Annotated in this window: 115 protein-coding genes, 1 tRNA gene and 2 pseudogenes (1 of these 118 running past the window's edge); 46 read left to right on the forward strand and 72 right to left on the reverse strand. The window is 63.3% G+C overall.

Annotated elements, in window-relative coordinates:
• Positions 1–9: 9 nt before the first annotated feature.
• A complete protein-coding gene (locus CDV44_RS19725; RefSeq protein WP_087689873.1) occupies positions 10–561 on the reverse strand; it encodes an adenine phosphoribosyltransferase in 552 nt (183 codons plus the stop codon).
• Between the two features lie 160 nt (positions 562–721).
• Positions 722–2704, reverse strand: a complete 1983-nt coding sequence (locus CDV44_RS19730; protein WP_058377152.1) for a monovalent cation:proton antiporter family protein — start codon at positions 2702–2704, stop codon at positions 722–724.
• Between the two features lie 181 nt (positions 2705–2885).
• Here CDV44_RS19730 and CDV44_RS19735 point away from each other — a divergent pair, with 181 nt between their 5' ends.
• The 11 genes from CDV44_RS19735 (at position 2886) to rapZ (ending at position 12025) form a co-directional block, all read left to right on the forward strand.
• On the forward strand, positions 2886–3866 hold the full coding sequence (locus tag CDV44_RS19735) for a KpsF/GutQ family sugar-phosphate isomerase (RefSeq protein ID WP_058377151.1): 981 nt from the start codon (positions 2886–2888) through the stop codon (positions 3864–3866).
• Between the two features lie 116 nt (positions 3867–3982).
• Positions 3983–4468 (forward strand): HAD family hydrolase, encoded by a 486-nt coding sequence (locus CDV44_RS19740; RefSeq protein ID WP_249277665.1) that lies wholly within the window; start codon positions 3983–3985, stop codon positions 4466–4468.
• A 22-nt stretch (positions 4469–4490) separates the two neighbouring features.
• Positions 4491–5177 carry an LPS export ABC transporter periplasmic protein LptC gene (gene lptC, locus CDV44_RS19745; protein WP_087689877.1) on the forward strand — a complete coding sequence of 229 codons (687 nt, stop codon included), beginning with the start codon at positions 4491–4493 and terminating at the stop codon, positions 5175–5177.
• Complete coding sequence (gene lptA, locus CDV44_RS19750; protein WP_087689879.1) at positions 5174–5890, forward strand: lipopolysaccharide transport periplasmic protein LptA; 717 nt, start codon at positions 5174–5176, stop codon at positions 5888–5890. Before lptC ends, lptA begins: the two co-directional genes overlap by 4 nt.
• A 43-nt stretch (positions 5891–5933) precedes the next feature.
• Entirely contained in the window at positions 5934–6686 is a 753-nt protein-coding gene (gene lptB / locus CDV44_RS19755) for an LPS export ABC transporter ATP-binding protein (protein WP_058380055.1), read from the forward strand.
• 94 nt (positions 6687–6780) lie between these two features.
• A complete protein-coding gene (locus tag CDV44_RS19760) occupies positions 6781–8271 on the forward strand; it encodes an RNA polymerase factor sigma-54 (RefSeq protein ID WP_058377149.1) in 1491 nt (496 codons plus the stop codon).
• 140 nt (positions 8272–8411) lie between these two features.
• Positions 8412–8765, forward strand: coding sequence for a ribosome hibernation-promoting factor, HPF/YfiA family (gene hpf / locus CDV44_RS19765; protein WP_087689881.1), 354 nt, complete (start codon positions 8412–8414; stop codon positions 8763–8765).
• 236 nt (positions 8766–9001) lie between these two features.
• A complete protein-coding gene (ptsN, locus tag CDV44_RS19770) occupies positions 9002–9457 on the forward strand; it encodes a PTS IIA-like nitrogen regulatory protein PtsN (protein WP_058377147.1) in 456 nt (151 codons plus the stop codon).
• Between the two features lie 63 nt (positions 9458–9520).
• Positions 9521–10486, forward strand: coding sequence for an HPr(Ser) kinase/phosphatase (hprK, locus tag CDV44_RS19775; protein ID WP_058377146.1), 966 nt, complete (start codon positions 9521–9523; stop codon positions 10484–10486).
• A 155-nt stretch (positions 10487–10641) separates the two neighbouring features.
• On the forward strand, positions 10642–10971 hold the full coding sequence (locus CDV44_RS19780; RefSeq protein WP_087689883.1) for a PsiF family protein: 330 nt from the start codon (positions 10642–10644) through the stop codon (positions 10969–10971).
• 181 nt (positions 10972–11152) lie between these two features.
• Positions 11153–12025: an RNase adapter RapZ gene (rapZ, locus tag CDV44_RS19785; RefSeq protein ID WP_087689885.1), complete on the forward strand. Its 873-nt coding sequence runs from the start codon at positions 11153–11155 to the stop codon at positions 12023–12025.
• A gap of 21 nt (positions 12026–12046) precedes the next feature.
• On the opposite strand, the gene mutY is transcribed toward rapZ, so the two are convergent.
• On the reverse strand, positions 12047–13174 hold the full coding sequence (gene mutY, locus CDV44_RS19790; RefSeq protein ID WP_371328787.1) for an A/G-specific adenine glycosylase: 1128 nt from the start codon (positions 13172–13174) through the stop codon (positions 12047–12049).
• A gap of 26 nt (positions 13175–13200) precedes the next feature.
• Positions 13201–14031 (reverse strand): bifunctional DNA-formamidopyrimidine glycosylase/DNA-(apurinic or apyrimidinic site) lyase, encoded by an 831-nt coding sequence (gene mutM / locus CDV44_RS19795; RefSeq protein WP_087689888.1) that lies wholly within the window; start codon positions 14029–14031, stop codon positions 13201–13203.
• A gap of 79 nt (positions 14032–14110) precedes the next feature.
• Here mutM and CDV44_RS19800 point away from each other — a divergent pair, with 79 nt between their 5' ends.
• From CDV44_RS19800 to pth, 7 genes are all read left to right on the forward strand, one after another.
• Positions 14111–16069 carry a tetratricopeptide repeat protein gene (locus CDV44_RS19800; protein WP_087689890.1) on the forward strand — a complete coding sequence of 653 codons (1959 nt, stop codon included), beginning with the start codon at positions 14111–14113 and terminating at the stop codon, positions 16067–16069.
• 65 nt (positions 16070–16134) lie between these two features.
• Complete coding sequence (locus CDV44_RS19805; RefSeq protein WP_249277630.1) at positions 16135–16776, forward strand: outer membrane lipoprotein LolB; 642 nt, start codon at positions 16135–16137, stop codon at positions 16774–16776.
• A gap of 194 nt (positions 16777–16970) precedes the next feature.
• Positions 16971–17840, forward strand: a complete 870-nt coding sequence (gene ispE / locus CDV44_RS19810) for a 4-(cytidine 5'-diphospho)-2-C-methyl-D-erythritol kinase (RefSeq protein ID WP_087689892.1) — start codon at positions 16971–16973, stop codon at positions 17838–17840.
• Between the two features lie 53 nt (positions 17841–17893).
• Positions 17894–17970, forward strand: a tRNA-Gln gene (locus CDV44_RS19815).
• Positions 17971–18019: 49 nt separating this feature from the next.
• Entirely contained in the window at positions 18020–18967 is a 948-nt protein-coding gene (locus CDV44_RS19820) for a ribose-phosphate pyrophosphokinase (RefSeq protein WP_058377138.1), read from the forward strand.
• Positions 18968–19126: 159 nt separating this feature from the next.
• Positions 19127–19747 (forward strand): 50S ribosomal protein L25/general stress protein Ctc, encoded by a 621-nt coding sequence (locus CDV44_RS19825; RefSeq protein ID WP_087689894.1) that lies wholly within the window; start codon positions 19127–19129, stop codon positions 19745–19747.
• 124 nt (positions 19748–19871) lie between these two features.
• Positions 19872–20468, forward strand: a complete 597-nt coding sequence (gene pth, locus CDV44_RS19830) for an aminoacyl-tRNA hydrolase (RefSeq protein ID WP_058377136.1) — start codon at positions 19872–19874, stop codon at positions 20466–20468.
• Positions 20469–20481: 13 nt separating this feature from the next.
• On the opposite strand, the gene CDV44_RS19835 is transcribed toward pth, so the two are convergent.
• The 3 genes from CDV44_RS19835 to rsmD form a co-directional block, all read right to left on the reverse strand.
• Positions 20482–20739, reverse strand: a complete 258-nt coding sequence (locus tag CDV44_RS19835; RefSeq protein WP_087689896.1) for a YfhL family 4Fe-4S dicluster ferredoxin — start codon at positions 20737–20739, stop codon at positions 20482–20484.
• A gap of 88 nt (positions 20740–20827) precedes the next feature.
• Positions 20828–21322: a pantetheine-phosphate adenylyltransferase gene (gene coaD, locus CDV44_RS19840; protein ID WP_058377134.1), complete on the reverse strand. Its 495-nt coding sequence runs from the start codon at positions 21320–21322 to the stop codon at positions 20828–20830.
• Positions 21323–21377: 55 nt separating this feature from the next.
• Positions 21378–21971 carry a 16S rRNA (guanine(966)-N(2))-methyltransferase RsmD gene (gene rsmD, locus CDV44_RS19845; protein WP_087689898.1) on the reverse strand — a complete coding sequence of 198 codons (594 nt, stop codon included), beginning with the start codon at positions 21969–21971 and terminating at the stop codon, positions 21378–21380.
• 276 nt (positions 21972–22247) lie between these two features.
• On the opposite strand from rsmD, the gene nodI reads away from it, so the two are divergent.
• Positions 22248–23165 (forward strand): nodulation factor ABC transporter ATP-binding protein NodI, encoded by a 918-nt coding sequence (nodI, locus tag CDV44_RS19850; protein WP_087689900.1) that lies wholly within the window; start codon positions 22248–22250, stop codon positions 23163–23165.
• Positions 23158–23994: an ABC transporter permease gene (locus CDV44_RS19855; protein WP_087689902.1), complete on the forward strand. Its 837-nt coding sequence runs from the start codon at positions 23158–23160 to the stop codon at positions 23992–23994. The genes nodI and CDV44_RS19855 overlap by 8 nt, the downstream gene beginning before the upstream one ends.
• A 120-nt stretch (positions 23995–24114) precedes the next feature.
• Here the strand turns inward: CDV44_RS19855 and CDV44_RS19860 are convergent, their stop codons facing one another.
• Together CDV44_RS19860 and CDV44_RS19865 are read right to left on the reverse strand one after the other, a co-directional pair.
• Positions 24115–25533, reverse strand: a complete 1419-nt coding sequence (locus CDV44_RS19860) for a pitrilysin family protein (RefSeq protein WP_087689904.1) — start codon at positions 25531–25533, stop codon at positions 24115–24117.
• 11 nt (positions 25534–25544) lie between these two features.
• Entirely contained in the window at positions 25545–26951 is a 1407-nt protein-coding gene (locus CDV44_RS19865; protein ID WP_237172050.1) for a pitrilysin family protein, read from the reverse strand.
• Between the two features lie 191 nt (positions 26952–27142).
• Here CDV44_RS19865 and ftsY point away from each other — a divergent pair, with 191 nt between their 5' ends.
• Positions 27143–28531, forward strand: a complete 1389-nt coding sequence (ftsY, locus tag CDV44_RS19870; protein ID WP_087689906.1) for a signal recognition particle-docking protein FtsY — start codon at positions 27143–27145, stop codon at positions 28529–28531.
• A 120-nt stretch (positions 28532–28651) separates the two neighbouring features.
• On the opposite strand, the gene CDV44_RS19875 is transcribed toward ftsY, so the two are convergent.
• Both CDV44_RS19875 and maiA read right to left on the reverse strand, forming a co-directional pair.
• Positions 28652–29278 (reverse strand): LysE/ArgO family amino acid transporter, encoded by a 627-nt coding sequence (locus CDV44_RS19875; protein WP_087689908.1) that lies wholly within the window; start codon positions 29276–29278, stop codon positions 28652–28654.
• Positions 29279–29286: 8 nt separating this feature from the next.
• On the reverse strand, positions 29287–29934 hold the full coding sequence (gene maiA / locus CDV44_RS19880; RefSeq protein WP_087689909.1) for a maleylacetoacetate isomerase: 648 nt from the start codon (positions 29932–29934) through the stop codon (positions 29287–29289).
• Positions 29935–30215: 281 nt separating this feature from the next.
• Between maiA and ybiB the strand changes: the two genes are divergently transcribed.
• Positions 30216–31172 carry a DNA-binding protein YbiB gene (gene ybiB, locus CDV44_RS19885; RefSeq protein WP_087689911.1) on the forward strand — a complete coding sequence of 319 codons (957 nt, stop codon included), beginning with the start codon at positions 30216–30218 and terminating at the stop codon, positions 31170–31172.
• Positions 31173–31373: 201 nt separating this feature from the next.
• Here ybiB and CDV44_RS19890 read toward each other — a convergent pair whose 3' ends face one another.
• Positions 31374–31757 carry a nuclear transport factor 2 family protein gene (locus CDV44_RS19890; protein WP_058377124.1) on the reverse strand — a complete coding sequence of 128 codons (384 nt, stop codon included), beginning with the start codon at positions 31755–31757 and terminating at the stop codon, positions 31374–31376.
• A gap of 222 nt (positions 31758–31979) precedes the next feature.
• Between CDV44_RS19890 and rpoH the strand changes: the two genes are divergently transcribed.
• The 6 genes from rpoH to CDV44_RS19920 all read left to right on the forward strand — a co-directional run bounded on the left by rpoH (position 31980) and on the right by CDV44_RS19920 (position 37555).
• Positions 31980–32918 (forward strand): RNA polymerase sigma factor RpoH, encoded by a 939-nt coding sequence (gene rpoH / locus CDV44_RS19895; protein ID WP_058377123.1) that lies wholly within the window; start codon positions 31980–31982, stop codon positions 32916–32918.
• A 448-nt stretch (positions 32919–33366) separates the two neighbouring features.
• Positions 33367–33678, forward strand: a complete 312-nt coding sequence (gene cydP / locus CDV44_RS27860; protein WP_140413410.1) for a cytochrome oxidase putative small subunit CydP — start codon at positions 33367–33369, stop codon at positions 33676–33678.
• Positions 33668–35269 (forward strand): cytochrome ubiquinol oxidase subunit I, encoded by a 1602-nt coding sequence (locus CDV44_RS19905; protein ID WP_087689913.1) that lies wholly within the window; start codon positions 33668–33670, stop codon positions 35267–35269. Before cydP ends, CDV44_RS19905 begins: the two co-directional genes overlap by 11 nt.
• Before the next feature lie 27 nt (positions 35270–35296).
• Complete coding sequence (cydB, locus tag CDV44_RS19910) at positions 35297–36433, forward strand: cytochrome d ubiquinol oxidase subunit II (protein ID WP_058380053.1); 1137 nt, start codon at positions 35297–35299, stop codon at positions 36431–36433.
• A 15-nt stretch (positions 36434–36448) separates the two neighbouring features.
• Complete coding sequence (cydX, locus tag CDV44_RS19915) at positions 36449–36565, forward strand: cytochrome bd-I oxidase subunit CydX (protein WP_064675025.1); 117 nt, start codon at positions 36449–36451, stop codon at positions 36563–36565.
• Between the two features lie 135 nt (positions 36566–36700).
• Positions 36701–37555, forward strand: a complete 855-nt coding sequence (locus tag CDV44_RS19920; RefSeq protein WP_141118772.1) for a hypothetical protein — start codon at positions 36701–36703, stop codon at positions 37553–37555.
• A gap of 126 nt (positions 37556–37681) precedes the next feature.
• Here the strand turns inward: CDV44_RS19920 and CDV44_RS19925 are convergent, their stop codons facing one another.
• From CDV44_RS19925 to CDV44_RS19945, 5 genes are all read right to left on the reverse strand, one after another.
• Positions 37682–38284, reverse strand: a complete 603-nt coding sequence (locus CDV44_RS19925) for an SCO family protein (protein ID WP_058380052.1) — start codon at positions 38282–38284, stop codon at positions 37682–37684.
• Between the two features lie 123 nt (positions 38285–38407).
• Entirely contained in the window at positions 38408–39313 is a 906-nt protein-coding gene (gene cyoE / locus CDV44_RS19930) for a heme o synthase (RefSeq protein WP_058377120.1), read from the reverse strand.
• Positions 39314–39331: 18 nt separating this feature from the next.
• Entirely contained in the window at positions 39332–40573 is a 1242-nt protein-coding gene (locus CDV44_RS19935) for a heme A synthase (RefSeq protein WP_087689917.1), read from the reverse strand.
• A 97-nt stretch (positions 40574–40670) separates the two neighbouring features.
• On the reverse strand, positions 40671–41315 hold the full coding sequence (locus tag CDV44_RS19940; protein ID WP_140413412.1) for a cytochrome C oxidase subunit I: 645 nt from the start codon (positions 41313–41315) through the stop codon (positions 40671–40673).
• On the reverse strand, positions 41312–42049 hold the full coding sequence (locus CDV44_RS19945; RefSeq protein ID WP_087689919.1) for an SURF1 family protein: 738 nt from the start codon (positions 42047–42049) through the stop codon (positions 41312–41314). The genes CDV44_RS19940 and CDV44_RS19945 overlap by 4 nt, the downstream gene beginning before the upstream one ends.
• 133 nt (positions 42050–42182) lie before the next feature.
• On the opposite strand from CDV44_RS19945, the gene CDV44_RS19950 reads away from it, so the two are divergent.
• Positions 42183–42386 carry a twin transmembrane helix small protein gene (locus CDV44_RS19950; protein ID WP_058377116.1) on the forward strand — a complete coding sequence of 68 codons (204 nt, stop codon included), beginning with the start codon at positions 42183–42185 and terminating at the stop codon, positions 42384–42386.
• Between the two features lie 288 nt (positions 42387–42674).
• On the opposite strand, the gene CDV44_RS19955 is transcribed toward CDV44_RS19950, so the two are convergent.
• The 7 genes and pseudogenes from CDV44_RS19955 to CDV44_RS19980 all read right to left on the reverse strand — a co-directional run bounded on the left by CDV44_RS19955 (position 42675) and on the right by CDV44_RS19980 (position 47949).
• The gene (locus CDV44_RS19955) at positions 42675–43535 is read right to left on the reverse strand and encodes a cytochrome c oxidase subunit 3 (RefSeq protein ID WP_058377115.1); all 861 of its coding nucleotides are present in this window, start codon (positions 43533–43535) and stop codon (positions 42675–42677) included.
• A gap of 35 nt (positions 43536–43570) precedes the next feature.
• Positions 43571–43792, reverse strand: coding sequence for a DUF2970 domain-containing protein (locus CDV44_RS19960; RefSeq protein WP_058377114.1), 222 nt, complete (start codon positions 43790–43792; stop codon positions 43571–43573).
• Complete coding sequence (locus tag CDV44_RS19965; RefSeq protein ID WP_087690761.1) at positions 43785–44402, reverse strand: cytochrome c oxidase assembly protein; 618 nt, start codon at positions 44400–44402, stop codon at positions 43785–43787. Before CDV44_RS19965 ends, CDV44_RS19960 begins: the two co-directional genes overlap by 8 nt.
• Positions 44403–44443: 41 nt before the next feature.
• Positions 44444–44563 (reverse strand): cytochrome oxidase small assembly protein, encoded by a 120-nt coding sequence (locus tag CDV44_RS28290; RefSeq protein WP_212677134.1) that lies wholly within the window; start codon positions 44561–44563, stop codon positions 44444–44446.
• 2 nt (positions 44564–44565) lie between these two features.
• Positions 44566–46158 (reverse strand): cytochrome c oxidase subunit I, encoded by a 1593-nt coding sequence (ctaD, locus tag CDV44_RS19970; protein ID WP_058377113.1) that lies wholly within the window; start codon positions 46156–46158, stop codon positions 44566–44568.
• Between the two features lie 44 nt (positions 46159–46202).
• Positions 46203–47432 (reverse strand): annotated as a pseudogene (gene coxB, locus CDV44_RS19975) (cytochrome c oxidase subunit II); the annotation flags it as partial.
• Positions 47433–47475: 43 nt separating this feature from the next.
• Positions 47476–47949 carry a DUF2244 domain-containing protein gene (locus CDV44_RS19980; protein ID WP_087689922.1) on the reverse strand — a complete coding sequence of 158 codons (474 nt, stop codon included), beginning with the start codon at positions 47947–47949 and terminating at the stop codon, positions 47476–47478.
• A gap of 598 nt (positions 47950–48547) precedes the next feature.
• Here CDV44_RS19980 and CDV44_RS19985 point away from each other — a divergent pair.
• On the forward strand, positions 48548–49288 hold the full coding sequence (locus tag CDV44_RS19985; RefSeq protein ID WP_170936045.1) for an autoinducer binding domain-containing protein: 741 nt from the start codon (positions 48548–48550) through the stop codon (positions 49286–49288).
• Between the two features lie 96 nt (positions 49289–49384).
• On the opposite strand, the gene CDV44_RS19990 is transcribed toward CDV44_RS19985, so the two are convergent.
• The 4 genes from CDV44_RS19990 to CDV44_RS20005 form a co-directional block, all read right to left on the reverse strand.
• The gene (locus tag CDV44_RS19990) at positions 49385–50239 is read right to left on the reverse strand and encodes a peptidylglycine monooxygenase (protein WP_087689926.1); all 855 of its coding nucleotides are present in this window, start codon (positions 50237–50239) and stop codon (positions 49385–49387) included.
• A 231-nt stretch (positions 50240–50470) separates the two neighbouring features.
• Complete coding sequence (locus CDV44_RS19995) at positions 50471–51214, reverse strand: ornithine carbamoyltransferase (protein WP_141118773.1); 744 nt, start codon at positions 51212–51214, stop codon at positions 50471–50473.
• Complete coding sequence (gene sbnA / locus CDV44_RS20000) at positions 51195–52673, reverse strand: 2,3-diaminopropionate biosynthesis protein SbnA (protein ID WP_087689930.1); 1479 nt, start codon at positions 52671–52673, stop codon at positions 51195–51197. The genes CDV44_RS19995 and sbnA overlap by 20 nt, the downstream gene beginning before the upstream one ends.
• A gap of 189 nt (positions 52674–52862) precedes the next feature.
• Positions 52863–53774: a methyltransferase domain-containing protein gene (locus tag CDV44_RS20005; protein WP_087689932.1), complete on the reverse strand. Its 912-nt coding sequence runs from the start codon at positions 53772–53774 to the stop codon at positions 52863–52865.
• 534 nt (positions 53775–54308) lie between these two features.
• Here CDV44_RS20005 and CDV44_RS20010 point away from each other — a divergent pair.
• Both CDV44_RS20010 and trmL read left to right on the forward strand, forming a co-directional pair.
• The gene (locus CDV44_RS20010) at positions 54309–54755 is read left to right on the forward strand and encodes a ComF family protein (protein WP_170936046.1); all 447 of its coding nucleotides are present in this window, start codon (positions 54309–54311) and stop codon (positions 54753–54755) included.
• Between the two features lie 26 nt (positions 54756–54781).
• Positions 54782–55252 (forward strand): tRNA (uridine(34)/cytosine(34)/5-carboxymethylaminomethyluridine(34)-2'-O)-methyltransferase TrmL, encoded by a 471-nt coding sequence (gene trmL, locus CDV44_RS20015; protein ID WP_087689935.1) that lies wholly within the window; start codon positions 54782–54784, stop codon positions 55250–55252.
• Here trmL and CDV44_RS20020 read toward each other — a convergent pair.
• The 5 genes from CDV44_RS20020 to CDV44_RS20040 form a co-directional block, all read right to left on the reverse strand.
• A complete protein-coding gene (locus CDV44_RS20020; protein ID WP_087689937.1) occupies positions 55234–55791 on the reverse strand; it encodes an O-acetyl-ADP-ribose deacetylase in 558 nt (185 codons plus the stop codon). The genes trmL and CDV44_RS20020 overlap by 19 nt on opposite strands.
• A gap of 84 nt (positions 55792–55875) precedes the next feature.
• Positions 55876–56886, reverse strand: coding sequence for an NAD(P)H-dependent glycerol-3-phosphate dehydrogenase (locus tag CDV44_RS20025; protein ID WP_087689939.1), 1011 nt, complete (start codon positions 56884–56886; stop codon positions 55876–55878).
• Between the two features lie 80 nt (positions 56887–56966).
• A complete protein-coding gene (gene secB / locus CDV44_RS20030; protein WP_058377098.1) occupies positions 56967–57473 on the reverse strand; it encodes a protein-export chaperone SecB in 507 nt (168 codons plus the stop codon).
• A gap of 68 nt (positions 57474–57541) precedes the next feature.
• Entirely contained in the window at positions 57542–57802 is a 261-nt protein-coding gene (grxC, locus tag CDV44_RS20035) for a glutaredoxin 3 (RefSeq protein ID WP_087689940.1), read from the reverse strand.
• 17 nt (positions 57803–57819) lie between these two features.
• Positions 57820–58227 carry a rhodanese-like domain-containing protein gene (locus tag CDV44_RS20040; protein ID WP_058377096.1) on the reverse strand — a complete coding sequence of 136 codons (408 nt, stop codon included), beginning with the start codon at positions 58225–58227 and terminating at the stop codon, positions 57820–57822.
• 233 nt (positions 58228–58460) lie between these two features.
• Between CDV44_RS20040 and gpmA the strand changes: the two genes are divergently transcribed.
• The 3 genes from gpmA (at position 58461) to CDV44_RS20055 (ending at position 62171) form a co-directional block, all read left to right on the forward strand.
• The gene (gpmA, locus tag CDV44_RS20045) at positions 58461–59207 is read left to right on the forward strand and encodes a 2,3-diphosphoglycerate-dependent phosphoglycerate mutase (RefSeq protein ID WP_087689942.1); all 747 of its coding nucleotides are present in this window, start codon (positions 58461–58463) and stop codon (positions 59205–59207) included.
• A gap of 518 nt (positions 59208–59725) precedes the next feature.
• Positions 59726–61279: a S41 family peptidase gene (locus tag CDV44_RS20050; RefSeq protein WP_087690763.1), complete on the forward strand. Its 1554-nt coding sequence runs from the start codon at positions 59726–59728 to the stop codon at positions 61277–61279.
• Between the two features lie 139 nt (positions 61280–61418).
• Positions 61419–62171: a molybdopterin-synthase adenylyltransferase MoeB gene (locus CDV44_RS20055; RefSeq protein ID WP_087689944.1), complete on the forward strand. Its 753-nt coding sequence runs from the start codon at positions 61419–61421 to the stop codon at positions 62169–62171.
• 112 nt (positions 62172–62283) lie between these two features.
• On the opposite strand, the gene ptsP is transcribed toward CDV44_RS20055, so the two are convergent.
• The 9 genes from ptsP to CDV44_RS20100 form a co-directional block, all read right to left on the reverse strand.
• Entirely contained in the window at positions 62284–64020 is a 1737-nt protein-coding gene (gene ptsP / locus CDV44_RS20060) for a phosphoenolpyruvate--protein phosphotransferase (RefSeq protein WP_087689946.1), read from the reverse strand.
• Between the two features lie 146 nt (positions 64021–64166).
• Positions 64167–64436 (reverse strand): HPr family phosphocarrier protein, encoded by a 270-nt coding sequence (locus tag CDV44_RS20065; protein WP_058377092.1) that lies wholly within the window; start codon positions 64434–64436, stop codon positions 64167–64169.
• Positions 64437–64439: 3 nt separating this feature from the next.
• On the reverse strand, positions 64440–64853 hold the full coding sequence (locus tag CDV44_RS20070; protein WP_058377091.1) for a PTS sugar transporter subunit IIA: 414 nt from the start codon (positions 64851–64853) through the stop codon (positions 64440–64442).
• Between the two features lie 180 nt (positions 64854–65033).
• Positions 65034–65972 carry a glutathione synthase gene (gene gshB, locus CDV44_RS20075; RefSeq protein ID WP_058377090.1) on the reverse strand — a complete coding sequence of 313 codons (939 nt, stop codon included), beginning with the start codon at positions 65970–65972 and terminating at the stop codon, positions 65034–65036.
• Positions 65973–66031: 59 nt separating this feature from the next.
• Positions 66032–67390, reverse strand: coding sequence for a hypothetical protein (locus CDV44_RS20080; RefSeq protein ID WP_141118774.1), 1359 nt, complete (start codon positions 67388–67390; stop codon positions 66032–66034).
• A gap of 496 nt (positions 67391–67886) precedes the next feature.
• On the reverse strand, positions 67887–69176 hold the full coding sequence (gshA, locus tag CDV44_RS20085) for a glutamate--cysteine ligase (RefSeq protein WP_087689950.1): 1290 nt from the start codon (positions 69174–69176) through the stop codon (positions 67887–67889).
• Between the two features lie 278 nt (positions 69177–69454).
• Positions 69455–71002: an ammonium transporter gene (gene amt, locus CDV44_RS20090; protein WP_087689952.1), complete on the reverse strand. Its 1548-nt coding sequence runs from the start codon at positions 71000–71002 to the stop codon at positions 69455–69457.
• Positions 71003–71026: 24 nt separating this feature from the next.
• A complete protein-coding gene (locus CDV44_RS20095; RefSeq protein WP_010804740.1) occupies positions 71027–71365 on the reverse strand; it encodes a P-II family nitrogen regulator in 339 nt (112 codons plus the stop codon).
• Between the two features lie 13 nt (positions 71366–71378).
• Positions 71379–72221, reverse strand: a complete 843-nt coding sequence (locus CDV44_RS20100) for a TorF family putative porin (protein WP_058377086.1) — start codon at positions 72219–72221, stop codon at positions 71379–71381.
• 384 nt (positions 72222–72605) lie between these two features.
• Here CDV44_RS20100 and CDV44_RS20105 point away from each other — a divergent pair, with 384 nt between their 5' ends.
• Both CDV44_RS20105 and CDV44_RS20110 read left to right on the forward strand, forming a co-directional pair.
• Entirely contained in the window at positions 72606–72854 is a 249-nt protein-coding gene (locus tag CDV44_RS20105; protein WP_140413415.1) for an accessory factor UbiK family protein, read from the forward strand.
• Between the two features lie 281 nt (positions 72855–73135).
• Entirely contained in the window at positions 73136–74659 is a 1524-nt protein-coding gene (locus tag CDV44_RS20110) for a YifB family Mg chelatase-like AAA ATPase (protein WP_087689954.1), read from the forward strand.
• 16 nt (positions 74660–74675) lie between these two features.
• Here the strand turns inward: CDV44_RS20110 and CDV44_RS20115 are convergent, their stop codons facing one another.
• Positions 74676–75170 (reverse strand): hypothetical protein, encoded by a 495-nt coding sequence (locus CDV44_RS20115; protein ID WP_249277632.1) that lies wholly within the window; start codon positions 75168–75170, stop codon positions 74676–74678.
• Positions 75171–75294: 124 nt separating this feature from the next.
• On the opposite strand from CDV44_RS20115, the gene CDV44_RS20120 reads away from it, so the two are divergent.
• Together CDV44_RS20120 and CDV44_RS20125 are read left to right on the forward strand one after the other, a co-directional pair.
• The gene (locus CDV44_RS20120) at positions 75295–75900 is read left to right on the forward strand and encodes a thioredoxin (RefSeq protein WP_249277633.1); all 606 of its coding nucleotides are present in this window, start codon (positions 75295–75297) and stop codon (positions 75898–75900) included.
• Positions 75901–75972: 72 nt separating this feature from the next.
• The gene (locus CDV44_RS20125; protein WP_087689958.1) at positions 75973–76497 is read left to right on the forward strand and encodes a TlpA disulfide reductase family protein; all 525 of its coding nucleotides are present in this window, start codon (positions 75973–75975) and stop codon (positions 76495–76497) included.
• A gap of 74 nt (positions 76498–76571) precedes the next feature.
• Here the strand turns inward: CDV44_RS20125 and CDV44_RS20130 are convergent, their stop codons facing one another.
• The 12 genes from CDV44_RS20130 to CDV44_RS20185 all read right to left on the reverse strand — a co-directional run bounded on the left by CDV44_RS20130 (position 76572) and on the right by CDV44_RS20185 (position 89888).
• Positions 76572–77915: a sigma-54 dependent transcriptional regulator gene (locus CDV44_RS20130; RefSeq protein WP_087689960.1), complete on the reverse strand. Its 1344-nt coding sequence runs from the start codon at positions 77913–77915 to the stop codon at positions 76572–76574.
• Positions 77915–79900: a sensor histidine kinase gene (locus CDV44_RS20135; protein WP_087689962.1), complete on the reverse strand. Its 1986-nt coding sequence runs from the start codon at positions 79898–79900 to the stop codon at positions 77915–77917. Before CDV44_RS20135 ends, CDV44_RS20130 begins: the two co-directional genes overlap by 1 nt.
• Before the next feature lie 206 nt (positions 79901–80106).
• Entirely contained in the window at positions 80107–81393 is a 1287-nt protein-coding gene (locus CDV44_RS20140) for a dicarboxylate/amino acid:cation symporter (protein WP_058377058.1), read from the reverse strand.
• 44 nt (positions 81394–81437) lie between these two features.
• Positions 81438–82232 (reverse strand): ABC transporter ATP-binding protein, encoded by a 795-nt coding sequence (locus CDV44_RS20145; RefSeq protein WP_087689964.1) that lies wholly within the window; start codon positions 82230–82232, stop codon positions 81438–81440.
• A gap of 10 nt (positions 82233–82242) precedes the next feature.
• Positions 82243–83064, reverse strand: coding sequence for an ABC transporter permease (locus tag CDV44_RS20150; protein WP_087689966.1), 822 nt, complete (start codon positions 83062–83064; stop codon positions 82243–82245).
• A 25-nt stretch (positions 83065–83089) separates the two neighbouring features.
• The gene (locus CDV44_RS20155; protein WP_058377055.1) at positions 83090–84061 is read right to left on the reverse strand and encodes an ABC transporter substrate-binding protein; all 972 of its coding nucleotides are present in this window, start codon (positions 84059–84061) and stop codon (positions 83090–83092) included.
• A 359-nt stretch (positions 84062–84420) separates the two neighbouring features.
• Positions 84421–85200 (reverse strand): IclR family transcriptional regulator, encoded by a 780-nt coding sequence (locus tag CDV44_RS20160; RefSeq protein WP_058377054.1) that lies wholly within the window; start codon positions 85198–85200, stop codon positions 84421–84423.
• A complete protein-coding gene (locus CDV44_RS20165) occupies positions 85200–86084 on the reverse strand; it encodes an N-formylglutamate amidohydrolase (protein WP_087689968.1) in 885 nt (294 codons plus the stop codon). The genes CDV44_RS20160 and CDV44_RS20165 overlap by 1 nt, the downstream gene beginning before the upstream one ends.
• Positions 86085–86553: 469 nt before the next feature.
• Positions 86554–87558, reverse strand: coding sequence for a lipoyl synthase (gene lipA / locus CDV44_RS20170; RefSeq protein WP_058377052.1), 1005 nt, complete (start codon positions 87556–87558; stop codon positions 86554–86556).
• Between the two features lie 23 nt (positions 87559–87581).
• Entirely contained in the window at positions 87582–88307 is a 726-nt protein-coding gene (gene lipB, locus CDV44_RS20175) for a lipoyl(octanoyl) transferase LipB (protein WP_087689970.1), read from the reverse strand.
• Positions 88308–88367: 60 nt separating this feature from the next.
• On the reverse strand, positions 88368–89372 hold the full coding sequence (locus CDV44_RS20180; RefSeq protein WP_087689972.1) for a DMT family transporter: 1005 nt from the start codon (positions 89370–89372) through the stop codon (positions 88368–88370).
• A 183-nt stretch (positions 89373–89555) separates the two neighbouring features.
• On the reverse strand, positions 89556–89888 hold the full coding sequence (locus CDV44_RS20185; protein ID WP_058377049.1) for a DUF2917 domain-containing protein: 333 nt from the start codon (positions 89886–89888) through the stop codon (positions 89556–89558).
• Between the two features lie 100 nt (positions 89889–89988).
• Between CDV44_RS20185 and CDV44_RS20190 the strand changes: the two genes are divergently transcribed.
• A complete protein-coding gene (locus tag CDV44_RS20190; protein ID WP_087689974.1) occupies positions 89989–91029 on the forward strand; it encodes a transcriptional regulator GcvA in 1041 nt (346 codons plus the stop codon).
• Between the two features lie 85 nt (positions 91030–91114).
• On the opposite strand, the gene CDV44_RS20195 is transcribed toward CDV44_RS20190, so the two are convergent.
• From CDV44_RS20195 to CDV44_RS20240, 10 genes are all read right to left on the reverse strand, one after another.
• Positions 91115–91387 carry a DUF493 family protein gene (locus tag CDV44_RS20195; RefSeq protein ID WP_087689976.1) on the reverse strand — a complete coding sequence of 91 codons (273 nt, stop codon included), beginning with the start codon at positions 91385–91387 and terminating at the stop codon, positions 91115–91117.
• Complete coding sequence (locus tag CDV44_RS20200; RefSeq protein WP_087689978.1) at positions 91384–92232, reverse strand: D-amino acid aminotransferase; 849 nt, start codon at positions 92230–92232, stop codon at positions 91384–91386. The genes CDV44_RS20195 and CDV44_RS20200 overlap by 4 nt, the downstream gene beginning before the upstream one ends.
• A 163-nt stretch (positions 92233–92395) precedes the next feature.
• Complete coding sequence (locus CDV44_RS20205) at positions 92396–93619, reverse strand: D-alanyl-D-alanine carboxypeptidase family protein (protein ID WP_058380044.1); 1224 nt, start codon at positions 93617–93619, stop codon at positions 92396–92398.
• Between the two features lie 213 nt (positions 93620–93832).
• A complete protein-coding gene (locus CDV44_RS20210; RefSeq protein ID WP_087689980.1) occupies positions 93833–94462 on the reverse strand; it encodes an alpha/beta hydrolase in 630 nt (209 codons plus the stop codon).
• 133 nt (positions 94463–94595) lie between these two features.
• Positions 94596–94925 carry a ferredoxin gene (locus tag CDV44_RS20215; RefSeq protein WP_058380043.1) on the reverse strand — a complete coding sequence of 110 codons (330 nt, stop codon included), beginning with the start codon at positions 94923–94925 and terminating at the stop codon, positions 94596–94598.
• A gap of 44 nt (positions 94926–94969) precedes the next feature.
• Positions 94970–96142 carry a VanZ family protein gene (locus CDV44_RS20220; protein WP_087689987.1) on the reverse strand — a complete coding sequence of 391 codons (1173 nt, stop codon included), beginning with the start codon at positions 96140–96142 and terminating at the stop codon, positions 94970–94972.
• A gap of 13 nt (positions 96143–96155) precedes the next feature.
• A complete protein-coding gene (locus tag CDV44_RS20225; protein ID WP_170936048.1) occupies positions 96156–96959 on the reverse strand; it encodes an ABC-type transport auxiliary lipoprotein family protein in 804 nt (267 codons plus the stop codon).
• 32 nt (positions 96960–96991) lie between these two features.
• Positions 96992–97951: an MlaD family protein gene (locus CDV44_RS20230; RefSeq protein WP_087689991.1), complete on the reverse strand. Its 960-nt coding sequence runs from the start codon at positions 97949–97951 to the stop codon at positions 96992–96994.
• Entirely contained in the window at positions 97941–98873 is a 933-nt protein-coding gene (locus CDV44_RS20235; protein ID WP_087689993.1) for an ABC transporter ATP-binding protein, read from the reverse strand. Before CDV44_RS20235 ends, CDV44_RS20230 begins: the two co-directional genes overlap by 11 nt.
• The gene (locus CDV44_RS20240; protein WP_058377041.1) at positions 98873–99994 is read right to left on the reverse strand and encodes an ABC transporter permease; all 1122 of its coding nucleotides are present in this window, start codon (positions 99992–99994) and stop codon (positions 98873–98875) included. The genes CDV44_RS20235 and CDV44_RS20240 overlap by 1 nt, the downstream gene beginning before the upstream one ends.
• A gap of 226 nt (positions 99995–100220) precedes the next feature.
• Here CDV44_RS20240 and CDV44_RS20245 point away from each other — a divergent pair, with 226 nt between their 5' ends.
• From CDV44_RS20245 to CDV44_RS20255, 3 genes and pseudogenes are all read left to right on the forward strand, one after another.
• Positions 100221–101210, forward strand: a complete 990-nt coding sequence (locus CDV44_RS20245) for a biotin--[acetyl-CoA-carboxylase] ligase (RefSeq protein WP_170936049.1) — start codon at positions 100221–100223, stop codon at positions 101208–101210.
• 71 nt (positions 101211–101281) lie between these two features.
• Positions 101282–102277, forward strand: a pseudogene (locus CDV44_RS20250) (type III pantothenate kinase); the annotation flags it as partial.
• Positions 102278–102359: 82 nt separating this feature from the next.
• Complete coding sequence (locus CDV44_RS20255) at positions 102360–103295, forward strand: hypothetical protein (RefSeq protein ID WP_087689999.1); 936 nt, start codon at positions 102360–102362, stop codon at positions 103293–103295.
• Between the two features lie 19 nt (positions 103296–103314).
• On the opposite strand, the gene CDV44_RS20260 is transcribed toward CDV44_RS20255, so the two are convergent.
• From CDV44_RS20260 to CDV44_RS20270, 3 genes are all read right to left on the reverse strand, one after another.
• The gene (locus CDV44_RS20260; protein ID WP_087690000.1) at positions 103315–104322 is read right to left on the reverse strand and encodes an asparaginase; all 1008 of its coding nucleotides are present in this window, start codon (positions 104320–104322) and stop codon (positions 103315–103317) included.
• A complete protein-coding gene (rfaE2, locus tag CDV44_RS20265; protein WP_058377036.1) occupies positions 104319–104810 on the reverse strand; it encodes a D-glycero-beta-D-manno-heptose 1-phosphate adenylyltransferase in 492 nt (163 codons plus the stop codon). The genes CDV44_RS20260 and rfaE2 overlap by 4 nt, the downstream gene beginning before the upstream one ends.
• A gap of 95 nt (positions 104811–104905) precedes the next feature.
• A complete protein-coding gene (locus tag CDV44_RS20270; protein WP_087690002.1) occupies positions 104906–105790 on the reverse strand; it encodes a ferritin in 885 nt (294 codons plus the stop codon).
• 702 nt (positions 105791–106492) lie between these two features.
• Here CDV44_RS20270 and CDV44_RS20275 point away from each other — a divergent pair.
• The 3 genes from CDV44_RS20275 (at position 106493) to CDV44_RS20285 (ending at position 108540) form a co-directional block, all read left to right on the forward strand.
• On the forward strand, positions 106493–107062 hold the full coding sequence (locus CDV44_RS20275; RefSeq protein ID WP_170936050.1) for a chalcone isomerase family protein: 570 nt from the start codon (positions 106493–106495) through the stop codon (positions 107060–107062).
• Between the two features lie 185 nt (positions 107063–107247).
• Positions 107248–107685, forward strand: coding sequence for a nuclear transport factor 2 family protein (locus CDV44_RS20280; RefSeq protein ID WP_087690005.1), 438 nt, complete (start codon positions 107248–107250; stop codon positions 107683–107685).
• 270 nt (positions 107686–107955) lie between these two features.
• Entirely contained in the window at positions 107956–108540 is a 585-nt protein-coding gene (locus CDV44_RS20285) for a LysE family translocator (RefSeq protein ID WP_087690007.1), read from the forward strand.
• A 119-nt stretch (positions 108541–108659) separates the two neighbouring features.
• On the opposite strand, the gene CDV44_RS20290 is transcribed toward CDV44_RS20285, so the two are convergent.
• The 4 genes from CDV44_RS20290 to CDV44_RS20305 form a co-directional block, all read right to left on the reverse strand.
• Positions 108660–109511 carry an AraC family transcriptional regulator gene (locus CDV44_RS20290; protein WP_087690770.1) on the reverse strand — a complete coding sequence of 284 codons (852 nt, stop codon included), beginning with the start codon at positions 109509–109511 and terminating at the stop codon, positions 108660–108662.
• 25 nt (positions 109512–109536) lie between these two features.
• Complete coding sequence (locus CDV44_RS20295) at positions 109537–110805, reverse strand: patatin-like phospholipase family protein (protein ID WP_087690009.1); 1269 nt, start codon at positions 110803–110805, stop codon at positions 109537–109539.
• Positions 110806–110933: 128 nt separating this feature from the next.
• Positions 110934–112028 carry a PhaM family polyhydroxyalkanoate granule multifunctional regulatory protein gene (locus CDV44_RS20300; protein ID WP_087690011.1) on the reverse strand — a complete coding sequence of 365 codons (1095 nt, stop codon included), beginning with the start codon at positions 112026–112028 and terminating at the stop codon, positions 110934–110936.
• Between the two features lie 163 nt (positions 112029–112191).
• A protein-coding gene (locus tag CDV44_RS20305) for an enoyl-CoA hydratase/isomerase family protein (protein WP_058377029.1) crosses the window boundary here: on the reverse strand, positions 112192–113007 show its 3' portion. It continues 6 nt past the right edge of the window; only the last 816 of its 822 coding nucleotides appear in the window; the start codon falls outside the window, past its right edge — the gene reads right to left on this strand; it ends in the stop codon at positions 112192–112194.

Raw genomic sequence — 113007 nt, forward strand, 5'->3', positions numbered from 1 at the left:
ACGGTTAGGTCAGTGGCCCTCGAACGAGCACAGCAGGAACAGGGGCAGTCCGGCATCCCGGATCATGCGTGAGCCGCCGAGCTCGGGCAGGTCGACAATGGCCGCGCCTTCGATGACGGTGGCGCCCAGACGCTCGAGCAGCTTCTTGCCCGCGAGCATGGTGCCGCCCGTGGCGACCAGATCGTCGATGAGCAACACGCGATCGCCGGGGCCGCACGCGTCGGCGTGGATTTCGACGGTCGCACTGCCGTATTCCAGTTCGTACTCTTCAGCCACGGTCTGGTATGGCAGCTTGCCCTTCTTGCGGATGGGGATGAAACCGATGTTCAGCTCGTACGCGAGGATCGAGCCGAGGATGAAGCCGCGCGCGTCGAGACCGGCGATGTAGTCGGGACGATGGTCCATGTAGCGATGCACGAACACGTCGATCAACACCCGCAGTGTGCGCGGGTTCTTGAGCAGCGGCGTGATGTCGCGGAACTGCACACCAGGCGCGGGCCAGTCCGGTACGGTGCGAATCTGGCTCTTGATGTAGGCGGCAGGGGACTCGTCGATCTGCACGGGGATCCTTCTCTTTCTGGATACTGATGGAAATTCACTCGGGCGGACGCCCGAAAGTCCACATTATGCCAAAACGACGGGTCTCGCTTGATGACGTGTCCGGGTGTTGCGCAGCCGTCGACGGCGCTCCGGTGCGTTTTACCCCTCTGGTAGCTTGTGCTTAGCCTCGTCCCACCAGCCGCGCCTCGGCGGCGGCCAGTTTCTCGGGCAGGCCACGCAGCACGACGATGTCTTCGGCCATCAGCCGTGTTTCGGCCACGGGCTCCACGCCCCGGATGCCGTGTCGGCGGATGGCCGTGACCGTCACGCCCAGTTTGTCGAGGCGCAACTCGCCCAGCGTGCGCCCCACCGCGTCGGCGTTGAGCGTGAGCGGCACCGATTGCAATCGCACCTGTTCGCGCTCGCCACCTTCGTCGTCATCGTCCAGCCCGTGGAAATAGCCGCGCAGCAAGCTGTAGCGCTCGTTACGGGCCTGTGCCACACGGCGCAGCACGCGGCGCATCGGCACGCCCATCAGTACGAGCGCGTGTGAGGCCAGCATCAGGCTGCCTTCGACGATCTCGGGCACCACTTCGGTCGCCCCGGCCGCAATCAGGTCATCGATATGGGTGTCGTCGACGGTACGCACGACCACCGGCAGGGTCGGTTCGAGCGCCTGCACCTGTGCCAGCACCTTGAGCGCCGCCGGCGTGCTGTCGTACGTCACCACAATCCCCGCCGCGCGATGAATACCCGCCGCGACGAGCGCCTCACGGCGCGCGGCATCGCCGAAGACGACGGTTTCGCCTGAACTGGCCGCCTCCATGACCCGGTCGGGATCAAGGTCGAGCGCGACGTAGCCGATGCCTTCCTGTTCGAGCATACGGGCCAGATTCTGGCCGCAACGGCCATAGCCGCAGATGATCACGTGGCCCGACGTCTTGATGCTCTGCGTCGCGATGCGCGTCATTTGCAGCGACTGCATCATCCATTCGTTGGCGACGAAGCGCAGGGCGATGCGGTCGGCATTGATGATCAGGAATGGCGCGCACAGCATCGACAGCAGCATGCCCGCGAGCACCGCCTGCGAGAGCGACGGGTCGAGCAGATTCCGGTCGATCACGAGATTGAGCAACACAAAACCGAATTCGCCCGCCTGCGCGAGGCCGAGGCCGGTACGAATGGCGGTGCCCGGCGTACTGCCGAAAATACGGGCGAGGCCGGCAATCAGCGTGAATTTGACGAGCAGCGGGCCGACGAAGAAGAGCAGCACCAGCAGCGGCTGCTTCACGACGATGACCGGATCGAGCAGCATGCCTGTGGTGATGAAGAACAACCCCAGCAGCACGTCGCGGAACGGCTTGATGTCGTCTTCCACCTGATGCCGGAACGGCGTCTCGGCGATCAGCATGCCGGCGATGAACGCGCCCAGCGCCATCGACAGGCCGAGATGCTCGGTGATGTACGCAAGGCCGAGCGTGAGCAGCAGCAGGTTGAGCATGAACAGCTCTTGCGAGCGGCGCGCGGCAACGATATGGAACCAGCGGCCCACCAGCTTCTGTCCGACCCACAGCAGCAGCGCGAGCGCGCCCGTGATCTTGAGCGCCGCCAGCGACAGGGCCAGCACCAGCGCTTTCGAATTGCCGCCCAATGCCGAAATCACGATGAGCAGCGGGACGACGGCCAGATCCTGAAACAGCAGCACGCCCATGATGTTGCGCCCGTGCTCGGTCTCGAGTTCGAGCCGTTCGGCGAGCATCTTGGTGACGATGGCCGTCGACGACATGGCCAGCGCGCCGCCCAGCGCCACCGACGCCTGCCACGAGAACGACCAGAACAGGTTGACGAGCGCGCCGATGCCCACCGAGACGAGCAACGTTCCCAATACTTGAGAAACCCCCAGCCCCAGCACCACCCGCCGCATGCTTTTTAGCTTGGGGAGTGAGAATTCGATGCCGATGGAGAACATCAGGAAAACCACGCCGAACTCGGCGAGGTACTGCACCCGCTGCGAATCGGACGCCAGCCCGAGCGCGTGCGGGCCAATGACGATGCCCACGCTCAGGTAGCCGAGCATCGGCGGGAGGTGCAGCATGCGGAACAGCACCACCCCGACGCAGGCGGCAAACAACAGAACGAGAGTGAGTTCGAGCGGCGAAGCCATCAGCGGAGGTGGGTTTCCTGATTGGGCGCAACACTTGTCACGCAAGTGTCATGCCAGATTGAGTCCCGATGACGGAATCGGATCACGTCGGCGGCAAGATGGGGCATGCCCCCGGGCGTCGTGCGCCTAAGCCTGGCGCGGCTGTCCTTCGGCGCCGCGACCATTTTGATATACTCCGCGCATGATAGCGAAAATCAATCCAGGCCGGGCACTCGAGGTCGCCCGGGAGGTGTTGCGCACCGAAGCGGACGCCATCGAACGCGTCGCCGCACACCTCGACGACAGCTTCTTTGAAGCGGTCTCGCTGCTGCTCGCCTGCCGCGGCCGGGTGGTCGTGACCGGCATGGGCAAGTCAGGGCATATCGGCCGCAAGTTGGCGGCCACTTTCGCCAGCACCGGCACGCCCGCGTTCTTTGTTCACCCGGCGGAAGCCAGCCACGGTGACTTGGGCATGATCACCGCAGACGACGTCGTCGTCGCCCTCTCCAATTCAGGCGAGACCGGTGAACTGGTCAGCGTGCTGCCGATGGTCAAGCGCCTCGGCGCGAAGCTCATCGCCATGACCGGCAACCCGAATTCAAGCCTTGGCCGCCTGTCGGACGTGCATCTCGATGCCCACGTCGAAAAGGAAGCCTGCCCGCTCAACCTCGCCCCCACGGCCAGCACGACTGCTGCACTCGCCCTCGGCGACGCGCTTGCCGTCGCACTGCTCGACGCGCGTGGCTTCGGCGCGGAAGACTTCGCCCGCTCGCATCCCGGCGGCGCACTTGGCCGTCGCCTGCTGACCTTCGTGCGCGATGTGATGCGCAGCGGCGAACGGATTCCCCGCGTGCGTACCGACGCCAGCTTGTCGGACGCGCTGCTCGAGATGACCGCCAAGGGCCTCGGCATGACCGCCATAGTCGACGCCAACGACCACGTGGTCGGCATCTTCACTGACGGTGACCTGCGCCGCTTGTTCAAACGTACGCTCGACTTCAGCGCGCTGACGCTGGCCGACGTGATGACCGCCGGCCCGCGCACTATCGGCCCGGATCAACTCGCCGCCGAAGCCGCCGAATTGATGGAGCGTTTCGGCATCATGCAATTGCTCGTGACCGAGAACGACCGCCTGGTAGGCGCGCTGAACGTCCACGACCTGTTCGCCGCCAAGGTCGTGTGAGTCTGCGCCCCATGAATCAACCTCGTACTACCGCCCCCACCACCTCGACTGCCGCCACGTCAGTACCTCATTTCGATCGGGAAGACGCCACGGCGCGCGCGGCCAAACTGCGCGTGATGGTCTTCGACGTCGACGGGGTGCTCACCGACGGTGGCCTGCGTTACGGGCCGGCGGGTGAAACCTTCAAGACGTTCGACTCGCTCGACGGTCACGGTCTGAAGCTGCTGGCCGAGGCAGGTATCGTCACCGCGATCATTACCGGCCGCAAGTCCGACATCGTGGCGAAACGTGCCGCCGATCTCGGCGTGGCCCATGTGTATCAGGGCGTACACGACAAGCGCGTGGCATTCGAAGACCTCTGCAACAAACTGTCGGTGAGTGCGCAAGCCTGCGGCCATATCGGTGACGATTGGCCCGATCTGCCGGTGCTTACCCGCGTGGGCTTTGCCGCGTGTCCGGCCAACGCGCACGCCGAAGTGCAATCGCGCTGCCACTGGATTGCCAGTGCGCGCGGCGGCAACGGCGCAGCACGCGAGCTGTGCGACTTCATTCTGCACGCGCAGGGACGTTACGACGCCCTGCTCGCCGCAGCCCTCGCCTGACGCGCCCGGAGCCGAAGAATTCATGGCCGCACAACGCGTCTCGCCCGCTTCACTGATCGCCATCACGGTGCTCGCCGGTCTCGCCGCGGGAACCTATTGGCTCGTGCAGCGCACGTTGCCGTCCGACGCCGATCGCTCGCCGTACGTCAAGAAACACATCCCCGATTACTACGCCGACAACATGGTGATCTCCATGCTGTCGCCGACCGGCCTCACGCAGTATCGCGTCAACGCCGTGCACATGACGCACTACGAGGACGACGCCACGACCGCCATGACGCTCCCGGCCGTGCGCGCCTTCACGCCCGATTCGCCGGAAGTGACGGCCACCAGCAAGCGCGGCACGCTCAACGCCGATATGTCGGTGGTGGATCTGTACGACGATGCCGTCGTGGTCCGCCAGGCGGGGCCGCGCGACCCTGAAATGCGCGCGCTGTCCGAGCACTTTCAGGTGCTCGTGAACGAAGACATCGTGCGCACGGAACTGCCGGTGGTGTTGTATCGCGGCCAGTCCGTGATGTACGGCGACGGCATGATTTTCAATAACATCTCCCGGGCCGTACAATTGCTCGGCAATGTGCATGGCACAATCCAGCCGGCCGAGCTCGGCAACAAGCCGCCGGCCCAGCCCGCCGCAACAACGGGCGCTCCGGCAGCCACTGCCCCGAGCGCGCCACCCAAGACAACACAGGGCCCCAAGACCCCATGACCGATCGCCCTTACCTGCGACCCGCTTCGTATCAACCGCTTGACGGCATCCGCCGCTCGTTGCGCGCTCTGGCCGCCGCCTTCGCGGTGCTCGGCGCGCTGGCGTCGCCGCTCGCCCATGCCGAGCATGCCGACCGCGACAAGCCGCTCAACATCGAAGCGGATCACATGAGCTATGACGACCTCAAGCAGGTCAACATCTTCACCGGCAACGTGACGATGACCAAGGGGACCATTCTCCTCAAGGCCGATCGCGTCGAAGTGACTCAGGATCCGGAGGGCTATCAGTACGCCACCGCCTATTACAAGCCGGGCGGTCCGCTCGCGTACATGCGTCAGAAACGCGACGGTCTGGACGAGTACATCGACGGCTGGGGCCAGACGATCTACTACAACGGCAAGACCGAAGTCGCCACGTTGACCACGCAGGCCACGCTCAAGCGTCTGGCCGGCGGTACGAAGGTGCTCGACGAGATTCACGGCAGCGTGATCACGTACGATACGTACAACGAGGTGTACACCGCCAATAGCGGCGCCGATCAGGTCAATTCGAACAATCCGAATGGCCGCGTGCGTGCGACGCTCGCGCCTCGCAATGCCACGGGCGCTAACCAAGCGCAGCCCGGCGGCGCGAGCAAGCCTGCCGCCGCAGCGCCCAAGGGCGATCTGCCGGCACTGGCTCCTTCCAAACGCCTAGAGAATCCGCGTGAGTAATCCCGACCAAAGCAACGCTTCCAGCATCAATCAGGGCGCCGGCATGGTCGGCAAGCCCAGCGCGCTCGTCGTGCGCTCGCTCAAGAAACAATACGGTGCCCGCACCGTCGTCAAGGACGTCTCGCTCGACGTGAAAAGCGGCGAAGTCGTGGGGCTGCTCGGGCCCAATGGCGCCGGCAAGACCACGTCGTTCTACATGATCGTGGGGCTGGTGCCGGCCGACGACGGCGAGATTCAGCTGGATGGCAACCTGATCAGCGAACTGCCGATTCACGAACGCGCGCGCATGGGTGTTTCGTATCTGCCGCAGGAAGCGTCGGTGTTCCGCAAGCTCACGGTCGAAGACAATATTCGCGCCGTGCTCGAATTGCAGGTCGATGCGCAGGGCAAACCGCTCAAGCGCGATGAAATCGAGCGCCGCATCGAGTCGTTGCTCGACGAGTTGCAAGTGGCGCATCTGCGCGAGAACCCGGCCATGTCGCTCTCGGGCGGCGAGCGCCGTCGCGTGGAAATTGCCCGCGCACTGGCCACCCAGCCGCGCTTCATCCTGCTTGATGAACCGTTCGCGGGTGTGGATCCGATCGCGGTGCTGGAAATTCAGCGCATCGTGCGCTTCCTGAAAGACCGAGGTATCGGTGTCCTGATTACCGACCACAACGTGCGCGAAACGCTCGGTATCTGCGATCACGCGTACATCATCAGCGAAGGCTCGGTGCTCGCCGCCGGCACGCCTGACCAGATCGTTGCCGACGAAAGCGTCCGGCGCGTTTATCTGGGCGAAAATTTCCGGATGTAAAGCTAATTTTTCGCATGTAAACCCTGCCTCCGATAGCGAGGCAGGCCGGTTTCGCTGACGTGACAAAGCCTCTACAATGAAGGCGAGAAACGTTATGAAACCGACCCTCCAACTCCGCACCTCGCAGCACCTGACCCTCACCCCCCAGTTGCAACAATCGATCCGGTTGCTGCAACTGTCGACGCTCGAACTTCAACAAGAAGTCGAGCATGCCCTCACCCAGAACCCGATGCTCGAGCGCGAAGACGATTGGCTCGCCGGGTCCGTGCGCGTCGGCACCGACGGCTCGCTTCGCAATGAACGCACGACATCGGTCAGCAGCACGAACGACGCGCCGTCCGAGGGTAACGGTCACGACGAGGCACGCGAGCTCGATGGCGAAGCGCGTTTCGACGATAACGGCCAGGACAGCGGCAGTGACTGGAGCCTGAACGACTTCGCCCGCACGGGCAATGCCACCGACGACGACGACAACAACTCGCGCCCGCAACTGCACGTCGATCATCCGAATCTGCGTGAACACCTGCTGGCCCAGTTGCGCGTGACCAAGGCCGCGCCGCGCGATCGCGCGCTGGTGGAGTTTTTAATCGAGTCGCTCGACGAAGACGGTTATCTGGGCACGACGCTCGATGAAATTCAGGCGGAAGTGGCCGAAGAACTGTCGCTCGAGGCCGAAGAGATCAATGCCGCGCTGGCGCTGCTGCAAAGCTTCGACCCGGCCGGCGTCGGTGCACGCACCCCGTCCGAGTGCCTGCGGCTGCAATTGCAGCGGCTGCCTGCGAGCCCGGTGCGCACGATTTCGCTGCGTATCGTCTCCGATCACCTGGAACTGCTCGCCGCACGTGACTACACGCGGCTGCGTCGCGTGCTTGGCGTGGGCGAAGACAGCCTGCGCGCCGCGCATCAACTCATTCGCTCGCTCGACCCGTTTCCGGGGGCCGCGTACGGCACGCCGCAGGCCGACTACGTCATTCCCGACGTCCTCGTGCGCCGGCAGGGCAGCGGCTGGACGGCGGAGCTCAATCCCGAAGTGATGCCGCGTCTGCGCATCAACGAAATGTATGCACGAATTCTGCGAAATAATCGCAACGATCCGGGCACCGGGAACCTCCAACAGCAATTGCAGGAAGCGCGCTGGCTGATCAAGAACATTCAGCAGCGTTTCGACACGATCCTGCGGGTCGCGCAGGCCATTGTCGAGCGTCAAAAGAACTTCTTTTCCCACGGCGAAATCGGTATGCGCCCCTTGGTTTTGCGCGAGATTGCTGATACGCTGGGTTTACACGAATCCACGATTTCGCGGGTGACAACCAGTAAGTACATGCTCACTCCATTCGGAACTTTCGAGCTCAAGTACTTCTTTGGTTCGCACGTCGCGACGGAAGCCGGAGGGGCCGCGTCATCCACGGCCATCCGTGCCCTCATCAAGCAACTGATAGGAGCCGAAGACCCGCAGAGCCCCCTTTCCGACAGCCGTATCGCGGAACTGCTGGCAGAGCAGGGTTTCGTGGTGGCGCGACGCACTGTCGCGAAATACCGCGAAGCCATGCGAATTCCCGCAGTCAACTTGCGCAAATCTTTGTAGGACAGTCCTGGTGAGCCGTGTTGGCCTGCTGGGGCATAACGCCGCAGTGCGACATTGCGTCACATGAATGGCTCGCACTCCCGCTAGCCCGTCATTTGTGACGTGGCCTGCACTTCGGCATTTCAGCAAGGAGAGCAGCTATGAATCTGAAGATCAGTGGACACCATCTCGAACTCACGCCTTCGCTGCGCGAATTTGTGACTAACAAGCTTGACCGCGTGTTGCGCCATTTCGATCAAGTGATGGGCGCCGAGGTGATCCTCTCTGTCGACAAGACCAAGGAGAAAACCGGACGCCAGGTAGCCAGCATTACGGTGTTTCTCAAGGGTAAGGAGATTTTCGTCGAGAAGTGTGACGAAGATATGTACGCCGCCATCGACAAGCTGATCGATATGCTCGACCGCAAGGTAATCCAGTTCAAGGACAAGGTTCAGGACCACGGTCGCGAGGCCATCAAGCATCAGCAGCCGCCCGAGCAGGAACCGCTGCAATGAGTGCTGACTGGCGTGGTAGTCGCGTCGACTGACACTGACGAAAGCCCGCGCGGAACCTCGCGCCTGCAATTGCGTCTGTCATAGTCTGGCATCACCCACCGCGGGGCCGTTGAACGGCCCCTTTTATATGGCTTGGCGCATTTCTGGGGAATGGCGCGGGGGTCAGCGGCAGGTGGTCTATAATGCGAGGTCAATCGGGGGTTGGAGGGCGACTACGCGTTCGCCCGCATTACAAGATGAACCGTTTAGTCAAACTCTTACCTGCGTCCAACATCCTGCTTGGACTCTCCGTCACCAGCAAGAAGCGCGTCTTCGAGCAAGCCGGGCTCCTATTCGAGAGCAATGCCGGGCTCACTCGCGCTGTCATCACCGACAATCTCTTCGCGCGCGAGCGACTCGGCTCGACCGGACTCGGTGAAGGCGTGGCGATTCCGCATGGTCGAATCAAGGGCCTGAAGCATCCAATGGCGGCGTTCGTGCGCCTGGAAGCGCCGATCCCCTTCGAAGCCCCTGACGGCCAGCCGGTGTCCCTGCTGTTTTTCCTTCTGGTGCCCGAACAAGCCACCCAGCAACATCTCGAAATCCTGTCCGAAATCGCACAATTGCTTTCGGACCGATCGATGCGCGAGACGTTGTCGAATGCACCAAGCGCCGAAGACATTCATACGGCACTCGCGAACTGGCAGCCCTGAGCCCACACGCCAGACAAGCCCCGTAGCGTAGACCCCACACCCCCAACCGAACGAGGCGACGCGGTGGAACTGACCGGCATCAACGCGCAAAGCATTTTCGACGACAACGCCGCCACGCTGCGGCTGTCGTGGCTGACCGGCCATGAGGGGTGGGAGCGCGGCTTCACGCCGGAGAGCGTGGCCACCGCCACATCGAGCGCCGACCTTGTCGGTCACTTGAACCTCATCCACCCGAACCGTATTCAGGTGCTCGGCGAAGCCGAACTGCGCTACTACCAGCGCCTGACGGAAGAAAACCGCAAGCGTCATATGGGCGAGGTGATTGCGCTGGAGCCGCCGTTCCTCGTGGTCGCCGACGGCCTCGAAGCCCCGCCCGACCTCGTATTGCGCTGCACACGCTCGTCCACCCCGCTGTTCACCACCCCGCTCTCGACCGCTTCGGTCATCGATAGCCTGCGCCTGTACATTTCGCGTGTGTTCGCACCGCGTTGCACGATGCACGGCGTTTTTATCGACATTCTGGGCATGGGCGTGCTGCTGACGGGCGATTCGGGTCTTGGCAAGAGCGAGCTCGGTCTGGAACTGATCAGCCGTGGACACGGACTGGTCGCCGACGATGCCGTCGATTTCGTGCGTCTTGGACCCGATTTCGTCGAAGGCCGCTGTCCGCCGCTGTTGCAGAACCTGCTGGAAGTGCGCGGCCTCGGCCTGCTCGACATCAAGACGATCTTCGGTGAGACGGCCGTGCGCCGGAAAATGAAGCTCAAGCTGATCGTGCAACTGGTGCGCCGCCCCGATGGCGAATTCCAGCGCCTGCCGCTCGAAGCACAAACGGTCGACGTGCTCGGACTGCCCATCAACAAGGTGATCCTGCAAGTGGCGGCCGGGCGAAACCTCGCCGTGCTGGTCGAAGCCGCCGTGCGCAACACGATACTGCAACTGCGCGGTATCGATACGCTCAAGGACTTCATGGAGCGCCAGCGCCAGGCCATGCAGGACCCGGACGGCATGCAGGGCAAGCTGCTCTGAGCCTCAGCACCCTCTCGGCCAGCCCAATCCCCCGGGTTTACCGCAATTTCTGCTTTTTTCTGTCAACGCCGCGCGATTGCGGCGCGTTTTCTTTCATGTTGTAATCGCCACGCAGTCCTTCCCCTTGCGTGTCCGACCCTTATGGAGAGACGACCATGAAGAAAGCACTCGCTGCACTGCTCCTGCTGTCCCCGCTGCTCGCATCGCCCGTTTTCGCCCAAACGGCCTCGGCACCGGCGGCACCCAAGGCGAACTCGCAAAACAACAAGATGACCGCCTGCAATCAACAGGCCACCGGCAAAACCGGCGACGATCGCAAGGCGTTCATGAAGCAATGTCTGTCGGCCGCCGGCACCCCGGCACCTGCCGCCAAGCAAACCCAGCAAGACAAGATGAAGTCCTGCAACACGGCCGCCACCGGCAAGAAGGGCGACGACCGCAAGGCGTTCATGAAACAGTGCCTGTCGAGTCAACCGGCGGCCTGATATCCGGGCTTGCCAACGGTGTTCGCGAACGGCGCCCCCACGGGCGCCGTTTTCATTGATGCCCCGATCGCGCCCCAAATGAGCGAAAGCCTGAAAGCCGCGTGGAACCATTCACGCAATTTCAAGCCCGACACCCGAACGACACAATCGCTTACCATCATGGTTGTATCCGGGAAATGCCATGAAGATCGTATTGATTACCGGCGTTTCGGGTTCGGGCAAATCGCTCGCCCTGAACGTCCTCGAGGATGCGGGCTACTACTGCGTCGACAATCTGCCGTCGCGCTTTCTGCCTGAGCTCGCCGAATACCTCGAAACGCAGAACTACACACGTCTGGCCGTCGCCATCGATGCGCGCAGCGGCGGCTCGCTCGCCGATCTGCCGCCGATCGTCGGCGGCTTGCGCCGTTTCGGCCACGATGTGCGCGTGCTGTTCCTGAATGCCACCACGCAAACGCTGGTGCAACGCTTTTCGGAAACGCGCCGCCGCCATCCGCTCTCCGCCGCCTCGACCGATCCCGTGAATGCCAGCGGGTCGCTCGTGGAGGCCATCGAGAAAGAGCGCGAGATGCTCAACAGCGTGACCGAGCTGGGTCATCAGATCGACACGAGCAATCTGCGCGCAAGTGCATTGCGGCGCTGGATTCGCGAATTCGTGCAGCACGATCACACGGGCCTGACGCTGATGTTCGAATCGTTCGGGTTCAAGCACGGCGTGCCGCTCGATGCCGATCTCGTCTTCGACGTGCGCTCGCTGCCCAATCCGTACTACGACACACAACTACGGCCACTCACTGGCCGCGACCAGCCCGTCATCGACTTCCTTTCTGCGATTCCGGAAGTCGACGAGATGATCAATGACATCGGCGCGTATCTGCAAAAGTGGTTGCCGAGCTTCATGCGCGATAACCGCAGCTACCTGACCGTGGCCATCGGCTGCACCGGCGGACAGCACCGCTCGGTGTTCATCGCCGAAACGCTCGGCGAGCGCTTTCGCGCCGAGTCGAGCGTTCTGGTACGCCACCGCGAACTTGCGGACGGCGAAGGCGCCTGATCCACACCCAATCGGGTTGAATCAGGCCGGCAGTGACAATTGCCCGTCGCCGGGCGCAAGGGCTTCGGCAATCTTGCGGATCGGCGAGGGCAGACCGGCTCCCGCCACCTCCCCTGCACTCATCCACGCCTGCTGCGAGCCCATTGCCGCGCTCGATTCGGCCGAATGGGCCATCGTCACCAGCCACGGGCGGAGATGCAGTTTGAAGTGCGTGAATACATGCGTGAGCCCGAGCAGCGGCACCATCGATCGCACCACGCCATGCGCGGCGCCCAACGTCGACGCGCGCGCGCCGATACGGTCACGCAGTGCAGCGTCGTCATCCTCGCGAGCATCGAGCGGCGGCGTGAGTTCCGGCAGGCTCCATAGCCCGCCCCAGATCCCGCTATCAGGGCGCCGTTCGAACAGCACCCGCTCACCGGCGCGAATCACCAGCACGTCCACGTAACGCTCCGGCTGGGCCTTTTTGGGTTTCGACGTCGGCAGCGTGCGCTCGCGCCCCGTCGCATGTGCGGCACAGTCGCTGTCGAACGGACATTCCTCGCAACGCGGCTTGCCGCGTCCGCACAACGTCGCGCCCAAATCCATCATGCCCTGCGTGTACGCCGGCAAATCGCGCTCGGGCAGCAGCGATTCCGCCAATGCCCACATCTCGCGCTCGATCTTCGGCGTTCCCGGAAAGCCTTCGATGCCGAAGACGCGCGCCAGCACCCGCTTGACGTTGCCATCGAGAATCGCCGCGTGGGCGTCGTAGGCGAAGGCGGCAATGGCCGCCGCCGTCGAGCGGCCAATACCCGGCAGCGTAGCGAGCGTCTCGGGGTCGGACGGGAAGCGTCCGCCGTGCTCGGCCATCACGACCTGCGCGCAGCGATGTAGATTGCGGGCGCGGGAGTAGTAGCCGAGGCCGGCCCAGAGCGCCATGACATCGTCCTGCGGCGCGGCAGCGAGCGCCGCCACATCGGGGAATCGTTCGAGAAAGCGGGCGTAATACGGGATGACCGTCGCCACCTGCGTCTGCTGCAACATGATTTCCGAGAGCCAGATGCGGTAGGCGTCTCGTGTGTTTTGCCACGGCAGATCGTGGCGGCCGTGTTCGGCTTGCCATGCGATCAGGCGTTCGGCGAAGGTATCGGTCAACGATTGGGGCATGGATATTCTTGTGGGGTCAGACGCGTTCATTTCTGGCAGTGCGGGCAGAAGAACGTGGAGCGCTGCTGCTGCACAATCTGCCGGATCGGCGTGCCGCACACTCTGCACGGCTGCCCTGTCCGGTCGTAGACGAAATATTCGAGTTGGAAATAGCCGCTTTTGCCATCGCTGCCGACAAAATCGCGCAACGTGCTGCCGCCTTTCTCGATCGCTGCGGCGAGCGTTTCTCGCACCGCAACGGCGAGCTTTTCGCAACGCGGACGCGAGAGCTTTCCGGCCGCGAGCCGCGGATTGATGCCCGCACGAAAGAGGCTTTCCGACGCATAGATATTGCCCACGCCAACGACGATCGAGCCTGCCAGCAACGCTTGCTTGATGGCCACGGAGCGCCCGCGTGTGCCCGCGTACAGCAGGTTGCCGTCGAACGCATCGGAAAACGGTTCGACACCGAGATTGGCGAGCAACGCATGACCGAGCACATCGCCGGCCGAACGCGGATGAAACAGCACGGCGCCGAAGCGGCGCGGATCGCGATAGCGCAACGCGCAGCGCTCGAACACGAGATCGATGTGATCGTGAATGCCGGCGACCGGCAACGCTTCCGGCTCGGGCAAGACGCGCAACGTCCCGGTCATGCCCAGATGCACCAGCAACCAGCCCGGCGCATATTCGAGCAGCAGGTATTTGCCGCGACGGGTCACGTCGATGAGCGTCTCGCCACGCAACAAGGCATCGAGCCCGGCGGGCACCGGCCAGCGCAACGATGCATTGCGAACGTCGATGCGAGCGACGCGCGTGCCCGCCACATGCGGCGCAATGCCGCGGCGGGTGACTTCGACTTCGGGGAGTTCAGGCATGCATGCGAACGTTTGCTGAGGATTTAGACTCTATTGTATCGGGCGCGCTACAATCGCTCGAAACCTGCCGTGGATCCCTATGCCGAACACTCGTCTCCCGTCCATTCTCACCGCTTCGAAGCCCCCGGTGGCCGTGCCTTCCCGTCTGCGCGGCGCCCTGGCGCGCGGTGCTTTGGCCGGTGCAACAGCGCTCGGCGTGACCTGCGCCAGCGCGATCATGGCATTTCTGCCATCTTCGAACGCTTTCGCCCAGACCGGTCAACCCGGCATCGCCCAGCCCGCACAACCGACCACACCGGCCGCACCCGCCGCTGCGCCGTCGAAGGCGGCGAAGCCGGGCGCAGCGAGCAAGGCAGGCGCGAACGCCGACGCCGATGCGGACAGCGAAGATGTTCCGCCCAACGCCGACGTTCCGAAAGAAAAGCTGCCGAACGTCGCGCTCACCAGCGAAATCGTGTTTGAAGTAACGGCCGCCGAACTAAGCCTGCAACAAGGCAACCTCGCGCCCGCCTTCAACACGTATGTCTCGCTCGCCAATCGCACGAAGGATCCGCGCATGGCGCGCCGCGCCGTCGAGATCGCACTCGGTGCACGCCAGCTCGGCGACGCCCTCGTCGCGGCCCGTTTGTGGCATCAGTTGGACCCGACGTGGCGTCCGGCGACGCAATTGCTCGCCAGCCTCGAAGTCGGCACCGGCCATCTCGCGGAAGCCGAGCCGTTGCTCACCGACGAGTTGAACAAGGTGCCGGAAGCGCGCCGCGGACAAGCCATTCTCGAGTTGCAGCAGATGATTGCGCGCAGCCCGGAACGTGCCACCGGCATCGAGTCGCTCAAGCGCCTGCTGGCGAACGATCTGCAACGGCCCGAAGCACAACTGGCACTGGCCCGCTCGCAACTCGACGCAGGCGACACCGCCGGCGCGCGCACCTCGCTCGAAACGGCACTCAAGTTGAAGCCGGATTACGAAGCGGCCGCGCTGCTTTATGGCCAGATGGGCCCTGAGGAGCGCGCGAGTGCCATTGCCGGCCTGAAGACGTTCCTCGACCGCAATCCGGATGCCAAGGAAGCGCGCTTCGCCTATGCCAAGCTGCTGCTCGCCGACAACCAGCTCGATACCGCGCAAAAGCAATTCGAGACGCTCGAGAAGCGCTATCCGCACGAGCTGTCGACGCTGATGGCGCTGGCGCTGCTCAACCTGCACGCCAAACACCCCGGCGCGGCCGAACGGTACTTGCAGAAGTACGCGACGGAAGCCGAACAGCAGAACACCGATGGCGCGCAAGCGTATGTGTATCTCGCGCAGATTGCGCAGGATCGCAAGGACTACCCGGCCGCCGACAAGTGGCTCTCGAAGATTCGCGAAGACAGCAACGCCTATCTGCCGGCGCAGATCGGGCGCGCGCAGTTGCTCGCCGATCAGGGCAAGGTCGAGGAAGGCCGCGCGTTGCTGCACGGGATCAAGTCGAGCGATCCGCGCGAGCAACTCGCGCTCAAGCGTGCCGAGTCCGATCTGCTCGTCAAGGCCAAGCGCTATGACGACGCCGAGAAGCTGCTCGCCGTCGAGGTCAAGGACCATCCGGACGATTCCGATTTGCTCTACCAGTACGGCATGGTCGCAGAGCTGAACAAGCATTACGAGGTCATGGAAAAAGCCATGCGCCGCGTGATGACGACGCAGCCCGACAATGCGCAGGCCTACAACGCGCTGGGCTACTCGCTCACCGAGCGCAATACGCGCCTGCCGGAAGCGCTCAAGCTGTTGCAGAAAGCGTCGTCGCTCGCACCGGACGATCCGTACATCATGGACAGCCTCGCCTGGGTGAAGTACCGCCTTGGCGACAAGACGCAAGCGCTCGAATTGCTGCGCCGGGCGTACGGCATTCAGGCGCAGGCCGAAATCGGCGCGCACCTGGGCGAAGTGCTGTGGGAAAGCGGCCAGCAGGACGAAGCCCGCAAGACCTGGCGCGAAGCACTCAAAGTCGATAGCGACGACGACACGCTGCGCTCGACGATGAAGCGTTACAACGTCACACCGTAATGCTGTGATACCGGCGTCGCGAGCCTTTCCTCGCGGCGCCTTTCTTTTTGCTGACGATGTCCCGTTTGCCCCAACTGCCCTTGTTCCGTTTCGATCTCTCGATGTTGCCGCGCCCGCGTCTGACGATGCGGGCCGCCGGCATGGCGCTCGCCATCTCCGCCGCCGTGCTCGGCAGCGGGTGTGCGAGCCTCGCACCGCCCGCCCCGATCGCGCAGGCCGAAGGCACCAGCGTGGAGCATTACCGGGGACGTTTCTCGATTCGATTCGAACAGAACGGCGAAGCGCGCAATACGTACGGTAATTTCGACTGGCAGCAAAGCGGCGACAACGCCACCGTGCAATTGCTCGATCCGCTTGGGCAGACACAGGCGATCGTGCGGCAGACCCCCCGTGGCGCCACGCTCGAATTGCCGGGCAAGGCACCGCTGACCGGCCCGCGTCTCGAAGACGTGATGCACGACGCCCTCGGCTTCGCCCTGCCGGTCGGCGGCATGCGCTACTGGCTGCACATGCAGGGCGCACCGGGTTCGCAGGCGACGATCGAACGCGATCCGCAGACGCAACGCCCGACGCGCCTCGTGCAGGACGGCTGGACCATCGACTATCAGGCGTATTTCGACACCACGCCCCTGCGCGTGAAACGCATCGACCTCACGCGCGACCTCGATGGCTCGCCGCTAGCGGTACGGCTCGTGATTGACGAGTAAGCCAAAACCCGCAAAAAAAGGGGGCGCCCGCGACTCGCGAAGGCACCTCGCGCCCTCTTCCGCGCGTCGCCGCCTGCGGTGCTATCCTTGGCGCCTCCTGCCCAGACGGTTAGGCGCTAACCTCGAGCACACGATTCCCCGGTTTCCGGCTACCAGCTACCGGCTACTGCCGTTAGCCCTCACAACGCATTGCCATGTACGAAATCCTGCGTGATTGCCCGGCTCCGGCCAAGCTGAACCTGTTCCTGCACATCGTGGGACGCCGGCCCAATGGCTATCACGAACTGCAAACCGTTTTCCAGCTGATCGACTGGGCCGACACGCTGCATTTCGAGCGTCGCGACGACGGCAAGATCGTGCATACGACCCCCCTGCCCGGCGTGCCGCCCGAGACCGATCTGACGGTACGGGCCGCGCGGCTGCTTCAGGAACACTGCGGGGTGCGGTTCGGCGTGGATATCGGCATCGAGAAGCGCCTGCCGGCCGGTGGCGGCATCGGCGGCGGCAGCTCGGACGCCGCAACCACCCTGCTCGCCCTCAATCGCATGTGGCAGCTCGATCTGCCGCGCGCCGAACTCCAGACGCTCGCGCTCAAACTCGGTGCCGACGTGCCGTTCTTCGTGTTCGGGCGCAATGCGTTCGCCGAGGGGCTCGGCGAGCAAATGCAGGCCGTGGATCTACCGCAACGGCACTTTCTGGTCGTCAACCCGCGGGTACACGTCGCAACCGATAAGATTTTTCGTGATCCCCTGTTGACAAGGGATTCGAACGTCGTCACAATGGCGTTCTTTCTTGAGCACGCCAACAAAAACGTGTTCGAAACGGATGAAATTTTCCGTAACGACATGCAGGCGGTAGTCACTCGAGAATACGCGGAAGTCGCTGCTGTGATTGACTGGTTCAGAACCTTCACCACAGCTCGCATGACGGGATCCGGTGCCAGCGTGTTTGCAGCATTCGACACGAAGGCAGAAGCGGAAGCGGCATGTAAGCGATTGCCAGAGCGCTGGCTGGGTCAAGTGACCGCCGGTCTGGCCGAACACCCGTTGTTCGCATTTGCGTGAAAAAGTTTTACTTTGCTGCGTTCCTACGACGCAACAAAGGCATCGGTTAGTGTAGGGGAGTCGCCAAGTTGGTTAAGGCACCGGATTTTGATTCCGGCATACGAGGGTTCGAGTCCTTCCTCCCCTGCCAATTTCTCTGTCGTTCAGTCTCAGCATCAATACGTCCCGCAGGTAGCCAGATGAGTAGTGATAACCTAATGGTATTCACCGGGAACGCCAATCCCGCCCTGGCCCAAGAGGTCGTCAACACTCTCGGCATCCCGCTCGGCAAGGCCATGGTCAGCCGATTCTCGGATGGCGAGATTCAAGTCGAAATCCAGGAAAACGTGCGCGGCAAGGACGTCTTCGTCCTCCAGTCGACGTGTGCTCCGACCAACGACAATCTGATGGAACTGCTGATCATGGTCGACGCGCTCAAGCGCGCTTCTGCCGGCCGGATCACTGCTGCCATCCCGTATTTCGGCTATGCCCGTCAAGATCGCCGCCCCCGTTCGGCGCGCGTGGCGATCTCGGCGAAGGTCGTAGCCAACATGCTGCAAATCGCGGGCGTCGAGCGCATCATCACGATGGACCTGCACGCCGACCAGATTCAGGGTTTCTTCGATATCCCGGTCGACAACATTTACGCCTCGCCGCTGCTGCTGGCTGACGTGCGCAAGCAAAATCACGAAAACCTGCTGGTGGTTTCGCCGGACGTCGGCGGCGTGGTGCGTGCCCGTGCACTCGCGAAGCAACTGCATTGCGATCTGGCCATCATCGACAAGCGTCGTCCGAAGGCCAATGTGGCCGAAGTGATGAACATCATCGGTGAAGTCGACGGCCGTACGTGCGTGATCATGGACGACATGGTCGACACCGCCGGCACGCTCTGCAAGGCAGCGCAAGTGCTCAAGGAACGCGGCGCACAGAAGGTCTATGCCTACTGTACGCACCCGGTGCTCTCGGGTGGCGCAGCAGAGCGCATCAACGCGTCGGCGCTCGACGAAGTGGTCGTGACGGATACGATTCCGCTGCGCGACGACTCGAAGGGCGGCAAGATTCGCCAGTTGAGCTGCGCTGGCCTGCTCGCCGAAACGTTCTCGCGTATCCGTCGTGGCGACTCGGTGATGTCGCTGTTCGCGGAGTAAGCGTTCAGTAGAATTTTTGCGACGGCGCCTGTGTGGCGCCGTTGTCATGTCGGCGGGGAGCGTTTTCCCCGCCTTTGTCGTTCCTGAAACCCGTGTTTTTTGCACGGAAAAGTTCAGGAAGAAATCGCCACCTGGTCGCGGGTGGTACAAGGAGTTGTTATGAAAGTCGTCGCTTTTGAGCGTAATCTGCAAGGTACGGGTGCGAGCCGCCGCCTGCGCAATGCCGGCAAGACCGCAGGCATCGTGTACGGTGGTAACGTTGATCCGCAACTGATCGAACTCGATCACAACGCACTGTGGCACGCCCTGCGTAAAGAAGCTTTCCACTCGTCGATTCTCGACCTGGAAATCGCTGGCAAGTCGGAACAAGTGCTGCTGCGCGATGTGCAGTACCACCCGTTCAAGCAACTGGTTCTGCACGTGGATTTCCAACGTGTCGACGCCACCAAGGCAATTCACGTGAAGGTGCCCCTGCACTTCCTGGGCGCTGAAGAATCGCCCGCAGTGAAGCTGTCGGCCAACGTGATCAGCCACATCGTGAACGACCTCGACATCAGCTGCCTGCCGGGCAAGCTGCCGGAATTCCTGGAAGTCGATCTGTCGAAGCTGGCTGCTGGTCAAACCGTGCATGCCAAGGACGTCAAGCTGCCGGAAGGCGTGACGCTCGTGCTGCACGTCGAGCAAGAAAACCCGGTCGTGGCGCAAGCCGTTCAACCGGCGGGCGCTGCTGCTGATGAAGCTGCTGCCCCGGCTGCCGAAGGCGAAACGCCGGCTGCCTAAGCCTGCGAGTTGTCCTTCAGCGGCGACGCTGGACGCAAAACCCGCCGCGACGTCATGTCCCGGCGGGTTTTTTTATTGCGGTGCGCCTATCCTGCGTAGGTTGCACACAAGATCTGATACCGAAATGATCAAGCTGATCGTAGGGCTCGGCAATCCGGGCGCCGAATACACCGCCACCCGGCACAACGCCGGCTTCTGGTTTGTCGACGCATTGGCGCAGCAAAGCGGCGCCTCGCTGTCGAACCAGAAGAGCTTTCATGGCTATGCGGCCCGCGCACGCATCGCCGGCAGCGAGGTCTGGCTGCTCGAACCCCAGACGTTCATGAACCGCTCAGGGCAGTCGGTGGTGGCCCTCGCGCGCTTCTACAAGATTCTGCCGGACGAAATCCTCGTCGTGCACGATGAACTCGATCTGCCGCCCGGTGGCGTCAAACTCAAACGCGGTGGCGGCAGTGGTGGCCATAACGGACTGAAGGACATTGCCGCGCATCTGACGACGCCTGATTTCTGGCGCCTGCGCCTGGGCATCGGCCATCCGCGTACGCTGCAACCGGCGGGCAGTCAGCAGCAGGTGGTTGACTTTGTGCTGAAGCCGCCACGCAAGGAAGAACAGGCGCAAATCGACGACGCGATGTCGCGCTCGCTCGACATCGTCGATCTCGTCGTGAAAGGTGAGATGGAAAAGGCGATGATGCGCCTGCACGCCACGCCGGGAAAATAAGCAACCCGGCGTATCAGGCCAGCTTGTCCGCTTGCAGGTGGGTGTACTTCGCGAGCAATTGCGCCGGCGTCTCGACGTGTTCCGGATTGATCGGAATGCACTCTACCGGACACACCTGCACGCACTGCGGTTCATCGAAGTGCCCGACACACTCGGTGCACTTGTTCGGGTCGATCTCATAAATCTCGACCCCCATCGAAATTGCGTCGTTCGGGCACTCGGGCTCACACACGTCGCAATTGATGCATTCATCGGTAATCATCAAGGCCATACGGCACCTCCAGCTGTATCGCGACGCCGGCCCGCCATCCGAGTCAAACCTCGGGCCAGACCCGGGGCCAGACCGGCGCGCACGATACTCATCCCTTCGCCGACAGATCGCCGACTTTCGTCACCAGCCACTTCTCGACGGAAGGGAACACAAACTTGCTGACATCGCCGCCCAGTTGTGCGATCTCGCGCACGATCGTGCCCGAGATGAACTGGTACTGGTCAGACGGCGTCATGAACATCGTTTCCACGTCGGGCAGCAGATACCGGTTCATGCCGGCCATCTGGAACTCGTACTCGAAGTCGGACACGGCACGCAGCCCGCGCACGATCACGCGCGCCTGGTGCTTGCGCACGAAGTCCTTGAGCAGCCCGGAAAACCCTTCGACCGTCACGTTCGGATAGTGCCCAAGCACCTCGCGCGCGATGTCGATGCGCTCTTCCAGCGTGAAGAACGGCTTCTTGTTGCGACTGTCGGCCACACCGACGATGAGCTTGTCGAAAATGCCCGCCGCACGGCGAACCAGATCTTCGTGCCCTCGGGTCAGCGGGTCGAACGTCCCCGGATAGATCGCCACTACCATGCCAACGTCTCCTCGCGGCTGGGGACCGTTACTACGTACTTGTTCATTGTGGTCTCTAGGTTTTCGGAATCGATTCAAGCAAATGATAATGCACCGCTCCGGCTTTCGCCCGGCGCACACACACTAGCCCCAGTGCCGCCAGCGCTTCGTCGTCGAGCGGCGCGTCGGATTCAGCATAGATCACGCCGTTGGGCGCCAGCAGGCGGGCCGCAGGGGCCAGCAGGTCGGCCAGCCAGCCACTCGCGAACGGCGGATCGAGAAACACCACGTCGAAAGCCCCGGGTGCGAGTGTGGTTATCAGACGCCGCGCGTCGGCCTGCACGATCTCGACCTGATCGGCGGCGAGCTTGGCCTGATTGGCGCGCAGCTGACGCACGGCCGGTGCGGCGTACTCGACCATCAGCACACGGGCCGCACCTCGCGAGGCCGCCTCAAAGCCCAGCGCGCCACTGCCCGCAAAGGCATCGAGGCAACGCAGGCCGTCGAGATCTTGTCCAAGCCAATTGAACAGCGTTTCGCGCACACGATCCGGCGTGGGGCGCAGGCCGTCACCGGGCGGCACGGGCAGCGGCGTACGCTTCCACTGACCGCCAATGATGCGTACCTGCTGCGGCGCGCCGCGTGCGACGTTTCCGGAACCTGACTTCATGCCGCGCTCCGGCGTGCTGCGTTGACTGCGGTGTTGGTGACGCGAGCGACAGCTGCGACGGCGGCATCGGCGTGCGATGCGGCACCGGCACCAGCGTTATGCGCGGCCAAAGTGTCCAAATAGTGAGATCGCGCGCAGGGTTGCGCGCGCTGGTCGTCCAAATTCATGGTAATTCACGCTACATTGTTGAGGCGAAACATACCACATCGCCCGTAAGACTTGCCCCCTGTGGTTTCGAAGGGGCATGCCAGACGACAGGAGACCCCCGAATTCGCCATGACCGATGCCGCCATCGAGGTAACCGAACTCTGCAAGGCCTATGACGGACGCCCCGTCGTCGATCACTTGTCGCTGCACGTCGCGCCCGGTGAGTGTTTCGGGCTGCTAGGGCCCAACGGCGCGGGCAAGACCACGACGCTGCGCATGCTGCTGGGCCTCGTCACCCCCGACGCCGGGGAGATCCGCCTCGGCGGCCTGTCGGTCCCCAGACTCGCCCCGGAAGCCCGCCGCCGTATCGGCGTGGTGCCGCAGTTCGACAATCTCGACCCCGACTTCACCGTGCGCGAGAATCTGGCAATTTTCGGGCGCTATTTCGGACTCTCCTCCGCCGATGTGCGCGAACGGGTGCCCGCCCTGCTCGCCTTTGCGCGGCTCGAATCGAAGGCCGATGCACGCGTCGGGCAACTCTCGGGCGGGATGAAGCGACGCCTCACACTCGCCCGCGCGCTCATCAACAACCCCGATCTGCTGCTGCTCGACGAGCCGACGACGGGGCTCGACCCGCAAGCGCGCCATCTGATCTGGGAGCGGCTCAAGTCGCTGATGAATGAGGGCAAGACGATCCTGCTCACCACGCACTTCATGGAAGAGGCCGAGCGTCTGTGCCATCGCCTGTGCGTGATCGATGCTGGTCGCAAGATCGCCGAAGGCACGCCACCCGAGCTGGTCGCGCGCGAAATCGGTTGCGACGTTGTCGAAGTCTTCGGCGATGTGCCGCACGCACTGCTGGCACACCTTGCGCCCTTGGCCGAGCGCATCGAGACGAGCGGCGAGACGCACTTCTGTTACGTACTCGACGCTACCCCGATCGTGAACGCGCTGCGCGACCAGCCCGGTGTGCGTTATCTGCATCGGCGCGCCAATCTGGAAGACGTCTTCCTCAAACTCACCGGACGGGAGATGCGCGATGACTGAGGCCGATCGCCAGCACCAGACCGAACGCGTGACAACGCCCACCCACCGGCCAGAGACGCCGCGCTACCTCCCCGGCCTCACCCCGTGGACCGGCGTATGGCGGCGCAACTTTCTCGTCTGGCGCAAGCTGGCCATTGCGTCGATGTTCGGCAATCTGGCCGACCCGATGATCTATCTGTTCGGGCTCGGCTTCGGGCTGGGCATGATGGTCGGGAATGTGGACGGCACGTCCTATATCGCGTTTCTCGCCGCGGGCACGGTCGGCTCCAGCGTGATGTTTTCCGCGAGCTTCGAATCGATGTACTCGGGCTTCTCGCGCATGCATGTGCAGCGGACCTGGGAAGCGCTCATGCACACGCCGCTGACGCTGGGCGACGTTGTACTCGGCGAAGTGGCCTGGGCGGCCAGCAAAGCGGTGCTCTCGGGCCTCGCGATCCTGCTGGTGGCCAGCGTCCTCGGCTACGCGCGGCTCGACGCCCTGCCGGTTGTGCTGCCCGCGGTGGTGCTTGCCGGTTTCGCGTTCGCGAGTCTGGCGATGGTCATGACCGCACTCGCGCCGAGTTACGACTTCTTCATGTTCTATCAGACGCTCGTCATGACGCCGATGTTGCTGCTCTCCGGGGTGTTCTTCCCGTTGTCGCAACTCCCGGCGGCCGCGCGTCATGTCACCGAATGGTTGCCCCTCGCCCATGCGATCGCGTTGATTCGGCCCGCCATGCTCGGACGCGCCATCGACCAGCCATGGCTGCACGTGGCCGCCCTTGTCGCCTATGCGGTGATCGCGTTTGCAATTGCCCTGACGTTGCTGCGCCGGCGAATCTTGCGATAGCACCAATCACGCTGATACCTCAATAACGCAAAAAGCGCCTTCGAACTTCCTGCTCAAGAAAAAACGGCACCGGAAATTTCCCGGTGCCGTTTTTCGTACCGCGTGAACCGACCCGCAGTGTTACTTCGCTTTCGGGCCCGCTGCCGCAGCGCCACTTGCCGCTGCACCCGCACTCGCAGCACCGAACACATTGCCCGGGCCAACGACGACGGTCACCAGCCGCTCAGGTTGCACGTGACGCGCAAACGCGTCCTTCACCTGCGCAGCCGTCACCGCCTTGACCTTGTCGGTCCACGTGTCGAGATAGTCGAGCGGCAGGTTGTAGAAACCGATCGCGGCCACGCTCGCCAAGAGCTTGCGATTGCTGTCCAGACGCAGCGGGAAACCGTTGATCAGGTTGTCCTTCGCGGCCTGCATCTCGGCGTCAGTCGGGCCTTCCTGTACGAACTTGCCCAACGTCTCGCGGACCACCTTCAACGCTTCAGGGGCCTGCTCGCGACGCGTCTGCAAGCTGATCTCGAACGGACCTTCCTGCAACTGCGGAACAAACATGCTCGTGACACCGTACGTCAGCCCGCGCTTCTCGCGCACTTCCGCTGTGAGTCGCGACACGAATCCGCCGCCACCCAGCACATAGTTACCGACGAGCAGCGCGAAGTAGTCGGGGTCGCTGCGCGCCACCGACGCCTGACCGCTCACGATATGCGCCTGCTCTGCCGGGTGCGGCAGATCGATCTGCATGGCATTGCGCAGCGCCGCCACCGGTGGCATGGCCGGCGGCTGAATGCCCGCAGGCATGGCGTCGGTCAGCGTCGCCACCAGCTTCTCGGCCTGCGCACGATCGATGTCGCCGACGATGGTGACCACCGCACGCTTCGGACTGAACATGTCGCGATAGAAGCGCACGAGATCGTCACGCTTGACCGCATTCACGCTCGCCACCGTAGCGCTCACGCCATACGGATGGCTGCCATAGATCGCGCTGCGGAAGGCCTTCTCGGCGATGGCTTCGGGCTTGGTGTTGGCCTCGGCAATCGCGGCGGACAGGCGCGCGGCCTCACGCTTGAGCACGGCCTCGGGGAACGTCGGATGTTGCAGGAATTGCGCCATCGTACTGACGGCAGCGTCGCGCTCGGCCGCCGACGATAGCGTGCGCATCGTGACGGTCGCGGCATCACGCCCCGCGCTCGTCGCTTCCATCGCGCCTACATCGGCAAAGCGGTCGGCAATCTGCGCCTCGGTCAGTGCCGGGCGGCCATTGACTGCCATCGCGCCCGAATCAAGCAATCCGGCAGTGAGCAGCGCCAGCCCGGATTTGCCGGGCGGATCGTAACGGCTGCCCGCATCGAAATCGATGTTCAGATCGAGCATCGGAATCGAATGGCTCTCCACGAGCAGCACTTTGGCGCCGGAAGGCGCCGTCCAGGTCTGGATCGGCAGTGCCGCGAGTGCCGTCGTCGGCATGGCTGCCGCAGCGGCAACAGCGCCCAAGCAGGCAGGCAGGACAAACGCACGCAGTAGTGCGGTAATTTTCATCATCGGGTGGCCTCTTAGCGCATGTTCTTCAGGTCTTCCGCCCCTTGGGCGCGGCGCTTGCGGGTCGCCTCGTCCACGGGCTGCGGCACCAGCGTGGCCACCGTCAGCGTGTCGTCGCCGAAGTACTTGCCCGCCACCGCCTGCACCTGTGCCGGCGTGACCGCCTTTACCTTCTCGAGCATGCGATCGATCTGCCGCCACGAGATGCCCGACATTTCATTGAGACCGATCTCCATCGCCTGACCGAACACCGAGTCACGCTTGTAGATCTGCCCCGCAATGACCTGCGCCTTCACGCGCTTGAGTTCCTCGTCGGTCACACCATGCGCCGCAATGTCGGCGACCTGAGCACGCAACGCCTTCTCGATCTGCTCGGGCGTCTTGCCCTGTGCGGGCGTGCCGTCGAGGATGAAGAACTGCGGGCCGCGACCCACGCCGTCGTAACCGGCACCCACGTCGTTGGCGATGCGTTGCTCGCGCACGAGACGGCTCGTCAGCCGCGCGTTGCCGTAGCCGTCGAGCACCGCCGCCAGCACTTGCAACGCATAGACGTCGTCATCCTTCTCGACGTCCGTCAGACGCGGCGCGCGCCACGCCAGCATCACGTTCGGGTTCTCGGCGGGGGCCTTCACGAACACACGGCGCACGCCCAGTTGGGCAGGCTCGTTCTGCGGCCGGCGCTCGGGCAGCGTGTGCGACTTGATCGGGCCGTAGTACTGCTCGGCCCAGCGGCGCACCTGCTGCGGATCGACGTCGCCACTCACGACTACGACCGCATTGTTCGGCGCATACCAGCGCTCGTACCACGCGCGCGTATCGTCGACGGTCATGTGCTGGAGATCGTCCATCCAGCCCACGATCGGCCGGCGGTACGGGTTGGCCACCAATGCCGATGCCATCAGTTGCTCGTAAAGCAACGCGCGCGGCTGGTCGTCGGTGCGCAGCCGCCGCTCTTCCATCACCACCTGAATCTCTTTGGCGAACTCGTCGGCCGTGAGCGTCAGGTTAGCCATACGATCGGCTTCGAGACGCATCATGTCGGGCAGGCGCGACTTCTCGGTCTGCTCGAAGAAGCCCGTGTAGTCCTTGCTGGTGAACGCGTTCTCACGGCCGCCGAGCGCGGCGACCTGGCGCGAGAACTGGCCCGGGCCGACCGTCTTCGTGCCCTTGAACATCATGTGCTCGAGCGCGTGAGCCACGCCCGTCGTGCCGTTGAACTCGTCGAGCGAGCCCGCGCGGTACCAGACCACATGCGCGACCGTCGGTGCCCGATGGTCTTCGCGCACGATCAGCCGTAGCCCGTTGGAGAGCGTGAATTCGGAAGTGTTGTCCGTCGTTTTGCTGCCGGTAGTGTCGGCGGCATGGCCCAGGCTTATCACCCCGGCCAAGGTCAGACCGGCCAAGGCGTGAAGCCAGCGCATGGTTCCTCTCATGGATCCCCTCATGAATTCCCTTTTGCCCTTGATGGACGTCGAGACGCGTCTGATAAAATACGTCGCATTTCCCGCGCCGGAAACGCGACCGCCCATTGTAGGGCGTTTTGCCCGGCGCGAATGGCACGACAAATCAGAGACGTCTCCGAGCGCGCTCCCCACGCCAAGTTCCTCACTCCATGTTCAGTTTCTTCAAGCGTTTCACGTCGGGCGGTAACAAATCCGCCGAGCCGAGCCCCGCATCGCCCGTCGAAAACGCGTCCGATGAGGCCGCGGCAAAGGCCGCCGCCGAGGTCGCCTCCGCCGCACCGGCGGCGCCCGTGGTGCCGCCAGCCCCTGTCACGGCCCCTGCCGCCCCGGCAGCGCCCGCCGCTGCGCCAAATGTTCCGCAAAGCGCCCCGGTCCGTGACGCCGAAGCGTCAGAAACGCCGGCGTTGTCTGAAACGCCTGTGGCGAATGTCCCCAATCCGGTGACGATTGCGCCGGAAGCCGAACCGCAACGCAAACCGGAAGCGCTGCCGGAACCTGAGTCGGAACTTGAGCCGGAACCTGAAGCGCAGTTCGAACCGGAAGTTGCGCCCGCCCCGGCCCCGGCCCCCGTCGTCGTCAAGGACGACAGCGGCGAGGCTATCGGCGAAATCGTGGCCGCTCCCGCCGCAGCGCCCGCTGCCAAGCGTTCATGGCTCACGCGCCTGAAGGCCGGGCTGTCGAAGACCAGCGCAGGGCTCACCGGCATCTTCGTCGGCGTGAAGGTCGATGAGAATCTCTTCGAGGAACTGGAAGGCGCGCTGCTGATGAGCGACGCAGGTGTCGAAGCCACCACGTTCCTGATCGACGCGTTGCGCAAGAAGGTCAAGGCGGAACGTCTGACCGAAGGCGAACAGGTCAAGCGCGCGCTGCACGACCTGCTGGTCGAGTTGCTTTCGCCGCTGGAACAGAGCCTCGTGCTCGGCCGCGAAGCACCGCTGGTGGTGATGATCGCGGGCGTGAACGGTGCCGGCAAGACCACCAGCATCGGCAAGCTCGCCAAGCACTTCCAGAGCTATGACCAGTCGGTGCTGCTCGCTGCGGGCGATACTTTCCGCGCCGCCGCGCGCGAGCAACTGACGATCTGGGGCGAGCGCAACAACGTCGCGGTCGTGTCGCAGGAAAGCGGCGACCCCGCCGCCGTGGTGTTCGACGCCGTGAGCGCCGCCCGCGCCCGCAAGATCGACATCGTGATGGCAGACACTGCCGGGCGTCTGCCCACGCAGTTGCATCTGATGGAAGAGCTCAAGAAGATCAAGCGCGTGCTCGGCAAGGCCGCCGACGGCGCACCGCACGAAGTGCTGCTCGTCATCGACGCCAACACCGGCCAGAATGCGCTCGCGCAGGTCAAGGCGTTCGACGACGCACTGCAACTCACCGGCCTCATCGTCACCAAACTCGACGGCACGGCCAAGGGCGGTATCCTCGCCGCCATTGCCCGCCAGCGCCCGGTGCCGGTCTACTTCATCGGCGTGGGTGAAAAGGTCGAAGACCTGCAACCGTTCTCGGCACGCGAGTTCTCCGACGCACTGCTCGGGTAAGTCGATTCGCCGCCGCGCCAGAAAAAACGGCCCGCACTCATCGAGTAGCGGGCCGTTTTTGTTTTCTACGCGCAGCTTCAACGCACATCAGGCCACGCACCAGCACGCCGCCTCACCCCATCACAACTGCTGCGCGATCAGCCCTGCGCAGAGCCCCCACATCATCACGCCGACGATGCCGTCGAGAATCTGCCACGCCCGCGCGCGCGAGAACAGCGGAGCGAGCAATCGCGCGCCGTAGCCCAGCGTGGTGAACCACAGCACGGACGCCGTCATCGCCCCCGCCGCAAACCACCCATTCCCCGGTGCGGGCTCGCGCGCACCGATGCCGCCGAGCAGAATCACCGTATCGAGATACACGTGCGGATTGAGCAGCGAGAGCATCAGCACCAGCACGAGTGCGCGCTGCCACGTCATGTCTTGCGTCGCCACACGGCTGCCGTCGGCCTGTAGCGCGCCAGTGCCGCGAAACGCCGCCCGCCACGCACGCAGCCCATACCAGAACAGAAACGCCGCACCGCCCCACGTGACCGCCGTCAGAAAGCGCGGATAGGCCGCAATCAGCCCGCCCATGCCTGCCACCCCGGCCGCGATGAGTGCCATGTCGCAAACGGCGCAGACCGCGACAGCGAGGCCTACGTGACGCTTCAGAATGCCCTGACGCAGGACAAATGCGTTTTGCGCGCCAATCGCAATGATGAGGCTGGCGCCGAGCGCCATGCCCCGCCAGAAAGCCGGATCGATCATCGAAGCACTTACTCTGCGTCGGGTTGCGCTTCAGGCGTGGCGCGCTGGAAGGCGTCGAGCGTGAGGCAATGCGCGTTCACCGCCGAAATGCGCGGGAACGGCGTCATGTCGATCTTGAAACGATTCGCGTTGTAGATCTGCGGCACGAGGCAGCAATCGGCCAGCGTCGGCGTGTCGCCGAACGTGAACTTGCCGGGCGTCGGCTGCGCTTGCAGACGCGCTTCGAGCGCCGTCAGCCCTTCGATCACCCAGTGCACGTACCACGCGTTCTTCTGCTCTTCGGTCACGCCGAGGTCGTGCTTCAGGTAACGCAGCACGCGCAAATTGTCGATCGGATGGATATCTGCCGCGATATCGAGCGCCAGCGCACGCACCTGCGCCCGGGCCGCCGGGTCGGCCGGCAGCAATGCGGGCGTCGGGTGAATGTCTTCCAGATACTCGATGATCGCGAGCGACTGGTGGATGTTCACGTCGCCATCGACAAATGTCGGCACCAGTGCATTGACGTTGAGCGCGCGATACGCGGGCTTGAGTTGTTCGCCACCGTCGCGCACGAGATGCACCGGCACGGTGTCGTAATCGAGGCCCTTCAGATTGAGTGCGATCCGCACGCGATAGGCGGCGGAACTGCGGAAATAGCTGTACAGCGTGGACATGGCGTTCCTCAAAGACGGGATATTCCGGGTAAGCAGGCGGCGGGACGTTCGGCGGAGGTCGTAGCCGTATGTTGCGTGGCACTCGCCACGCCCCGCACAGACACGAGATGGTACTTGAAGCGCCGCCCGCTGCAACACCTGATTGCGTATGATGGAAGCCTGTCTTCGCCGCTATCTGCGCCCTGAATGTGCCGTGAATGTGCCCGGCTTGCGCCCGATATGTGCGCTGTAGCGCAGTCCGAAGCCCCCGATTCCCCATCACCTCGAATCTCTGACGCGTCATGACCACTGCTGCTCCGTTTGCCTGCGCACCGCTGCTCAAAACCATCGCCCGAGGGGCAAAGGGCGCGCGGCCGCTGAGCGCCGACGAGACACGTACGCTGTTCGATGCGATTCTCGCGGATCGCGTGGCACCCGCGGAGCTTGGCGGCGTGTTGATTGCGTACCGCATCAAGGGCGAAACGCCGGTGGAATTGCGTGCGATGCTCGACGCCGCCCACGCCACCTTCACGCCGCTCAAGGCCCCCGGCGATGCGCCGCCGCCGGTGCTGCTGCCGAGTTACAACGGCGCACGCAAACAACCCAATCTCACGCCGCTGCTGGCGCTGCTGCTCGCCCGCGAGGGCATTCCGGTGCTCGTCCACGGTCAGCATCATAGCGGGGCGAATCGCGTGGGGACGCAGGCCATCTTTGCCGCGCTGGGCCACGCAGCTTGCCAATCGGGTGCCGAGGCCGAAGCGGCGCTGCGCGCCCGCCGCGTCGCCTATCTGCCGATTGCCGCACTGTCACCCGGCCTCGAACGCTTGCTGGAAATGCGCGCCGCACTGGGCGTTCGGAATTCCGGGCACACGGTCGTGAAGTTGCTCCAGCCGTTCGCCGGACCGGCGTTGCGGCTGGTGAATTACACCCACCCGGAATACAAGGAAACGCTCGGCGAGATGTTCGCCGACGCGGCCAACAGCCCGGCGCCCGGTGTGCTGCTCGCACGCGGCACCGAAGGCGAACCGGTCGCCGATGCCCGCCGTCAGGGCGCGATCGACGGCTTCTCCGATGGCGTACCCCGTGCGTGGCAAGCCGCCGAAGAAGGTGCCTCGGGCACACCGCCCGCCCTGCCCGCCGCTGATGCCGAGGCAACCGCCCGCTGGATCGAGGCCGTGCTGGCCGGCGACGTCACCATTCCGGCCCCCATCGCACGGCAGGTCGAGGTGATCCGGCTGGCACTGGGTGTCAACGGCTGAATGAGCGGCGGTCAATCGGCCTGCACAGGCGACGGTTGGCCAACATTCGAGCGCAACGTATCGCCGTCGTTCGAAATCCGGGGATATTGGGTTTTTCTGCAAAAAATCCGACATTTCCGGAACATTTCATCCCGAAACACATCCAATCTTCTGCTTTGAAGTACACGCTCAAAGCGTGTCATGGAGAGGGTTGCCGCGCCGTTATTCCGCCGACGCCATCCGCGTTGCCTGCCACGAGATGAGCCGCCAGGCTTCGGCCTCGCGCACATGGACCGCCGTATAGATCATTTGCGATTCCAGCGAGCCGGTGGCGGTTTCCAGCTCCACCAGGAGCTTGCCGATCACCACGACGGTGTCGCCGAACTGGTGAAGTTGCTGGTCCGACGATTGAATGTCGAGGTAGCGGCGGCGGCCGGACGTCAGGGCGCCCAGAAATTGCTGTTTTGTTTCACATTTGCCGTTCGAGTGAACGTAGCGAACGCCCTCGGCCAGAAGTGAGTCCAGTTTTTCGACGTCGACCTCGACCATCGCGGAAAACCGCGCTGCTTCGAGCTCTCGGATTGCGTCGATATGCTTTCCAGCCATGCTGACCTCCCCTCTCGCCGACACCTGAACACACGCGACTTGGGTTGCAATTTACACCATCCACGTCACGTTTGCGCCAGTGACTTTTCCCGGAACCCCGGGGCTGCTGGAAAACCCCGAGACCTCGGAAACTTCCCGCCCAGTAAGGGTTCTAACGTCTTTAGCACTCGTCTGGAGAGAGTGCTAAAATGCTTTCCCAGAGGCTAACCAGGAGTCCACCACTTGAGTACTGCCGCCACTTTGCATCCGACGACGCCGGCCACCGGCACGGCGCCGAATTCTCGTGCCCTTGCTATCGCCCCGTCGGCATTGATGCTGCCGGGCAGTCTGGGCAACATCGACAGCTATATTCAGGCTGTTCACCGTATTCCGCTGCTGACCGCCGAGGAAGAGCAGTCGCTCGCCAAGCGTCTGCGCGACAACGACGATCTCGAGGCCGCCCGCCAGCTCGTGCTTTCGCACCTGCGACTGGTGGTGTCGATCGCGCGTAACTACCTCGGCTACGGGCTGCCGCATGCCGACCTGATTCAGGAAGGCAATATCGGCCTGATGAAGGCTGTGAAGCGCTTCGACCCCACGCAAGGCGTGCGGCTCGTGTCGTATGCCATGCACTGGATCAAGGCCGAGATTCACGAGTACGTTCTGAAAAACTGGCGCACCGTGAAGGTCGCGACGACCAAGGCGCAACGCAAGCTGTTCTTCAATCTGCGTAGCCAGAAGCAGGGCCTGCAAGCGTTCACGCCGGACGAAATCGATCAGGTCGCGCGCGACCTGAATGTGAAGCGCGAAGACGTCATCGAGATGGAAACGCGCATGTCCGGCGGCGATATCGCCCTCGAAGGCCACAGCGACGATAGCGACAGCGCCAGCTTCGCCCCGATCGCCTACCTTGCCGACTCGCATCAGGAGCCGACGGCCGTGATCGCTGCCCGCGAACGCGACCATCTGCAAAGCGACGGTCTGCAAACGGCGCTGGGCCGTCTGGACCCGCGCAGCCGCCGCATCATCGAAGCCCGCTGGCTGTCGGTGGAAGACGACGGCAGCGGCGGCGCCACGCTGCACGAACTGGCTGACGAATTCGGCGTCTCCGCCGAGCGCATCCGCCAGATCGAGGCCGCCGCAATGAAGAAAATGAAGGGTGCGCTGCAAGCGTTTGCGTAATCCCGGCTGACATCGGCGCGCGTCTGCTTTAGGACGTGCGACACGATGTCACAGCGGCGCCCCACGGCGTCGCCTGAACACAGCAAAGCCCCGCGATGATTCGCGGGGCTTTTTGCTTTCTGGCGCCGGGCAAAGTTCGCAGACCAATTGCTTAGGACTTGATGCATCGCAAGGTCTACCGGCAGACCGGCCGATAGAATCGCTTCGTACGTGGCCATGCTACGTGCGAAGGACGGCCCGGGGGGCTGCCCGACGCGCCGGACCCTTGTCTCGAATCCGCTTCTCATCGACTGCCCGCCATGGCAGAAGATCCGCATCGAACCAGCGTCATCTGCGTGTCATCCGCCCTCATCCGCCGCGGTTTGACATTTTTAAGCGATAAGGCACAATGCCTCGGAAGTCGACGCTGTTTCCAACACACGACTTTCGACGCCAGGAGCCGTCACGGATGGACACCCACTCTCCTAGCAGTCCGAAGCCTCCCGCCACGGCCACGTCTTCGGCGGTGTCGCATTCCGCCCTTACCACCTGGCTGATCAGGCGCTGGCGTACCCGCCCTTCCCGTTTCATGCTCGAAATCCTGATCGTTCTCGCGATCAAGGTAGTACTCCTTTTCATTCTGAAAAACGCGTTCTTCGACGCCCCGATGGCCAAGCACATGTACTTGCCGCCGGACGTCGTGGCCCGCGCCCTGATCGGGCCGCCCGCCGCAGAAACGCCATCCCCCACCCCAAGTCAAGGTGTCCGCCATGATCAGTAGCGAAGTCGTTGACCTCTCGCGCTTGCAGTTCGCCATAACGGCGCTGTATCACTTTCTGTTCGTCCCGCTCACGCTGGGTCTGTCGTGGCTGCTTGTCATCATGGAGTCGGTCTATGTGATGACCGGCAAGCAGATCTACAAGGACATGACCCAGTTCTGGGGCAAGCTCTTCCTGATCAACTTCGCCATGGGCGTGACCACCGGTCTCACGCTCGAATTCCAGTTCGGCACCAATTGGGCGTACTACTCGCACTACGTCGGTGACATCTTCGGGGTGCCACTCGCCATCGAAGGCCTGATGGCGTTCTTCCTCGAAGCCACCTTCGTCGGCCTGTTCTTCTTCGGCTGGAACAAGCTCTCTCGTATCGGCCACCTGGCCACCACCTTCGCGGTGGCCCTCGGCTCGAACCTCTCGGCGTTGTGGATTCTCGTGGCCAACGGCTGGATGAACAATCCGGTCGGCGCGCACTTCAACTACGAAACCATGCGCATGGAGCTGAACAGCATCTGGGACGTGATCTTCAACCCGGTCGCGCAGGTGAAGTTCGTGCATACGCTCTCTGCGGGCTACGTCACTGCTGCCATGTTCGTTCTTGGTATCTCGGCGTGGTATCTGCTCAAGCGTCGCGACGTGCCGTTTGCGCTGCGATCGTTTGCGGTCGCCGCCGGCTTCGGCCTCGCCTCGACGCTGTCGGTGATCGTGCTCGGCGACGAGTCGGGCTACACCACGGGTGAAGTGCAGAAGGTCAAGCTCGCCGCCATCGAAGCCGAATGGGAAACGGCCAAGCCGCCTGCATCGTTCACGCTGTTCGGGTTCCCGAACCAGAAAGAGGAACGCACCGACTTCGCCGTGAAGATTCCTTGGGCGATGGGTCTGATTGCCACGCGCTCGGCCGATACGCCGGTCATCGGTCTCACGCAACTGCGTGACGAGCACAAGGACAACATCAAGCGCGGCATGATCGCCTTCGCCGCGCTCGAGAAGCTGCGCAATGGCGACACGTCGCCTGCCGTGCGTGCCGAGTTCGACAAGTACAAGGACGATCTGGGCTACGGTCTGCTGCTCAAGAAGTACACGCCGAATGTGGTCGATGCCACGCCCGAGCAGATTCACATGGCCGCGAACGACACCATTCCGCCGGTCGCGCCGGTGTTCTGGTCGTTCCGCATCATGGTCGGCCTGGGCTTCCTGTTCCTGTTCACGTTCCTGTGGGCGTTCTGGCTGTGTGCGCGCCGCCGCTTGCTCAAGCCGCGTTCGGCCTGGTTCCTGCGATGGACGGTGTGGGCCATTCCGCTGCCTTGGCTGGCCGCTGAATTCGGCTGGATCGTTGCTGAAATGGGCCGTCAGCCGTGGACCATCGCCGGCATTCTGCCGACCCATCTCTCGACGTCGTCGCTCTCGGCGGGCGATCTGTATCTGAGCCTCGCGGGCTTCATCATTTTCTACACCGCGTTGCTCATCATCGAGATGTTCCTGATGGTGAAGTACGTCAAGCTCGGCCCGTCGTCGCTGCATACCGGCCGCTACCACTTCGAGACGGAAGACGGTGCGAGCGGGGCCATTGGCCGCGACCGTCCGGCCTCGGTCTGATCGTCAGGGAGAAACCACATCATGATGATCGATTACACCGTACTCAAGCTGATCTGGTGGGTGCTCATCGGCGTGCTGCTGATCGGCTTCGCCTTCTTCGACGGCTTCGACATGGGCACCGGCACGCTGCTGCCCTTCCTTGGCAAAACCGACGCCGAGCGCCGCGTCATCATCAACACCGTTGCCCCCACTTGGGAAGGCAATCAAGTCTGGTTCGTGACGGCAGGCGGCGCGATGTTTGCCGCGTGGCCGCTGGTGTATGCCGCCGCGTTCTCGGGGCTCTACTGGGCGCTGCTGCTCGTGCTCTTTGCGTTGTTCCTGCGACCGGTCGGCTTCGACTATCGAAATAAGTTGCCGAGCGCACGCTGGCGCACGTCGTGGGACTGGGCGCTGTTCGTCGGCAGCGTGGTGCCGTCGCTGGTGTTTGGCGTAGCGTTCGGCAATCTACTGCTTGGCCTGCCGTTCTCGTACGACAACACGCTGCGCTCCACGTACACCGGCTCGTTCTGGGCATTACTCAACCCGTTCGCGCTGCTGTGCGGTCTGGTCAGCGTACTCATGCTGGTCACGCACGGCGCGGCGCACCTGCGCATGAAGGCCGATCCGCTGGTGGCCGAGCGCGCGGGCCGCATCATGCGGATGACGGCACTGGGTACGTTGCTGCTGTTCCTCGTCGCAGGGGTGCTCGTCGCCACGCACGTCGACGGCTTCGCCATCACGCAGATGGCCTCGACCGGCGCGCCGGCCAACCCGCTCATGAAGCAGGTCACCACTGGCCCCGGCCTGTGGCTCACCAACTACCACACGTATCCGTGGATGATCGCGGCGCCCGTCGTCGCTTGCTTGTGCGCGTTGCTGGCAGCGTTGCTCGCCACGAGCCGTGCTTACGCGTGGACGTTCGTGATCACCGGGCTGATGATGGCCGGCATCATCCTCACGGCGGGCTTCTCGATGTTCCCGTTCGTGATGCCGTCGTCCACCGCGCCGGGCAGCAGCCTGACGCTCTGGGATGCCAGTTCGAGCCAGCTCACGCTGCAAATCATGTTGATCGCCGTCGTTGTCTTCCTGCCGATCGTGCTCGCCTACACCGGCTGGGTGTACCGCGTGGTTCGCGGTCGCGTGACGATCGACGAGGTCAACGAAAACCCGCACACGATGTACTGATCAAGGAGCTGCGACATGTGGTATTTCTCTTGGGTTCTCGGCCTTGGCCTCGCGCTCGCGTTCGGCATCATCAACGTGATGTGGTTCGAAGCGCACGACGATCTCGAACGACGTAGTCAGGAAGGTAGCTGAACGTCGAACGCGCCCCTCGGGGCGCGTTTTTTCTTGGTATGGCACAAAGACCGAAACCGCGCGTGCGGCGACCAAGCCCGCGCGACACGCACGCAGTACCGTGGCGCCTCTCTGACTGAAACGATGAGGTTTGCCATGCTCCCGACACCCTCCGCCGCTGCCGCGTCTGTTTCCGCTTCCGAGCGCTGCGACGTGTGCCAGCGACTCAAGGCCTCGCCCACCTTCGAATATCTCGACCACGTGGCACGCAGCCAGCGCGGCACACCGGTTCTCAACCGCACGCCGTCGCAACTCTCCTGCCTGAAACTGGTTCTCGACATGCCATATGCGGCGCTACGGGCCGAACATCTGATCAATACCGGCATGCCGCCCGAGGGGGCCGCCGATCTTGTCGCACGCCTGAGTCAATGCCCTGCTGGCGAATTGCAGCGACGCATTCAAGCCACGCCGACACTGCGCGACTGGTTTGATCACATCGCCCTGCCGCCCCCTGCCGGGCTGGACGAGGCCTCGCTGATCCTGTCGCTACGGGTGCTTCAGTTGTTCGCGCACCCGACCAGCGTGCCGGTTGTATTCGACCCCAATCGCCGGACGGTCTCGCTGTTTTACGCACCCGGCCGTGCGCCGCAGGAAGGTGCCATTCCTGCCGACGGTGCCATACCGCGAATGCTGCTCGATGCTGCCGAATGTCTCGATCCCGACGCCCCCGCGTCTCGGGCCAGTCGTACGGCACTGGACCTGCTCGTACGTACCAACGACATCGACGGTCGCCGCCAACGCTCCCCCTTCTGGCAATGCGATTCCGACTATTGGTGGCACGGAGGCGACGTGGTGCGCTCCGTCTCGACCCAGCTCACCCCGGAATTCGAAACTTGGCTGGAAGCGCGACGCGATACCGCGGTTTCACACAGCTTCTTTCATACCCACCGGGAATTGATTGCCGCCAATGCCCAGCGACGCAATGAGATGCTGCACCCAGCATCCGAGTAACCTCACTACGGATAAGCATCGACGACAGACGTAAAAAGGGCGGCTCCAGGCCGCCCTTTCTTACTGCCAATCACCGCGAAACACTACCCATCGGAAATCCGGTGCGTGCCAGAATCTCCGCCGCGCTTAGCTCAACAGCGTCTTCAGATCCTGCGCCATCGCGTCGACCGGCTCGTCCGGACGCATGAACAGACGCAGTTGTCCCTTCGGGTCGAAGACATAAATGCCGGCGGTATGGTCGATGGTGTAGTTGGTCGGCGTCGAGCCTTCCACCTTGTTGACCACCACGCGGAACGACTTGGTCACTTGCTTGAGCGCCGCATCGTCCGCCGGGCGCAGCCCCACGAACGCCGGGTTGAACGCCGGCACATACTGCCCCATCAATTCCGCCGTGTCTCGCTGCGGATCGACGGTCACGAAAAGCACCTGCACGTTCTGCGCGTCCGGGCCGAGCTTCTGCATCACCTGATTGAGTTCGGCCATCGTGGTCGGGCACACATCCGGGCAATGCGTGTAGCCGAAGAACATCACCACGGCTTTGCCCTTGTAATCGGCGAGCGTGCGCGTTTTGCCCTGCGGGTCGAGCAACGAGAAGTCCTGCGCGAACTCCTTGTTACCGGTGATATCGAGACTCTGGAACGTCGGACCGTCCTTGCCGCAGGCGGCGAGCAAAACGGTAAGCCCCATCAGAAACATCGCGCGGCGCAACCAGATGACAGCAAGCTTCATGAAGAAATGACCCCGAAACGTATGGAATTGATGGCCTGAAAAGACAACAGGCGCGTCGGCAGAGAAAACCGTACGCGCCTATCATCGTCCGCACCCGGCCGTGGCCGGATACCGTTCAGACACTTAACCGAGCAAATAGATCTGCACGTAGTGATCGATCAGCAACGCGGCGAACAGCAGCGAGAGGTAGACGATCGAATAGCGGAACATCGAGCGCGAGAGCGCATCGGAATAGTTGCGCCACAACTTGATCGCGTAGCCCAGGAAGATGCCCGAGAGCACGACCGCCGAGGCGAGGTACAAATAACCGCTCATGCGATGCGCAAACGGCAGCAGCGACACGGCAAACAGCACCACGCTATAAAGCAGAATCTGAAGACGCGTGTACTTTTCGCCGTGCGTATTCGGCAGCATCGGCAGGCCGGAATTCACGTAGTCCTGACGGCGATAGAGCGCAAGCGCCCAGAAGTGCGGCGGCGTCCAGACGAAGATGATGAGCACCAGAATCCACGCATCGGCCGGCACGGCGCCGGTCACGGCGGCCCAGCCGAGGGCCGGCGGCATCGCACCCGCAGCACCGCCGATCACGATGTTCTGCGGCGTCGAGGGCTTCAGGATGATGGTGTAGATGAGGGCGTAGCCGACGAAGGTGCCGAGCGTGAGCCACATCGTGAGCGCGTTGGTGTACGTGTAGAGCACCACCATGCCGGCAGCACCCAGAATCGTCGAGAAGACGATGATCTGCCACGGTGCGATTTCACCCCGGGCGGACGGACGCCACGCGGTGCGGCGCATGAGCGCGTCGACGCGTTGCTCGATCAGGCAGTTCACGGCGAAAGCGGAACCGGCGAGCAGCCAGATACCGATGGTGCCGCCAATCAGCACCTGCCACGGCACCATACCGCGCGTGGACAGGAACATGCCGATGACGGCGCAGAACACGGCGAGCTGCGTCACACGGGGCTTGGTCAACGCCCAGTATTGTGCGATACGGCTAGACGGCGGATGGGGAAGGGTCGTGCTTTTCATACACTCAGAGGCAATGCGCTACGCCGAGCCAGTCGGGGCGCCAGCGAGTGGTGCGGCAGCCGGCTCCGCTGCGGGGAGGGGCTTCTGGCGGGCGGGATCGGCAGACGAATCCAGGGGACTCAGATCAGCCGAAACAGACGCCGCCCGGGCGGCGCGAATGCGGTAGTTTAACATAACAAGCAATAGCAGCAGGACCGCCGCCCCACCGTTGTGCGCAATGGCGTTCAGCAACGGCCACTGGAAAACGATGTTCGACAGCCCCGTCGCAAACTGCACGAGGACAAGCATAAATACCAGAGTTGCGGGCCGCCGTAGCGCGGCATGTCGTCGCAGGCGCGTCGCCAGCCAGCCCAGATAAAGCACCACGATCACCGCGAACGTCCGGTGCGCCCAGTGAATCGCGACGAGGGCGTCCATCGGAATGACCTCCCCGCCGGCCGTCTTGCCCAGCTCACGCCAGAGCTTGAAGCCGTTGTGGAAGTCCATCGACGGCACCCACTGACCTTGACACGTTGGGAAGTCAGTACAGGCAAGCACGGCGTAGTTGGTACTCACCCAGCCACCCAGCGCAATCTGGAACACCAGCAATGCCAGCCCGATCAGCGCCGCCCAGCGCCAGCGCAACGCACTGGGATCCGCCGCAATACGTGACGCAGGCACCTGACTCGACGCGAGCCACGCCAGCGAGCCCAGCAAAGTGAGCGCCAGCATCAGGTGCGTCGTAACGATCACCGGCTGGAGCTTCATGGTGACCGTCCAGGCGCCGAACGCGCCTTGCACGCACACGAGCACGAACAGCCACGTGGCGAGCCACGGCGACTGCACCGGCACGTGTCCTGGTGTGCGCCCTTGCAACGCGGCGTCGCGGCGCCCGCGGGCTTTCAGCCATTTCGTCCAGGCCATCACCATCAGTACGATGATCAGCACGCCCACTGCCATGGCGAAATACCGGTGGATCATCTCGATCCACGCCTTGACGAACGTCACCGGCCCGGTCGGCAGCATCAACTGTGCCGCGTGAATGTCGGCATGCGCCGCAAACGGCGACGACGTCCCGTAGCAGCCCGGCCAGTCGGGACAGCCAAGCCCCGAATCCGTCAGGCGCGTGAAACCGCCGAACATGATCAGGTCCAGCGTGAGAAAGGTCGTCACCCAAGCCAGTTTGCGGTACTTGTCGGCGTCGCGGCGCAGCAGCACCCAGCCCAGCGGCAGCACCGCGATACACAGGCCGATGAAGCCCAGTTCCAGAAGGTAAAGCATCGGTTTTACGTCAATCCTTCGTCATGTCCGGCGCGTGCTCGCAGCCGAATTTCCGTCATACGGTCAGCGACCGCCCTTGCCCCAGCCCTCGCGCCGGTCAACCCGTACCCGACCACTTCAGCAGTCGCGTGAGGTCGCTCTTGATGCGGCCCGGGTCGGGGTTCTTCGGAAACGCCATCATCAGATTGCCCAGCGGGTCGACCAGATAGATGTGATCGCGCAGGCCGGTGCCCTCTTGCGTCGGCAGCCAGTTGGCCAATGCCACCGGGTCGGCGCGCAAACGGCGCGTGTCTTCGTAGGCCGTGTCGAGCTTGTCCGAGACGGCGTTGTCGTCCGTCACCAGCCAGATCGTTTCCACGCGCGTACGCTCGTTGCCCTGCAACACGCGGATCTGCCGCATGTAGAAGAGCTTGCTCACACAATTCTCATCGCACGCCGCCGTGTCCGCGCTGATCAGCAGCCACTTGCCCTTGAGGGACGTCAGCGGCAGGGTCTCGTTGGTCTCGTCGTCGCGTACGACCAGTGCAGGCAGCGGACGCTGCGGCTCGATCAGCTTGCCGTACGACGACGTGCCGCCCTGCGGCTTGAACACGAAATACATCAGGTAAGCCGCCACGGCCGGTGCCGCGCACACGGCGAACAGCAGCACCAGCATGCGCCGCGCCTTGCGGCGTTGCACCGGGTCGATCGCCGGTGTCGTGGGTGCGGATTTGGCCTGCCCGCTGGTCACATCTGCACTCATATCCGCCTCATGTTCTGCGCTGGGTTTGCCAGCCGACGGCCGCGCTTGTATGCCAGACGCAGCCCCAACAGCGCGAGGATCAGCGACATGCCGAACCACTGCGCCATATAACCATAGTTGCGATCTGCGCCACTTGCCGGTGCCGGCCAGTCGCGCAGCAGATGATCGCCCGTGTCGTTCGTCTGCATGATCACGAACGGCTGTAACGGCAAGCCGGTCTCGCGCGCGTAATCGCCCGCGTCGAGATTCTGCCGGATCATCAACCCTGCCGCCGAGCCGCCATGCCCCAGTTCGAAGGCGCGTGACGGATCAGGTTGGGCCAGGCCCTCGATCGTCACGTCGCCCGCGGGTGTGGGATACGGCATGATCGCGGCGCGATCGCGCAAGTCGCGCGGCAGCCAGCCACGGTTCACCAGCACGACGCGCTCCGGCGTGACCTGCAACGCCATCACCACGTAGAACCCCGGGAGTTCGTTGCGCGGACGGTTATCCAGATACACCACGCGATTCTGGAGAAAATGCCCGGTCACGCGAACACGCCGGTTGGCAACGTCGGACAACGCATAAGCGCGCGCGTTCGGGCCACGCTCAAGCTCGATCACCGGCGCGTGCTCAGCCTGTTCGATCTGCGCCTGACGGTCCAGCCGCAGATGAGCGCGGCCGTATTGCCACACGCCCAGCGCAGCGGTCAGCGCCACGCCCAGCACAATCAGCAGCGCCGGCACGGGCCGCATGCCGCGAAAAAGGGTTTTCAACACTTACGTTCCTTGTCTGGCAGCGCGTGAGAGCCCTCGCGCACACTGCATTGCAGCGTGCCAGCCGGGGCTCGTTGCCCGATAATGACGCATTCCCGTCATCCAGCCGATCATGCGCATTCTCGTTGCCATCGCCTTCATCTTGATTCTCGGCAGTCTGGCGTCCGCATTGTTTTTCATGATGCGGGACAAGGGCCGATCCAATCGCACCGTCCATTCACTCATGGTGCGCGTCGGCCTGTCGGTGACGCTGTTTCTGCTCATCCTGTTTGCCAACTGGATGGGCTGGATTCACAGCACGGGCATACGATACTGAGTCCCGCGCGCGAGCCCTGCGGCAAATCGCCGCACCCATCGTCTACCTCTCGAGCGGATCGAAACCCGGGCGCAGTGACGTTCAGCAAACGTTCGTCACGGCTCGCGTCGACGCCCCGGCCCACCCCGCGCGCATTGCTGCGACATATGGCCGCATTCTCGGCGGCGTCCTGACGCATTCCCCGCATTCCCCACATTCCCGCTTCGCGAACGCTGCAAACAGAAACGCCGCCGGAATCCGGCGGCGTGTCACACCGATCGATACGCGATTCGATACGGCGTTAGGCCATCAGAGCCAGTACACCACGACGTACAGACCCAGCCACACGACGTCCACAAAGTGCCAGTACCAAGCGGCGCCTTCGAAGCCGAAGTGATGCTCCGGCGTGAAGTGGCCCTTGATCAGGCGAATCAGCATGACAGAGAGCATGATCGCGCCCAGCATCACGTGGAAGCCGTGGAAACCCGTGAGCAGGAAGAACGTCGAGCCATACACGCCCGAGGTCAGCTTCAGGTTCAGCTCGGTGTAGGCGTGGTGATACTCATACGCTTGGAAGCCCAGGAACACGAAGCCCAGCACGACCGTGGCGAACAGCCAGAAGATCGCGCTGCCACGATGATTCGCACGCAAGGCATGGTGCGAAATCGTGAGCGTGACGCCCGAGGTCAGCAGCAGTGCCGTGTTGAGCGTCGGGATCGGCCACGGGCCCATCGTCTCGAACGCATCGACCACACCGGCCGGGCCGGCGTTCGGCCACACAGCGGTGAAGTCGGGCCAGAGCAGCTTGTTGTCGAGATCGCCGAGCCACGGCATCGCCAGCGTGCGCGCATAGAACAATGCGCCAAAGAACGCGGCGAAGAACATCACCTCGGAGAAGATGAACCAGCTCATCCCCCAGCGATACGAGACGTCGATGCGCTTGCTGTAAAGCCCGCCCTCCGACTCGGCAATCGAATCGCCGAACCATGAACGCAAAACCCACAGCACCCACAGCAGGCCGGCCAGTGCCGTCCACGGGGCCCACGGCAGCCCGTTGACCCACGCGGCAGCCGAGCCGAGCACCACCAGCAGGCCGATGCTGCAATTGACCGGGTGGCGCGATGGCGCCGGTACGAAGTAATAAGGCGCCGTTTGGTGTTGACCACTCATTCTTATCTCTCCAGGCTTGGTTCTCTTTGTCTGAATCACGTCGCGAGGCGGATGGCGAGCTTCGCCAGCAGCACCAGCGCCACCACGAACAGGATGCCCCCGATCAGTCCCGCGATAATCAGATGCACAGGGTTGAGCTGCGCCATGTCGCGGTCGTGATCACGCCCCTTGCGCACGCCGAAGAACGACCAGAACACCGCTTTCACGGTCTGGACAAACGACAGCTTGCGACGGGTCGCCTCCTTGAGGTCATCCATTGCTGCCCTTGCCTCCGCTTCCACCCGTTAGCGCACCCGGCGCCGTCGCCGGGGCGTTCGACACATCCGCACGCTGATTGGCGTCGGCTTTGCCGAGATCGAAAAAAGTGTAGGACAGCGTAATCGTCGTCACATCTTTTGGCAGCTTCGTGTCCACCACGAACACCACCGGAAATTCCTTGGCCTCACCGGCCCTGAGCGTCTGCTGCGTGAAGCAGAAACACTCGATCTTCTTGAAGTAGCTCGCCGCCTGCGCTGGGGCATAGCTCGGAATCGCCTGCGCCCGAACCTCATGCGGTTGCTGGTTCGCCACTTCGTACTCGATCGTCGCAATCTGCCCCGGGTGAACGGTCAGACTGCTCTTGGCCGGTTTGAACCGCAACGGCCCCTGCGCATTCGCATCGAACTCGACAATGATCGTGCGGCTCTCGTCGACTTGCGAATTGCGCGCGGTCAGCTCGTTCGTGCGATCGCCCAGTTGGTTGATGCCCACGAGATCGCAGAACGCGCGGTAGAACGGCACCATGGCGTAGCCGAAACCGAACATCACCGCGACCAGCAGCAACAACTTGCTGAAGGTGCGCACATTGAGCCGCCGCATACCAACCATATTCATCCTTTTCCATCTCGCCGAACGCCGGTTGCCCCGCGTCAGATCCCGCCCAGCAACTTGGCCTTGATCATCACGCCGAAGAAGAAAATCGCGACCACCGACGCCAGAATCAATCCGGTGCGCAGGTTCTTTGCGCGCTGTTCACGTGCGAGTGCCATGTTCAATGCACCTTCGGCGGCGTCTCAAACGTGTGGAACGGGGCCGGGCTCGGCACGGTCCACTCGAGACCTTCGGCGCCATCCCACGGCTTGGCTTCTGCCGCCGGACCACTACGCCACGTCGGCAGCGCGATGCAGAACAGGAAGTACACCTGCATCAGGCCGAAACCGAACGCGCCGATCGTCGCGATCTGGTTGAAGTCCGTGAACTGCGCCGGGTAGTCGGCATAGCGACGCGGCATGCCGGCCAGCCCCAGGAAGTGCATCGGGAAGAACGTCACGTTGAACGTGATGAGCGAGCCCCAGAAGTGGAACTTGCCGCGCCACTCGTTGTACATGTGGCCTGTCCACTTCGGCACCCAGTAATAGAACCCTGAGAAGAGCGCGAATAGTGAACCGGCCACTAGCACATAGTGGAAGTGCGCCACCACGTAGTAAGTGCCGTGCATCTGAATGTCGAGCGGTGCCAGCGAGAGGATCAGGCCGGTGAAGCCGCCCATCGTGAACACGAACAGGAAGCCCACGGCGAAGAGCATCGGCGTCTCGAACGTGAGCGCGCCCTTCCACATGGTGGCGACCCAGTTGAACACCTTCACGCCGGTGGGCACCGAGATGAGCATCGTCGCGTACATGAAGAACAACTGGCCCGTGACCGGCATGCCGGTCACGAACATGTGGTGCGCCCACACCATGAACGAGAGAATCGCGATCGACGCCGTGGCGTACACCATCGAGCTATAGCCGAACAGCGGCTTGCGCGAGAACGCCGGAATCACCTGCGAGACGATCCCGAACGCCGGCAAGATCATGATGTACACCTCGGGGTGACCGAAGAACCAGAAAATATGCTGGTACATCACCGGATCGCCGCCGCCTGCTGCATTGAAGAACGACGTGCCGAAGTGACGGTCCGTGAGCAGCATCGTGATCGCGCCTGCGAGCACCGGCATCACGGCGATGAGCAGGTAGGCGGTGATCAGCCACGTCCACACGAACATCGGCATCTTCATGAGCGTCATGCCCGGCGCGCGCATGTTCAGAATGGTCACGATGATGTTGATCGCGCCCATGATCGACGAGGCGCCGAGAATGTGCGCGCCGAAGATCGCCAGATCCTGGCCCGGCCCCATCTGCACCGACAGCGGCGCGTACATCGTCCAGCCGGCTGCCGTGGCACCGCCCGGCACGAGGAACGACGAAATCAGCAGCAGACCGCCGACCGGCAGCAGCCAGAAGCTGAAGTTGTTCATCCGCGCGAAGGCCATGTCCGACGCACCGATCTGCAACGGGATCATCCAGTTCGCAAACCCCACGAACGCCGGCATGATCGCGCCGAAAATCATCACCAGCCCGTGCATCGTGGTGAGCTGATTGAAAAACTCCGGACGAATGAATTGCAGGCCCGGTTCAAACAATTCCGCACGGATCATCAACGCCATCACGCCGCCCGAGAGCAGCATGACGAACGAGAAGATCATGTACATCGTGCCGATGTCCTTGTGATTCGTCGCGAACAGCCAGCGACGCCATCCGTGCGGATGGTCGTGCGCGTGATCGTCGTGACCCGCCACGTGATCGTGAGCGATGGAACTCATACCCAATCTCCTTCCTCGACTTGGTCGAACGGCACTTAACTATTCTTCGCTGCGCGCACAGCGTTGGCGGCATCACCGGCATTGGCCGACTTGTTGCCACGCGCTTCGCGCACCTGTGCCGGCTGAACGACGTCGCCGGTCTTGTTGCTCCACGAGTTGCGCTCGAACGTAATCACGGCGGCCAACTCCACATCGTTCAGATGCGACCAGTTCGGCATCGCATTCTTGCCATGCAGCACGATGCTGATGTGATCGGCCACCGGGCCCGTCACGATCTTCCCGCCATCGAGTGCCGGGAAGGCACCGCCGCCCTTGCCGTTCGGCTGGTGGCAAACCGCGCAGTTCGAGGCGTAGACCTTCTGACCACGCTCCATGAGTTCTGCCACGGTGTAGGTCTTGTTGGGATCGTCGGCGGAGGCCGCCATCAACTTCTTCTGCGCGTCGACCCACTTGGTGTAGTCCTCTTCCGAGACGACCTTCACCACGACCGGCATGTATGCGTGTTCCTTGCCACACAACTCGGTACAGAAGCCGCGATACTCGCCCACCTTCTCGGCCTTGAACCACGTGTCGCGCACGAAGCCGGGAATCGCATCCTGCTTGATACCGAAGGCCGGCACGTAGAACGAGTGAATCACGTCGTTGGCCGTCGTGATCAGGCGCACCTTCTTGTTGACCGGCACGACCATCGGGTTATCGACTTCTTGCAGGTATGTGTTGCTCTTGGGTTCCTGACCGTCGATCTGGCTGCGCGGCGTGCTGAGCGTCGAGAGGAACTTGATGCCCTCGCCGTCGCCCTTGAGGTAGTCGTAGCCCCACTTCCACTGGTAGCCGGTGACTTTGATGGTCAGGTCGGCGTTGGTGGTGTCCTTCATCGCCACCACGGTTTTCGTGGCAGGCAGCGCCATCAGAATCACGATGATGAACGGCACGACCGTCCAGATCACCTCGACCGTGGTGCTTTCATGGAAATTCGCGGGCTGATGGCCCTTGGATTTGCGGTGCTTGATGATCGAATAGAACATCACGCCGAACACGCCGATGAAGATCACCAGACAGATGATCAGCATCATGGTGTGCAGGCTGTGAAGCTCTTCCGCAAGCTTGGTGACCGGCGGCTGGAAGTTGAGCTCGTTGACGGCCGGTCCCCCCGGCATATCGGAGACCGCCGCCACTGCCAGTGCCGGAGCGCCGGCGAGCAGTGAGGCGCCCGCAAGGAAAGCCGCCAGGGCATGTTTCGTTTTTTTCATAGCTTCCTTACCCAAAATTACCATCCAAATCCTCCCTGGCGGTCGCCCGAGATCGTCTCCATCTCTCTCAGGCCTCTTGGGCAAGACAACGGCGCAGCTCGCGCGCAAACGTTTCGCGGCGATGCGGCGCAAGGTAGGAACCGACAGTGACCGAGCGGCTGCCCGAGCGCAAGGTGATGCGCAAACGCGGCGGCTTCTCGATGTCGATGCGCACCCAGCGGGGATTGAACTCGTATTGCGTCAACCTCTGTGCTGAACGTTGCTCGACCACAAGGCTCACGGGCGACAACCGAATGACCTCGTAATCTGTGGCATGCCGGGCATGAATGACGAACGCAACGCCCACCACGAGCAAGTCCAGGCCTGTGAACGGCAAGACCAACCACCCACCGCGCCACGCCGCAATCAAGGCAACACCCAGCGACACGGCGGCCAACGACAGGTAGAACAGGACAAACTGGCGCGGCGATATCGCGCAGTTGCGCTTGTGCTTCCATTCCTTCGTCACCGATCCGGCTTCGGAAGAAGAGGCTGCGAGCATCGCCGTCACCCGTGGGGCATTTTGGGTCTTTCATGTCCGACGGCCGGGAACTAGTTACGTCCGGGCCGCGACAAACTGCCGCATTATAGAACGCGCCTTCTCGAAGCGACAACATTGATACCGAGTATTTGGCGCGCCATAGCATCCTCCTGAACTCATTGATGCAAAAGGGAAATCCGGTTATTCCCTTAGCTGGCGAAGCGCGCGCGGAAGCGTCTACGGGATACTCCCTATGCTTTGCACGTTTGACACATTGCAACACGACACAAGTCATTGCGGTGTCCTGAATAGCCCGTCGCCGATCTTGTCAAACACCGCTCACCGCATCACCGATTGACTCGGTCGTGACACATTCGCCGTCGCCTGCCGATCCATCGCGCGCGTTACGATGTGATGCAATGCGGGATTCGTCCGATATCCATCAACAGTAGACGTTGCACCGGATTTCGCGTGCGACGTTATGTCGCGCCCTTCGCCGGGTCGCGCCGTGACAACACTGCTGCGATGCCGCGACGGCGGTGGCGGGCCGCCTGTGTTCTCGCGTGCTACAAGCGATGCATGTTCCCTACATGAACGCCGATGCCGGCGAAACGATGCCATGCGTTGCGCGATCCTTCACGCGTTTGCCGACGGTCTGCAAACGCTTCAGACGGCCTCCGATTTCGACGCACTGCACGCGACGCTGCAATCGCTGTGCGGTCTGCTCAGACAACGCTACTTCCGCTATCAGGGGCAGTTCACGTTGCCACGCGGCGATGCGGCGGCGCCTGACGTCTCCAACTACCCCGAATCGTGGCAGCGCCGTTATAACGAATGCGGCTATGCCGCCCTCGACCCCGTGCTCGCACGAGCGCGCACGCAGATGACACCCGTTGAGTGGGCGCCTGACTTGTTCGCAACACCGGAAGCTTCGCGTTTTCGCCGTGAGCAAACGGCGGCGGGCCTTTGCACGGGCGTGACGTATCCGGTGTTTGCGCCATCCGGCGCGGCGGGCATGTTGAGTCTTGCCGCCTCGGATGCCCGCCCGCGCCCGCGTTTGCGGGCCTGGACGCAACACCTCGGTGCAGCGCTGGCGACGCATGTGCACGATGCCGCGTGGCGTATCGTGCAACGCGAGGCCGCGCGCGCTTCACCACCGGCGCTGACACCACGAGAGCGCGAATGCCTGCAATGGGTGGCACGCGGCAAGACGTCATGGGAAATTGGCCGCATCCTGACGATCTCGGAACACGGCGTGGTCTTTCATCTGCGCAGTGTGATGCGCAAGTTCGAGGTATCGAGCCGGCACCGCGCGGCAAAACTGGCCAGCGAGTACGGTTTGCTCGACGAAGTGCATTGAGGCCGGAGACGTCGCGGCGTAGCTGCATTTCGACGCTCGAGACGCCGCGACGATGCTGCCGCCTGGTTTGTGCGCGCCATCTCCGACGAACTGACATCACGCGAAGCGGCGCAATCTCGTGACACAGTTCGGCATCATGTTGGCGACATAGATATCGCCCCGCGCATCGACGGCAAGACCATGACCGATCGCGCCGAATGTTCGGCAGCGCCCGATCAGTTGTCCGCTCGGCGTGTAGGCGCAGAGGCGCGGTGTCTGATCGGTCACATAGAGAACGCCGTCGTGCCCGATGGCGATGGCGGTAGGCAAATGCAGTCCGCTAATTTCACCGCACCATTCGCCTTCGAAAGAGAAGCATTGCACGCGATGATTCTCGCGATCCACGACCCATGCCCGATCCTCCGCGTCGATGGCGATCGCATGCGGATTGCTGAAGCGCCCGCGCTCGCCCCCGATGCCGCCCCAACTGCGAAGATGGCGCCCTTGTGACGAGAATCGGTGAACGTGCGAATTGCCATAGCCGTCCGAGACCCAGATCTCGCCGCTAGACGTCACCGCGACGCCGGTCGGATGGTTGAACGGCTCGCGCCATCTCGGCTCGTCCGCGATGCCCAGCGTGATATCGAGTCCACCATCGGTATCGAAGCGATGCACGCAGTGCCGATCCGAATCCACAAGATGCAGTCGTCCTTGCGAATCGAAGCAAGCGCTATGACCGTGTGTCGTGGCGTCGTACTGCCAGTGGCCACGCGCCTGACCATCGTCGCCAAACCATCTCACGACAGGATCGCCACGCATGATCAGTGCAACGCCTAGCGTCGGGTGAATCGCAACATCGGAGACAAACGCGCGGCTCAGATCCTCCCCGGAAAACGGTGCAACGTCGACGTGATAGCGGCGCGCGCCCAACGCCACGACACGCGCTTCACTACACGCGGGTGCGGCGGTCACCCACCGCGAGACGGCTCGACCAACGCGACGATATCGGCAAGAGCGGTTCGTAACGCCACATGCCCGTTCCACAAAAGGAAGCGACGATGTCGGCCGCCGAAGGTTGCTCGTCCTCCCCGCAACGATTCCTCTCGATGCGCAGGTTGTGTCCGCACAGGGGGCATAGATAACAAATCGTGCCCCAGTCTTGCGGTTCGGCGCACCGCACACAAACGTACCGGTACGAGAACGTCATGCCAGACACCCCGGATTGAGCAGATGTGCCATCACGGCATTTTGCGCATGCAGGCGATTCGTCGCTTGTTGGAATACCCAGGATTGCGGCCCGTCGATGACCTCATCCGTCACTTCCTGCCCACGATCCGCAGGGAGGCAATGGAGGTACCCCGCATCGGGGGCGGCATGTCGCAGAACTTGTTCATCAACGCACCAGTCGCGATGCCGCTCGAACGCCGCAAGCATGGCGCGTTCATCCACCGCATCGCCGTGGCGCGTTGGCAGATGCGCAAGGCTGCACCACGATTTCGCATAGACGGCGTGCGCATCGGTCACACCATCGAGCAAGTCGTGCGTCACTCGCACGTTAGCGCCCGTCTGGTTCGCGAACTGTGTCGCTGCCTGCATGATCACGGGATCCAGTGCGAACGCAGGGGGATGCGCAAGCGTCACGTCCATGCCCGATTTCACGGCCGCAAGCAGCAGACTTTGCGGCACGGCGACGGGCTTGTGCCAGCTTCCCGAATACGCCCAACTGATACAGAGTCTGCGCCCCGTCAGGCCACCGAGTTGTTCGCGTAACGTCATGACGTCCGCCAGCGCCTGGCACGGATGAAAGCGATCGCACTCCAGGTTGATCACCGGCACGCTGGCCCATCGTGCGAAGGCTTCCAGATGCCGATGGGCACCGCCATACACCCAGCCGGCGGGCTCGCCATACATCCGGATGGCAATCGCATCACCGTACGACGACAGCACGCGGGCCCGCACTCTCTCGAATCACCCTGTCGGCAATGACTTCCTCAAGACCGACGGCACAGAGATGGTCTCGCCACGTCGGTAACTCCGGCGCGAGAAACGCCATCATCAATTCGGGAATCAGCGCGTCGAGAAACTCGCGTTCTGTGCAAGACAGTGTCGGCACCCACTCGCTGACGAAACGTACGAAGGCCGCCTGATGCCGCATTTCGTCGGACGCGTGGTCGGCCAACAGGACACGGACCGGTGGATAGACATCGTCCGACGCGCCCGCTCGTCGCAACGTGCCGGTAATCAGCGTTTCGGTGACCGATGCCGCCGCCATGATGGCCAGACCTCGGTAGGCCTGGGGCGCGGTCTCGCACAGTGACAGCACGCGAATGACAGCGAGAGACGGCCCTTGCGAGAGCACGTGCCCTGACTTCCTCTGCACATCGCGCCGGAACACCGAGAATCCTGTGCCTGTCATTTGCGGGAAACAACGCTGTATCCAGTCCGCGTCATAGACACCGTCCAGATACTTGTCGCCCATATCGGGCGCAATGGCGACGACCGTGTCATTGGCATCGATGCGGGCAGCTTCTCGTTGCACTGCGCACAGCACGCTGCCTGTCGAGCCGCCTGCGAAGTAGCCGCGATGCGCCAGCGCGTGACACATGCGGACCGTGTCGATCTCCGGGACATGCACGACGGCGTCGGGCAGCGACGGGTCGCAGAGCTCAGGGCGGCGACTGGTGCCCAGACCGGGAATGTGACGCCGCCCAGGCGCTTCGCCGAACGTGACGGACCCGACGGCGTCGACGGCGATCACCCGCGTCGTCGGATGATTCGCACGCACGTATCGGAGACATCCCATCAACGTCCCGGTGGTGCCGGCCCCAATGAACAAGTGATCGACCGTCCTGTAGGCGGCGAATATCTCCGGTGCCGTCCAGCGATAGTGCGCACGCCAGTTGCTCGGGTTCGCGTACTGGTTGATCCAGAGCCAGCGATCATCGCCGGCCAGTTGCTCGTGAATCCAGGCGATGCGCGTTGCGAGAAATCCGCCTTGAGCATCACGCCGGTCAACGCATACGACGCGTGCCCCCAGCGCTTGCATGGTGCGGACAGCGTGGTGCGACGTGTTGGGGTCCGTCACGCACGTGAAGCGATAGCCGCGATTCGCGCAGACCATCGCCAGCGCGACGCCCAGATTGCCCGACGACGATTCAATCAGCTGCGTGTCTTCGCGAATGCGGCCCTTCGCCTCAAGATCTTCGATCAGTTGCAGCGCTGGCTTGAGCTTGATCGACCCCGCCGCGTTGAGTCCCTCCAGCTTGAGGCGAACTGTCGCGGCGCACAGGCCGTGAATGTCGGTGAATACCGGTGCGGAGGGCCGCAGGAAAGCATCGGCCACGCGCAGCGCCGCCGTCTCGTTTGCCGTCTGGCCCGACAGGGTTTCGTGCGGATGCCCCACCATGCCTCTCCTGAAGTCTTGCCCGAAGGCAACGGAATGGCGTGGCTGACCGAAATGCTCGAAACCGTTCGCTCATGCACGCCGTGAAGCGTCATTTAAGCGAATGGCATCGACGCCGAACACCTGCATGCTCATGTAGGACGCAGGGTGCGGCGTATCAAGAAGAAGGGTGCGGAGGGGGGAAGAAGAGGGTCAGCGCGGACGGCCGCCGCGTCCGATGTCTTGCAGGCGGATCACGGCATTGCCGGCAGCGTCGGTCTTCTCAGGCACCTTCCACGCGTGCCCATAGACGAGTTCGAACGTCAGTGAAATCGTGCCGTCACTCCCGCGCTGGCGCTCCAGCGCGGCGCGCAGTGCGGCGATCCGGGCACGTCCGGTCAGGCCGTCACGACGCTCCGGCAGCGGATTTACCCCCAGCAAGCGGACATCACGCAACAACGTATCCGGCGTCTCGAAAGTCAGCGTGAGCCGCTCCATGTCGGTCACAGGCGTGTCGAAGCCGCTCGCGACCATCATGTCACCCAGATCGTGCATATCGGTCGGCTCAAGTCCGTGCGGCACATCGTCGACCTCCGCCCACGCCGCCCGCAGTTCACGCAGCGTGTCGGGGCCGTACGCGGAGAACATCAACAGACCGTCGGTACTCAACACACGATGCCATTCGGGAATCACACGATGCGGCTCGCGATACCAGTGCAGCGCAAGGTTGGACCAGACGAGATCGAAGGCACGCGGCGCGAACGGCAGCGCGGAGAAATCGGCCTGCACCACGCCATAAGGCGGGCTGCTGCGCAACAGTCGGCGCCAGCCGGTGGTCGCACCCGCCGCTGCCGCTGCGCTGACCATGCCGTACGACGCGTCGAGGCCGACGCGGTAGGCCTCCGGATAGCGCTCGCCAAAGGCCAGCAGGTCGCCACCCGTGCCGCAACCGATGTCCAGCACGCGCTTCGGTTTCAGCTTGATGTAGTCAAGCCGGCTCGCGAGGCGCGAGGCGACTTCTCGCATCAGGAAATCGGCGTCGGCCCATTTCGTTGCGCGACGATCGAACGCGGTCCGCAAAAAGCGGGCGGAAAACGGGGACGGGGGGGCGGCAGCAGGCTTCATGGGACGGGCAAAAAGGCGAGTCGGCAGTATACTCGCAGCTGTCCGACTGCATCGGGCAGCGCCGCGCGGCGCCCTTTCACCCGAATTTCACTGCCGTCCTATTGCCTTTGTTTTTGCACGCCCGGCAGCGAATCTGCCGGTTGTTGTTCAGCACCGGCTTCCGCCACGTCATCATCCGATACCCCCTTGCCCATCTTCCGCGACACCCTTCCCACGCTTGGCCGCCTCACACAAAGGCTGCTGCGGGTCGCCCTGCCCGACCACTGCGCGGTTTGTCAGGTGCGGGCATCGCGGCAGCTCTGCGCACGATGCGCCATGGCGTTCGACGCGGACGGGACACAGACGCCGGCTCGCTGCGAGCGGTGCGCAGTGGCGATGCCGCCGACACGGCCGCAAGACGGTGGCAACTTGCTCCCGGAAGGTGCGACAATTTGCCGCACCGACCGAGTGATTTGCGGCACCTGTCTGCGGCGGCCACCCGCTTTTGACGCCGCAATCGCTCTTGCAGATTACGTAGCTCCGCTCGATGCGCTCATGATTCGTCTGAAATACCACGGCGCGCTGCCACTGACGCGCGAATTCGGCGAACGCCTTGGTGACGCCGTGTTGTCGCGCTGTGATGCGCAGACATTGCTGGTCCCCGTGCCGTTGGCGCCCGCGCGACTGGCCGCTCGCGGCTTCAACCAAGCTTGGGAACTCGCGCGCGTTGCGGCCCGGCGGGTGCAACGTCCCGCCAGCGCACGATGGCTCAGGCGGGAGCGCACGACCACGGCGCAACGCGGACTCACGCGCGACGCCCGGCAACGTAACTTGCGCGATGCCTTTGTGGCGAGCGAGCGGGTCCACGGACATCGCGTCGTCCTGATCGATGATGTGATGACCACCGGCGCGACTTGCCATGCTGCCGCGCAAGCCCTGAAACGCGCTGGCGCAACCTACGTACTCGCTGCTGTGGTGCTGCGCACACCGACTTCCGAATAACCTAGCCCCCTGACTGCTCATCGACCATGTTCAACGTCGTTCTCGTTTCGCCGGAAATTCCACCGAATACCGGCAATGTCATTCGCCTCTGTGCCAACACCGGCGCGCGTCTGCACCTGATCGAACCCCTCGGCTTTCCGCTGGACGATGCACGCATGCGCCGCGCCGGCCTCGACTATCACGAGTACGCCGACATGAAGGTTCACAGCGATTGGGAGAGTTTTCTGAGTACCGAGACGCCGGACCCGACGCGGATGTTTGCACTGACCACCCGTGGCTCGCGCCCCTTTGGCGAACTGTCGTTCGCGCCGGGCGACTGGTTCATCTTCGGCTCCGAGACACGCGGCCTCGCGCCGGAATTGCTCGACACTTTTGCGACCACGCAACGTGTGCGCTTGCCGATGCGGCCTGACAACCGAAGCCTGAACTTGTCGAATACCGTGGCGGTCGTGGTCTTCGAAGCGTGGCGTCAACAGGGTTACGCAGGCGGGTCCTGATTGACCCGGTTGCCGGATTTGTCCAGCGCATCCAGTTCGTCGCGATACCGTTGCAGCATCGCAGTGTCGAAGCAGACAAACTCCACCCGCTGGATCGTGGGGAAATGCGGTAAGGCGTCACGTACCGCGAAGATCGCCAGCGGTACGGCCAGTTCCATCGGGTAACCGTAGACACCACAACTGATCGCCGGAAACGCCACGCTCGTGCAGCCGTTCTCCGCTGCGAGGCGCAAGCTCTCGCGATAGCAACTCGCGAGCAATGCGGGCTCGTCGTGCGCGCCGCCATGCCACACCGGTCCTACCGTGTGAATGACGAACTTTGCCGGCAAGCGGAAGCCGGGGGTGAGCTTCGCCTGACCGGTCGCGCATCCACGCAACCTGCGGCAGGCTTCGAGGAGTTCCGGGCCAGCCGCGCGATGAATCGCACCGTCGACGCCGCCACCGCCCAGCAGCGACTCGTTCGCTGCGTTGACGATGGCGTCGACCGGATACTGTGTGATGTCGCCTTGAGAGGCGTGGAGACGAGCAACTTGCGACATGGGCAGAACTCCCTTGTAGCTACGTTGGCAGCGGTCAGCGTTACAACGATGCAGCGAGGCAACGTGATACAACGCAATACAACATTACGCGTCGTCTTCCCGCTCGGCGCGTGCATCGCGACGCAGCAGCGCTTCGACAGCGGCCCGGGCGGGCAATCCATCGAACAGCATCGCGCAAACCGCATCGGTAATCGGCATGCTCACGCCGTGGGCTCGCGCGAGGTCACGCACGGCACGTGCGCAGCGTACCCCTTCAGCGACATGCCCCAGCGACGCGAGCACGTCATCGAGCGACTTGCCCGACGCGAGTTGCAGACCGACCGTACGGTTACGCGACAGATCGCCGGTGGCCGTCAGAATCAGATCGCCCATGCCCGCAAGGCCCATGAACGTCTCGGGCTTGCCGCCCAGCGCCACGCCCAAGCGGGTCATCTCGGCGAGCCCGCGTGTCACCAGCGCGGCGCGTGCGTTCAGTCCGAGGCCCAGCCCGTCACCGACACCCGTCGCAATTGCGAGTACGTTCTTTACGGCGCCGCCGACTTCAACGCCGATGACGTCGTCGCTCGAATAAATACGCAGCGCGCCGAAATGGCACGCATCGATGGTCAACTCGCACAGCGACGGCACAGTGCTCGCGATGGTCAGCGCAGCCGGCAACCCCTGCGCCACTTCGCGCGCAAAACTCGGGCCGGACAACGAGCCACCCGCAACCCCGGGGAATACGTCTGAAACGATCTGACGCGGCAGCAGCCCCGTATCGGATTCGAAGCCCTTGCACAACCAGATCAGATGTTCCGGCGGATGCGCAGCCGCGGCCAGATGGCCGGCCAACGCGCGCAATCCTGCAACAGGAACGGCGGCAACGCACAGTGCCCGCTCGCCCGTGCCGTGCGCGAGCATGCTCGCAAAATCGGCATCGAAGCGCAAACGCGGCGACAGCGCGGCACCCGGAAGATAAGTGGAATTTTCGTGAGTGGCGCTCAGTTGCTTCACGAGCGCAGCATCGCGCGCCCAGAGAACAACGTCATGGCGTGCTGCCATGTGACTCGCCATTGCGGTGCCCCAGGCACCTGCACCGAATACGGCAATTTTCATGAGGGGGACCTCGACGCAATGGCTTGGCTCACGCAGCTAAGCGCCCTGCTGGCCATCGCGTCGATCAAGCGCGAGAGCGCTTAGTGAGTCTTGGCGGACGAGCCGTCGGGCATCACGATGCCCGGCGCCGGCGTCTCGCCGTTGGCCGCTTGCTGCTCGGCCAGTTGTGCCAGACGTTGTTCGTACAGCGCCTGGAAGTTGATTTCGGCCAGATGGATCGGCTGGAACCCGGCACGGCTGATGGCATCGGCCACGTTTGCACGCAGATACGGGTACACGATCGTCGGGCAGGCGATGCCGATGAGCGGATCGAGCTGCTCGACCGGCACGTTGCGGATTTCGAAAATGCCGGCTTGCTTGCCTTCAACCAGGAACGCAACCTTGTCCTTGATCTTTGCCGTCACGGTGGCGATCACGGCCACTTCGAAGATTTCATCGGCCAGACGCTCGGCGGCGACGTCCACTTGCACTTCGACCGTCGGCATTTCCTGTTCAAGGAAGATCGCGGGCGAGTTCGGCTGCTCAAGCGACAGATCTTTCAGGTAGGCGCGCTGGATGCTGAAAAACGGCTGATTCTGGTCGGACATTTCTTTTCCTTGGGATAAAACAGCCGCGCAACGGCGCGGCTGGGCGGACTACTATTTTGCAGGCGGTATCAGGCGGCTTGCAAGAGCGGCGCGAGGCCACCGGCACGATCGAGCGCAGACAGATCGTCATAACCCCCGACGTGGCGATCGTCGATGTAGATCTGCGGCACCGTGCGACGGCCCGTGCGCGTCATCATTTCTTCACGACGGGCAGGATCCTTGTCGATCAGAATCTTCTCGATTTCCTGAACACCACGCTGGCGCAGCAGGCGCTCGGCCATCTGGCAATACGGGCACACTTGCGTGCTGTACATCACGATCTTCGGCATGACTGGCAACTCCTCGATTACTTCACGACCGGCAAGCCGGCTTCCTGCCAAGCGGCAAGACCGCCCTGGAGGCTGAACGACTCGGCATAGCCGAGATTGCGCAGCAACGTCTGGGCGCGCGCCGAGCGTTGACCGCTCTTGCACACGATAAGTACCGGTGCTGCCTTATTCTTGATGACTTGCCCGACTTTTTGTTCCACGTCGTCGAGCGGCACGTTGCGCGCGGACGGCAGGTGGCCGCCGGCGAATTCCTCTATCGAGCGCACGTCGAGAACCACGGCGCCCTTGCGGTTGATGAGCTGCGTCGCTTCGATCGTGGACAGACCGCGACCGCCGCGCTTGAAAACCGGCCATGCCAGCATGCCGCCCGAAACGAGGGCAATGGCGATCAGCGCGAGGTTGGTGTAATCGGCAAAGAACTTCACAAGCCACCTGAAAAAGATCAAAAGAATCCGATCATTATAAAATATTCCGAGATTGCGCCGACGGGTCGCGTTGCCAATCGTTGCGCCGGACCTCGGCGGCGGTTTTTCCGCCCCCTCGATCGTCCTCGGTCCGCTGCTGCTACGCCCATACTGGGCGGGGCTGCGCGGGGTGCCACGAACCGCTTTCGCGCCTCCCGGCTGCCCCCGCTTTCCAACTCTGACTGAAGCTGCTCATGTACAAGCTCGTTCTCATCCGCCACGGCGAATCGACGTGGAACAAGGAAAATCGCTTCACCGGCTGGGTCGACGTCGACCTGACCGAAAAGGGCGTCGCCGAAGCCAGCCAAGCAGGCAAATTGCTCGCCGACGCCGGTTTCGCCTTCGATCTGGCCTACACCTCGGTGCTCAAGCGCGCCATTCGCACGCTCTGGCACGTGCAGGATGCCATGGACCAGATGTGGATTCCCGTGGTCCACACCTGGCGCCTGAACGAGCGTCACTACGGTGCGCTGGCCGGCCTGAACAAGGCCGAAACCGCCGCAAAGTACGGTGACGATCAGGTGCACGTGTGGCGTCGCAGCTACGACACGCCGCCGCCCCCGCTCGCCGCCGACGACGAACGCAGCTCGTACAACGACCCGCGTTACGCCAAGCTCAAGCGCGAAGAGATTCCGCTCACCGAGTGCCTGAAGGACACCGTCGCTCGCGTTCTCCCGCTGTGGAACGAATCGATCGCCCCGGCGGTGCGTGCCGGCAAGCAAGTGCTCGTCGCCGCACACGGCAATTCGCTGCGCGCGCTCATCAAGCACCTGGACAACATTTCGGACGACGACATCGCCGGCCTGAACATCCCGAACGGCACGCCGCTCGTGTATGAACTGGACGCCGATCTCAAGCCGATTCGCCACTACTACCTGGGCGATCAGGACAAGATCGCCGGCGCACTGGCGGCTGTCGCCGCGCAGGGCAAGTCGAAGTAAATCGTTGGAAATCACTGGGAAACGCACGGCAATCGCCGTGCGTGCCGTCCCTGACGGGCCATCGCGACACCTCGGTGTTCCGATGGCCCGTTTGCCGTGCACACCGCAACTCGGGGGCCATTGGCTCGCCAGGGATCCGTCATTGCCCCGCCATCATCACGACATTCCCGCGCCATTCGTCCGTCATTCATCCGTCATTCGCACTGCGCACAAACCCCTAGCGGTAATACGGTGTAACACGTCCATATGACCGTTTGCCCTGCATTTGCCGGCATGGTGAGGCCAATCCCCTCCGGGCCGTTTGGCACATCCTGCCTGCCATCGCAACGCATTATCGGGCCACACTTCACGGAAAATTCACGCAAAGGACGCATTGACTGGAACTTTTCTGAGAACCTCTCCGGAAAACTCCCTGTCGAATGGGCAATGTCCGCCCTGCGGGCAAACGGTTATACTTCGCCAAAGTGCGCGCGCCCATTGGCGGGCGCCCCGAAAAAATCCGGAATTTCCACGCCTATATGCGCCAAACCCTCAAACACATCGGCCTGATCGTGCTGGGCCTCGCGACCGGTGCGGCTGCCACCCTCGCGTTTTCGCAGGCGTCCGCACAGAGCGCTACCACGCCGCTACCGCTAGAGCAGCTCCGTCTGCTGGCCGAAGTGTTCGGTCAGATCAAGCGTGAGTACGTCCAGCCGGTCGACGACAAGAAGCTGCTGACCGCAGCCATCAAGGGTATGGTGTCGAGCCTCGACCCGCACTCGTCGTATCTCGACAAGGAAGAATACAAAGAGCTGCAAGAGCAGACGCGTGGCCGCTTCGCAGGTCTCGGCATCGAGATCTCGCAGGAAGACGGCCTCGTGAAGGTGATCACGCCGATCGAAGACAGCCCGGCGTTCAAGGCCGGCCTCAAGCCCGGCGACCTGATCACCCGCATCGACGACAAGCCGGTACGCGGCATGACGCTCGACCAGGCGGTCAAGCGCATGCGCGGCGCCCCGGGCAGCAAGGTCACGCTGACCATTTACCGCAAGTCCGACGAACGCACCTTCCCGGTGTCGATCGTGCGCGCCGAAATTCGCGTGCAGAGCGTCAAGGGCAAGCTGCTGGAGCCGGGTATCGCCTACGTGCGCATCACCAGCTTCCAGGAACGCACGGTGCCGGATCTGGCCAAGAAGCTGCAAGAACTGTCGAAGGATCAACCGGTCAAGGGTCTGATTCTCGATCTGCGTAACAACGGCGGCGGTATTCTCCAGTCCGCAGTTGGCGTGTCGGCAGCGTTCCTGCAAAACGGCGCGACCGTCGTGACGACCAACGGTCAGATCGAAGACGCGAAGCAGAAGTACACCGCAACGTTCGACAACTACCGTCTGTCGGCCAGCCCGGACGATCCGCTCAAGGGCGAAGCTCCGATCTGGAAGACGGTGCCGATGGTGGTGCTGGTGAACGCCTACTCGGCCTCGGCCTCGGAAATCGTGGCGGGTGCGCTGCAAGACTCGAAGCGTGCACTGATCATGGGCAAGACCACGTTCGGCAAGGGTTCGGTGCAAACGGTGCGTCAGCTCTCGCCGGATACGGCACTGCGTCTGACCACGGCGTACTACTACACGCCGAGCGGCCGCTCGATCCAGTCGATCGGTATCAAGCCGGACGTGCCGGTCGATCAGAATCCGAAGGGTGACCCGGACGACGTGCTGGTGACGCGCGAAATCGATTACCAGAACCACCTGCACAACACGCAGACGCCGGACGAGCAGAAGGAAATCGATGCTCGCGAAACCCGCCGCCTGGAAGAGCTGCGCCGTCTCGAGGAAGAAAACGCCAAGAAGACGCCGGAAGAACGCAAGAAGGAAAGCCAGGAGCGTCTGCCGGATCTGGGTAGCGCCGATGACTTCATGCTCCAGCAGGCTGTGCATCAACTGAAGGGCGAACCGGTCCAGCGCACGAAGTCGCGTCTGGAAGCCAATGCCGGTCCGCTGCCGAAGGCTGCACCGGCCGCCGCCCCGGCTGCCGGTGCCAAGACCGATCCGAAGACGGATACGGTCGTGCCCGCCAAGCCGACGGACAAGAAGTAAGCATCCGCCTTACACTACGAACCGTGCCCGCGAAAGCCGGCACGGTTTTTTTATTGCCGCGCGGGCGTCATCCCGCCGCTCCGTCCACCGACGGCCGCACGCCGCCCCCCATGTGGCCAAAAGGCTTCTCCGTTTTGCGATGAACGACGATCAGCTGTTGCGTTACTCCCGTCATATCCTGCTCGATGAAATCGGTATCGAGGGCCAGGAGCGTCTGCTGGCCGCCCACGCGGTAATCGTGGGTGCGGGCGGTCTCGGCTCACCTGCCGCGCTTTATCTGGCGGCCTCTGGCATCGGGCGCATTACCTTGATCGATGACGACGATGTCGATCTCACCAACCTGCAACGCCAGATCCTGCACGACACCCACAGCGTGGGTCATCCGAAGGTGATCTCGGGCCGCAATCGCATTGCTCAGGTCAATCCGGGCGTGGTGGTAGACGTCGTCAACGAGCGAGTGGACGAAGTTCGCCTCACTGCGCTGGCAAAGGCGGCGAGCGTGGTGCTCGACGGCTCCGACAACTTCGTCACGCGCCATGCGGTCAATCGCGCGTGCGTGGCGGCCAAGGTGCCGCTGGTCTCGGGCGCTGCGCTGCGCTTCGATGGGCAGATCAGTGTGTTCGACGTGCGCAACGACACGTCACCCTGCTACGAATGCATCTTCCCCGCAGATGAGCCGTTCCCCGAGCAAGCGTGCGCCACCATGGGCGTGCTGGCGCCGCTCGTGGGCATCGTCGGCAGCATGCAAGCCGCCGAGGCGATCAAGGTCATCACGGGGGTCGGTGTACCGCTGGTGGGCCGTCTGCTGATGCTCGACAGCCGCAAGATGAGTTGGCACACGATGCACTGCGCGCGCAATCCGGAATGCAAGGTCTGCGGACAGCGTCACTGAGTGACGTCGATTTTTTTGTGCCGATTCCGAGAGTTCACGCGCGAAGCTGAGCAGATATAAAAAATGCGGGCACCCCGTTACCGGGGCCCGCATTTTTTTGCGGCAACGAAAACTACGCAACCGCGAGACGCGCCAGCGCTGCCTGCATTTCCTCGGGCTCCGTCGCCGCCAGCAGTTCCTGCACCGGGCGCTCGAGATCGGGCAGATGCGCGCGCAAGATCTCCTGCTTGACCTGAAGCAACTGGCTCGGATGCATCGAGAACTCGCGCAAGCCCATGCCCAGCAGCAGACGCGTTGCCGTCGGGTCACCGGCCATTTCACCGCATACCGCCACCGGCACGCCATACGCGTGTGCCTCGCGGATCGTCATGGCAATCAGGCGCAACACGGCCGGATGCAGCGGATCGTAGAGATGCGCCACCGCGTTATCGGCCCGGTCGATCGCCAGCGTGTATTGAATCAGATCGTTCGTGCCGATCGACAGGAAATCGAGCCGCTTGAGGAACATCGGCACGGTGAGCGCGGCGGCGGGCACTTCGATCATCGCGCCGAGCTTCACGCCCGGATCGTAGAGCAGACCGGCCGCGTCGAGCTGTGCCTTGGCTTCGCGCACGAGTTCAAGCGTCTGATCGATCTCTTGCGCGTGCGCGAGCATCGGAAACAGGATTCGCACCTGACCGAACGACGACGCGCGCAGAATCGCCCGCAACTGTGTGAGGAACATGCGCGGTTCGGACAAGCTCCATCGAATGGCACGCAAGCCCAGCGCCGGGTTCGACGCGGTCTCGTACGACTCGTGGCTGTCGAGCGGCTTGTCGGCCCCGACGTCGATCGTGCGAATCGTGAGCGGCAGCCCCTTCATCGACTCGACCGCACGTTTGTACGCCTCGAACTGTTCCTCCTCTTCCGGCGCCTCTTCCATATTCATGAAGAGGAATTCCGTGCGGAAGAGCCCCACACCGACGGCGCCCGCAGCCACAGCAGTCTTGGCGTCTTCCGGCAACTCGATGTTGGCGAGCAGCTCGATGGGGGTGCCGTCGATGGTCTGTGCCGGCGAGTGCTTGAGCCGTTGCAACCGGCGGTCTTCGAGCGCGCGCTCGCTCTGCCGGTAGCTGTACTCTTCGAGCACGATCGGTGCCGGGTCGACGATCACGATGCCGTGGTCGCCGTCGATGATGATGATGTCGTCCTGCTTGATCAGCAGACTGGCCTGCGCCACGCCGACCGATGCCGGAATGCCCAGACTGCGCGCGACAATCGCCGTGTGCGAGGTCTTGCCGCCCAGGTCGGTGACAAAGCCCTTGAACGTCTGCGACTTGAACTGAAGCATGTCGGCGGGGGCGATATCGCGGGCCACGACGATCATGTCGTCGCGCGGCGTCTCGGCCACCACGTGCCGGATGCCGGGCGCCCCGGCGAGTGCCTTGAGCACACGCTCGGTGACTTGTTCGATATCGGCGCGACGCTCACGCAGATACTCGTCTTCGATGTCTTCGAAGCGGGCAACGAGCACTTCCAGTTGCGTGGTCAGTGCCCACTCGGCGTTGTAACGGCGCTCGCGTACGAGCTTGACGACGGCGTCGACGAGCAGCGTGTCGTTAAGAATCAGGGAGTGGACATCGAGAAACGCCCCCATCTCGCCCGGCGCGTCGTCGGGGAGTTCAGCCTTGAGGGTATCGAGTTCTTGCTGGACGCTCGCCTGCGCTTTGCGAAAGCGCGCGATTTCGTCGTCGATCTGGGACGGATCGAGCAGATAGTGCGGGACATCGAGCGTTGCGGGCGCCAGAAGATAGGCGCGGCCGATCGCGATGCCACGCGAGACGGGAATGCCGTGCAGGGTGAAAGACAAGGAAGTCTCCCCAGTTCAAAGGCGGATGATTCGATCCTCCGGGCCGGTGCGGGCCCGATTCCGGCGTTTGGATGGCGCTTGGGCTGCCCCGTTGGCGACGCGCCTGCAAAGCGCCGCCGGACTCGCCACTGGCCATAACAACGCGCTTACTCCCCTTCGCCGAACTTACCCGCGATGAGGGCCAGGATCTCGTCCATGGCTTGTTGTTCGTCCGTACCTTCGGTCTCGACTTCCACTTTCGAGCCAATGCCGGCCGCCAGCATCATGACGCCCATGATGCTCTTCGCGTTGATTCGCCGACCGTTCCGGGTCAGCCAGACCTCACTCTGAAATTTCGCCGCCAGTTGCGTCAGCTTTGCGGATGCCCGGGCATGCAAGCCCAATTTATTTACGATCGTCGTTTCTTGTCGAAGCATGTTTCAGTGTGACGTAGAGTGTATGGCCGGCGCACCTGCGCCGACTTCCAGAATACCTTTAGATCCGCCTGCAAGCACCTTTTCAGCCAGCGTGTCGAGCGGCACCGAGCGGTAGCAGACCGACTTGATGAGCATCGACAGGTTGACCCCCGCGAGCACCCGCACCTTCGGCCCGACCAACTGCGCCGCGATGTTCGACGGCGTGGCGCCAAACAGGTCGGTGAGCACCAGAACGCCGTTTTCTTCGTGCAGTTGTGCGAGCCGTTCACGGGCGACGCCGAGCAGCGCCGCCGTGTCCTGGTCGGGCGCAACGTCAATCGCACCGATGCGCGCCGGACAGCCGCCGTAAATATGTGAAACACACTCGCGAAGGGCTGTCGCGAGCGGTGCGTGGGCAATGATCAGAATTCCAGCCATGATGCTAGGCACGCCGAGCGCCGTGGATGTCCGGGGTACGAACACAACGACGAACGCAGGCCTGTCGATTTTGGGACTCTCATTTTAGCAGGCGCGCAAAATCCCCGTGTTTTCATCACGTTAGGGTCTGTACCGACGTGTCACAAAGCCGTGAGCACCGGCCGCAGACCCTTGCTGGCCTTAGATCGCGAGTTCCAGCGCGTCGATGAACATCTTCGGCACGTCGAATCCCGTCTGGTCCGTGATTTCCTGGAAGCACGTCGGACTGGTGACGTTCACTTCCGTGAGGTAATCCCCGATCACGTCGAGACCCACGAGCAGCAGGCCACGTTGCCAGAGTGTCGGCGCCAGCGTTTCTGCAATCTGACGGTCACGTGCGGAAAGATCGCGCGCTTCGCCCAGACCGCCTGCGGCCAGGTTGCCGCGGACTTCATTGCCTTGCGGAATGCGCGCCAGCGAGTGCGGCACCACTTTGCCGCCAATCACCAGAATGCGTTTGTCACCGAGCTTGATGTCAGGGATGAAACGCTGCGCCATCACCGAACGGGCACCGTTCTCACCCAGCATCTCGATGACAGCGCCAAGATTGCGGCCATCCGGGCCAATACGGAACACGCCCGTGCCACCCATGCCGTCGAGCGGCTTGTAGATCGCGTCGCCATGTTCCGCGTGAAATGCGCGCAGCCGTGCGGCATCGCGTGTGACCAGCGTCGGCGTGACGAACTCGCCAAACTCGGCAATCGCGAGCTTCTCCGAGTGGTCGCGAATCGCGCTGGGTTTGTTGAACACGCGGGCACCGGCGCGCTCTGCAATTTCGAGCAACCACGTGGAGTTGATGTACTCCATGTCGAACGGCGGGTCCTTGCGCATGATCACGGCGTCGAACGCCGTGAGCGCGGCCACGCGCGTATCGATGGTTTCGTACCAGCGTTCAGCATCCCCGGTCAGGCGAATCTCCTGCACGCGTGCGTCCACGCTGTCGCCTTGCCACGCCATTTCGTGCGGCTCGCACGCGAAAATGCGGTGCCCGCGACGCGCGGCTTCGCGCATCATCGAGAACGTGGTGTCCTTGTAGATTTTGAAGTGGTCGAGCGGGTCGGCGATAAAGAGAATCTGCATCGATCGGCGGGGGTCTTGGAGGTTCGGATGCACACACCGCATGCTGCGGCGACAGGCGTCTATTCTAGCCGAGCCGCCGTTTTGTCGCTGCGCACCGATGCGTTTGAAACGCCGCACCCCGGGCCGCCCAGCCCGCGCAGCAAGGTGGCGTCCCGCACTGGGTCCAGCCGGGCGCGCATCGCCGACAGGTGCGTTTTAAGCGTCTGTACGCCAATGCCGCAAGCCTCGCGCGCCTGCGCCCGCGACTGACCGGAAAGCAGCCGCATGGCGATTTCGCGCTGCACGGGCGTCAGAGGCGTGGCCCAAAGGCGATGCAGCAGCCGTATCGCCGGAGGCACGGCAAGGTGCAACGCGATGCGCACTCGCTCCGTGGGGCGTCCATTCATGCTGCGCAGACGGGTCGCCTGAAGATGCAACGTGCCACCCGGCAAGGCAACCCGCCGGCTCGCGTGGCGCGCTGCGGATGCGGATGCGGATGCGGATGCGGGAGGCACGAGAAACTCGGGAGACATGGACGGTGCGGCCGCTTCCGGCAGCGAGGTCAACTCGGCGGCCAGCGCGTGGCACTCCCGTACGACAAGACAAGCGTCGGGCCAGACGTCGCCGGAAGCGCCTCGCCACACGCGCTGCATCAGGCCTAGCGCGGCGGAATCGGCCCATTCCGGCTGTCCGTGATGCCAGACTAGCGTGCCGCAGATATCGCGGCAGAGCGGGTCGACGGGATCGTCGCCGGCGTCCCGGCCGAATGCAGACACCGGGAAAACGGCCTTCCCGGCCTCGGGCCACGGCAAAACGGGACGCGTCGGCGCTATCGCAAATTCCGCAGCGGCATGCTCGAACATCTGCACTTCATACGCACTAAAGCGCCGAAGCGTCTTGTCGCGGGAAACCAGAATGCGCAGCGGGCCCATGCGCTGCGCAAAGTCAGCCGGGTGAGCCATATCCACCGCATCCACCGCGTCCACACCGTCCATCTGGCCGGCCCGATACCTGAGCACGGGCATCAGACAAATATCCAATACGTCGCCATCGCCCAGACACGCGTCGAATTCCGGAGAGCGGGTGAGCGTCGGCGAGCATTCTCCGGCGGCGTCCAGCGTGCGACGCGACGAGCGGACCCGACGCGCATGGCCGCGGATCAGCCCGCCGGGCGACATCGGAAACCACCCGTCGTCACCCGACGCCGCCACCCCACCGCTGGCGGCAAACCGTTCGCAAGCGGACACCGACGATTGCGGCGCGAACCAATTCCCCGCCATTGATCGCCGGGTATCGCCGTCATGCCACAGGGCCGCCACGGCATCCGCCGAGAGCAGCGTGCGTAGCGTCTCCAGCCATATCGGCAGGTAATCCAGCGTGGACACCGGCAACTGATGGAGTTGCCGAAGACACGCGCGCAAATCCCCCTGTATTCCCATGCAACTCCCACGCTGAAGCATTCCAAGGAAAATTCTTAATCTGTCTGAATTCAGAGATACATCCCCCATTCGGGGGATGTTTGCTGCGTCGATCGCCCGCATCATCACGCCATTGCTCGACGCGAAAGCCCCTTCGAACAGCCGATCGGCGGCACGGTACACCGGATCGACCACAAGCGGGACGAAGGGGAAAAAGCAAGAGACAGGGGAATACGCGAGGAGAGACAGGTTTGCGGGGGGGCCCGCCCAGGGAAGCCCCGATTTCCGGCCGCTGCATGAGGCAGCCGGTAAATGTGACGCCCGGCTAGTCGGGGGGCCAGCCGGGCGTCTTTTTATTTCCGCTTCCCGTTGCAGGAAGCGCAAGACACCTCCGCCGTATGCAGACATTGCACCGGCAGAGCGCCTCAAATTCAGAAACTTCTCATTCGAACCGTCCGCGCGTCTGACACTCACAGAGGTCAGACGGGCGGCACGCATGGCGACGTCGCCACGCCGGTCAGTACGTTTCCGGGTCCGGGTCCGTCCGTTCGAGTTCGATCGACGACGCCAGCAACGCGAGACGCGCCACCACGCCATACATATAGAAGCGGTTCGGCGGCGCAGCGCCCGGCTTGGCGTGAACGTCCGGCAACGCCGTGTGTTCGAACGCCAGCGGCACGAAGTGCATACCCGGTGCGTTCAGGTTCTCGTCGGTGCCACGGCCCGTGTGCACCCGGTAGAAGCCACCGACCACATAGCGGTCGATCATGTAGACCACCGGCTCGGCCACCGCCTCATTGATGCGCTCGAACGTGTAGACGCCCTCTTGCACGATCACGTCGTGCACTTCGAGGCCGTCCTTGACCACACTCATCTTGGTGCGTTCGCGCCGGTTCAGGTTTTTGATCTCGGCGGCGTCGTGCACCATCATCACGCCCATGCCATATGTCCCGGCATCGGCCTTGATCACGACAAACGGCTTCTCGGTGATGCCGTACTCGCGATACTTCTTGTTGATCTTCTTGAGCACCGCGTCGACCGTGTCGGCAAGCTTCTCCTCGCCCACGCGCTCATCGAAGTCGATGCCTTCGCACTTGGCGAAGTACGGATTGAGCATCCACTGATCGACGTCGATCATCTTGGCGAACTTCTTGACGACATCGTCGTACGCCGAGAAATGCTGGCTCTTGCGGCGCACGGCCCAGCCTGCGTGCAGCGGCGGCAGCAGATATTGCTCGTGCAACCCTTCGAGAATCGGCGGAATGCCGGCCGACAGGTCGTTGTTGAGCAGAATCGAACAGGGATCGAAATTCTTGAGGCCAAGCCGGCGCTGCGAGCGCTCCAGCGGCTCGATCACGACATGCTGGCCGTCGGGCAGCTCGATCGTGGTCGGCTCGGTAATGTCGTCCGAGAGGCTGCCGAGACGCACGTGCAGCCCCGCGTGACGCATGATCGTCGACAACCGGGCGATGTTCTGAAGGTAGAACGAGTTGCGCGTGTGGCGCTCAGGGATCAGCAGCAGGTTCTTGGCATCGGGACAGATCTTCTCGATGGCAGCCATGGCGGCCTGCACCGCGAGCGGCAGCACTTCAGGGGCCAGATTGTTGAAGCCGCCGGGGAAGAGATTCGTGTCGACGGGCGCGAGCTTGAAACCGGCATTGCGCAAGTCGACCGAACAGTAGAACGGCGGCGTGTGCTCCTGCCACTCCAGCCGGAACCAGCGCTCGATGGCGGGCGTCGCATCGAGAATCTTCTTTTCCAGGTCGAGCAGGGGGCCTTTCAGGGCCGTGACGAGATGCGGAACCATGCTTCTCTCATATCCAGATGGAATATCGATTGTAGAGCAAACGCCTGGCATTCCCGCCGTTCGCCATGCCCCGTGAAGGGGCACCGCGCTTTGAGGGGATAGCGGTGCGATGCCGCGATGAGAAAAGATGGGGGCAGATTCGAGAAACGCAAGCGCCGGCAGCGCGGCAATCGACCGGGCAATCGGCGGCGCATAAAAAAACGGGCACCCGAGGGGTGCCCGCACAATACCGGGCCGGCTGTCCGACCGGCGCCAGTAACTCCTCTCTTGCTCGTCTATCAGTTGTGATAGGCGGATTCGCCATGCGAGGTGATGTCCAGACCCTCGCGTTCTTCGTCTTCCGGCACCCGCAGGCCCAGCACGATATCGGCAATCTTGAAGGCGATGAACGCCACCACGCCCGACCACACCAGCGTGGTCAGCACGCCCTGGAACTGAATCCAGACCTGACCGGCGATCGAGTAATCCGGGGCCACCTTGTTGGCCACGTAGTCATAGATGCCCGTACCGCCCAGCGACGGCGCCGCAAACACGCCCGTCAAAATCGCGCCGAGCATACCGCCCACGCCGTGCACGCCGAACACGTCGAGCGCGTCGTCGGCCTTGAGCAAACGCTTCAGACCGTTCACACCCCAGAGGCAGACGAAACCGGCGATCAGGCCGAGCACGATCGAGCCCATCGGGCCGACGAAACCTGCTGCCGGCGTCACCGCCACCAGACCGGCCACCGCCCCCGAAGCACCACCGAGCATCGACGGCTTGCCCTTGCCAATCCACTCACCGGCCGTCCACGACAGCGTGGCGGCAGCGGTTGCCAGCAGCGTGTTCACGAAGGCCAGCGCCGCGCCACCGTTGGCTTCCAGACCCGAACCGGCGTTGAAGCCGAACCAGCCGAACCACAGCAGCGACGCACCGATCATCGTCATGGTGAGCGAGTGCGGCTTGAACGCTTCCTTGCCGAAGCCCACGCGCTTGCCGACCATGTACGAGCCGACCAGACCTGCGATAGCGGCGTTGATGTGCACCACCGTACCGCCTGCGTAGTCGAGCGCCCCCTTCTGGAACAACCAGCCTGCGTGCGCCGTTGCGGCGTCAGCGGCAGCCTGATCGGTGAAGGCGTCCGGGCCCGGCCAGAACCACACCATGTGGGCCATCGGCAGGTACGAGAACGTGAACCAGATCACCGTGAAGAGCAGCACGGCCGAGAACTTGGCGCGTTCGGCGAAGGCACCGACGATCAGCGCACAGGTAATGGCCGCAAACGCTGCCTGGAATGCCATGTAGGCGTACTCAGGCACATTCACGCCCTTGGTGAAGGTCGCGGCCACCGAATCCGGCGTCATGCCCTTCAGGAACAGCCGGTCAAAGCCGCCGAAGAATGGCCCGCCCTCGGTGAACGCAATGCTGTAGCCGTAAATCGACCAGAGCACGACGACCAGCGAAAAGATGATGAAACACTGCATCAGCACCGACAGCATGTTCTTCGAGCGGACCAGACCGCCGTAAAACAGGCCCAGACCGGGCAGCGTCATGAGAATCACGAACGCCGTGCAGGTCAGCAGCCACGCCGTGTCGCCCTTGTTCGGGGGCACGGGTGTCGGCTCAGCGGCAGGCGCGGGAGCCGCCGCCGCTGCCGGCGCAGGTGCGGCGGCAGGGGTAGCGGGGGTTGCCGCCGCAGCAGGTGCGGCAGCGGGTGTGGCGGTTTGCGACGCGGCGGCAGGTGCCGAAGCGTCTTGGGCGAGGGCGACGGACGAACCGAGGCCGGCGGCACCGACGACACCCATAAAGGCGCCGGCGAGCAAGAGTTTGGCAAGCAGTTTTTTCATGATTGTTGTCTCTTTTGTAGGACCTTACAGCGCGTCTTCGCCGGTCTCTCCCGTACGGATGCGGACCACGTGTTCGACGTTGGACACGAAGATCTTGCCGTCACCGATCTTGCCGGTTCGGGCAGCCTGTTCGATAGCATCGATGGCCTGATCGAGCAGGGCATCGCCGATTACCGCCTCGATCTTCACCTTCGGAAGAAAATCGACGACGTACTCTGCACCACGGTACAGCTCGGTGTGGCCTTTTTGGCGGCCGAAGCCTTTGACTTCGGTGACCGTGATACCCGCCACGCCAATGTTCGAGAGTGCTTCACGCACTTCGTCGAGCTTGAAGGGTTTCACAATTGCGGTAATCAGCTTCATGATGAGTCGCTCCTTAGAATGTCTTCGACACGCTTACGACGACAGTCGCCTTGGAAAGCACTTTGCCCGAGTTTGCGGCGGTGTAGTACTGCTCTTTGGCGTTGGTGTCGACGTAGGCGACCGACACGGAGAAGTTCTTGCCGAGGTCTTTCGACAGGCCGATCTTCCAGTCGGTATAGCTTGCCGCGCTGAAGTTGTGCACCCACTGATGGCCCACGTGACCGACGGCCGAGATGCCCCAGAAGCCGGTGTCATAGGTACCCGTCAGGTCGAGGTAGCCGCTCCCCGAGGTGTCCTCGCCGTTGGGGCCCACAAGGCCGAACAGGCGCGTGAGGGCATGTGAATACTTCAGCGTGATGGTTTTCCAGCCCACTGCCGCGTACAGCTCGAACGTGTGCGGACGCGGGTAGAAGGTGCCGGACGGGTACGTGCCCGGGTAGTAGTACTGGAGGCCACCGACATCGATGGTCCAGTCAGGAATGATTTCTTTCTTCCAGCCGCCGTAGAAGTCCATCTCGATCGGTGCGCTGACCGCCGAGTTGCCATCCGAGATCCAGCTGATGTTTGACGCCCACACACCGGCGTACAGCCCGGATTCGTGTGCGAGGTCAAAGCCGCCCTGAACTGCCGGACGCTTGCCCGTTTGCGAAATGCCGCGGAACCGGTAGTCCGAGAACAGACCGATGTTCGCGGTCACCGTCAGCGGTTCAGCAGCCGCATCCGCCGCGGCCGGTGCGGCAGCCGGCGCTGCCGCGGGTGCGCTGCCATCGGCGGCGGCCTGCGCGTAAGCGCCAGCCGTCAATGCCATTGCACCAAAGAACACACAGCCAGCCATCGCAGTCGACACTTTATTCATCACTTTCCCCTAAGTTGAAATCATTCGTCTTGGTACAGCGTGCGGCAGGTTCCGGGAACAGGTAGAGCAACTCCCGTGCCAGCTCCTGCGTTTAGGTACGCTGCGTCGCGCAAGATACGGATTCCGGGATAAAAAATTGGCAAAATTGCGGGGAACGTTAGGTGGCCTGAGACGGGCGGCAGCCCCGCCCCATCCCGGGCAGGGGTCGGCTGGGCGGGCCTCGGCGCTGGCTGGACGCAGAAAACGGTGATAGAGTTGCGCCAACGTTGACGGCCCTGTGCCCGTGCACCACGTTGCAACGGCGAGACGGCCGGACGACTGGCGCGAAGCACACTGTCGGTGCAAGCACCACGTTGGTGCGGGGAAATGATGAGAGGAAGGCTTATGAAACCGAACGAGATCCTGCAAGACATGCAAGCCAAGGTGAGCGAAATGCTCAAGCAATCGCCCGCCAAGGATATCGAGCGCAACGTCAAAAGCCTGCTGAACCAGGGGTTCACGCGCCTCGATCTGGTGACGCGCGAGGAGTTCGACGTGCAGGCGCAGGTGCTGGCCCGTACGCGCGAGAAGCTCGAAGCACTGGAAAAGCGCGTCGCGGCGCTTGAGAGTCTGCGCAACGAAGCGCAGGACTAACGAATTCAGATGGGGGCGCTGCGGCGCCCCTTGTGATTTCTGGCGACGGGCAGGCCGCCCAAGCCATCTTCATTGCGGAATAGTCTCCGGTTCCGCGTCTATTGCGCTTCTATTCTGCTTCTGCCCTCAGACGTCTCCGAGCGGCAGGCGGCACTCGCCGTAAATCCCCAGCTTGCATTCCGAAATATCCCCATCGACGTGCTTTTGACGCGATAAGTCATTGCGATGCACCGTTGCGGTCGGTGACTATCGACAACGATCCATTGCGCAAGGGGGATGTCATGTCATTGGCAGTTGTCAGCAGTCGCGCGCTTACCGGCATGGCGGCGCACCCCGTCACGGTCGAGGTGCATCTGGCGAACGGGTTGCCGGGCCTGTCGCTGGTCGGGTTGCCCGATACCGAAGTGAAGGAAAGCCGTGAGCGCGTGCGCTGCGCACTTCAGAACAGCCGCTTCGAATTTCCCGCTCGCCGCATCACCATCAATCTCGCCCCGGCGGATTTACCGAAGGCGTCGGGCTGTTTCGACTTGCCGATTGCCCTCGGCATTCTCGCGGCGAGCGGACAGTTGCCTGAAGCGGGGCTGCGCACACACGAGTTCGCGGGGGAGTTGTCGCTTACGGGTGAACTGCGGCCCATTCGCGGCGGACTGGCGATGGCCAGCGCCGTCGCGGCATCGCCCGGGGACCGGGCTCTTGTTCTGCCATTGGCCAATGCGCAAGAGGCAGCACTCGTGGAAACCGCGACCGTGTACGGTGCGCGCACGTTGCTCGATGTGTGCGCGCATTTGGCCGAGGGGGAAATGGCGGTGCGGCTTACGCAGGCGCGGGTGCAGGCGATGGAACGTGCGGAAAGCGACGAAGATCCGCCCGACATGAGCGACATCAAAGGGCAGGACCACGCGAGGCGCGCGCTCGAAGTGGCGGCGGCGGGTGGGCATCACGTGCTGCTGCACGGGCCACCGGGTACGGGAAAATCGATGCTGGCGATGCGACTCAGTACCTTATTGCCGCCACTGAGTACTGCCGAGGCCGTGGAAGTCGCGACGCTCGCAAGCCTTGGCGCGACTGGATTCGATATCAAACGTAGTTGGGGTGTGCGCCCCTTTCGATCCCCCCACCACACGGCATCCGCGGCGGCCCTTGTGGGAGGAGGAAGCAACCCACGTCCGGGCGAAATCAGTCTCGCTCACCGAGGCGTCCTGTTCCTTGACGAACTACCGGAGTTTCAGCGACGTGTGCTTGAGGTGTTACGTGAGCCGCTCGAACTCGGGCACGTGACGATCTCACGAGCCACTGCGCGCGCGGCGTTCCCGGCGTCGTTCCAGTTGATCGCCGCGATGAATCCATGTCCGTGCGGCGATCTCGGGCATCCATCGCGTGCGTGCCGTTGTTCGAGTGATGCGATTGCGCGCTATCGCAACCGTTTATCAGGACCATTGCTGGACCGCATCGATTTGCATGTCGGTGTCCCGGCGTTGAGCGCCGAGACGCTCGCGGGACCGTCGCATGGTGAGCGCAGTGCCGTCGTGGCGTTGCGCGTGCGCGAAGCGCGTGAGCGTCAACACAAGCGGCAGGGTCAATTGAACTGCCAACTGTCTGGCCGGGCGCTGGAGACACATTGCACGTTATGCGCCGATGCGCGCGCGGTGCTGCATCGCGCCGTCGAGCAACATCACTGGTCGGCGCGAACCTATCACCGGGTGTTGCGCGTCGCACGCACCGTCGCGGATCTTGCCGCGTGCGATGCGATCGACGTCAGTCACATCGCCGAGGCCGTGCAGTATCGAGAGGCGACAGCCGCATGAGTCTGCCGACGCCGCATCACTCCAACGTAAACGAATCGAGGAACTGATCGACCTGATCTTTGGCAGGGGCTTTTGTCGCCAGCACGACCACCTGATAAACGTGGTTGCCGCGTCCGACGAAACGCGCAGCAACATAGCGCTCGGTCTTGTCGCTGGCCAACCCTTGCGCGGCCACGGCCAGTCCCGGCACCGACGGCGCGTCGCCGGCCTGACGCACCATCACCTGCGTGGGTGTGGCAGCGGTATCGCTCACATTGGCGAGCAACCCGTGTTGCAGTTCGGTGAGTACGGTCTGGCGCAGTGTCGCATCCTCGCTTGGCAGGGTCACGACACCGACGGCAAACAAGGCGGCGTCCACGCGTGCCGCCTGCATATGCATCGGCAGCGCGCCGGAGGCGAACTTCACTTCGCGGGCATCCTGCGTCGGCTTGGCGGGATACGTCACGGCGTAGGCACCATCCTTGTCATGCACTTCGCGCCAATCGTAACGAGGCGTGCAGGCGACAAGCATTGCCAAAGTACCGAGAGCGACGAAAACACGGACAACGCGGTTCATAGCGAAAGGCGGGAATCGGTGAAGGAAGTCGGCCATTATCCGTCATCCCGCGCCACGGTTGCGACACGAGAAACGCGCGATGCCGGAACCCGGTATCATCGGCGCCATGAAACACGGTTCTGCCCCCCTCGCGACAGCATCTTCTTCGCCTGCACGGATCTTCCGCCGCGGGGTGGGAAGTGCCGCGCTGATCGTGGCAACAACGCTCGGCGTCAGCCCCGTGCTCGCCAGTGCAACCGGCACCACGCCCTCGAAAGCCGCGACAACCGCTGCCACCCTTCCCGCCGCCACCGACTTCGCTGCACATGCGCGGCGCGCGGTGGCGCTCGACGCCCCGTTGATCGTGCTCGTCTCGCTTCGCGACTGTGTTTATTGCGGACCGATTCGCCAGCGCGAACTCGCCCCGCTGATGCGCAGCGGCAAGTACGAAGTACGCGAAATCGGCATGGACAGCGCCGCCCCGGTGCGTGATTTCGACGGCACCACAACGACCGGTATCGCGTGGGCACGTGCCCACGGTGTCAAGGTTTCGCCGACGGTTTTGTTCCTCGATACGAGCGGACGCGCGATTGCCGATCCGTTGATCGGTGCAGGTCTGCCGGACTTCTACGGCGCCTATCTGGACGACGCCATCGCCAATGCCCGCGCGCGTTTGCACGCCGCCAGCGGCACCACGATGCGCTGAGATTCAGAGTAGAATCGTCGTCACTGAACGGGGCCAAGCGACCCCGCCCGCGAAACCAACTTTGGCTGTTTCATGAGCGCATCGACCTCTCGCAAGTCCCCTCTGGGCAAGATTCTCGCCGTCGCGGTCATCGTGGTTGTGGCCGTTGCCGCGTACTTCACGTTCGCCGGTCAGAAGCGCGCGCCGCAAGCGACCTTCACGCTGCTGTCGGGTCAGAAGCTGAGCCCCGATCAACTCAAGGGCAAGGTCTATCTCGTGAACTTCTGGGCGACGAGCTGCGTGACGTGCATGAAGGAAATGCCGACGATGGTGCAGACATACGAGAAGTACAAGGGCCAAGGGCTGGAATTCGTCGCCGTCGCGATGAGCTATGACCCGCCGATGTATGTCATGAATTACGCACAGTCGCGTCAACTGCCGTTCAAGGTGGCGATGGATTCCGACGGCAGCGTGGCCAAGCAATACGGCAACGTGCAACTCACGCCGACGACCTTCGTGGTCGATCGCGATGGCCACGTGCTCAAGCAATATGTCGGCGAACCGGAATACGCCGAACTCGACAAGCTGATCGAGAAAGCCCTCGGCAAACAGGCCTGACGCTTCACACGAACGCATCAAACAAAAAGCGCCCTAGGGCGCTTTTTTGTTGCTAGCAGCATCGTGTGAATGGCTTACCGCTCCCCCTCACCCTGCCCCTTCGTCTGCAAACCATACCGCTTGAGCTTTTCATACAACGTGGCTTTCGGCACATGCAGCGCCTCGGCCGTCGCCGCGACATTGCCTTTGCTGTGGTCCAGCGCCTCTTGCAACACCGCACGCTCGAAGCGCTCCACCTGCTCCTTGAGCGGCAACGGCGCATGCGAATCGTCTTGCGGCGCGCTCGCCACTCCCAGCACCAGACGGTCCGCCGCATTTCGCAGCTCACGCACGTTGCCCGGCCAATCTGACTGCATCAGCTCCTGGCGCATACGCTCCGTCACCAGCGGCGCAGGCCGTCCATAACGCACCGCCGCGTCCAGCAGAAAGTGCTCGAACAACGGCACGATGTCTTCGCGTCGCTCGCGCAGCGGCGGCAACGCCAGCGTCACCACATTCAACCGGTAATACAAGTCGCGCCGGAACGTGCCCTCACGCACCAACTGCTCCATGTCGCCCTTGGCCGCAGCCACCACGCGGCAATCCACGCGAATCATCTGGTTCGAGCCGAGCCGCTCAAGCACGCCGTCCTGCAATACGCGCAGCAGCTTGACCTGCAACGTCGCCGGCATGCTCTCGATCTCGTCGAGGAAAAGCGTGCCGCCCGACGCGTGCTCCAGCTTGCCGATGCGACGCTTGGCAGCCCCGGTGAACGCGCCGACCTCGTGACCGAACATCTCGCTCTCGAAGATCGCTTCCGGCAACGCCCCGCAATTGAGCGCAACGAACGGCGCATCGCGGCGCCGCGACAGTTCGTGCAGACTGCGCGCGACCAACTCCTTGCCCGTGCCGGTATCGCCGTTGATCAGCACCGGCGCATCCGTCATGGCGACGTTGGCAATCAGCGTGCGCATGGTCTCCATCGACGGGCTGCGTCCGATGATGCGCGATGCGCGCCCGCCCTGCTCCGCCAGTTCCCGGCGAAGTGCCTGATTCTCCAGCATGAGCTTGCGCGTCTCGAGCGCGCGTTTGGCGGATTCGATGAGACGGTCCGGCGCAAACGGCTTCTCGATGAAATCGTAAGCGCCGTCGCGAATCGCCTGCACAGCCATCGAAATGTCGCCATGCCCCGTGACCAGAATCACCGGCACTTCCGGGGCGTGCTGTCGCAAATGCGCGAGCAATTCCAGCCCGCTCATGCCGATGAGTCGAATGTCGGACACGACGATGCCGGCGAAGTCCGGCGTAATGCGTTCGCGCGCCGCTTCGGCAGACGCGAGTCCGAAAGCGTCCAGCCCTGCGAGTTGCAAGCTTTGCAGCGTCGCGCGCCGCACGAGTTCGTCGTCTTCGACGAAGAGAATTTGCAGGTTCTTGTACATCATTCGATTGCCCCGCTGGCGCGAGGTACGCGGCGCAGCGTCACGAGAAATTCCGCACCACCGCCCGGTACATTACGCGCGACCAGTTGGCCGCCGTTTTCCTGAGCGATGGACGATGAGATGGCGAGTCCGAGTCCCATACCCTGACCACCCTCCTTGGTACTGAAAAACGGTTCGAACAGACGCGGAATATGCGCCTCTGCGATGCCGGGTCCGTTGTCGCGCACATAAATGCGCGCCCACTGATCATCCGCATCCACATCGATCCAGATCGAGGGCTGCGCCTGCGGTTGCGGCACACTCACCACGGCGTCGATGGCGTTACCCACGACATTGATCAACACCTGCTCAAGCCGCAGGCTCTCGCAGGCCACCTGCACGTCGGCGAGCCCGTCGGTGAACGTCTGCGTCACCTGAATCCCTGCCATACGTCCGCGCAACAACATCATCGTGTTATCGAGCGCGCGGCGTACCGATGCCTCGCTGTCACCCCGACGTGCGCGTCCGGCAAACAGTCGCAACTGGCCCGTGATGCGGCCCATGCGATCGGTGAGCGACGCAATCGCTTCAAGATTCTCACGCGCCGCGCCGTATTCCTCGCGGTCGAGCAGCACGCGCGTGTTATCCGAGAAGCTGCGCAGCGCGGACAGCGGCTGATTCAATTCATGCGTGATACCGGCCGCCATCTGCCCGAGCGCCACCAGTTTCGACGCCTGCACCAGTTCGCTCTGCGCATCGCGCAATTCGTGCTCGGTGCGCGAGCGCTCCTGCACTTCGGTCTGCAACCGCTCGTTAGCCGATTGCAGATCGGCCGTGCGTTCGGCCACGCGCTCGCCCAACTCTGCATACGCCGATTGCAGCAATTCGCGGCTCTTCAACATATCGCGAACGCGCTGACGGCGCTGATTCCACGCCACGCCAAGCAAACACGTGAACGCCGCCAGACACGCCGCCGCGACCGCCGCAATACGCGCGTTGGCAATCACCTGATCAAGCGGGGCGAAATACATCAACGTCCAGTCAGGTTCGCCAAGCTTGCGCTGCACAGCGAGAAAACGCCGCGTCTTGCCAGCCCCACGCCCGTCGCGCACGGTCACGACTTCACCATCGGCATCCAGCCGCTCGTCGGCACTCCAGTTCAGCGGTGTGATGTGCTGGTTGTAATACTGCCGCGTGCTCTCCAGCGCCGCCGTCACCTCCGGCGTCAACGGCGCGAGCGCACGATACTGCCAGCGCGGCTCCGACGACAGAAACACGACGCCATGATCGTCCGCTACCACCACCGGCTCCGAAGCATCGGCCCCGGCGCGCTGAAACCATTCCAGATTCAGTTTGACGACGACCACGCCCTGAATCTTTCCGTCGACCAGAATCGCCTGCGACACGAAGTAGCCCGGCTCACCCGATGTCGTGCCCACCCCGTAAAACCGCCCCAGCCCGCCGCCGATCGCATCGATGAAATACGGCCGAAAGCGATACTCCTGCCCGACAAATGTGGCCTTTTCACGCCAGTTGCTGGCCGCGAGGGCAAGTCCTTTGGCATCGATGACATACGCCGCCGACGCCTTCGCGCGCTGGTTCACATCGAACAGATAGTCGTTGGCGCGCTGCACCACCGCGCGGTCCTCGGGGTGCAGCAGCAAATCGTGCACATACGGATGCAGCGAGAGCAAATACGGCAGAAATTCATAGCGGTCGACGGTGCTGCGCAAACTGCCGGCGTAGCGCTCCACGCGCGCACCGGCGTTCACGCGCAGGTCGGCCACGCCGCGCTGCCAGCTCAGCGCATACGTCAACCAGCAAAACAGCGTGCTCACCACCAGCATGGCGGCGATCCACATCCAACGGCGCATCGGCACAGTCCTCTCGAGTTCGATCGGGACTTCGTCGCGCCGGCGGTCCGCGGAGCTCTCGTGCGATGCGATCGCTCCCGGCGGGAGATCGCTCTGACGTGCGCGGATCGAGTTGTCTTGCGGGGTGGCCATGGTTGGCGGTGTTACGCCTCTTGCATTGCCGGTTCAGGCGATGACGGCAGGCAGCGCACGGCGCACTGCCTGTCGTCATCGCGGAACCAAAGGACCACCGGGCGGCGAAGCTCAGGCGCTATTGTGCCTGTGCCGCACCGCCCGGTGGCGAATGTTCCCGGCAGCGGAGTCCAGGGTTATCGCCTGCCCCCGCCACCGGCTGGCCGTCAGGCCAGCTCAGGACCCTTTTTGCCCGACATCGCTTCGGCGAGCTTCTTGCGGTCCAGTTCCTTTTCCCAGGCCGACACAACGATCGTGGCAACGCCGTTGCCGCAGATGTTCGTCAGGGCACGGCACTCGCTCATGAAGCGATCGATACCGAGAATCAGCACCATCCCGGCGACCGGAATCGTCGGAATCACTGCCAGCGTTGCGGCCAGCGTGATGAAGCCCGCGCCGGTCACGCCCGAGGCGCCCTTCGAGGTCAGCATCGCCACGGCGAGCAGCGTGAGCTGTTGGCCCCAGGTTAGATCGATGTTCGTTGCTTGCGCGATGAAGAGCACGGCCATCGTCATGTAGATGTTCGTGCCGTCCAGGTTGAACGAGTAACCGGTCGGGATCACCAGACCCACCACCGACTTCGAGCAACCGGCCTTTTCCATCTTTTCCATCAGGTGCGGCAGCGCAGCTTCCGACGAGCTCGTACCCAGCACGATCAGCAGCTCTTCCTTGATGTAAGCGAGGAAGCGGAAGATCGAGAACCCGGTGAACTTGGCGATCAGACCCAGCACGACGATCACGAACAGGAACGACGTCAGGTAGAACGTGCCCATGAGCTTGGCCAGCGGCACCAGCGACGCGATACCGTACTTGCCGATCGTGAAGGCCATCGCACCGAAGGCACCCAGCGGGGCGACCTTGGTGATGATGTGCACCACGCGGAACAGCACGCCCGAGACGCTGTCGATCCAGCCCGTCACCACGCGGCCGCGCTCACCGATCATGCCCAACGCGGCACCGAACAGCACAGCGATCACGAGGATCTGGAGAATCTCACCCTTGGCGAACGCATCGGTAATCGTGTTCGGAATCAGGTGCAGCAGGAAGTCGACGAACGTGTCGCCATGCGCTGCCTTTTCGGCGTAGCCGGCGATCGCCTTCGGATCGAGCGAGTTGATGTCGACGTTGAAGCCGGCACCCGGCTTCAGGATGTGCGTGGCCATCAGACCGATGACCAGTGCGAGCGTCGAGACGACTTCGAAGTAGATCAGGGCCTTACCACCAACGCGGCCGACCTTCTTCATGTCTTCCATGCCGGCAATACCGGTCACGACGGTACAGAAGATCACCGGGCCGATGATCATCTTGATCAGCTTGATGAACGCATCGCCGAGCGGCTTCATCTGCACGGCCAGATCGGGCTTGAAGTGGCCGAGCAGGACGCCGATGACGATGGCGATCAGCACCTGTACGTACAGGATGCGATAAAAGGGTTTCTTGGTCTTCGTTTGCATGTTGTTTCCTCTTCAGGCGGCGGGGCAAGCCACCGCCCTTGTTATTAATCTGCGGTGACCCCGCGGATCTCGCTTTGCGCGAAGCGCATTTGCTCCTCCATCACCATCTGGGCCAGCTCCTTCTTCAATTCATTGAATTCGCTGCCTGCCGTATCGCGCGGACGCGGCAATTCGATTGCCATGTCCCGCTTGACCGTGCCCGGCCGGTACGTCATGACGACGACCCGGTCGGCCAGATAGATCGACTCCTCGATGCTGTGTGTGACGAAAATGATCGTCTTCTTGAATTCCTCCCAGATGCGCAGCAGCTCGTCCTGCAACGTACGACGCGTGAGCGCGTCGAGCGCGCCGAACGGCTCGTCCATGAGCATGATCGGGCTGTCGAGCGCCAGTACGCGGGCAATCGCCACACGCTGACGCATGCCGCCCGACAGGTCGCGCGGAAACCGCTCGCGGAACTCGCGCAAATTGAGTTTGCCCAGCAGCAAGTCCACGCGCTCGTTGATCTCGGCGCGCTTCATGCCCTTGATTTCCAGTCCGAACGCAATGTTCTGCGCCACTGTCATCCACGGAAACAGCGCGTACTCCTGGAACACCATGCCGCGGTCCGGACCCGGCTCGGCGGCCGCATCGTCGCGGCCATCGATACGAATCGCACCCGAGGTGGGCTGCACGAAGCCGGCCAGCGCGTTGAGCAGCGTCGACTTGCCGCAGCCCGAAGGCCCCAGCAGGCAGACGAACTCGCCCGTACCGATCTTCAGGTCGATGTTCTTGAGCGCATCGACGGTGCCGCCGGGAACGGCAAACTGTTTGTTGACGTGTTCGATTTCGATCAGCATGTCGTTCGCCTCACTTGGTTTCCAGACCACGATGCCACTTGAGCAGGTGGTTATTGAGACGATCCATGCCCAGATCGATCACCAGACCGAGCAGGCCGATGGTCAGCATGCCGGCGATGATCTTGTCGGACCACATGTACTCGCGCGCTTCCAGAATGCGGTAGCCGAGGCCGTTGTTCACGGCAATCATCTCGGCCACGATCACCACGATGAAAGCGGTACCGATACCGATGCGAATGCCCGACAGGATGTACGGCGTAGCGGCCGGCATGATCACGCGACGGAAGATCGTGAACTGGCCGGCGCCCAGATTGCGTGCGGCGCGCAGATAGATGCCGTCGACATGGCGCACCCCGGCGATCGTGTTCATCAGCACCGGGAAAAACGCCCCGAGCGCGATGAGGAAGAACGCCGGCGGGTTGCCGAGACCGAACCACAGAATGGCCAGCGGGATGTACGCGATCGGGGGAATCGGGCGCACCACCTGCACCAGCGGGTTGAACAGGCCGTAGATACGGGGGCTCGTGCCCATGAGCAGACCGAGCGGCAGGGCAATCACCGTGCCGACCAGAAAGCCCATGATCACGCGATAGAGACTGTTGGCCGCATCGGTGAGCAGCTCGCTCGAATGCAGCCACGCGCCGAAGCCTTCGGCCATCGTCACCGTCGGCTTGAGGTACTGCCACCACTTGGCCACGACGGCGAGCGGCGAAGGAAGAATGATCGGGTTGATCCACTCCAGGCCGGTGACGATCTGCCAGATCACCACGACCGAGAGCGGAATCAACACGCCGCGTAGCGCGCGCGAAGCACGCGTGCCGGAAAACGCCATAACAGCTGCCACTAGTGACCTCGCCTTACTTGATGTTCAGCTTGGTCTTGGCATTGGCGAGCAGGTCGAGCTTGACCCAGTCGTTAGCCTTCGGCACCGGATCTTGCAGCTTGCCCACGCCGTACTGCTTCATCAGGTCGGTGGTCAGTTGCACGTGCGAGGTGCTCAGATCGTAGCTATACGGCGAGTTGCCGATGGCGTCGGTGAAGTCCTGCTGCGTGATCTGGTTCTTGAACATGTCTTCACGCACGTACTTCTCGGCCGCTTGCGGGTTCTTGATGAAGTAGTCGGTCGCTTCGACGAAGGCGTACATCAGGCGCTGCGCGACGTCCGGCTTTTCTTTGTAGAGCTTTTCGGTGATCACGAGCGCACGCACCGGTTCGCCGATGGGCGTGTCATACGGCTTGAGCATTTCGACGCCGAAGCCCTTGTTGATGGCTTGCGAGGCTTGCGGCTCCGACTGGCACATGGCGTCGATGCTGCCGGCGGCGAGGGCCTGATTCAGATCGGCATAGGCCATGAACAGAATCTGCACGTCTTTGGCACCCGGCTGATCCGACCACGTGAGACCGGCCTTGGCCAGTTCTGCGTAGAGGATGAGTTCCTGCGCGCCGCCACGGGCCACGCCTACCTTCTTACCCTTGAGATCGGCCACCTTCGTGACAGCGATGCCCTTCTTCGACACCAGGCGCACGCCACCCTTGGCGAAACCTGCCACTGCATAGATCGGCGCCCCCTGCGCACGGCCAGCAATAGCGGCGTCAAGCGCGCTTGCCGACACGTCGATCTGACCGGCCACGATCGCCGGCATGATGTCCACGCCCTTCGCGAACATGCGCTCTTCGATCTTCAGGCCGTACTTCGGGCCTATCACTTTCATGTACGACACGGCGCCGTAGTGGGCGAACTTCAGGTTGCCCAGACGCACCAGATCGTCGGCGAAAGCGTGCAGCGAAACCGCGCACAAGGCCGCGGCGGCAAGACATTGCTTGAACATAAGGTCTCCTCTCTTATTAGATCGGCTTGCGCGTTATCGGGAATCCAGACAACGCAGCAGCACGCGCGTTAGAAAGCAATAGTCATGCCAGCAAGTTATGTCTTTGATTTATTTGAGAGAAAGTGTGGAAAACCCGATGGTCGGGTATACGGAAATCCGGAAAAACGCAGGATATTGTTTCCGGATTTCCAGAAAATTGAGTGAAATCGGGAAATGACGTAAAGCGGATGGGGGCAAACCCCGAGACTGCGGCCGCACAACGCAACGATGAAAAATCCGTCGTGGGGAGATGACGTGACGATGGGCCGACGCTGTTGAAGCGCCGGCCCATCAAGACAACGGACGGATGGCTGACGGCCTCAGGCCGAGAGCACTTCCGGCACTTGCACCTGATAACCCAGCTCGGCAGAGATTTCCGCAGCGCAGGTCGACAGACGCGACGAGATGTCCGGCAGCAACGCACGCGTCATGCGCGAGGACGGGCCCGACGCCGACAGCGATGCAATCACTTCGCCCGACGCATCGCGCACCGGCACGGCGACCGAGACGGCCTCCGGGGCCAGCTCACCGAAGCTCACGGCGCAGTCTTGCGTGCGCACGTTGAGCAATTCCGCCGCCAGTTCGTCACGCTCGATCAGCGTGCCGGCGGTGAAGCGCTTGCGCGGGCGGCCCAGCACCTGCGCGCGCACGTCGTCCGACGCGAATGCCAGCAGCACGCGCCCCGACGCGCCGACGTACAGCGGGCGGCGATTGCCGACCACGCCGTGCACGCGCAGTTCGTGGGTCGATTCCACGCGGGCGACGCACAGCGACTCAAGGCCATCGCGCACACGCAGTTGAATGTTTTCGTTGAGCGCGCGGTTGAGCGACTGGATATGGCGATGCGCCACCTTCACCAGATTCACCTGCTCGTGGCCGGCCACGCCCAGCACCAGCGCTTGCGCACCGAGCACGTAGGTGACGGGGCTGCCCTCGCGCACGACCCAGCGATGCTGTTCGAGCGTCGCCAGCAGGCGAAAGGCACGCGACTTGTTCAGGCCGGCGCGTTGCGCCAGTTCCGTCACACCCAGACCGGGGCATTCCCCGACCAGCGACAGCAGCGAAAGCGCCGTGTCGACCGAAGCGACTGTGTAGTCCATCAAGCTTCCTCGCTATGTTGTTCGGCATACGCGGCGAGCGCCGCCGCAAATTGCCCAAGTTGCGATTGCAGCGACGAGAAACCTTCATGTTTCTCGTCGCGTGATTCATTCATGTAGAGCGCCCGGTTCAGCTCGATCTGCACACTGTGCCGACGCTCTGCGGGCCGGCCGAAGTGGCGCACGATGTCGCCGCCGCGATAAGGCGTGTTGTAGGCGACGCGAAACCCCAGTCGCGTGAACTCGTCGACCAGCCATTGCGAGAACGCGGGGTCGGCGGTGGTGCCGTCGTAGTCGCTCACGATCACATCGGCGCGCGACATCCCGGCATCGGGGTCGAGTGCGCCGCCGCGCGAGCTCATGGAGTGGCAATCGAGATGCCAGACCACGCCGTATTCGTTGCGGGCGGCGTCGAGCGCGCCGCGCAACGCCTGACGGTAGGGCAGGTAGTAATCGTTGATGCGGCGCTCCACCTCGGCCACGCTCAGGCGGCGGTCGTAGAGCGGCACGTTCGGTGCGGCAAAGCGGTGCAGCAGGCCGACACCGCGCTCGCTATACGCCTCGGGACGCGCATCGTGCGGCCACAGACTCGCGATCAACTCGGGGTCGAGGTCGTGGACGGCGCGATTCGGGTCGATATAGGCCCGCGGGAAGAGCGCGGCAACGAGCGTCGCACCGTGTTGCGTGACGATGGACCACAGTTCGTCGACGTAGGCGTCGCCACACGCGTGAATTGCCGCCGTCGGCGCGATCGTGTCGAAGTCGGGCGGGAACACCTGGCCGCTGTGCGGTGCGTCGAAGACCAGCGGCAGGCGGCACAATTGCCCCCCTCGCCCGGCTTGCGGCGCTTCCACAAAATATCGGCCCTCGGTGACCTGACGGGACATGCCGTCTCCTCGCGTACGTTCGGAACGCTCGCCTATTCATAGGGAGCCCTTCGTTTTGACCAGCAAAACAAGGTTTCAATATTTTGAAACAACGCCGAGGGGCCGACAAGGTGATGGTTGTTACAACATATTTCGGCGCGGCTGCCGGCGAGTTGCGGATGCAGGTATGTCGATTGACCGAAGTTGCCGGTAGAACGGCCAGCGTTCCGTAGGTTTTGCCTACGGTCACGGGCGTTTCGTGAGCGTATTACGTGATGAACCGGGCGACGTCTGTGATGGCTCGTAATGACTTTTCCGGCGCGTGAAATACGTCGGCGCTCAAAAAACGACTACCCACGCCCGGCCACGTCCGATCACTCTGCGCATGCTAAGCGCTCCGCCCAATAAAAAAGCGGACCGTCCGGGGACAGTCCGCTGCTTTTTTGCTACGACTTGCTTCGGGCTTTGGCCCGAGGGCATGGGCTTCGCGTCAGATAGCGTCGGCCACACCGGCTTCGTGCGCCTGCACGTCAGCGTGATAGCTCGAACGAACCATCGCGCCCACCGCAGCGTGCGTGAAGCCCATCTTGTAGGCCTCTTCTTCGAACATCTTGAAGGTGTCCGGGGTCACGTAGCGACGCACCGCGAGGTGGTGTTCCGACGGCTGGAGATACTGGCCGATCGTCAGCATGTCGACGTTGTGGGCACGCAGATCTCGCATCACTTCCAGAATTTCCTCATCCGTCTCGCCCAGACCGACCATCAGGCCCGACTTCGTCGAAACGTCCGGATGGGCGGCCTTGAATTCCTTGAGCAACGTCAGCGAGTGCTGGTAATCCGAGCCCGGACGCGCTTCCTTGTACAGGCGCGGCACCGTCTCGAGATTGTGGTTCATCACATCGGGCGGGGCAGCGTTGAGGATGCCCAGCGCACGGTCCAAACGCGCGCGGAAGTCCGGCGTCAGGATTTCGATACGGGTCTGCGGCGAGAGCTCGCGCACATGGCGAATGCAATCGACAAAGTGCTGGGCACCGCCGTCGCGCAGGTCGTCACGGTCAACGCTGGTGATCACCACGTACTTCAGGCGCATTGCCGCGATGGTCTTCGCGAGGTTCAGCGGCTCGTCCACGTCGAGCGGGTCCGGACGGCCATGGCCCACGTCGCAGAACGGGCAACGGCGCGTGCACTTGTCACCCATGATCATGAAGGTGGCCGTGCCTTTACCGAAGCACTCGCCGATATTCGGGCAGCTCGCCTCTTCACACACGGTGTGAAGGTTGTGCTCGCGCAGAATCTGCTTGATCTCGTAGAACCGCGACGTGTGCGTCGCTGCCTTCACGCGAATCCAGTCCGGCTTCTTCAAGCGCTCGATCGGCACGATCTTGATCGGAATGCGCGCGGTCTTGGCTTGCGACTTTTGCTTGGCGGTGGCGTCGTATTCGCCATCGATCGTGCGAACTTCCTTGCTCGCGGTGTCGTTCACGGTGGTGGTCATGATGGGGCTTTCCAGGCGTCCATTCAGGCGGCGGCGTTCGCGCTGGCTGCCGGGTCTGCGTGGGGCGCAGCGTCGGCAGGTGGCGCGGCATCGGCCGACGCGGGGTGCTGTTCGAGGTGATGGCCGAGTTGCTGCGCCAGTCGCGCGGCCACTTCGTCCCAGCGGGGGGCCACGCCGAGCGTGGCCATGTCTACGGTTTGCAAACCGGCGTAACCGCACGGATTGATCCAGTCGAACGGGCGCAAATCCATCGCGACGTTCAGCGACACGCCGTGATAACTGCATCCGTTGCGGATTTTCAACCCGAGAGCGGCGATTTTCGCGCCAGCATGCGCTTCGGTGCCGTCGCCCGGGCTCACATAGATGCCCGGCGCGCCAGCCCGGCGCTCAACAGCGAGATTATACGCTCCAAGGGTATCAATCACCGCCTGCTCGATCAGCCGCACCAGTTCGCGCACGCCAAGCTTGCGGCGGCGCAGGTCTACGAGCAGGTAAATCACCACTTGGCCGGGCCCGTGATACGTGATCTGGCCGCCACGGTCGACTTTGACGAGCGGAATGCCGCTATCGGCGATAAGCAGGTGAGCCGGGTCGCCGGCGAGTCCCAGCGTATAAACGGGGGGATGCTGGACGATCCAGAGTTGATCCGGGCCGTGCGCGCCACGCGCATCGGTGTAGGCGCGCATGGCGTCGAACGATGTGGCGTAGTCTTCGGTGCCGCGCCAGCACACTTCGATCGGGGAGGTCATGAACGCGATTTTAACGAAACCCGCCGCGTCTTGCTCGGACCGACGCGGCGAAGTTCACGCTCAAGCTGCGCTTGCCTTCTTGGTTGCCTTCTTCACAGGTGCCGCGCCCAACCCTCGCGCATAGCACCCGGCCGCGACCAGAATCATGACCCCGCCCAGCCATTGGGTCGGGTGCAACACGATGCCGAACGCCAGAAAGTCGACCGCCACCGCCACCACCGGATACACGAAGCCGAACACGGCAAGGCTCGATGTCGACGCCTTCTGGAACGCGCCGTAGAGCAGCAGGTACATGAATGTCGTATGGAACAGGCCCAGCGTGACGATCGCGCCTACCTGACGCGGCCCGCCCGGGAGGTGCCCGAAATCGGCCATCCACACGAACACCACCGCGCCGATCACCATGTGCAGCGCCGCAATGATCTCCGGCCGAAGGGTGCCGGCCAGCTTCTTGGTGAACAACGTGGTTGCCGCGTAGAGCGACGCCGCCGCCAGCGCACTCGCCACGCCGAGCAGGTAGCCCGCGCCGTGCACGCCGCCCGGTTCAGCCAGAATGACCAGCCCCGCGAACGCCAGACCGAGAAACCCGAGCGTCGCCATGGATGGCCGCTCTCGCGTGATGATCGCGCTCGCCATGACCAGCAGGAACGGCTGCACGTTGTAGACCACCGTCGTGATGCCCACGGATGTGAGCTTGTAAGCGCTGAACAGGAAAAACCAGTTCGAGACGAGGGTAATGGCCCCGAGCGTCACGTTCACGATTTGCCAGCGCGCGAGACGCAAGCCGCGCCAGTAGCCGCGATAGGCGCACCACAGGCACAGACTGGCCGCGCCGATCAGGCACCGGAAGAACACCACATTGAGCGCCGGCTGCCCCGACATCAGCACGAAGTAGCCGATCGTGCCGGAAATCACCATCGCGGCAACCATCAACCAGCGGCCCAGACGCTCGTCAGCGTGGGCGTCCGGTGCGCCATGCCCCGTATTGCCGGACTTAGTCGGCGTGGCAGCGGCTGGCGTGGAAACGGCCGGCGTCGTGCGAGCCGGCGTAGAACCTTGCGTCATTCAGTCAAATCTCCCGCTATCGCAGCGTATTTTCGTTTGATTATTGCGCGCCTTGATGTGAATTCAATTGACATCAAGTGAATGTTTAAAACGACTCACGCGCTCCGCAGCATCATCTGCCGCGAGAACGCGTGAAGTTTGACGGTTGTGGAAAGCCACAAGGGCCGGTGGCCCGCAGGCAAATCAAGCGGCAGATGCGCAGGAATTCGCCTCACGTGCCGCACGACGTCCGGCCAGCCAGCGGCGCAACTCGCGCACCAGCGGGAAACGATGCGCCACTTCGCGCTCCAGCTCGGCCTCGGCGCCGTCGTCCGACGACACCCAGTAACGGCGTCCCGGCTCCACAGCGAGGCGCTGCCCCGGCATCAGCCAGTAATCGCGCGGATCTCCGGCTCGCGTCACCCAGACTGCCGCGCCGCGTGCGACGAGCGTATGCTCATGGTGCAAGTCGAGACTGACGACTTCGCCCGGCCGGATGCCGTAAAAATACTGGACCTTTGTCAAATTGTTTTGCATTTTACGACCCCCACTCAGTGCGAGACAATGACTGAATCATAGGGACTGCCAAGCGCTTAACCAAACGACATATTTTCACGGCCTTGCGAATAAAGCTCACATGGATCTTCGGAGACTTCCCAATCTGAGTGCTCTGCGCGCGTTCGAAGCGGCCGCGCGTCTGGAGAGCTTCTCCCGCGCGGCCGAGGAGCTGTTCGTCACGCACGGCGCCATCAGCCATCAGATTCGCGCACTGGAGCAGGAACTGGGCACGCAGTTGTTTGCCCGCAACGGCAAGCGCATCAGCCTGACGGCCGCTGGCCGGCAATATGCGGTGTCGATCCGCGCCGCACTCGGCGATATCGCGCAGGCCACCCGCAAGTTGCAAGCCGGCACGCGCAGCGAGCGGCGATTGGTACTCACCACCATGCCGTCGTTCGCCAGCCGTTGGCTCACGCCCCGTATCGGGCGCTTCATCGACCGTCACCCCGAACTGGAAGTGGAGTTGCGTTGCAGCGCCGAGCTGATCGACTTCGAGCGCGACGACGTCGACATCGCCCTGCGCATGGGCAAGGGCAACTGGCCCGGCCTGCATATCGAAAAAGTGCTCGAGGACGTGTTCTTCCCGGCCTGCGCGCCGACGTACAACAGCGGGCGTCTGCCCCAGTCGGCGGCGGAATTGCGGCACAGCACGTTGCTACGCTCGGAAGGGGAGCCGTGGTCGCCGTGGTTTGCGGCGGCCGGCTTCGATATTCCCGAACCGACGCAGGGCATGATGTATCAGGATTCGGGGATGCTCTCGCAAGCGGCCATCGTCGGTCAGGGCGTGGCGTTGGTGCGGCGCTCGCTGGCGGTGGGCGACATCATGGCCGGACGGCTGGTGCGCCTGTCGGATGTCGATACGCCATGCGAATGGGATTACTACTTCGTGTGTCCGCCGGGGGTGCTGGAAACGCAGCGCGTGCAAGCGTTTCGCACGTGGTTTCTGGAGGAAATGGCCGCTTTTGAGGCCGTGATGCATATGCAGCGCCGACCAGCACAGGCGAGCCCCGAAGCGCTCGCAGCAGGCATGGCGTCTACCGCAGGCACGCTGACGACGGACGCTCAACTGGGGCTGGCACCGGCGCTACCGCCGGACGACGGCGCACCGACGCATGCGTGAATGCGGCGTGAATGCTGCCTGAATGCGGCAGGAGTAACACGCCACCCGCATCGCGCGTGGCGTGTCGCCCGGCATCTCAACCGCGTTACAGCACGACCTTGACCAGCGGGTGGCCGGTGAGTGCGCGATAGATATCGTCGAGGTGGGCCTTCGAGTGGGCCCGCACCGTGACCGTCAGGCCGAGGTAGTTACCCGAGCTGGACGGACGCATCTCGACGGTGGCTGCATCGAATTCGGCATCGAACTCGCGCAGCAACGCCACGATGGCGTCCGCAAAATCCGGCTGCATCTTGCCCATCACCTTGATGGGAAAGTCGCACGGAAACTCCAGCAGACTTTCTTTGTTCTCCGGCGTCATAGCGCCTCCTTGGCTCGCTGATAAGCCGCATACAGTGCGCGGAAGACGGGGCCCGGCTTGCCGTCGCCCACCGGCTTGTCGTCCAGACGCACGACTGCCAGCACTTCCTTGGTCGCCGACGTGATCAGCAGCTCGTCGGCGTTTCGCACTTCTTCTTCACTGACTGGGCGCTCGTGGAACGCCACGCCACATTCCTTGGCAAAGGCTTCGAGCGCGCCGTAGCGAATGCCTTCCAGAATGCGATTATCACGCGGCGGCGCAAACATTTCACCGCCCTTGATCACCCACACGTTGCTCGACGACGCCTCGGTCAGGCAGCCATCGCGGAATTGCACCGTCTCCTGCACGTCGTGATCGGCCGCGTATTGCGCCATCAGCACGTTGCCCAGCAGCGAGGTCGACTTGATGTGGCAATTGAGCCAGCGACGGTCTTCGTGGGTCACGGCGCCTACGCCGTGCTCGACCTTCTCGCGCGACGGCAGCGTGAGCGGCGTGGCAATGCCGAACACGGTCGGCGTGATGTCCTTCGGGAACGTGTGCTGACGCGGTGCCACGCCACGCGTGACCTGAACGTACACGCTGTGCGGATCGGCAGCACACGTGGCCGACAGGCGCGCGAAGAGCGCTTCCCATTCGGCACGGGTGTACGGATTGACGATGCGAATCTCGGCGAGGCTGCGCTCAAGGCGGTCGAGATGCTGCGCCAGACGGAACGGCTTGCCGTGATAGACGGGCACGACCTCGTAAATGCCGTCGCCGAACAGGAAACCGCGATCGAGAACGGAAATCTTCGCGTCACTGAGCGGAATCAGGTCGCCATTGAGCCAGACGGTGGGGTTGTCCATGTTTGCAGGGGGCGCATGTCGCGCACGACAAAATTGCAAAACGCGCCTCTGGGGCGCGCCTCGCGTTTGCCGGCCTGACCTGACCGGCGAGGCGCCGATCCGTCATACGGTTCGGCCATACCCCCGTGCCGCGACGCGCAGGCGTCAGGGCACGGGATCGTCCTTATTTCTTCATGAACATCAGGCGCAGCGCATCCCATGCGCGGCCGATGAAGCTTGCTTGTGCCACGTCGGCCAGCGCCACGACCGGGAATTCGGCCAGTTGCTTGCCGTCGGCCATGACCTTGACAGTGCCGACCTGCGCGCCGTTCGCGATCGGGGCGATCAGCGGCTCACGCAGTTCGAGCTGCGGCTTGATCTTGTCGGCCACGCCCTTCGGCACGGTGATGAAGGTGTCCTTCTTCACGCCGATCTTCAGCTCGCTTTCCTTGCCCTTCCACACCTTGGGCGTAGCGACGACCTGATTCGCGCCGTAGACACGCAGCGTGTCGAAGTTCTGATAGCCGTAGTTCAGCGCCGAGAGGCTGTCCTGCACGCGCGCGCGCTCGGTCGGCTCACCCACCACGACCGACAGCACGCGGCGGTTCACGCCGGGCGTGCCCGGCAGCGGACGCGAGGCCGTCGACACGAGGCAATAACCCGCTTCCTTCGTGTGGCCGGTCTTCAGGCCATCGACGGTCGGGTCGAGCGACAGCAGACGGTTACGGTTCGGCTGGCGGATGTTGTTGTACGTGAAGCTCTTCTCCGAGTAGATCTTGTAGTACTCGGGGAAGTCTTGAATCATGTGCGTCGACAGCGCGGCGATATCGGCCACCGTCGTGTAGTGCTGCGGGTCGGTCAGGCCGTCGACGTTGGTGTAGTGCGTGTTCTTCAGGCCAAGACGCTGCGCGGCACGGTTCATCAGTTCGACGAAGCCCGGTTGCGAGCCGCCGATGAGTTCGGCCAGCGCGATGGACGCGTCGTTACCCGATTGAATGATCATGCCGTACACCAGATCGTGCACGGAGACCGGCTTGCCCGCTTCGATGAACGTGCGCGACTCGTCGCGGCCCACCTTGCGTACCGACTCGCCCGGAATGACCGTCTGGTCCATCGAAATGCGCTTGTCGCGCAGCGCTTCGAAGACCAGATACGAGGTCATGATCTTCGTGAGCGAAGCCGGCTCCACGCGCGCTTCCGGATCGCCGGCGGCGAGCACCTGACCGCTGGTGACGTCGACGATCGTCCACGCCTTGGCCGACATCGGCGGCGGCGGAATCTGTTGAGCACGGGCCGGGAGTGCAGCAAGCGAGCCACAAGCGACGAGCGCCGCGGCAGCGGCGGCACGGGACAGCGAAGCGTTGAATTTCATTGGCGAAGAGAGAAACGAAGTGAGGCTCAGGGGCATCTGCGCTTGATTGAGCACCGCGCGCACTGTCGCGATTGGAAAAACACGAAAGCGGCACGGTGAAGAGGACAGCGGCACCGAAGTGCCGGTGCCAGGCATGTCGGAATCAATAGACCCGGCATCGCCTGACAGGTTCAGGAACGAATTATACCCGCCGTGATTTGCGTACCCCAGCGTCGGGAGGGTTACCGCCCGAAATCCGCCCGATGTGTGTCAATAGCGCCACGCATCGACCACGATCTGCTTGAGCAGCGGCAGCAGGCCGTGGAAGAAGTGCTCACCACCGGGGATGACCACCACCGGCAGCGTTTGCGGACGCGCCCAGTCGAGTACCGACTGGAGCGGCACCGTGTCGTCCACTTCGCCATGAATGACGAGCGTGTCGGCCGGCACGAGCGCCACATCCCAGTTGCTCGCGGCCGTGCCGACGAACACGAGACGTTGCGCGGGGGTACCGGCGTCTGCCAGCGTTTTGGCCACGTGCGAGAGCACGAACGTGCCGAACGAGAAGCCCGCGAGCGCCATCGGGGGCGTATCCCAGCCCGGTTGCTGACGCATCCAGTCGATGACGGCCAGCAAGTCGTCGCGCTCGCCAATGCCCTTGTCGTGCTCGCCTTCCGACTTGCCGACACCGCGGAAATTCGGGCGCACCACGGCGTAACCGAGTTGCACGAAGGCACGCGCCAGCGTCTGCGCAACCTTGTTGTCGAGCGTGCCGCCGAAGAGCGGGTGCGGATGCGCCACCAGCGTGATGCCGCGCAATTCGCCCGCCGGACGGTCGATGGCGATTTCAATGGCCCCGACCGGGCCGTCGATGGTAAAGCGTTCGGTTTGAGCGTTCATGAGTGATGCGTGACGTGAAGCCTGATGAAAGCGGATGAGTCCGGCAATGCCCGGTCGCGCCGGGATTGCCTCGTGATTCTGGTATCGCCTGATAAGACCTGAACGCGCGCCTGAACGCACGCGACGGGCCGCGTCAGTCGATCAGCAGGCGTTCGACGATTTCGCCTTGCGCCAGATGCTTTTCGACGATCTCGTCGATGTCGGTCTCATCGATGTACGTGTACCAAGTCCCTTCGGGATAGATCACGACGACTGGGCCGAGTTCGCAGCGATCAAGGCAACCGGCCTTGTTCACCCGCACTTTGCCGGGACCGGCCAGCCCGAGCTGCTTGACCTTTTTCTTGGCGTATTCCTGCATCGCCTGAGCGTTGCAATTCGCACAAGAAGGCCGGTCTGCGCCCGGTTCGCGCTGATTCAGACAAAAAAAGACGTGATGCTGGTAATACTGCGCCTGGGTGGCCATGTCGGTCGCTCTGTGGGGGGTTGGCAACGTTGTTGCGGGCCATTCTAACCGACCTTCCCGGTGGTGCGCGCCGGCCCGCGATGGCTCGGATCGAACATCGCCAGCAGGTAGATCAGCACCAGATACGGCCACGTCCACGCGAGCCAGCGTGCCAACACGTTGAAGTGCACATAGCGGCCCTGCCGCCACGACTGCAACGCCGCCTCGTAGTACGGGTTGGCGGGCAACAGGTTCACGAAAACCAGCAGAACGATCAGCGCCGCCAGCGCCACGGCCCCGCGCAACACGCGCGGCCCGCGTGCCGCCACCATCAACACGAGGGTGCCGACAACGAGCCCATAGATCGCGCCGGTCGTCACCCAATCGAACGCCTGTGCGGGCGAAAACTGCCACGCCGAAGCAGCGGCTTTGATGGCGAACGCGCTGATGAACATCGCGCAAAGCAGCGGCACACGCGGTGCCCCGCGCCGCATGGCCAGCGTCGCGAGCAGCCCGGCCAGAATGGTGCCGCTGGCAGTGACCACGGTCTCCCAAAGCGCATGACTTGCCACAGCATCAAGCGCAGAGAGGTAGTCCTGCAACTGACCGAGATGCGGCACCCAATCCAGAACGAGATCGGTGATATCCGGGTCTTGCCAGAGCCAGATCTGACGCACCAGATCGCCGTCGCCGAAGAGAAACTGCTGCGGATACGCCTGCGCCCACGGCCACAAGGCCAGCAGCACGAGCAACACGCTCGCGTGCCGCTCAAACCATGCGAAGCGCAGATGCCGCAGCCAGCCGCGATCGAGCAACGGGCTCGTGAGCGGAACCGCGAGCGCACCGCCGATCAGTGCCCCCAGCGCATTCGTCGCAAGATCGACGTTCGAAGCCACGCGTGTGGGCAAATACGTTTGCAACGCTTCCATACCGCCCGACAGCAGCGTGCCAAGCACAAACGCCGCGAATACCGCACGCGTGCCTCGCCACGCAGGATGCAACGCCAGCACCGTGAGCATGCCGAGCGGGATATAACCCAGCACATTGGTGACGACATCGAACATCGTCATCCAGCGTGGCAACGGCGCGAACAGATAGTCGAACGGGCCGACCACCGCACGCTGAAATTCGAACGGATACAAGCTCGCGTACGCGATGAGCAAGATCAGGCAAAGCAGCGCCTGACGCGTGAGCGGCGAGGCACGTCGTTGCCAGGGTTTGATGTCCGGCTCGGGCATTGACGCTGGGGCGCTAGCGCGTGGCCGCCGACAGCGGCGAGGCATCCGGCGCGGCGTCCGATCGCGGTGCCGTGGCAGGCACTGCACGCGAGGCAGGTGCCGATCGCGTCGTGGTCGACGGCGCCGGTGTCGGCACTCGGCCAGCCAGCCACTGAATCAGTTGCGTCTGCACCGTATCGCTTGCTGCCGCCAGTGCGCGGGCGCCACCTGCTGCATCGGCCGTGGCCGCAGGAGCCTGTGCGCGCAGCGTCGTTTGCGCCAGCAGCTTCGGCCCGTCGAACAACGTCGCTCGAATCTGCACCACACCGTGGCTGGTCGACGCACTGTCGAAGTACTGCGCGAATTCGTCGAGTTCAACGCGCAATGCAGGTGCCGCCGTAGGATCGCCTGCGGCCAGCACCGGTCTGTCGACCGCGAGCGCGACACGCAGCCGGTCACCGAACAACCGGGCCGGTGACGCGAGCCAACGGCTGTTGGCGTAGACACGTGCCTGATCGCCATCGCTGGCCGGCAAGCGGTAATAGATCAGATCGGAGTCCAGCCAGTTCGGCGCGTTGACGACGACCTTGAGCGGCGACAGGCGCGCGGCACCCGATGCACCCAATGCAGCGGCATTTGCCGTGTTGGCGATGTCGGGCGTCCCCGTGGAAGCCCCGGATGCCCCGGATGTCGATGATGCCGCTGGCATCGTCGGCGGACCGAGATCGTAGCGAGCCAATGCGCCGGACGGTGTACTCGTTGCACACCCGGCCACGAGCGCCGCCGTACCTGCGGCGAGCAGTAGCGCGCGCAGGGCGCCACGAATGGATTCAATCATGTCGGTATCCTTTTGCAATTCGGTCGCGCCTCTCATCGGCCCGCTCCACCGGGCCACGCGAAGCCCGACTCACCCGGTCCGGGCGGTGGCGGCGACGTGCCGAAGAGCAGCGCGCGCGGATTGCGATTGATCGTCTCGGCAGCCTGTCCCACGGCCTGCGTCGTCGTGCGCAGATCATCGGACAGCGTATTCAACCGTGGCAACGCCTCTTGTTGCAGCGAGCCCTCGAAGGTCTGCGTCGTCGCCTGGAATGCGGCGAGGCTCGACGCCGCCTGATCGGCCGCGCGTCCCACACTATCGAGATTGCGCACCAGCGGGCCCTGCGGGTCGGTCAGTTGACCCGCCAGCTTGTTCGCGCCGGCCAGCGTGCCGTTCAGCTCACGCACGGTCTCGGGCAGTTGCTTGGTCACCGGTTCCAGCTGTTGCGCAACGCGATTCACGCTCTGCGCGGCCATCTTCACACTGTTGACCGAGTCGATCACGGCCTGACGATTGTCGGCAGACAGCAATTGATTGACCGACGAACTCGCCTGCTCAAGCTGACGCACGAGGGTGTTGCCGCGATTCTGCAATTCATCGATAAAACTTGGACGCAACCGCAACTGTGCGACCTGCGTCTCCGAGGACGGCAGCAACGTGCGGTCGCGGCCATCGTCGTCGAGTTGCACGAAAGCGAGCCCCGTCACGCCCTGATAGCTCAGCGTGGCGTACGTCGACTTGGTCATCGGAGTGCCTTCGTTCACGAGAATGCGAATCAGGATTTGACCCGGCGTACGCGGATCGAACTTGATCGAATCCACCTTGCCCACGGCCAGACCGCGATAGCGAACAGCAGACTCGGGATTCAGGCCGTTCACGTTGGTTCGGGAGACCAGGTCGTAAGGCACGCGCACACGATTGTCGCGATTGAACCAGTACACGGCCGCCGCGACCGCTGTGAGCAATACCAGCGTGAACAGGCCCGCCATAAAGGCGTGCGATTTATTTTCCATCGTCGAGTAACTCCGAAATCTTGTGACGCCGCGCAGCGGGCAAGGCCAGCAACGCGCGTCTGCCGCGCTCACCGAGGAAGAAGCTGTGAATGAAGGGGTGATCGACGCGCACCACATCTTCGACAGGCGCATTAATGAGCACCTTGCGATCGGCCAGCACGGCCACCCGCGTCGCGAGCATCATCACCGTATCGAGATCGTGCGTGACCATCACCACGGTCAGGCCCAGCGAGCGGTGCAGGCCGCGAATCATGTCGACGAATTCGTCCGATGCCTGCGGATCGAGCCCGGCCGTCGGCTCGTCGAGAAACAGCAGCTCAGGCTCCAGCGCAATCGCGCGCGCGATGCCGACCCGCTTGATCATCCCGCCCGATAACTCCGACGGCATCCGGTTCGCCATGCGCCCCGACAAGCCGGCCATCTCGAGCTTGTACATCACCACATCGCGAATCAGATCTTCCGACAACGTATGCAGTTCACGCAGCGGCTGCGCGATGTTGTCGAACACCGTCATCGCCGAGAACAGGGCGCCACGCTGGAACAACATGCCCGAACGACGGCGCAGCAAATGCGCCGTACGCCGGTCGATCATCGTGATGTCGTGACCGAAGACGCTGATATGACCACTGGTCGGCGCTTCGAGCCCGATGATCTGACGGATCAGCGTCGTTTTCCCCGACCCTGAACCACCCACCAGCGCGATGATTTCGCTTTGGCGCACGGTCAGATCGAGATGCTCGTGAATCGTATGCGTGCCATAGCGCTTCGTCAGATCGCGCACTTCGATGACAGGCTCGGCGTCGCCCGCCAATGTCGCAGCGACCGGCGGGCAGCCCGCCGTGCCGGGGCGTGCCACATCGGACAGTTCCGTCGCGCCGGCGCCCGGCGCCTTCGAGAGATCGTGGATCGTGGATTCGCTCATCAGCCGATCCCCACGTTGCGAAACAGAATCGCGAACACCGCGTCGGCCAGAATCACCACCGTGATCGATGTCACCACCGACTGCGTCGTACCCTCGCCCAGACTCTGCGTATTCGGTTTGACGCGCATGCCGAAGTGGCACGCGACCAGCGCGATCAACATCCCGAACACCACGCCCTTGCCAAGACCGATCCAGAGGTTGGCGATACGTACGGCGTTAGGCAGCGTCGTGAAGAAGTAGTGCAGGCCGATCCCGAGTTCGTACTTGGCGGCCAGTGCACCGCCGAGCAGCGCGACGACGTTCGTCCACATGACCAGCAACGGCATCGCAATCGCCAGCGCAATGACCTTGGGCAAGATGAGGCGAAGGCTATGCGAGATGTCCATCACGCGCATGGCATCGAGCTCTTCGGTCACGCGCATGACACCGAGTTGCGCCGTAATCGCCGAGCCCGAGCGCCCCGCCACCAGAATGGCCGAGAGCACCGGCCCCAGCTCGCGAATCACCGACAGGCCGAGGATGTTCACGATGAACGTGCTCGCACCATATAGCTTGAGTTGTTGCGCCGAGAGGTACGACAGCACGATGCCGATCAGGAACGCCACCAATGCCGTAATGCCGAGCGCCTTGGCCCCGGCACTGTAGATATTGGCGGACATCTCGAGCCACGGCGCGCGCATCGGGTGCCGCACCACGCGCCCGAGGTCGATGACGAACCGGCCGAACATGGAAATACCGCCGCGCAGGTGATCGCCAAGTGAAAACAGCGAATAACCGAGCCGGCTGACCGGATCGACATAGCGGGTCGGCACCGGGCTCTGCCGCGTCCGATCGAATTCGGCGAGGTGGTCGAAGAGCGCGCGTTGCGTCGGCGTGAGCGCGATCTGCTTGGGGAAGCGGCGATTCCAGTAACGCCACAATGCCTGTGCCCCCACGTGATCGAGGCGCTCGACGCAGGTGAGATCCCACGCGAGTTCGCCACTGGGCAGCGCATGGACGAGTTGGAGCAACATCTTCTTGCGCTGTGAGAGCGCAAGCGCTGTCCACAGCCCGCGCAGCATCACCACCGGGCCTTGCGGCGAGGGGGACAGCTCCAGGGTGGGCACGGCATCGAGATTCAAAACTGGGGGTCTCCTGACAACAGGACCAAACAGGACCAAACAGGACCGGGCGGAATCCGGCAAAACGCGGTCATTGTACGGTACAGGCGCGACCGGGCGATGGCAACCCGAGGGCGGCTGAAAACATGCCGGAATCGGCCGAGTTTGGACTCGGATGATGCCGAAAAATGCCCGTGGTTGCAGGGCACTGCGGCGCGGCGCAAGCCCCGCCGTTACAATAGCAGCCATGAATAAAGCCGCTATCCATGCCACCGACATTGCCAGCCGCCGTCTTGATCGGGACGGCGTCCGAGCGCGCCTTGGCGCGGCCTGCCGCGATTGGCAAATCGAAGTGGTCGAGAGCACCGGCTCCACCAATCTGGACCTGCTCTCCCGGCTGCGCGAAGACGCCTCGTGCGCCCCGGTCGTGCGTGCTGCCATGGTCCAGACCGCCGGGCGCGGCCAGCGCGGACGCGCATGGCAGAGCTTGCCCGGCGATAGCCTGACGTTCTCACTCGCCTATGTCTTGCCCGGCGGGCCCGCCGAATTGGCCGGATTGTCGCTGGCGACAGGCGTCGCGGTTGTCGAGGGCTTATCGGACCTGCCGTTGTCGGCGCCGCAAGCGCTCGGCCTGAAGTGGCCCAACGACGTGCTGCTTCGCGGCGGCAAACTCGCCGGCATTCTGATCGAAACCGTGCCCGCTGGCCCGGGACGCATCGGCGTCGTCATCGGCATCGGCGTCAATCTGCGCCAGGCCGGCGACGTCGCCGCGCGCATCGATGGTGCCTCGGCAACTTCGGACAACAAGACCGGTGCCGCATCGAGCCATGCGCAGACCTCCACGGCCATCCCTGCCATTCCTGCCACACCGCCCGCCGCCCTCGAATCGATTCTTCCGGCACCCGACATGACCTCGGTGCTCGCCGCGCTGATTCAGCGGCTTGCCGTCATGCTCGAGCGTTTCGGCGAACGGGGTTTCGGTGCTTTCCGTGAAGATTGGGAAGCCATGCACGCGTACAGCGGCGCTTCGATTCGGGTCATCGAACACGGACGCGATCTGCTGCACGGCGTTGCGCTGGGTGTCGATACGCAGGGCTGCCTGCGCGTGGCGACCGATGGCGGCGAACGCGCCATCGCTAGCGGCGAGGTCTCCGTGCGACTCGTGAATTCGTCTACCGATGCCGCTACCGGTGCCGATACCGATGCACCGTCAGCCTTGCGAGGAAGCCGCCGATGAACGCATCGAAGCCGGCCAAGGCCTCCGCGACGCCGATGGCGACGACAGCAGCGAAAGCGACAGCGGCGGCGATGCAGACGCCGTCGTCTACGCCCGCAAGCATCTTGGCGAAAGCCCCGTGGCTGCTGGTCGACGCCGGTAATAGCCGAATCAAGTGGGCGCTCGCACCCGCGGAGCGTCCGGACGATTGGCGAGCCGCCTCACCGGCGTTTCTCGCCAGCGGTGCCGTCGACCACGCCGAGTGGCGCACGCTCGCCACGCAAATTCGCGCCGGGTGGTCGGCATTGGCGCGCGGCACATCGGGCAGCACATCCGGCAACACGTCGGGCAGCAAATCCTCCAGCACATCGGACGCCCCTCACTTCACTCCCAACACTGCCCCGCTCGCCATCGGTCAGGGCGGGCAGGACGAGGGCTTCATCTGCCCGGAACCGGCTGGCGTGTGGCTGACCAATGTCGCCGGCGACGCGGCCGAACAGGCCGTGCGCATGACGCTGCAAACGCTGTGGGGGATGGCGTCGTCAGACTGGCTACAGGTCTTGCATGCGAGCGAAGCGCGCGCCGGGGTGCGCAACGGTTACGACACGCCAGCGCAGTTGGGCAGTGACCGCTGGGCCAGTCTGATTGGCGCGCACGCCGCGTGGCCGGGGGAACATCTGCTGATCGTCACGCTGGGCACGGCAACGACCGTCGAGGCCTTGCGTGCCGACGGCGACTATCTCGGCGGCCTGATCGCTCCGGGGCCGGCACTGATGCTGCGCTCGCTCGGGCAGGGCACCGCCCAGTTGCCGACACTGGACGCGACCATGCCGAGCGGTGGACAAGACTTCGCACGCAACACGACCGACGCGATTCTGCGCGGATGCCTTGCCGCGCAAGCAGGCCTCGTCGAACGAAATCACGCGCAACTGCAAGCCCGACTCGGCGCACCGGTGCGGTGTGTGCTGTCCGGCGGCGCGCGTCAGGCGCTGGCGCAGACACTCACCCTGCCCTTCACCGAACACGATCAACTGGTGCCTGCGGGGCTCTACGAGGTCGCGATTCGTGCGGCGGCCGACGCGGCATTGCTCGCCGGTTCGGCGCATTCGCCAGCCAATGTGACCCCACAAGATTCGCGCGAAAACCGACGCGCGCCGGGAGGTGCCTGAGATGTTGCGTGCGCTGCTGCTGATCATGTTTCTGGCCGCCAACGCGGCACTGGCTGCCGTGCAATTCGGATGGCTCAAGTGGCGAGACATTCTGCCCACCACGGGACGCGAGCCAACGCGTATCGCACAACAACTGGAGCCGGGACGCATTCGCCTCGCAGGCGCACAGATCAGCGGCGAGACGGTCGTCGCGGTCAAACCGGGCAATGCCGCTGGCGGTGCTGATTCGTCAGCGAAGTCTGCGGCGGGCAATACCAATAAGGGCAGCGCAAGCGACGCGAGTGCGGGTGTGAGCGCCGGAGCGCCAGCCAGCGCCGCCTCGGCATCATCGGCACCGTCCCCCCCCTCCGCCGCCGATGTCGCGGCAAGTCAGGCGATCGCAGCCACTGCACCCGCAGCGGTCTCGGGAGACGCGGCAGCGGCATCACAGGCTGCGGCGGCAGCGGCCGCCTCGACGTGTCTGGACGTGGGTCCGTTCGCAGCCGACGATGCACAGCAGGCGCGCGGCCTGTTGCTCGCGGCACTCCCGTCAGGTCAGGGCGACATACAGTCCGTCGCCGTCGATAAACGCTACTGGGTGCATCTGGATCCTGTGCCGAACAAGGCCGCGGTAGACAAGCAAGTCGCGCTGCTGCGCTCGGTGGGCGTGACCGAATACTCGCTGCTCAACGGGGACGGCTCGAATCTGGTCGTCTCGCTTGGCCTGTTCAACGATCGCGAGCGCGCGGTGCGCCTGATGGCGATGGCGCAGAAGAAGGGAATCACGCCGCAACTGAGCGAGCGCCCGAACGCGAAGAGCCGGATCGTCTACCGGATTGGCGGCATCAACGCGAATGCGGCCGCGCAGATTCGCGGTGTGGTGACGCAGCAGTGGTCCGCACAACTGGTCAAGGCGTGTCCGGCCCCCACAGGCAGCCCGCCTGCGGGAACACACTGAGCGTAATTCGCCGGAAACTTCAACCCACGCGCTTGAGTTGCACCACCGGACGCACAACGCCCGTGTGGATACCGCGCGCGTTCTTGATGGTCGGTTCGACCCACGGTGCAAGGCCGGTGTTTTCCGGCGCATCGACAAGCCCAAGCGCCTTGAGCACTGCGACCGCTGCGGTGTATAGGGCGCGCATGTTGCCATCGACCACCTTGATGGCAATGCCCAGACCGGCTGAGCGCACACCAATGGTCTGCACGCCATCCGCGCCGATCTTCGCCACCCAGTCACCCGGTGCCATCTGCATGAACGCCAGATCGTTGCGCGCCGTGCCGGACACCATCTGCGGTTGCTGCGTCATCGCCGCGAACAATGTCGAGAGCGCCGCATCGTCGCTTGCCGACAACTTGGCGTAGGCCGCGGCCAGCTTCTCAAGCGGCAACGCATAGTTCGGTGCAGAGCAGCCGTCGATACCCAGCGGCAATGCATCTCCCGACACACCGACCACATCGCCGACACGCGCCCGGATCGCCTTCTGCATCGGGTGCGCGGGATCGAGATACGTCTCCAACGGCAAACCATGTTGCGCGCAATACGCCAGAAACCCGGCGTGCTTGCCCGAACAGTTGTGATGCAACGCCGTCGGCTTCAGATCGGCCGGCGCACGCTTGCCCGTGGCGGAATAGAACGTCGGGGTATGGCAGCCGCATTGCAGATGGTGTTCATCGCAACCGGCCTTGGCGAGCAGACTTTTGACACCCTCGACGTGGAACGCCTCGCCCGAGTGACTCGCGCACAGCAACGCCAGTTCGGGCTGCGTCAACCCGAAATGCGCCACGCCATCGCCTTCCACGAACGGCAGCGCCTGAAACGGCTTGAGCGTCGAACGGGAGAAGGTGAGAAACGACGGATCGCCTGCGGCATAGCGCAACTGGCCTGTCGCGTCGACCACGGCGACGGCACCGTAATGAATGCACTCGACGGTATCGATGCCGTTCGCGCCGCGTGTGACTTCTACCAGCGGTGCCAGACTCATGATTGTCGAACCTTCTTGAGCAGTGCCGTCGTCGAGCGTTGATGTTCGAACGGAATGGCCACCGCCTTGCCGCCCCAGCCGCGCACCAGCGCCGATTCGGGCAGCTTGTCCATGTCGTAGTCGCCGCCCTTGACGAGAATGTCGGGGCGCACGGCGGCGATCAGCGCTTCAGGCGTCGATTCACCAAACGTCACCACATAGTCGACACTCTGCAAGGCAGCAAGGAGTGCCGCCCGGTCGTTCTCGTTGTTGATGGGACGGTCGTCGCCCTTGCCGAGCGTGCGCACGGACACGTCGGTATTCACGGCAACGATCAGGCAGGCACCCAGAGCCCGCGCTTGTGCGAGGTAGGTGACGTGACCACGATGCAGGATGTCGAACACGCCGTTGGTGAATACCAGCGGACGCGGCAGTCGGGGGGCGAGTGCCACGAGGGCATCACGCGTGAGGACTTTCGCCTCGAAATCGGGAGCTTGAGCGAGTTGCATGACTGTCTGTCAAAAGTGAATGCGGTATTGTCCCACGGCCGCCCGTAGGCAACAAAAAAGGGGCCGAAGCCCCTTTTTTTTCGCAATGCCGAAGATTACGACGGAGTCGCAACGGCCGGTGCTGCCGGCGTCGTCACTGCCGCCAGACGCGAGGTGATTTCCTTGCGATAGCGGTTCAGATCCGTCGCGGTCGCAAACGTGCGCTCGAACAGCAGCGACATGTTGTGCAGAATGCGCTCGACCACCTTCTTTTCCCAGCTGTCGTCGAACTTGATCTGTTCGTCGAGCCAGTGCTCAAGCCATTCCGGTTCCGGCAGGCGCGATTGCACCGTGTCGTTCGGGAACAGGTCCTTGTTCACGTGGAGGTTGGTCGGGTGCAGCGGCTTTTCGGTGCGGCGCGCCGATGCCATCAGCACGCCGATCTTGGCGAACGCGGCACGTGCGTTATCGCCAAAGCTCGTCAGTGCCTTCTTCATGTAGCGCAGGTACGCGCCGCCATGACGGGCTTCGTCACGCGAGATGATTTCGTAGATGGCCTTGATCACCGGCTCGGTGTGCCATTCGGCAGCACGGCGGTACCAGTGGTTCAGGCGAATTTCGCCGCAGAAGTGCAGCATCAGCGTTTCGAGCGGCGGCGCCGGGTCGAACGGGAAGCGCACGGCGTGCAGCTCGGCTTCGCTCGGCACGAGGTCCGGGCGGAAACGACGCAGGTATTCCATGAGCACCAGCGAGTGCTTCTGCTCTTCGAAGAACCACACGCTCATGAAGGCGGAGAAATCGCTATCGTCGCGATTGTCGCGCAGGAACATCTCGGTGGCCGGCAGTGCCGCCCATTCCGTGATGGCATTCATCTTGATGGTGCGCGCCTGATCGTCGGTGAGTTGGCTCGCGTCGAACTTGTCCCACGGAATGTCCTTCTCCATGTTCCAACGCACTGCTTCCAGCGACTTGTACAGTTCGGGATACAGCATTTCGTTCATTTCAATTACCCCCAAGGTCGCGAGACCTTACACCAGGACTCAAGATAGTATTGTGAAAGTTTACGCCGAATTTCGACAGACAAAACGGTGACCGCGACACGAACGGCCCCCGCCGTCCGGCTTCACGTCTTGAACCCCTGCCGTCGCTGAAGGACGGCGATGAAGCGCCTGTAACTTGGCCGCGTCCTGGCGATATGGCTAGAGCGACCCTACTAAAATATGGGCAAACTCTTGAATCATAACATAAAAGCCTTTCAAAACCGTACGCGCGGCGCCTCACATGACGGTAATGCGGCGTAATTTTGACGACGGTCAAAATGTCACGCACACCCCCTAAGATCAAGGGGCAGAGGGCGTCCGGCACGACACATTGCCAACCTACCGGCAAGGCCGTCGGTCCACTGCAAATGGTGGGCGAAAAGAAGTCATTGCCCACCGCGATGCGTCAGGGTTTGTCCTTGTGCAATGGGGCTCAGCACCGCACGCAGCATGGTCTAGGCTGAAAGCAGTCGTTCCGTGCTTGTGAACCCGACCGGGGAGCGGTAACTGCGGCGTCTGACGACGCGGCCCCCGATGGCGAAGAGGACTCTTGGTCGCATTCACGCAACAAGTTGTACCGGCCGGCGTATCGAGCGAACGACTCGCACGCTGCCGACGGGCCCACCAACTCGACTGGATCCTTGGACCGGAAAGGAGCCGAGCATGGCAACTCGTCCTGCTTTGGCAGTGTGGCTGCGCGCCGCATGCCTCTTCGCCGTAGCGTCCGCTGCTGCGGCGGCCCCGAGCGCCCACGCGTTCGATGCCGTGCAACTGGCCTCGCAAGAAGTGCCGGCAGCGCACTTGGTCGGCCACGGCTCGTTCACCCGCATGGGCTTTCATCTTTACGACGCCGAACTCTTCTCGGTCGCCGATCGCGTCAGCGCGAACTGGGGCACGCATCCCCTGGTGCTCGACCTGCGCTACGCCCGCAGCTTCAAGTCGCATACGCTGGTGCAGCGCACGCTCATCGAAATGACGAAGCTGCAAATGGCGACGGAAGCCGAGCGACAGCGTTGGGCAGATGAGCTCGCGCGCATCCTCCCCGATGTGTCGGAAGGACAACACCTGACGGGCGTCTACCGGCCGGGCGACGGTACGCGGTTCTTCTCGGACGGCAAACCCATCGGTCAGATCACCGGCGACGCCTTCGGACGTGCCTTTTTCGCGATCTGGCTCGACCCGCGCACGAGTGCACCGGACCTGCGTGCAGACCTGATCAGCGACGCGCACTGACCGGCATCGAAGCGCGATGGCGCGCATTGACACGTTCCGATGCCAGTGCGGGACCACCGGACACTGTCGCATCCGCGCCACGCCGACGCACCGGCGCGGTGCGCACCACAACCCCGGCTGGTAACTTATGGCAAGGCCCCCCTGCGCTATGCGCGCCGCTGGCGCACCCCACGCGAGACCGTGCCATGGACATCGATCATGCTGCTGCGCTCACCCGCCTGACGCGTTACATCGAAACTCTCACGCGGCAAAGCGTCGCCAACCTCGGCGAGTTCTACACGCCGACGGTCTATTTCAAGAGTCCGCTGCATGAAGTGCGCAGTGCAGCAGAACTTGCCGCGCTTTTCGATCGCCTGTTCGAACGCGTGGATGTTCCCCGTTTCGAAATCACCGCAACGCTGCTTCAGCACAATCAGGCACTCCTCGTCTGGAATCTTCACTTTCACGCCAAACGCTGGATCGATGACGAACAGGTGATTCACGGAGCGTCCCACCTGCGACTCGCCGTGGATGGGCGTATCGCCTACCAACGCGACTACTGGGACGCCACCGAAGACATCTACGCGAAACTGCCCGTCATGGGACGTTTGCTCGCTTGGCTGCGGCAACGGCTGCTGCCCTGACATCCCGCCGCCTCACCTCACGCCACTTCGGTCGTCCTCCCACGCCACAGCCCGCGCCGCAGAACACCTCCCCCCAGAACAGACCCAAGGCCCTCCCCGCTGCTCAGACAGTGTTCAACTCGCCTCGGGGAGGACCTTGGGTCCGTTCCCGCGTTTGCCCAAACTACATCGGGGCGCTTTCCTCTTCTGCAACATGGGCAGTTTTCTGCAATACACGCCCCCCTCCCCCGCCTACATTCGGAACCTCTACGCTTTCGCTCAAGGTCCCCAATGACACTCTTCTACTCCATGGCCGCCTTCGCGCTCGCCGCCTCCATCACCCCCGGGCCCGTCAACGTGGTCGCACTCGGCTCAGGCGCCCGCTTCGGCCTTTTGCCCAGCCTTCGCCATGTGACCGGTGCCACAGTCGGCTTCATCATCCTGCTCGTCAGCGTGGGGTTTGGCGTCTACGAACTGCTGCAACGCATGCCCGCCCTGATGCAAGCCATCCAATGGTTCGGGGTCGCATTTTTGCTCTACATGGCCTACAAGCTCGCACGCGACGACGGCGAGTTGGGCGACGCCAACCCACAACGCGGCCCCACGATGCTCCACGGCGCAATCATGCAATGGCTCAACCCCAAAGCATGGCTCGCCTCATTGGCAGGCATGGGGGCGTACACCGCCGGTGAACCCACACGCATCTGGCAGTTCGCCGCCATCTACTTCGTCGTGTGCTGGCTTTCCGTCGCATGCTGGGCCATCGCCGGTGCCATGCTCCGACAACATATGCGCGACGCGCGCCGCGTACGACGACTCAATCGCGTCATGGCCGCATTGCTCGCCGCAAGCGCGGTGTATCTCGTGGCAAGCTAGCCGCATGAAAGGGGAAGGGAGGAAGGGGGATCGCGTTAATCGGCGTTATTCGGCGATAAGTGGGGGATAAGAGAGGAATGGGCGGGAGATGAGCGAGCGACAAGCCTCGCTATGCAACGCTATGCCGCCCGACGTGCCTCTGACGCCCGGTAGTGCCCCGGGGTCGCTGCCAGCAGTTGCTTGAACGTACGCTGAAAATGCGCCTGATCGGCAAAGCCCGCATCGAGCGCAACCTCCGCTATCGCATGCCCGCGACGCAACCGGGCCCGCGCATATTGAATGCGCTGATTCATCACGAACGCATGCGGCGTGAGCCCGTACTGGGCCCGAAACGCGCGCGTCAGATACGACGCCGACAACCCCGCCGCCTCGCAGATTTGCGCGAGCGTCAACGCCTCACGGCAATGCGCCCGGATGAATTCGGCCGCTTCGCGTAATTTGCGCGGATCGTCCCGCATCGCCCGTGGCGCCGGGTTCAAGCGCTCATGTGCATCGACGAAAAACTGTTGCACGACGCTCTCGCGCGCCAGTTGCTCGCTCGCCGGATCGCTGCAAACGTCGTAAAGCCGGTTCAGGCCGGCGTACAGCGTGGCGTCGGTCGACGACAACGGATCGAACAGATGCAGATCCTGTCCGTCGCCAAAGCCCAGCTCGCGCTGCAATGCGCCCAGCCACGCGGTGTCGACAAACAACATGCGATACGCCCACGCCTCATCCCCCACGGGATTGCAGGCATGCACGGCATCGGGGTTCATCACCACGACACTTCCTTCACCCACGGTCTCGCGCGCGCGGCCATTGAGGTAGGTACTGCGCCCGCCCGTCACTACGCCGATCGAGAACGTTTCGTGGCTATGCAACGCATAGCAGACACGCCGCCCGTCGAGCACTTCGCGCGCTTCAATGAATGGCAACGCCGGATCGCGCCAGAACGTCGACGGATACGGGCAAGGAACGGTAGCTCGAGACATAGGTGTCGTCAGTTCGGTGAAACCTTCATGCGGCGTCGCCTCCCACGGCAGGTTGATCAGCATCGGCGGACGTGGGCGACATCGATGCCATCGATGAGTTAGCCGACATATCGACGCTGCCCACGGCCCCCGCTTCCACGCTGTCGAGCAGGCTCGTGCCGTCGGCTTCGGCCACCAGCCACGCCGCGATGGCGTCGCGCTGTGCGTAAGCATCGGCCTCGCCCAAGGCGATCAACTCCTGCGTGTAAGACGATTCGAACAGCAGATAACTCGCGAACGCCGCGCCACGCGCCTCATCCGCGCCAATCGCGCCCAGCATGGTGCGCACGGCCCGCGGCAATTGTTGCAGATGCCGCGACGCAATCGGTTCGAGCCGCTGACTCGGCGAAATCACCAGCGTCTCTATCGGCCGCCAACCACTCGATTCGCGCTGCGCCGCCGGCACGTGCCGCAGCACGTTGTTGATGTGTTGCAGACGTTCGAGATCGGCTGACAACCCGTCGATGAACACGCTCGCGAGCGCCTGACCGCCGATCTGCGCGAGACTCGGATAACCCGCGATGCGCTCGCCGCTACTGTCGAGACCATACTGCCCATGCGCCGCACCGATGATCAGGATGCGCGTCGCGCCCAGATGAATCGGCGGACTGAGCGGGGCGATCTGACGCATGGAGCCATCACCGAAATACTCGGGCTGGCCATCGAGATCGAGTTCGATCGCAGGAAAGAGAAACGGAATCGCACTCGATGCGAGCAAGTGTTCGACAGTCAGCGGCACCGCACGGGCGAGCCGCAGCGAGCGCTTCCAAGGCTGGATCGGCTCACCGCTCTGGTAGAACGTGACGTGCTTGCCCGACGAATACGACAACGCAGTCACCGACAACGCCGATAACGCCCCGGAGGCGAATACCTCGGGCAACCGCTCAAGACGGATCGCGTTGCGCAACATCTCGGCGAGTGGCGACCAATCGAACAGTGAGCGCGGCGACCGGCGCAACGCCCACCCAAGCGACAGCGCAGCGAGCCAGCGGGCGCCCGTGCCCGCCATGCCGAGTGAGTCGGCACGAAACACCTGACCCGCGTGGAACTGACGCCACACGGCGTCGAGCTTCATCACGCCATGCTGGAAGTCGTCGGCATGGGAGGCCAGCGCCGCCGCGTTGATCGCGCCAGCGGAGGTGCCACAGACAATCGGAAAAGGGATCGCGCGTCGCGACGGCAGCACTTCGCGCTGGATGGCGGCAATCGCCGCGAGCACACCCACCTGATACGCGGCGCGCGCGCCGCCCCCCATCCAAGACGAGTCCGGTGCGTTCGCCTGAAATCATGGGGTGCCTCCCTGTTGTTGTTATCCCGCCCGGCCGTGGGTGTCTGCCCGACGCCGCCTACACGGTCTAAGCGGTCTAAGCGGCCTAAGCGATCTCACCACGCCCACGGCGTGGTTTTGCCAGCACGTTTCGCCGGTGCCTTGACGGCGCTCTTGGCCGACGTCCGGGCCTCGGCCGATTTCACTGCCGGAGGTGCTTTGCCCGGCGCTTGGCGGGTCTTGGCGGACGGCGTCGACTTGGCAGCTTTCGCCGACTTGGCCGGTGCCTTGGCCGCAGTCTTCGCGCCGCCCGCAGAGGCAGTCTGCTTCGACGACTTGCTTGCCGCCGTCTTGCCCGCAGCCTTTCCGGCCGTCTTTCCAGCCGTCTTTCCGGCTGCCGAGGCAGTGCGCCCCGAGGCTGCCTTAGCGGCATCAGTCGCGGCATCAGTCGCGGCCTTGGTCGCCGCTTGCGTTGCCTTCGTCGCGCTAGCCGCGGCCTCGGACATCTGCGCTGCGGCCGCTTCCGTCATATGCGTGGCCGATACGCCCGCAGCCTGCGCCGCCGCAGCGATCTGATCGAACTGCGCACGCATGGCGTTGAACCACATCGACGGGTCGAGGGCACCGTAGGCGTTGCTCGCCTGTGCAAAAGGCGATTCGGCGCCAGCGGCACCCTGCCCACCCTGCGGCGGTTCGTTGGCTGCCTCAGCCGGTTCCGGTTCGGCTTCAGGTTCCGGTTCGGGTTCCGGCTCAGGTGCGTGCGCCTGCGACTCGACGTCTTGCGCCGGTTCCGATCCAGCAAACGGGGAACGCCAGAAGTTGCCACCGGCCTGTGCGAATTGCGAGAAAGCCGACGCGGCCTGCTCTGCCCCTGCCGCCCCGGCAGCCGCCTGCGAGAAGCCAGCGGGTTCGCCCGAAGGTGCGGCGCCGAATCCACCATTGCCAAAGGCCCGCAGCGTGGCATAGGTGGCGCGCTGCACTTCGAAGGCCTGAATCGTCGAGCGCAGCACGTTCAGGTTGAGCGTGAGCCATTGTTCGACGGCGCGCATTTCGGCAATCCGGTTTTCGATCTCGTTCGGATCGAGCAGCGGCGCGGCACTCTGCATCAACTGCGTGAGCGGCGACGTAAAGGTCGCAGGCGGACTGAACGCCTCCCACATCTTCTTGAGAATGTCGAAGCCGTTGGGCATGGCACTCGTCGAATCGCTCATCTTGATCTCCGGTCACGGTCGGCGGCAGAACCACTTGCACCGCGCTGTCAGGGTCATGAAGCAGGTAAATCCAGCAGGCAGGCGGGCCGCCCGCGCATTTACCGCGTGTTGTTATGGATCATACGCCGAGCCTGCGTGAATCGTATGTCAGGCTCGATCCGATTCAGAACGGTGCATCGCCGCTGTAATCGGGCGCACGGCGCTCGCGCAGGGACGCAATGCCTTCGCGCACGTCGGGCCCGGCAAAGCCCATGAATTCCAGCGCGAGCGACGCATCGAACGATGGCCCCGCGCTGCGCAACCAGTTGTTGAGCGCGTACTTGGTCCAACGAATCGCCGTGGTCGAGCCGCGCGCGAGCTTGTCGGCCACTTCGAACGCCTTGGGCAACAGGTCGGCTTCGTCCACCGTCAACGACACCAGCCCGATGCGCTCGGCCTCTTCGCCGGACACGGGCTCGCACAGCAGCAGGTAGTACTTCGCTTTCGCCATGCCGCACAGCAGCGGCCAGACGATCGCCGCATGGTCCCCCGCCGCCACGCCCAGACGCGTGTGACCGTCGATGATGCGCGCGGTCTTTGCCGCAATCGAGATGTCCGCCAGCAGTCCGGCCACCAGCCCCGCCCCCACGGCCGGGCCATGCATCGCCGAGACGATGGGCTTGCTGCAATTGATCACGTTGTAGACGAGATCGCGCGCCTCGCGCCACACCCGGGCACGCACGTCGAAGTTGTCGGCCATGTCTTCGACGAGCGACAGGTCGCCGCCGCCGGAAAAACCCTTGCCTTCCCCGCGAATCACCACGGCGCGCGTGTCGGGATCGCGATCGATATCGCGCCACACGTCGGCCAGTTCGCGATGCATGTGATGGTCAGCGGTCGACAGGCCGCTCTTGTTCGCGCCCGCGCCCATGATGACTTCGAGCACGCCGTTCGGATGCCGCTTGAATTGCAGCGACGAGTAGTGTTGATACGGGTCTTG

It is taken from the genome of Pandoraea sp. PE-S2R-1 (assembly GCF_002179865.1).
Classification (GTDB): Bacteria; Pseudomonadota; Gammaproteobacteria; order Burkholderiales; family Burkholderiaceae; genus Pandoraea.

Bases quoted from the DNA above. Each gene is read 5' to 3' on its own strand.
- CDV44_RS20135 (WP_087689962.1), bottom strand. From the start codon at position 79,900: ATGGCCACCCCGCAAGACAACTCGATCCGCGCACGTCAGAGCGATCTC.
- ptsN (WP_058377147.1), top strand. From the start codon at position 9,002: ATGAACCGTTTAGTCAAACTCTTACCTGCGTCCAACATCCTGCTTGGA.
- CDV44_RS20130 (WP_087689960.1), bottom strand. From the start codon at position 77,915: ATGTACAAGAACCTGCAAATTCTCTTCGTCGAAGACGACGAACTCGTG.
- CDV44_RS20280 (WP_087690005.1), top strand. From the start codon at position 107,248: ATGGACATCGATCATGCTGCTGCGCTCACCCGCCTGACGCGTTACATC.
- CDV44_RS20150 (WP_087689966.1), bottom strand. From the start codon at position 83,064: ATGGCGTTTTCCGGCACGCGTGCTTCGCGCGCGCTACGCGGCGTGTTG.
- CDV44_RS19965 (WP_087690761.1), bottom strand. From the start codon at position 44,402: ATGGTTGGTATGCGGCGGCTCAATGTGCGCACCTTCAGCAAGTTGTTG.
- nodI (WP_087689900.1), top strand. From the start codon at position 22,248: ATGACCGATGCCGCCATCGAGGTAACCGAACTCTGCAAGGCCTATGAC.
- CDV44_RS20055 (WP_087689944.1), top strand. From the start codon at position 61,419: ATGAACGACGATCAGCTGTTGCGTTACTCCCGTCATATCCTGCTCGAT.
- CDV44_RS19855 (WP_087689902.1), top strand. From the start codon at position 23,158: ATGACTGAGGCCGATCGCCAGCACCAGACCGAACGCGTGACAACGCCC.
- cydP (WP_140413410.1), top strand. From the start codon at position 33,367: ATGGACACCCACTCTCCTAGCAGTCCGAAGCCTCCCGCCACGGCCACG.
- secB (WP_058377098.1), bottom strand. From the start codon at position 57,473: ATGTCCGACCAGAATCAGCCGTTTTTCAGCATCCAGCGCGCCTACCTG.
- ftsY (WP_087689906.1), top strand. From the start codon at position 27,143: ATGTTCAGTTTCTTCAAGCGTTTCACGTCGGGCGGTAACAAATCCGCC.
- CDV44_RS20185 (WP_058377049.1), bottom strand. From the start codon at position 89,888: ATGCAAAACAATTTGACAAAGGTCCAGTATTTTTACGGCATCCGGCCG.
- CDV44_RS20010 (WP_170936046.1), top strand. From the start codon at position 54,309: ATGATTCGTCTGAAATACCACGGCGCGCTGCCACTGACGCGCGAATTC.
- ispE (WP_087689892.1), top strand. From the start codon at position 16,971: ATGTACGAAATCCTGCGTGATTGCCCGGCTCCGGCCAAGCTGAACCTG.
- CDV44_RS20160 (WP_058377054.1), bottom strand. From the start codon at position 85,200: ATGGACTACACAGTCGCTTCGGTCGACACGGCGCTTTCGCTGCTGTCG.
- lipA (WP_058377052.1), bottom strand. From the start codon at position 87,558: ATGACCACCACCGTGAACGACACCGCGAGCAAGGAAGTTCGCACGATC.
- cydX (WP_064675025.1), top strand. From the start codon at position 36,449: ATGTGGTATTTCTCTTGGGTTCTCGGCCTTGGCCTCGCGCTCGCGTTC.
- rapZ (WP_087689885.1), top strand. From the start codon at position 11,153: ATGAAGATCGTATTGATTACCGGCGTTTCGGGTTCGGGCAAATCGCTC.
- CDV44_RS19825 (WP_087689894.1), top strand. From the start codon at position 19,127: ATGAAAGTCGTCGCTTTTGAGCGTAATCTGCAAGGTACGGGTGCGAGC.
- rsmD (WP_087689898.1), bottom strand. From the start codon at position 21,971: ATGAAGTCAGGTTCCGGAAACGTCGCACGCGGCGCGCCGCAGCAGGTA.
- CDV44_RS20110 (WP_087689954.1), top strand. From the start codon at position 73,136: ATGTCATTGGCAGTTGTCAGCAGTCGCGCGCTTACCGGCATGGCGGCG.
- CDV44_RS19735 (WP_058377151.1), top strand. From the start codon at position 2,886: ATGATAGCGAAAATCAATCCAGGCCGGGCACTCGAGGTCGCCCGGGAG.
- CDV44_RS19740 (WP_249277665.1), top strand. From the start codon at position 3,983: ATGGTCTTCGACGTCGACGGGGTGCTCACCGACGGTGGCCTGCGTTAC.
- CDV44_RS19935 (WP_087689917.1), bottom strand. From the start codon at position 40,573: ATGCTTTACCTTCTGGAACTGGGCTTCATCGGCCTGTGTATCGCGGTG.
- CDV44_RS19835 (WP_087689896.1), bottom strand. From the start codon at position 20,739: ATGGCCTTGATGATTACCGATGAATGCATCAATTGCGACGTGTGTGAG.
- gshB (WP_058377090.1), bottom strand. From the start codon at position 65,972: ATGCAGATTCTCTTTATCGCCGACCCGCTCGACCACTTCAAAATCTAC.
- CDV44_RS19945 (WP_087689919.1), bottom strand. From the start codon at position 42,049: ATGCGGCCCGTGCCGGCGCTGCTGATTGTGCTGGGCGTGGCGCTGACC.
- CDV44_RS20140 (WP_058377058.1), bottom strand. From the start codon at position 81,393: ATGCAAACGAAGACCAAGAAACCCTTTTATCGCATCCTGTACGTACAG.
- CDV44_RS20210 (WP_087689980.1), bottom strand. From the start codon at position 94,462: ATGAACGCTCAAACCGAACGCTTTACCATCGACGGCCCGGTCGGGGCC.
- ybiB (WP_087689911.1), top strand. From the start codon at position 30,216: ATGACCACTGCTGCTCCGTTTGCCTGCGCACCGCTGCTCAAAACCATC.
- CDV44_RS20205 (WP_058380044.1), bottom strand. From the start codon at position 93,619: ATGCCCCTGAGCCTCACTTCGTTTCTCTCTTCGCCAATGAAATTCAAC.
- CDV44_RS19960 (WP_058377114.1), bottom strand. From the start codon at position 43,792: ATGGATGACCTCAAGGAGGCGACCCGTCGCAAGCTGTCGTTTGTCCAG.
- CDV44_RS20270 (WP_087690002.1), bottom strand. From the start codon at position 105,790: ATGAACGAAATGCTGTATCCCGAACTGTACAAGTCGCTGGAAGCAGTG.
- mutY (WP_371328787.1), bottom strand. From the start codon at position 13,174: ATGCCCCAATCGTTGACCGATACCTTCGCCGAACGCCTGATCGCATGG.
- CDV44_RS19905 (WP_087689913.1), top strand. From the start codon at position 33,668: ATGATCAGTAGCGAAGTCGTTGACCTCTCGCGCTTGCAGTTCGCCATA.
- CDV44_RS20220 (WP_087689987.1), bottom strand. From the start codon at position 96,142: ATGCCCGAGCCGGACATCAAACCCTGGCAACGACGTGCCTCGCCGCTC.
- CDV44_RS20260 (WP_087690000.1), bottom strand. From the start codon at position 104,322: ATGAGTCTGGCACCGCTGGTAGAAGTCACACGCGGCGCGAACGGCATC.
- CDV44_RS20105 (WP_140413415.1), top strand. From the start codon at position 72,606: ATGAAACCGAACGAGATCCTGCAAGACATGCAAGCCAAGGTGAGCGAA.
- CDV44_RS20300 (WP_087690011.1), bottom strand. From the start codon at position 112,028: ATGAGCGATTCGACGAGTGCCATGCCCAACGGCTTCGACATTCTCAAG.
- CDV44_RS19940 (WP_140413412.1), bottom strand. From the start codon at position 41,315: ATGAGTGCAGATGTGACCAGCGGGCAGGCCAAATCCGCACCCACGACA.
- lptA (WP_087689879.1), top strand. From the start codon at position 5,174: ATGACCGATCGCCCTTACCTGCGACCCGCTTCGTATCAACCGCTTGAC.
- CDV44_RS20145 (WP_087689964.1), bottom strand. From the start codon at position 82,232: ATGCTGATCGAAATCGAACACGTCAACAAACAGTTTGCCGTTCCCGGC.
- CDV44_RS20275 (WP_170936050.1), top strand. From the start codon at position 106,493: ATGGCAACTCGTCCTGCTTTGGCAGTGTGGCTGCGCGCCGCATGCCTC.
- CDV44_RS19920 (WP_141118772.1), top strand. From the start codon at position 36,701: ATGCTCCCGACACCCTCCGCCGCTGCCGCGTCTGTTTCCGCTTCCGAG.
- CDV44_RS20295 (WP_087690009.1), bottom strand. From the start codon at position 110,805: ATGGGGGGCGGCGCGCGCGCCGCGTATCAGGTGGGTGTGCTCGCGGCG.
- CDV44_RS19730 (WP_058377152.1), bottom strand. From the start codon at position 2,704: ATGGCTTCGCCGCTCGAACTCACTCTCGTTCTGTTGTTTGCCGCCTGC.
- CDV44_RS19890 (WP_058377124.1), bottom strand. From the start codon at position 31,757: ATGGCTGGAAAGCATATCGACGCAATCCGAGAGCTCGAAGCAGCGCGG.
- CDV44_RS20190 (WP_087689974.1), top strand. From the start codon at position 89,989: ATGGATCTTCGGAGACTTCCCAATCTGAGTGCTCTGCGCGCGTTCGAA.
- CDV44_RS19820 (WP_058377138.1), top strand. From the start codon at position 18,020: ATGAGTAGTGATAACCTAATGGTATTCACCGGGAACGCCAATCCCGCC.
- CDV44_RS19985 (WP_170936045.1), top strand. From the start codon at position 48,548: ATGCGTTGCGCGATCCTTCACGCGTTTGCCGACGGTCTGCAAACGCTT.
- lipB (WP_087689970.1), bottom strand. From the start codon at position 88,307: ATGACCTCCCCGATCGAAGTGTGCTGGCGCGGCACCGAAGACTACGCC.
- CDV44_RS19955 (WP_058377115.1), bottom strand. From the start codon at position 43,535: ATGAGTGGTCAACACCAAACGGCGCCTTATTACTTCGTACCGGCGCCA.
- CDV44_RS19865 (WP_237172050.1), bottom strand. From the start codon at position 26,951: ATGCGCTGGCTTCACGCCTTGGCCGGTCTGACCTTGGCCGGGGTGATA.
- CDV44_RS20125 (WP_087689958.1), top strand. From the start codon at position 75,973: ATGAGCGCATCGACCTCTCGCAAGTCCCCTCTGGGCAAGATTCTCGCC.
- CDV44_RS20195 (WP_087689976.1), bottom strand. From the start codon at position 91,387: ATGACGCCGGAGAACAAAGAAAGTCTGCTGGAGTTTCCGTGCGACTTT.
- CDV44_RS20200 (WP_087689978.1), bottom strand. From the start codon at position 92,232: ATGGACAACCCCACCGTCTGGCTCAATGGCGACCTGATTCCGCTCAGT.
- gshA (WP_087689950.1), bottom strand. From the start codon at position 69,176: ATGGTTCCGCATCTCGTCACGGCCCTGAAAGGCCCCCTGCTCGACCTG.
- CDV44_RS19800 (WP_087689890.1), top strand. From the start codon at position 14,111: ATGCCGAACACTCGTCTCCCGTCCATTCTCACCGCTTCGAAGCCCCCG.
- trmL (WP_087689935.1), top strand. From the start codon at position 54,782: ATGTTCAACGTCGTTCTCGTTTCGCCGGAAATTCCACCGAATACCGGC.
- coaD (WP_058377134.1), bottom strand. From the start codon at position 21,322: ATGGTAGTGGCGATCTATCCGGGGACGTTCGACCCGCTGACCCGAGGG.
- cyoE (WP_058377120.1), bottom strand. From the start codon at position 39,313: ATGAAAAGCACGACCCTTCCCCATCCGCCGTCTAGCCGTATCGCACAA.
- CDV44_RS19860 (WP_087689904.1), bottom strand. From the start codon at position 25,533: ATGATGAAAATTACCGCACTACTGCGTGCGTTTGTCCTGCCTGCCTGC.
- CDV44_RS20120 (WP_249277633.1), top strand. From the start codon at position 75,295: ATGCCGGAACCCGGTATCATCGGCGCCATGAAACACGGTTCTGCCCCC.
- CDV44_RS20005 (WP_087689932.1), bottom strand. From the start codon at position 53,774: ATGAAGCCTGCTGCCGCCCCCCCGTCCCCGTTTTCCGCCCGCTTTTTG.
- CDV44_RS19925 (WP_058380052.1), bottom strand. From the start codon at position 38,284: ATGAAGCTTGCTGTCATCTGGTTGCGCCGCGCGATGTTTCTGATGGGG.
- CDV44_RS20255 (WP_087689999.1), top strand. From the start codon at position 102,360: ATGTTGCGTGCGCTGCTGCTGATCATGTTTCTGGCCGCCAACGCGGCA.
- CDV44_RS20165 (WP_087689968.1), bottom strand. From the start codon at position 86,084: ATGTCCCGTCAGGTCACCGAGGGCCGATATTTTGTGGAAGCGCCGCAA.
- CDV44_RS20180 (WP_087689972.1), bottom strand. From the start codon at position 89,372: ATGACGCAAGGTTCTACGCCGGCTCGCACGACGCCGGCCGTTTCCACG.
- CDV44_RS20215 (WP_058380043.1), bottom strand. From the start codon at position 94,925: ATGGCCACCCAGGCGCAGTATTACCAGCATCACGTCTTTTTTTGTCTG.
- grxC (WP_087689940.1), bottom strand. From the start codon at position 57,802: ATGCCGAAGATCGTGATGTACAGCACGCAAGTGTGCCCGTATTGCCAG.
- amt (WP_087689952.1), bottom strand. From the start codon at position 71,002: ATGAAAAAACTGCTTGCCAAACTCTTGCTCGCCGGCGCCTTTATGGGT.
- CDV44_RS19760 (WP_058377149.1), top strand. From the start codon at position 6,781: ATGAAACCGACCCTCCAACTCCGCACCTCGCAGCACCTGACCCTCACC.
- pth (WP_058377136.1), top strand. From the start codon at position 19,872: ATGATCAAGCTGATCGTAGGGCTCGGCAATCCGGGCGCCGAATACACC.
- CDV44_RS20115 (WP_249277632.1), bottom strand. From the start codon at position 75,170: ATGCTTGTCGCCTGCACGCCTCGTTACGATTGGCGCGAAGTGCATGAC.
- CDV44_RS20235 (WP_087689993.1), bottom strand. From the start codon at position 98,873: ATGAGCGAATCCACGATCCACGATCTCTCGAAGGCGCCGGGCGCCGGC.
- CDV44_RS20025 (WP_087689939.1), bottom strand. From the start codon at position 56,886: ATGAAAATTGCCGTATTCGGTGCAGGTGCCTGGGGCACCGCAATGGCG.
- hpf (WP_087689881.1), top strand. From the start codon at position 8,412: ATGAATCTGAAGATCAGTGGACACCATCTCGAACTCACGCCTTCGCTG.
- CDV44_RS19780 (WP_087689883.1), top strand. From the start codon at position 10,642: ATGAAGAAAGCACTCGCTGCACTGCTCCTGCTGTCCCCGCTGCTCGCA.
- CDV44_RS20245 (WP_170936049.1), top strand. From the start codon at position 100,221: ATGAATAAAGCCGCTATCCATGCCACCGACATTGCCAGCCGCCGTCTT.
- CDV44_RS20290 (WP_087690770.1), bottom strand. From the start codon at position 109,511: ATGTCTCGAGCTACCGTTCCTTGCCCGTATCCGTCGACGTTCTGGCGC.
- CDV44_RS28290 (WP_212677134.1), bottom strand. From the start codon at position 44,563: ATGGCACTCGCACGTGAACAGCGCGCAAAGAACCTGCGCACCGGATTG.
- CDV44_RS20020 (WP_087689937.1), bottom strand. From the start codon at position 55,791: ATGTCGCAAGTTGCTCGTCTCCACGCCTCTCAAGGCGACATCACACAG.
- CDV44_RS20285 (WP_087690007.1), top strand. From the start codon at position 107,956: ATGACACTCTTCTACTCCATGGCCGCCTTCGCGCTCGCCGCCTCCATC.
- lptC (WP_087689877.1), top strand. From the start codon at position 4,491: ATGGCCGCACAACGCGTCTCGCCCGCTTCACTGATCGCCATCACGGTG.
- CDV44_RS19950 (WP_058377116.1), top strand. From the start codon at position 42,183: ATGCGCATTCTCGTTGCCATCGCCTTCATCTTGATTCTCGGCAGTCTG.
- rfaE2 (WP_058377036.1), bottom strand. From the start codon at position 104,810: ATGCAACTCGCTCAAGCTCCCGATTTCGAGGCGAAAGTCCTCACGCGT.
- CDV44_RS20225 (WP_170936048.1), bottom strand. From the start codon at position 96,959: ATGATTGAATCCATTCGTGGCGCCCTGCGCGCGCTACTGCTCGCCGCA.
- CDV44_RS20080 (WP_141118774.1), bottom strand. From the start codon at position 67,390: ATGGGAATACAGGGGGATTTGCGCGCGTGTCTTCGGCAACTCCATCAG.
- CDV44_RS20065 (WP_058377092.1), bottom strand. From the start codon at position 64,436: ATGCTTCGACAAGAAACGACGATCGTAAATAAATTGGGCTTGCATGCC.
- CDV44_RS20100 (WP_058377086.1), bottom strand. From the start codon at position 72,221: ATGAATAAAGTGTCGACTGCGATGGCTGGCTGTGTGTTCTTTGGTGCA.
- CDV44_RS19980 (WP_087689922.1), bottom strand. From the start codon at position 47,949: ATGCTCGCAGCCTCTTCTTCCGAAGCCGGATCGGTGACGAAGGAATGG.
- CDV44_RS20070 (WP_058377091.1), bottom strand. From the start codon at position 64,853: ATGGCTGGAATTCTGATCATTGCCCACGCACCGCTCGCGACAGCCCTT.
- ctaD (WP_058377113.1), bottom strand. From the start codon at position 46,158: ATGAGTTCCATCGCTCACGATCACGTGGCGGGTCACGACGATCACGCG.
- CDV44_RS20230 (WP_087689991.1), bottom strand. From the start codon at position 97,951: ATGGAAAATAAATCGCACGCCTTTATGGCGGGCCTGTTCACGCTGGTA.
- mutM (WP_087689888.1), bottom strand. From the start codon at position 14,031: ATGCCTGAACTCCCCGAAGTCGAAGTCACCCGCCGCGGCATTGCGCCG.
- CDV44_RS20095 (WP_010804740.1), bottom strand. From the start codon at position 71,365: ATGAAGCTGATTACCGCAATTGTGAAACCCTTCAAGCTCGACGAAGTG.
- CDV44_RS20050 (WP_087690763.1), top strand. From the start codon at position 59,726: ATGCGCCAAACCCTCAAACACATCGGCCTGATCGTGCTGGGCCTCGCG.
- lptB (WP_058380055.1), top strand. From the start codon at position 5,934: ATGGTCGGCAAGCCCAGCGCGCTCGTCGTGCGCTCGCTCAAGAAACAA.
- sbnA (WP_087689930.1), bottom strand. From the start codon at position 52,673: ATGGTGGGGCATCCGCACGAAACCCTGTCGGGCCAGACGGCAAACGAG.
- CDV44_RS20155 (WP_058377055.1), bottom strand. From the start codon at position 84,061: ATGTTCAAGCAATGTCTTGCCGCCGCGGCCTTGTGCGCGGTTTCGCTG.
- CDV44_RS19875 (WP_087689908.1), bottom strand. From the start codon at position 29,278: ATGATCGATCCGGCTTTCTGGCGGGGCATGGCGCTCGGCGCCAGCCTC.
- gpmA (WP_087689942.1), top strand. From the start codon at position 58,461: ATGTACAAGCTCGTTCTCATCCGCCACGGCGAATCGACGTGGAACAAG.
- maiA (WP_087689909.1), bottom strand. From the start codon at position 29,934: ATGTCCACGCTGTACAGCTATTTCCGCAGTTCCGCCGCCTATCGCGTG.